This is a genomic window from Streptomyces sp. NPDC001604, assembly GCF_042893475.1.
Taxonomy (GTDB): domain Bacteria; phylum Actinomycetota; class Actinomycetes; order Streptomycetales; family Streptomycetaceae; genus Streptomyces.
In genome coordinates, this window is sequence record NZ_JBIAUY010000015.1 from 57,672 (window position 1) to 173,014 (window position 115,343).

Genomic DNA, 115,343 nt, shown 5'->3' on the forward strand with positions numbered 1-115,343 from the left:
CAGCCCGCAGGACACCACGGCTTTCTTCAACATCGACCTCATGGCCGGCATGCTCCAGGTGATCTTCAACACCGAACACCCGCTACACACCGAGCTGATGACCGTCCTTGAAGACGTGCCCGAAGACGCGAGCGAGACCGAACTCCGCCAACGCCTCGCCCGCGCCTCCGACACCTTCAAACTCCTCGTCTTCTCCTGGGCCCGCATGGAGGACGAGATCCCCAACAGGCGGGACCGCGCCAGGATCTCGGACGCCCGGCGCGACTGGGGCCGCTACGCCCGTGACTTCATCGAAGACGGGAGCGATGACGAGTGACGCAGCCGGACCACGTCTGGCAGCAGATAGCCGACCTGATGAAGGGCGCCACCGCACGAGTGATCCTCGTGGCGCCCTTCATCAAGAAGGCCGTGTTCGAGGAAACCCTCGCCTCGGTGCCGGCCTCGGTGGAGACGATCGAATGCGTCACGCGCTGGACTCCGGCGGAAGTAGCCGCCGGAGTCTCCGACCCGGAGATCATCGAGGCGGCGGAGCGGGACGAACGCGTGCAGATCACTCTCTGCCCGTCGCTGCATGCCAAGATCTACGTCGCCGACGACCAATGCCTGGTCGGATCCGCGAACCTGACCGGCAAGGCCACCGGCCGAGTACCCAACGCCAACGTGGAACTCTTGCTAGCTGCGCCGGTCGCACATCCCGAAGTACAGCGCGTTCTCAGCCAGATCGAGTCCTGCTCGGCGCCGGCCACACCTCTCGTTGCTGCCCTTGTTCGGCAGCAGGCAGAACTTCTGAAGGAGGAACACATCGCGCTCCCAGCCGAGGGAGACCCCGCCCCCCTCTGGTACCCGGAGACGAGACGCCCGGAGAACGTGTTCGCGCTCTACAGCGGGCGAACACGATTCACCTCGCCGGTTGAGGCCGGCATCATCCAGGACCTCGCGATGCTCGATGTCCCGGCAGGTTTGGCGGAGCACGACTTCAACAGGGCGGTCGAAGCTCGGCTGCACGCCATCCCAGAACTCCACAAGCTGCTCGTCGGCGAGCGCCTCAGCAACATCGAACTCCAGAAGGCCATCGTGGAACGGACAGGAGAGCCGGAGGACCAGGCGCGGAGAACGACGGAGACCCTCGCGGCCTGGCTGCAGCACTTCGGCCGCTATTACACCGAGGTGGGCTCGTGGGAGCTGCGGCCAGGAAGGGAGCACACCTAAGATCTCCGTGCACGGCGATGTGCATGGGAGAGAGTCTCTCCCCCGCTCATTGCCGCCCACGGAGACGAAGGTGATGGGAAGGCCCCCTCATGGCACAGGTGCGGGTCCCGTTCCTTCTGGGCCATGCCGAAATCGCCTTCCTCTATCAAGTGGAGCGCCAGACATCCCAGAAATGGCGGACAGAGGGCGCCCTCGCCGCAGAGGACCTGGTCGCGTCCGGCAACCCGTACTGGCTGCTGGCGACAGTCATGCGGCTCAACGGCGTCGGCGACCGCCACGTAGCGCAAGAACGGCTGGCCTCCTACAAGACCAGCATCCCCCGCGGCTACGAGGTCCAGGACAAGCAGGACCTGCCCGTCATCCTCGGCATCCAGGAGGTCGCCCGCGTCCTCGCCCGGGACGCGCAGGCGATCTCCCGATGGCGTAACCGGCGACAGATCGCCGATGCCGACCTGACCCTCTCCGGCTCCCCTCTCTGGCTGCTGGAGACCATCCTGGATGATGCGCAACAGCGGCAGCGCACCGTCCTCCCGTCCGAGATCGAGCTGCTGCGTGCAGGGCACCGCGCCCCGCAAAAACCACGTGGCCGTAGGCAAAGAGCGCCCCTCTCGCAGCCGCCGCGCAAATCCCCGCCCGCAGCGCGAGCATTCACCAGTGCCGACCAGGCAGCCGCGGCCGAGTTCCTGGCAGCAGTCCTGGCGGAGGGACACTCTGTGGTCATCGAGCCGCGCCCTTAGTCGGTCTTTCCCTTCCTGACAGGGGCGGATCTCCAGGACGCGATGTCGCCGAGGCAGTGTTCGCCGACAGCTGTGAGAGAAACACTTGATAGCTAGCCGCGCTATCCATACTGTCTCTCACATGCCGATCTTGTCACGCACCCCCGGAGCCCACCACGACAATCCGACGGAAACGCGCCCACAGGCCGTCCTGGCCCCGGCCGCTCACCGGCCAAGTGACCGTCCAATGAGGGTCATCTCCTACGGAGGCGGCGTCCAGTCGACCGCGCTGCTGGTGCTGGCCGCACAGCGCGAGATCGACTTCTCCACGTTCCTCTTCGCCAATGTCGGGGACGACAGCGAGCACCCAGCGACCCTCGCGTACGTGCGCGAGATCGCCATCCCGTATGCCGAGCGTGCGGGACTGGACATCCACGAGCTCAAGCGGCGCCGCCGCGACGGGGCTACGGAAACGCTCATGCAGCGGCTGAACCGGCCGGACACCCGGTCGATCCCCATCCCGGTGCGCATGGCCAACGGCGCTCCTGGCCGCCGCAACTGCACCGCCGACTTCAAGATCAAGGTGGTCGGGCGGTGGCTTCGCGAGCACGGTGCCACCGCGGAGGACCCGGCGGCGGTTGGTATCGGCATATCGGTCGACGAAATCCATCGCGCCAACCGCCGGCGCAGGGAAGTCCACGAGGTCATCGAGTACCCCCTCCTCGACCTCGGGCTGCGCAGGGACGACTGTGAACGCGTCATCGCCGAGGCCGGCCTGCCGGTACCGCCTAAGAGCTCCTGCTTCTTCTGCCCCTTCCGCACCGTCGGCGCCTGGCGCCACCAGCGTCTGCACGAGCCCGAGTTGTTCGCTGAGTCGGTTCGGCTGGAGGAGACGATCAACCGTCGGCGGGCCGCACTCGGGCGGGATGCCGTGTATCTCACGAGATACGGCATCCCCCTCACTCAGGCCATCCCCGACCAGGGCCCGGGGGTAGTTGGCGGCGATGACGATGAGGGGGCTTGCGACTCCGGCTGGTGCATGACCTGATACGTGCCGAGCCAGCCGCGATGGGTGGGGCCCGAAGCCATAGCTTCGGGCCCCACCCATCGTTTGTCCCTGGCGTGCCGACGTGGCCGCCGCAGGGCCCGGCTGGTGGCGGAGTCAGAGCTCAGGTGGCTCACCGGGCTGAAGGTGGAGGACGGCGAGGTACTCGCCGTAGGGCATCTCTTCGTCCACCCAGCGGCTGCCGCCCGAGGAGTCGGGAATCCACATGCCGTCGAGGAGGTACTTGTCGTCGAAGACGGCGACGCGGTCCTCCTGCACCGCTGCCGCCATCAGCAGCTGTATCCCCAGCAGCAGCACTGTGGAGGCTTCCTTGGCCGCGCAGACCTCGGCGTGCCCGGTGGGAAAGACCTTCCCGTCCGTGTCGCTGTCCGGCTCGGGGACGGCAGCACGGCCGTGAACGGCCATCTCGTGCAGGGCAATCGCCTGGGTCACCGCTGCCGCCACCGGCGTGTCGGCGCCTGGCACCCCGTCCGGGGCATGTGTCCGCAGATGGTCGGCGACCGCGCGAGCGTGCACTGGCCATGCGCCGGCGTGATGGTGCAGCCGCTGTTCCGCGGCTTCGACGGCCAGTCCAGGCTCCGTGATGTTCGGGTGCAGCAGCCGGACGAATCCTTCAAGTGCTGCACGCAGGTAGCCGAGACGGACCTGGTGCTGCTGCCACTCCTCCATCATCTCGGTCCAGACGGCGTCGAAGTCGAGGCCCGCCGAGCACATACCGCCGTCGTCATACGACATGTCGAACGCCACCGTGCGCAGCCCCTGCGCGAGGCGCAGCCACTTGTAGGCCGTATCCCAGCTGTTCTGCGCCCCGGGGACTCCGGAGACGGCGGAGGCGTGCTCCACCCAGTCGGTGAGTTCACGGACGTGGTCCTCGGGCTCGGACAGCGCGAGGGTGGACAGCGTGCGGTATGAGGGCAGACAGAGGCCCTCCATCCGGGTAGTGGTCATGAGTGGAGCGTGGCACACGGCACTGACAACCGCTCCGGTGCCGAGAGCCGATGCGACGCTCAGGTGCTGATGGTGCGACGTACGAGCCGGTGACCGCGCAACTCCCGCTCGCAGCGAACGAGTTCACGCTCCCAGCCCTCTTCCGTGCCGATCAGGTGCGGACTCTCGTAGAGGCCGGCGCGAACCTCGGCCTCCGTAAGCCTCCGGTACTTGGGTGCGTCGGGATCGTCCTCAGCAAGGAACTCGTGCTTACGGTGCAGCAAAGGACGGTTGGTGGAGTCCGCGTACGAGGTGAAGGAGGACTTGAGGGTCTTCAGGTCGACGGCGTACGAGGCCGCAATCCGCGGGTGGGGATCCGTGTCGAACTCGGGGTAGTCGAGCCAGCTGACACCGCGGCCCTGATGGCGGAGCTTGACGACGGACCACTCGCCAGGGCGGCCGGCAGCGATGCTCGCGCACTGTTCATACAGGCGCAGCACGGCCGGGATCCGGTGGAGCGCACGGCGGTGCACGTACAGGGCGGTTGCGGTGAACTTGCCGGCAATCGATCCGTTCATCGCCCGACGGACGTATGCATCGTCACGCAGCTTGAACAGCAGCCGATCCGCTCGCTGGCACGCCTCGGTGTACGAAGGGAAGAAGGCGCGGATGTCCAGTTGAACCGGCAGGGGCAGACTGGTTACCGGACCGCGGCCGTGAAACAGCTCCAGCGCGAGGAACAGCAGAGTGTCGAGGGCTCCACGCTCGGCGCTCCGCTCAACCTTCACGAGGTCGGCTTCCTGCTCGGCAAGGCGCTTGAGCTCAGCAGGACGCAGGTGGCCGAGGAGGCTGATGATGGGCTGCGGCATTTCCTCCAGCTGAGGCATCCTGCCGCGCTGTTCGAGATGATCGACGACCGAGGTGATCGCCGAGGCGGTGTCCTCGGACGCCAGCCATCCCCCTTCGGGGGCGACCTGGCGGGCCAGGTAACTCAAGCGTGCCGCATCGTCCTTGAACGCGTAAACGATGCCGGGCGCCGCCGACACGCAGCGGACACCAGTGGCTTCCTCGACGTAGTCGCGAAGCTCGCCGGCGGCATAGAGGTGCTGGAAGGTGCGGCGTTGGGTGAGGATGCCGTCGCCGTACTCGGTGCCTTTGATCTGGTTGCGCTCCCACCTCAACCGCGCGGACACCACGAGCACCGACTTGGCGAGGTCCCAGGCCCGTAGGAGCGTCTCGCGTCGTTCGGCGGGATTCTCAATGACGTTCAGGACATAAGTGAGAAGGACCACCTCGGCTGGCTCACGACGCCCGTCCGGAAAGTGCACCGGGTCCCACCCCGCGGCATCGAGGCCGAGGTGCTGCAATGCCCGTACATCGCCGCCGCGTCCGCACCCGTAATCCAGTACTCCCGTCTCGGGTTCCAGCTGGAGGTCGCCGACGGCGCGGCGGGCTGGCAGCGAGAGGCCGATTCGGCCGATCGCGGTCTGATGCCTCTGGCTGCTCCACAGCTGCTGTGTCATCGGCGTCCCCTGATTCCACGGACAGGCCAGCATGCGACAGCACCGAACCTTAACGGACACCCGATCCGGTGACCCGGCTTACGCGGAGCCGCCCCCCATCTGACCTCGAACGAAAGGATCGGGCCCCCGCGCGACGCCCAGGAGTGCGCAGCGAACAGAAGGAAGGGCAGGGACCTGCGTGACCGCCCGCCTCTGGGTGGTGGCAACTGCCCCGCACAGCGTCGAGAATCAGGTTCATGCCCCAGAACCCCGACGAGACCACCTATCGCAGGGTCACCATCGATTACGGCCGCGCAACTTTCGCTGAGAACGACCAGTGGCCAACGGGAAGACGGCAGACACTTCCCCAGCAGTGGCTGGATGCCGGCCCCGAGGTGGATCTACGCGAGGTCATGGATCCACAGGCCGGCGGAGCCCACCTCAGCGATGGCCTCCTGCGGCGGGCTGCGCACGCGCTGCTCGTCTCCGGGGATCAGTTCTCATTGTGGGTGTTCCTACACAGCCAGGACGGCCAGCCGTGGGTTCTCGACCGCTACGGCGTCACCGGACGCAGCGTTGGCAATCAGCCGCTTGGGCCACTCGCCGACCTGCAGGTGTACGCAACCGATCCGTACGGCCGCTACGAAGGCAAGTCCCACGGTATCTGTGTGCACGAGAAGTACCTCACCTCTGAACACGCCCTGCTCACTCTTCGCGAGTTTGTCCCGCTCTACCTCCAAGACCCAGGACATGGCGACTGGACCGGTTCGGGCTGGTGCAGCAAGTGCGCTGGTTACGCAATTCGCCGGTTGAGCCAGGAGCAGTTCGCCCATTACTGGGCGAGCGTGCAGGCGGCTGATGCAGCCTGGCGCAGTCGGGGCCGCTAGCCACGTCACTGTGCCCCAGCCGGGAAGCCAGAATTCCTGCGTCGCCTCACGCTTGGCCGTAAGGGCGGCGGCAATATAGCGGCGGATCCCCGGTTACCGAAACCGGGGATCCGCCGAATACTTGTAGATCCACCGCCACTCCCTGACCGCCCCGTCGAAAGGCAGCGCCACGACGATCCACAACTTCACCCGTGAAACGCACATGGCCACCTGGGCCATTGCTCTTTCACGCCGCGGCGTAGCTGAGCCGGAACAGGTCCTGGGCGCGCTCCAGGTCGCGTTCGGTGCGCAGTTGCACCTCCAGGTCTCCCGTGCCATGGTGGCCGAGCCCCGTCACGTCCCGGGTGTAACCGGGTACGAGGTCGACCACCTTCGGATCGGCCTTCAGGTAGACCAGCACCTTGGTCTGCTGGGGCCGGATCAGGCAGGCGAAGTTCCGCAGCCGCTGATAGGCGGCGTACTGCTTGCGCTGGACCCGGGTAACACCGTCCCCGAGGCCGAGAAGCACCTCGTCGGCAGCGGCGGCCAGCTCGGCCATGGCCCCCGTCTGCGCCCGGGGCGCTTCCGGCACGGCCGCGCGCCGGCGCACCCGCCTGCCCGCAGACGCCCTTCCGGCGGCGGAGGCCACGGTCTCAAGACCGATGTGCTCGTTGCCGAAATACCGGTAGCGGACCAGGTCGATGCTGCGATGGTGCTCGTGTACGGCATGGGCGTCGTAGCGGGTGAAGTCGCCGGCGACGCAGATCAGCCTGGGTGCGCTCCAGAGGACCTGGGCTGCGGCCGGCACCCCGAGCCGGTCGCGGACCAGGCCCTCGAAAGCGCTCCGGTGCGCGGTGAGCCAGGCCATGTAGTAGAGGCCCTGGTTGATCACGCCTGCGTCGGTACCGCGCTTGTACTCCACGACCACCGGGGCGCCATTCTCGTCGATCCCGAGCGAGTCGATCCGTCCGCCGTCGACGCAGTCGATCACGTACTCGCTCGCGAGGAACCGCACCCCCAGCATCGTCTCCATGTGCGCCTCGATGAGGCTCTGCACGTCGGCCTCGACGTCAGCAAGACGCGGCGGGACCTCGGTCACGCCGCTTTTCGTGTTGAACAGCTTCAGGCCCGACACCGTCCCCTCCCGATCTCTGCAGTGCCGAGGCCAAACACGCCGGGCTGCGGGATTATTTCCAGGCGTCGCCAGCGCATCCTTGCGGGACACACGGGACGCGGCATACTGGACATGATGGGCGAACATGGAGATTTCCATATCGCGGGACATGTGCGGGACGGCGCCACTAACGAGGCGTCAGATAGCGCTCTGACCAGCGACAACGCCTGGGAGCTCCGGAGCCGTGTGCGCAGGTTCGAATCCTGCCGGGGGCACTCCGGGAAAAGCTCCTGACCTGCAGAAATACGGGTCGGGAGTTTTTGCGTACCTGCCAAAACGCACACGGTCTTTTGACCGTTGCTCTTTTCGAGCGGCACAGTGCTCCCTGCGCCGGATCCCGCCCTCCCCTTGGCGTATTTCCGCAGGTCAAGGCGCCTTCACCTGGCACCCATTGACCTTGCTCGCCACCAAAACAGGTGCTGTCCCGCGGGCCGGGCACCACAGCCTCACCGCCTCGCGGAAACCCCTGCTGACCTGCCTGAATGTGGCCGATGCCACTCCAAAGCGCAAACGGTCTGGTGGGTCGTTGCCGATTCGGCCCTGACGGGGCCGGTTCGAGCACCTCCCGACCGCGGCGCCGAGCGTTCCTGCGTTCGGCCCCTCTCGTCCGCGCACCCGCGCATGCGCCCCTACGCGAACTCCCGCGCGCCGCCTGGAACCTGACCGCTTCAACGACCCGACAGGAACCACCGATGCATGAGCTGGGTGATCGCGTCCCATGAAGCCCGCGGGACACGAGCCCGCACCCGGCCGGTGGAGTAAGCAGCGGGTACAGAGGATGTTCCTCACCTCGCAGCGGTTCAGGCGGCTCTTTACCGCGTCGACAAATTCGTTCTCGGCAGAAGGTGCAGCGGCATCCGAGAAGTGCGCTTCGAAACCTTTGCGTTGGCCGACCCAGAGGGCCACATCCTGTATCTGTACTTCGGCTCCAAGGGACTAGACCATCGCGGCCAGCCTTCGCAGGGTGCGGGCCGAGGGGGAACCGGGGTCGGCCGTGATCAGAACGACTTCCTGGTCGTCCTCGGGGACGAGGAGCACGTCGCAGCTCAGCCGAAGGCTGCCCGCCGTCGGGTGGTCGAGGGGCTTGGTGCGGTAGCCGGGTGCGTGGACCGGGCGGCTCTCCCACAGCCAGCGGAACTCCTCGCTGCCGGTGTGCAGTTCGGCCAACAGGGTGGCCAGCTGCGCATCGTGCGGGTAGCGGTCGGCGGCCCGGCGCAGCCGTGCCACCACGATGTGCCCGAACTCCTCGGTGCTGGAGCTCTCGTACATCCGTCCCTCGCCGAGGAACCGGCGCCGGGCCAGGTTCACCGTCCCCTGCCCCAGGTCGCCGCCGAACAGGGCCTGCGCGAGCGGGTTGAAGGCGACGACGCCGTAAGCCGCGTCGGTGACGATCGCGCCCGTCTCCGGCAGGCGCTCCAGCATCCGGGCCACGTGCGGGCGTACCCGCCGTACGGCGCCGTCGGCGGGCGGCGGCGGGCTCGTTCCGGCCAGGCGGAACAGATGGCTGCGCTCCGCCGGCGTCAGACGCAGGGCCCCGGCGAGCGCGTCCAGGATGCGGGGCGATGGGCGGGGGCCGCGGGCCTGTTCGAGGCGTACGTAGTAGTCGACGGACATGTGGGCCAGCTCGGCCACCTCTTCACGGCGCAGGCCCGGGGTACGGCGCGGGGTACTCGTCGGCAGGCCGAGCTCGTGCGGGCGCAGGGCCATGCGGCGGCCCCGCAGGAATCGGGCCAGTTCATGCCGTGCCATGCCGCCTCACCTCATCCCGCTGCCTGGTACAGGTTGTCCCTGGCACGGTGGTCTCCGTCAGGGGACCGTGGCCGTCATGAACGATCGCACAGCACTGGTCACCGGTGCCAACAAGGGCATCGGCACGCACATCGCCCGCCTGCTCGCCGCGGAGGGTTTCGTCGTCTACGTGGGCTCCCGGGACGCTGGGCGCGGGCTGCGGGCCGCCCGGGAGATCGGAGGTGGCGCGCGTCTGCTGGTCCTCGACGTGACGGACCCGGACAGCATCGCCGCAGCCGCAGGGCAGCTGGCCCGGCTCGATGTGCTGGTCAACAACGCGGGCATCTCGCCCTCGCTCGCTGTGCCGACCGAGACCGGCACAGACGACTTCCGGCGCACGTACGAGACCAACGTGTTCGCCGTCGCCGCGGTCACCAACGCCTTCCTGCCCGCCCTGCGCCGCTCCCCGCACCCGAGGATCGTCAACGTCTCCAGCGGGACCGCCTCACTGACCTGGAGCACGAACCCGAACCCCCAGTTCGCCCCCGGCAGCGGCGGTGCGGCCGCCTACCGGTCGTCGAAGACCGCCCTCAATGCCCTCACCGTCCTGTACGCCCACACGCTGGCCGACGAGGGCTTCAAGGTGAACGCCCTCGCCCCCGGCCTGCGGGCCACCGACCTCAACCCCCGGGCGGCCGCGGCGGGCGGAGACCCGGCGGAGGCCGCCCAGGGGGCCGTACGACTGGCGCTCCTGCCGGACGACGGGCCGACCGGCGCGTTCTTCTCCTGGGACGGAACGCCCGTTCCGTGGTGACCGCGGCACCCCGCGCGGCGGCCGTCGTTCCGCCGTCCCACTGATCCACTCCGCGCACCCGCGGGTGGCCGTCACTGACACGTCGCCCACGGACCGGCGACAGTGCCGCGGGCGACTTGTCGATCGGCTCCGGTGAGACCTGGTGCGATCGGCACATTCGACTGAGGCCCCTGTCTCCCGTATCAGCTGGCCCGGTCAGGCGGCGGGCAGCGTGGAGTCGAGCCAGTCGAACATCACCTGGTGGGCACGGTGCAGCGCGCCGAGGTGGCAGTGCTCGCCGGCGCTTTCGGCCTCGGTGAGCGTGGCAAGCGCGGCGGGGGCGTTGATCCGTGCCCGGCGCAGGCGTTGCGGCTGGCCCGTGAGGAAGTGGCCGTTTTCGGCGGTCAGGTCTGCTCGTCGCCCCACTCGATCAGGGATTCAACAGATCGGCGAGTTGCAACGAGCGCGCACTGTACGAGGCGTAGGTCAGTGGCTGCGAGGCGCGTACATGATCACGGCCATCCCCGCCAGGCATACCAGGGCGCCGGTGATGTCCCAGCAGTCGGGCCGGTAGCCGTCGGCGACCATGCCCCAGGCGATCGACCCGGCCACGAAGATCCCGCCGTACGCGGCCAGGATGCGGCCGAAATTGTCGTCGGACTGGAAGGTGGCGACCACCCCGTAGAGGCCCAGGGTGATGACGCCAGCGCCGATCCAGATCCAGCCCTTGTGCTCGCGGATGCCCTGCCACACCAGCCAGGCGCCCCCGATCTCGAAGAGGGCAGCTACAACGAACAGGGCAACGGAGCGAGCGACGGTCACACGGCCGACCCTACCAACGGCCCGCACCGCCGATCTTCAGCGGGTCGGCGGACGCCTGGCAGCCGCACCTGCTCTCACCTTCGGTCTTCGATGTGCAGGAGCAGGGGCGGCGACGCTGGCCGAGCCACCAAGTCCCACCGGCAAGCACGGCCAGGACGACCGCGAGAGCGGGCAGCCAGCCCACCACCGCCCCGGCCCCAGCCCCGACGACGCCCGCCGCGATCAGGACGGGCAACGCGCAGCACGCCACACAGGCCAGCGCGGCCAGGCCCCCGAGAGCCTTCGAGGCACGATGACGGAGCGGGTCAGCAGCAGGGCCCGGCATGGCGGTTCTCCTCGGCGAGATCGGTGAAAGGGATGGGGCAGCACGCACTGGACGCACAGACGGTCAGGTCGTCGCAGCCCGCCTCGACGGCAGCGGCCAGGGCGGTGCGGATGGTGGTCAGGTCCGCGATCTTCTGGTCGACCTCGGCGAGCTTGGCCACGGCGCGGTCCTGGAGCCCGACCACAGGGCGGCCGTGCCGGTGGCCGCCAGCCTCCAGCAGCTCGGCAACCTCCTCCAGCGTGAACCCGAGCCGCTGGGCGGCCTTGATCACCCGGAGCGCGGTCACCGCGTCCTCGTCGTACAGTCGATGGCCACCGTTACTGCGTTCAGGCTCGGCCAGCAGGCCGCGCCGCTCGTAGTAGCGCAGCGTCTGGACGTTCACTCCGGCCGCCTCGGCGACCTGCCCACTACGCAGGCCCCTACTCACCGCTGTTCCCCCGCGGCAGCGGTCCGTGCGGCGAGGGCGTCGAGGACCGCCCCATGCGCCTGGTCGACCGAGATGTCCAGGCGAACCAGGTCCTTGCCGGACGTGGTCGTGTTGAAGGTGAAGAACGAGCAGCACCCGCTCTCACGCTCCACCAGGTCACGAACGCGCTCCTCGACGCCCGGCCCGCCGGTCAGATCGAGGCGCAGATGGAACGGCTCGGGCCGGGACAGGGACGCGAGCTGCTCCGAGAACAGCGCATCCCACTCCGCCACCCGTAGGGGCCGCTCCTCGGTGGGCAGGGTGCAGGACTCCGGCACCCACGCAAGATCACTCAACTCGATCACTCCCGTCGTTGCATTCCTCTGGCGAGGACACCTCCGACGGTAAACCTGTACCTAGGTACAGGATGCAAGCGCCTGGCGCGGCTGTGTGTGGGGAGATCCACCGCGGGCTGCGGTCGGGAACCTCGGGCGCATGCAGCTGGCCGAGCAGCCGGGCCCTGCCGGTCGGCACGGCCAGCGAGCGGCACAGCCGCATGCCCGGCCGGCCACCCGAGGCGAGCGCAACAGACCGCCACAGCGTCTTCAGGCCAGGGCCGGCACGGGCATAACGCGTGGTCAGACCCTCGACCTGCTAAACAACGTACGCCGCCCGCATCCGGAGGCATCGCAGAAGAACCGCCGGACCTCCCGTGAGCGCCCGGTGGCGGTTCAACGTCGCCCTTCGCAGACGTTGAACCGCCAACACGACCCCCGGGCGCCGCAGACGCATAGTGAGGAGTGGCCGTGCGGCGTCCCGCTCCCCACCGTGTTTGGGGCTCGACCCAGCCGAGATTGCGCCGGCCCCCGCCACTGACGAAGACGTCTATTCAAGGCGGTGGGGGCGAAGCTGGGGCCAGGGTCAGCGGGAGGGCAAGGTCGAGGAGGTCGCGACAGGGGCAGGTACAGATCGACCGGTAGATCCATCGATGAGTTTCCGTCCGTCCAGTGGTCGCGCCAGCGTTGCCTGGACCGGCACGAGTTCCGCGTTGGCGGCACAACCCTCGCCGGGTTTCTGCCGGGTGACGACCTTGATGGTCACGGTCACCGTTCCGGTCCCTTCTCGGGCCGAAAGGCCGGGGGTCTGGCAGCCGCCGCCGACCGCCTTGACGGACAGAACCCTCCCGTCAGGGCTGACGGAGATCGGACGCCCGGACGCGAAAGGCTGCGTTCCGTTGAGGACAATCGGAGCGGTTGGGAGTCCGCTCCGTTGGACGACCTGGTCCGCCTTGCCACTCGCGCCCAGCGTTGCGGAGGCGGCTGCCACGAGAAGCACGGTGACGGTTCGTCTCATCATGTTCCTTGGACGGAACGGAGCCCCATCTGGTTCGTGACAGGGCTGTTTTCGAAAATCGCTGTCACCAGTCGCATCGCGCCTCCGAGGGCCACAGACACCTCAGCTCCCCAGCTTCTCAGCTCCTCCGCTCCATCTCCGGCCGCGGGCGCAGCCGGATCCGGCATCCCGCCGGAACCGGACCGCCCGATGATCTACACCAGGGTCATCGGCCACCGACCAGTGCGAGCACCCGAGTCGTCGCTCACACCAGGCCCGTGACCTGCAAGTTCACGATGCACACACTCAGTGCACCTGCCCGGCGACGTAGTCGCCGGCGCACGGCTGGCGGGTGATGATGTTCATCCGGTTCACCATGTTCATGAACGCGATGTGGATCACCAGCGCGGTGAGCAGCTCACCGTCGAAGTGCTTGGCGGCGTTCGCCCACACCTCGTCACTGACCCCCTCGGCCGCGTCCGCGACCCGCGTCCCCTCCTCGGCGAGCGCCAGCGCGGCCCGCTCGGCCTCGGAGAAGACGGCGGCCTCCCGCCATGCCGGCACCAGTGCCAGCTTCACCGGGCTCACCCCGGCGACGACGGCCTCCTTGGCGTGCATGTCGAGGCAGACGGCGCAGCCGTTGATCTGGCTCACCCGGGTGGATACGAGCTCCTGCAGGTCGGCGGGCAGCCCCGACTCCCTGATCACCTTGCCCGCGGACATGAAGTACTTGAGGGCCTTGCCGGAGACGGGAGCGGCGAAGAAGTCGAGTCGCGCGTCCATGGTGTGTTCCTCCGTGCTCGTCAGTTGGTTACACCCACGGGACGAGGCAGCCCGAGCGCCAGTGACACGGAGAAATGTGACCCGCATCACCTCGGTGCGGGACCGAGGTGCGACCCAGGAATCCCCATGCGGCATCACGTTCACGGACAACGAGATGGGCGATATCCGCGGTGCAACTTGCGGGCGAATTGGGCGAAAACGCCCACCTGGCGTGGCGGAGGGCCATGTTCGAACGGCGAGAGTAAACGTCAAGCTTAGAAGCGGCTCCGTATCCCGGAACCAGATGGGTGGTCGCCGGCGTCGTGGCGCAGTAGGCGCGTCGTAGCCCACGCCGGTGCTCGTCAGGGCGCCCGGGAGCATCATCTGTCACCACACCGCACCGGACGGTCCGCCAAGCGGAGCGGGCTTGCGAGGTGATCTTCCCTCGGCATGGGCATCCGACTCCGGCCATCCATGCACGCCCGGCTCCGGAGGCCGCCAGAGCATGCTGCTCCGGAGGGTCCCTGCCGGCAACCGTCACGGTCGGCGAATCGTTGGACCGGCGTGGACAGCAACGAGAAGAGAATCGAGGACTTCGCCTACGCGGCGGATATCAGTCTCCCGGCAGCGCGGAAGGTCACCAGGCTGCTGGAGGAGGGGATCGGTCTGTTCGAGGGCGACCGACGGCGTATGGCCTACGTGGTCCAACGGGTCAGCGAAGCCATCAGGAACGGCGAGCAGTGGGCGCGGGAGCTCGGCGCGGCACTGGTGCGTCAGACGGTCAGACGGTGCGTGGAGCGGGAGGCCGACCCGGCGGGAGCGATCGCGCGCAGGCTGCGCGTCGACCGGGCGACAGCCGAGCAATGGGTCAGGCAGGCCACCGCCCGCTGACCCAGCGAGCAGTGCCCGCCCGCTCCCGGCCCGAACGTTGGCAGGCCGCGCCTTCTCTCGTGCAGCAGCGGTCCGGCATCGGCGACTCGGGCACAGATCGCGTGCCCGTCGCTCCTCGAAGTGCCCTTCAGGCAGTGGTTACGCTCACGGCATGTCCGATGACGGCACGCGGCGCGTGGAGATCGTTCACCGGCCGGGGGAAGCACAGAGCCCGCCGGTGCAGGTGCGGGTGGGCGACGAGGTCTCCGTGACTCTGCACGGGTCGCCGGCCTACGGCTGGACGCCGGTCGAGGTCGCCGCCGGCTCCCTGACGGTGATCACGGCGGAGACGACCGAGGGCACAGCGCAGGCTGTCGTACGGGCGACCGGCCCCGGAGAGGCGGAGCTGCGCTCGACGTCGTCCTTCCGCGGAGACCGGTTCGGGCCGCAGACGCGGCTGTGGCGGTTGACGGTGCGCGTCTCGTCGTAGACAGGCAGGGCTACGGGACGACGGTCAGGGTCAGCTGCCAGGGCTTGGACGGTGGGCCGTGCGGGTCGGGGCTGTAGGTGTCGGCGGAGCCGAGGGTTGCCGTGCCAGGGACGGCGGCGCGGGCGGTGGCGGTGCGGGTGCCGTCTGACGCGAGCTGGTTGGCGAGTACGGCCACTGTCTTCGGGGTGGAGCTGGTGACGGGCGCCCAGCTGTAGTTGGGGGCCTTCGGCTTCAGCGTGATCTGGATCTTTGTGCCGACGTGGACGCAGGTGCTGCGCAGGGGGTTGTCGGCGGGCGGGTAGAGGACCGCGACGATGCCGCTGAGGCACCGGCCGGTCGAGCCGCTGGAGGCAGTGACGGTCGAGGTGCTCGGGGATCCCGAGGCGGCGTGGCCGGATGAAGCGGATCCGCTGCCGGTGGAGGAGGAGACGGACGAACCGCCGGGGGCCGGACTCGAGGCGGACGGCACGGCGGATGCCGACGGCTCAGCGGAGGAAGAGGTCGATGTGCCGGTGCCGGAGGTGCCGCAGCCGGCGGCCGCGGTGACGAAGGCTAGGGTGGCCAGCAGCCGGGCGCCGGTGTGGTGGTGTCTCATGGCGCCTCCCGTGCGGAGTGCGGGCGTGGCGGCAGTGGGACGTGGCCGTGTGGCCGCAGGTTCCCGGCCAACCTGGCGGGCGCGGTGCCGCCCTGGGCGATGCAGAGAGAACTCTGTGCCGATACAGAGGAAACCCTGTGTTTTTGCTGTGACTTGACTGTACTGCGTAAATTCTCGGTTGCTTCGCGGCTTGCAACCGCTCGCCATCTTGTTGTGTGACATGTCCGGTGCAAGCATCCCGGATTGCGAACACGCGCACCTTCGGCGTGAACGTCCTTCTCCCCACTCTGCCGGGTCGATTCCGGCTGCCCGAAAGGATGTTCCGTGTCCCGATCCAGACGCAGACGCGGCCGGATAGCCGCGCTCACCGCGATCCTCACCGCAGTTCCAGCCCTCTGGCTCTCTGCCCCCGCGGCTCAGGCCGCCCCCGCCCCGGACACCAACTCGGCGGCATCCCACCGCTCGGCCGACACCGGCCCCGCCGTCCGCCACGACACCTCTCCCACGCTCCGTTCCATGGCCGCCCACGGACGCCACCACGGCCACGGCAAGAAGGAGCAGGACGACGACCCCGGCGAGGAGCGCCTGCCGCACCCTCCCGCCTCGCCCATCCCCGATCCCGTCGTCCAGTCCAGCCCGGGCGGGCCGTCCGCCCCCTCCACCGGGACCAACTTCGAGGGCATCGGCGCCGGCAACTACTCCATCACCGGGGTGCCGCCGGACCCGAACGCCGCCGTCGGCTCCAGCCAGATCGTCGAGACCGTGAACACCGCCTACGCGGTGTACTCCAAGTCCGGCGCCACCGTCCTCGCGCCGACCGACACCAGCACCCTGTGGTCCGGGTTCGGCGGCTCCTGCCAGTCCACCAACGACGGTGACGCGGTGGTCCGCTGGGACACACTCGCCGGCCGCTGGGTGGTGACGCAGTTCGCGAACGTCTCCTCGTCCTCGGGCCCGTACTACGAGTGCGTGGCCGTCTCCACGAGCGCGGACGCCACCGGCAGCTACTACCGCTACTCGTTCCAGTACGCCAACTTCCCCGACTACCCGAAGCTGTCGGTGTGGCCGGACGCGTATTACATCACCTACAACATGTTCACCGCCTCCGGCAGCTTCCTGAACGCCGAGGCGTGCGCGCTGAACCGCTCGGCCATGCTCACCGGCGCGAGCGCCGGCCAGCAGTGCTTCACCACCTCGTCCTCCTACGGCGGCCTGCTCGGCGGCGACCTCGACGGCTCGACCGCGCCGCCGTCCGGGGAGCCGGAGCCGATGGTGGGCCTGGGCACGACGAGTACGACGCTGGCGTACTGGAAGTTCCACGTCGACTGGACGACGACCGCCAACTCGACCTTCACCGGCCCGTCGACGCTGACGGTCGCCTCGTACACGACCGCGTGCGGCAGCTCGGGCACCTGCATCCCGCAGAGCGGCACCAGCCAGCAACTCGACTCGCTGTCCGACCGGTTGATGTTCCGCCTCGCGTACCGCAACTTCGGCGACCATGAGTCGCTGGTGGTCAACCACGCGGTCACCGCCGGCAGTTCGGTCGGAGTGCGCTGGTATGAGCTGCGGCTGTCGGGCGGCAACCCGACCGTCTACCAGCAGGGCACCTACGCCCCGGACTCCGCCTACCGCTGGATGGGCTCGATCGCCGAGGACAAGGTCGGCAACATCGCCCTCGGCTACTCCCAGTCCTCCTCCTCGGTGCACCCGTCGATCCGCTACACCGGCCGTCTGGCCGGGGACACGCTCGGCTCGATGACGCAGGGCGAGGTCACCGCGATCACCGGCGGCGGCTCGCAGACCACCTACAGCCGATGGGGCGACTACTCCTCGATGGCCGTGGACCCGACGGACGACTGCACCTTCTGGTACACGAACGAGTACATCCCCGCCAACGGCAACTTCAACTGGCACACCAGGCTTGCCTCCTTCACCCTCCCGAACTGCGGCTCCACGTCGACCAACGACTTCTCGGTCGCGGTCAGCCCGGCCTCGTCCAGCGTGGCCGCGGGTTCGTCGGCGACCACCACGGTCTCGACCGCGGTGACGTCCGGTTCGGCGCAGTCGGTGAGCCTGTCGGCGTCCGGGCTGCCCAGCGGGGCGACGGCCATCTTCAATCCGGCCTCGGTGACCGCGGGCGGCTCCTCGACGCTGACGGTGGCCACGTCCGCGTCGACGCCGGCGGGGACGTACAACATCACCGTCACCGGCGCGGGCGCCTCCGCCACGCACACCGCCACCTACACACTCACCGTCACGTCCACCAGTGGCGGCGGGATCACCAACGGCGGTTTCGAGGCGGGCAGTCTGACCGGCTGGACGACGGCCGGTACCACGGCGGTGGTCAGCTCCGGGGCGCACAGCGGCACCTACGCGGCCCGTGCCGGGGGTACCTCGCCGACGAACGGTGACTCCTCCATCGCGCAGACCTTCACGGCCCCGTCCGGGACGAGCACGCTCGGCTTCTACTACAACGTGACCTGCCCGGACACGCTCACCTACGACTGGGCCACCGCGACGCTCAAGGACAACACCACCGGGACGACCAGCACGGTGCTCGCGAAGACCTGTGTGTCGTCCTCCGGCTGGGTCCAGAAGACCGCCTCCGTCACGGCAGGGCACAGCTACACGCTCACCCTGATCAGCCACGACGACAACTACACCGGCGACGCCACCTACACCCGCTATGACGACGTGACCCTTTCCTGATCGTCCGCGTCGTCCCCGCGGTGGACCGCCGGCCGGGTGCCGGCGGTCCACCGCACACCCAACACCCCCCATCGACGACAAGGGGTCTCCTCATGTCGCGTACCGCTGTCCGCAGATCCGTCGCGACCGCCACCACCGCCCTGCTCTCCTTAGGCGGACTCCTCCTCGCCTCGCACCCGGCCCTGGCCGACGTCTCCAACGGCGGCTTCGAGTCCGGCAGTCTGACCGGCTGGACGACGGCCGGGACCACCGCGGTGGTCAACTCCGGAGCACACGCGGGTACGTACGCCGCCCGCGTGGGCGGCACCTCCCCCACCAACGGCGATTCCTCGATCGCCCAGACCTTCACCGCGCCCACCGGCGCGAACCAGCTGTCGTTCTGGTACAGCGTGACTTGCCCGGACACGCTCACCTACGACTGGGCGACGGCCACCCTCGCCGACACCACCGCCGGCACCACGACCACTGTGCTCGCCAAGACCTGCACCAACGGCCAGGGCTGGAAGCAGATCACCTCGACCCGTTCACCAACACCTCCAGCCAGCACGCCACCGAGCTGGAGCCCGACACCTTCGCCTACGGCAACACGATCGTCGCCTCCTCCCAGGTCGGCCGGTTCACCGACGGCGGCGCCTCCGACATCGGCTGGAACACCTCCACCGACGGCGGCACCACCTGGCAGCACGGCATGCTCCCCGGCATCACCACCTACCAGGGCGGCACCTGGGCCCGCGTCTCCGACCCGGCCGTCGCCTACGACGCCAAGCACGGCACCTGGATGGTCGCCGGGCTGGTCATCGACGCCAACGTCAACGGGGCTGGCGTAACCGTCAGCCGCTCCACGAACGGCACCAGCTGGCAGAACCCGGTCATGGCGGTCGGTAACGACGGCCAGGGCTACGACAAGGAATGGATCGTCTGCGACAACACGTCCACCAGCGCGTTTTACGGCACCTGTTACGTCGAGGTCGACGTCACCTCGTCGGGCAACGCAGTGGTGATGAGCCGGTCGACGGACGGCGGCGCCACCTGGTCGGCGCCCGCAGCTCCCTCCGGCGGCCCCACCGGCCTCGGCGGCCAGCCCCTGGTCCAGCCGAACGGCACGGTCGTGGTCCCCTACTCCGCCAACGGCAGCGCCGTCCGCGCCTTCAACTCCACCAACGGCGGCACCAGCTGGAGCAGCACCACACTGATCGCCAACGTCTCCAGCCACGGCGTGGCCGGCAACCTGCGCGACGGTGAGGGCCTGCCCTCCGCCGAGATCGACGGATCCGGCAAGATCTACGTCGCCTGGCAGGACTGCCGCTTCCGCTCCGGCTGCCCCGCCAACGACATCGTGTACTCCACGTCCACGAATGGCACGTCGTGGTCGGCGGTGACCCGGGTCCCGATCGACGCCACCACCAGCGGCGTCGACCACTTCATCCCCGGCATCGGTGTCGACCACGCCACCTCCGGCACGAGCGCCAAGTTCGGCCTCTACTACTACTTCTACCCGAGCGCGAACTGCACTGCTTCCACCTGCCAGCTGGAGGTCGGCTATATCTCCTCTGCCAACGGCGGCAGCACCTGGAGCGCCCCGACCACCGTTGCCGGTCCGATGTCCCTGTCCCAGATCGCCGACTCCACCCAGGGCCGCATGGTCGGCGACTACCTCTCCACCTCCGTCATCGGCGGTAAGGCGGTCTCCGTCTTCGCCGTCGGCAAGCCCCCGACCAACGGCCAAGTCTTCGACGAGGCCCTCTACACGGCCGGCCCACTGACCGTCACGGGCGGCAGCGTCGCCTCCAGCACCCGCGGGGCGACGAGCGTCGTCGCACCGCACAGGCCCACTGGATCGGCGCCTCTGCCCGTCCGACACTGATACCCCGCCGCCTTATCTGAGGTGCGTTCCGGCCTCCGCCGGAACGCACCTCAGAACTTGGCTGCTACGCGCTGTTGCCACCCTCAGGTTCCTTGACCACAGTCAGTTTTCTTTTCACGGCAAGGGAATTCGGTCACCTCTTTCGATTTCGCTTCCGGGGCTCTTGGTGGGCCGGTCATGGATCGCTAAAGGGTGTTGCACAAGGCCGTGTTCGGGCAGGTCAGGGACTGTGGTTGGGGGACGGCCGTCAGGTGCGCCGCCCACGTGAGGCGCGGGCCAGTTGGACTCGTACTTCGTCTTCGCGGCGCCGATCGCCAGTCTCTCGAAAGAGGGCAGCAGCGGTGGAAAGAGCCTCAACGGCTTCGTCGAACCTGTGTACCTGATACAGGCTGAGTCCGACATTCTTCCAAGCGATGCCTTCGCCGTGGCGGTCGCCCAGCTCCCGGCAAAGCGACGCATCCTGGTTGCCGACGTCAGCAGCCTCGTCGAATCTGCCTTGTTTGGCGAGGGTTTGGCCGAGTAAATCCAGCGTGGAGGCGGCACTGTGGCGGTCGCCGGTTTCCCTGAAGAGGCTGGCAGCGGTGGTGAGCGGAGTGACGGCCTTGTCGAAGCTCCTCTTCCGAAGCAGCAGTTGCCCGAAATTGGCCAGCGCCTTGGCCTCGCATTGAGGGTATCCGATTTCCTTGGAGAGGCGAGCAGCGCTGAGGACAGCGTCGGCCGCCTCGTTGAATTTCCGCATCTGGATCAATGCGGCCCCGAGGTTGTTCAGAGCATCTGCCTCCCCATGGAGGTCACCGTGTTCACGGAAGAGGGCAGCGGCATCAGTGTGAGCCTTGACTCCCTCCCTGAAATTTTGCGCGCCGGCCAGCGCCAGTCCGAGGTTGACCAACGTTACGCTCTCTGCGTGGCGGTCGCCTATCTCCCTCCAGTAAGCGACGGCCTCGGTCAAGTAGCCGACGGCCTGCTTGGATGCGCCCAGATTGATCTGGATGGGCCCTAGGATTCCCAGTACCCTGGCCTCGCCCAGACTGTCTCCTACCTCTTCGAAAAGAGCTGCAGCGTCGGTGAGGACGTTGACGGCATCCACGATTTTCTCCGTGAATGCCAGAGCCTGTCCGAGATTAGTCAACGTTATGGCTTCTACGTGGCGGTCTCCGGTCTCACGGCACAGATCGAGAACCGCTGTGAAGACGTCGACAGCTTCTTTGAACCTGCCTGCACGGATGAGGGCACGCCCTAGACCATCGAGCGCTGCCCTCTCGTTGTGACGGTCTCCGGCCTCACGGCAGATGCCGACGGCGGCAGTACTGAGGTTGAGCCAGTCGTTGGTGTGGCGGCGCAGGTCGAAGAACGTACCAAGAGCCAGTACAAGTCCTGTCGCGGCGGCGTGATGCGCAGGGGCGGCCGTGGCGGCGGCGACGAGGTTGCTCTGTTCGGCCTCCAGCCACTCCAGCGCCTGACCGCGGTCGGTGAAGTCGTCCGGGAGGGGCCAGCCTGGCGTCGTCTGCAGGTGGGTGTCGGCGGCCTGAGCGGTAGTGAGGTAGTGGTCGAGCAGACGCGCCATCGCCGCATCCCGGCCGTCGTACGCGGCATCCTCGCGCCCGTGCTCGTCCGCGAAGAGCCGTACGAGGTCGTGCATGGACCAGCGTTCGCCGTCCGCAGGCTCCTGGTCGGTCCCACCCTGCACCCTCTGCTCGACCAAGTGGGCCCTAGCCAGCCCGGCCAGGAGCCGCCGGGCGTGCGCCGGGCCTCGGTCGAACAGCTTGGCCGCCGACGCGGTGGACACGTCCACCCCGGGAGCCGCGCTCAGCAGCCTGAACGCGAGCCGCGCATCCGGCGTGAGGTGCCGGTACGACAGCTCGAACGAGGCCCGCACGGCTAGCGGCCGCCCGTCCGACTCCGCGCCGTCGTACTCCAGCGCGTCCAGTCGCTTCCGTTCGTCCGCCAGTTCCCTGGCTTGGGCCGTCAACGGCCGGCCCGGCGCGTCCCGTAGCAGTGCGCCGATGATCCGCAGGGCAAGCGGCAGGAAGTCGCACAGCTGCACGATTTCCAGTGCTGCTTCGGGCTGGTTGGTGACGCGGTCGTCCTCTATGCCGTCGGCGGGCAGGAACCGGTCCAGCAGCGCTACGGCGTCCGCGGCGCTCAACGGCTTGAGCTCGATCTGGCGCACGGGCATCGCCGAGAGCCGGTGCCGCGAGGTGAGCAGGGCCCGGTGGGGCGTGCCCGGCAGCAGAGCGTCGACCTGCGCGGAGAAGCGCACGTTGTCCAGGACCACGAGCAACGGCCGGTCCTGTGCCGCGAGCCCCGCCAGCTTCTGCCGCCAGGCGTCGATCTTCCCGTCAGACGTGGGCGGCAGGTCCCTGGTCTTCACTCCCAGAGCACGCAGCATCCGGTCGGCCGTCTCGGCGGCGCCAATCGGTTCGTCACCGTACCCGCGCAGGTCCGCGAAGAGGGTCCCACCCGGGAACCAGCCCCGAGCCCGGGCCTGATGGGCCGCGTGCAAGGCCAGCGCCGTCTTGCCGACGCCGCCCATCCCGGAAACGGCCGACACCACGATGGCCGCCGCCTCCTCGTCCCGCTCACCGTCGCCGTCCGGCGGCTGCAACCACCGCAAGACCTGGTCGATTTCGTCGGTCCGGCCGGTGAACCCTGCCGGGGCCGGCGGCAGCGTCATCGGGGCGGGCGCCGGCAGGTGATCGGCCGGGGCACTCGGAGGACGCCCGCCGCGCGCCTTGCGCTCCGCCCGTGCCCGGCCCAGAAGCGCCTCCCAGTACTGCGGGGGCCGCGGGGCGTAGTCCGACCCGGCTTTCTGCGCCTCGCCCTGCAGGTGGCGTACGAGGGCCAGGAAGTAGCGGGTGTACGCGCCGGCGCTTGGCACGGCCGGGCCCTTCAGCCACCCGGCGACGGACGAGAGGGAGACTTTGACGGGCGGCAGCTGCTTCGCGCCCAGGCTTGCCATGCTGGCCAACGTCGGCGAGCCCGCCGCCTCGTAGAGCGCGTTCAGCTCCGCCCGTAACCGCTCCGCGTGCCCCATCGCTGGCCTTTCACCACGTACGGCTTGCAAGGTTCGCGATCGTCCAAAAAGTCCTCGAACCCAAGGCTGACCAGCCTAGTCGTCCCCGCGCGGGAGGGTGTCCCGATCGATGGAAACCCCTTGTAAACGGCCTCCTTGGCCTTCCGCCGGCGGCAGTCCGCTGCCGGCTGATCCCGCAGGAGACCGCTATGTCCGACGTCCCCGTGCCCTCCGAACCCGAGGCCGAACCGGGCGCCCGCCCGGCGCCTGTACTGATCGTTGTCGTACCGGCGGGGGCCGTCCCCGCTGGCTCGACCGTCGTACTCACCCTGCCCGCCGAGGCGTTGCCGGACGGCGCGGCAACGCGGGCGACGGCGAGGGCGGCCCTGCCGCCTCTTCCGCGCCACCCCCCGTCCGTTTCCGGACGGCGCTTCACGCGCAGGCTCCACGAGTGGAACCTCGCCTGGTGGTTCGCCGTGGCCGCAGCCGCGCTCGAGGTACCGGTGAGCCATGTGCTGGCCTACTACCTCCACCAACACGGGCTCATCTCGCCGCTGGAGTACTGGTTCCCACTCGACTGATCGCTTTCCGGCACACGTACAGCGGCCCCGTCGCGTGACGGGGCCGCGCCTTCAACTACAGCTACCTGACCCGCACCGACAACCTCACCTTCAAACTGGTGCCCGGCTCCACCGACACCCTCTAATGGGGCAGCAACTGGGGTCAGATCAACGGCAGCTCCTTCCGCGTGTTCGCATGGGCGGAGAACTCCGGCAACTACTCCTGGTGGGACCGCACCGTCCCCTCCTACGGCTTCTACACCCGCAACAGCGGCCAGAACTGCGCCAGCGCGGACGGCGTGGTGACCAACTGGTGCCAGTACGCCGACTCCCGCGTCCTCGGCGCCTACCGGACGAGCGGGCTGATCGGCTTCTCCTTCAACGCCAAGCAGGACAGCAGCCACCCCTTCCCCTACACCCGGTTCGTCTGGTTCAACGAATCCGACAAGAACCTCAACGGCTCCGGTGACCTGTGGGGCAGCTGGGGCGCCATCCAGTTCGCCTCGCTCGCGCCCAACTCGCTCGGCCGGGTGGGCCTGGACTTCGCCTGGGGCGGCGGCACCGGCACCACCCACTACTACCCCGGCAGCGCGATCAACTCCCAGCCCGCCAACGCCATCGACACCGGCCCCAACTACTACCTGTGGGGCGCCGGCAACACCTGCACCTACTCCGTACCTGACCGTCCGCACCTACCAGGCCGACCCGACCCGCTGGATCGCCGCCGGCTACGCCATGAAGGGCGGCAACTGCGGCGCCACCGGCGCCTACCCCGAGCCGCACAACGTGCTGTTCTCCTAGCACCACCCGCCCCAGATCCGTCAGTGAGCAACCCGGGGGCCGGGCGGGATCTTCTCCGTCCGGCCCCCGGGCCAGCCGCCATCACCGGAACCGCCCACCACCGTGGAAAGTCCAACCCGTATGAAGAGCCTCCCCCGCACCGCGCTCGCCGTCCTGGCGCTGGCCGCCGTTCTCTCGGCCACCGGATGCGGGGACGCTCACGGCACCGGATCGCCGACCGCATCCGACTCCGGGATCAAAGGCCGCACCATGGTCGACGGCGGCTGCCCCATGGTCCGCGACCACAGCCCCTGCCCTGACCGGCCTCTGAGCGCCCGGCTGACCATCACCAGCAGCGACCCCGGACGAAAGATCGCAGAGACGACCAGCGACGCCAACGGCCGATTCCGTGTCCCACTGCCGCCAGGCACCTACACCGTCCACCCCGCCAACCTCACCGGCGCCGTCGCACCCATCGCCCAACCGATAACTGTCACGGTCACCAGCGGGCGGTTCACCGACATCATCATCCCCTTCGACTCGGGTATCCGCTGAGGCCCTGCCAAGCTGCCAGGGACGACGGGAACCGAACTGCGGCGGAAGACGTCGCAGTGACGTCCCATGGTGCGAAGGAGTGGTCATGCTGATGGAGGACTGCAGACGCGGCCGAGGATCCTGGCCCTCGCTCGCGGCCGTCCTGGTCGCTCTCTCCTGTCTCCTGACCGCCTGCGGAGGCAGCGGCGACGGCCCGGAGGCGGACTCGGCACCGCCTCACTCTTCCGCCACTCCACCCACGACCGCGCCCTCAGCGAGCAGCTCCAGCACGCCGAGTACCCCCAGCTCGCCTTCCGCGACACGGCCGGCAACGCCACCGTCATCGCAGCCGCCGACGCGAGCTCCGAACCCTCACACGACGGGCCCCGCGTCCCCCGGATGCGTCACGGGCTCCGCCACCATCACCCACGGCCCTGAGGACTCCTCCGTCCACACCCTGTGCGTGCGATCCGGTACGACAGTGACCGTGATCCTCAAGCCCCGGGCACAGGGTGCCTGGCCGCAGCCGCGCACCAGCAACCCCATGTTGGCACTGGTGACCTCGACCGCCACGGACAGCAAGGGCGGCGCCCGGGTCACGGTTCGGGCCGCGCGCACCGGCTCGGTGACCGTCACCTGGGGACCGCAGAGCGCGCCCCTCTTTGCGCTCCGGCTGAGTGTGGCGGCCTATCCGGTGCAGTGAGCCGGACGCGCGGCGGCCGGTGCGCCCCGGGCTGAGGGGGCGCACCGGCCGCCGTGTGCCGGAGGCCGCCGTGATCAGTCCTTACGGCCCTTGAGGCGCCGTTCGTCGAAGGTCCAGATGCCGCGTCCGTGGGTGGCGGCGTAGAGCTTGCCGTCGGGGCCGAGGCGTAGCTGCATCACGGCCGTGGTGGGCAGGTTGTGGCCCAGGACCTGCCACTTGGTGGCGCCGGCGGGCCGGTAGAAGGTGGCCAGGTCGGTGCCGAGGGCGAGGCCGCCGTTCGGCAGGAGCTTGACCGTGTTGGCGGGGACGTCGGGCAGGTTGGCCGAGATGTCCGTCCAGTCGGTGCCGCCGTCCTTGGACTCGAAGACGTGGCCGACGCCCGCGCCCGGGCCCTCGGTGAAGCGGCGGGAGAAGCCGTTGATCGCCACGTACACGTGCTGGGCGTTGGCCGGGTCGACCTCGAAGCCGGAGATGTAGCGGTTGGGGATGGTGCCGTCGACGGGCAGGTTGAGCTGGTGCCAGCCGGTGCCGTCGGCGTTGCCGACCGCGATGCCGCGGGTGAAGCCCTGGTTGTTGCAGGGCCCGCACCAGCCGACGTAGACCGTGCCTCCGGAGGAGGCCACGGCGGTGGCCACGTGGCCCTCGCCGAGGTCGTAGGCGCCTGTCCACTCCTTGCCGGAGCGGATCGCGAAGCCCTTGGTGTTCACCCACACGTGTCGGCCGCCGGCCACCCAGGTGTTGGTGTTCTTGGCGTCGGAGGCGATCGGCGCGATGAAGCGGGCGCCCGCGCCGCCCAGGTCCTTGTCCGGCGGAGCAACCTCGTACTCGGTGGCCTTGGACGGGTCCGTGGTCCACGAACCGTCGTTGACACCGCAGTTCTGGGTGACCCACAGGTCGAGGTAGACGTACTCGGCGGCGATGTTGCAGCCGTTGGCGGGGTCGGTGATGGTGTCGCCGCCGTCGCCGCCGAAGTTGGAGCCCATCACCTTGTCGTGGCCCCGCAGGATCGACTGGCCGTTGTCCTGCAGGCCGCCGGTCACCGAGACGCCGCCGTGGTCGAGGTCCTTGCCGACGCCCACCGAGTAGTACTGGAGCGTGTCGATGGTGCCGTCGTTCAGGGACTGCCAGTCCTTGGCGTGACCGCCGGAGTCGACCGCGCCGCTGAGCGGGCGGCGGTAGATGCCGCCGTCGTTGCCGACGTACGCCCAGCTCTTGCCCTTGTAGCTGCCGATCGCGACCGCGTGCTGGTCGGAGTGGGTGGTGGGTGAGCAGTCGCCGGTCTGCTTGGCCGGGTCGATGCTCCAGCAGGGGAACGGGAAGTTCCAGTACGGGCCCGGGGTGATCCAGCTGTCGCCGCCGTTCTTGGTCTCGAAGACCTCTTCAAGACCGAGGTAGACGTGGTCGGCGTTGGCCGGGTCGACCTGGAGGAACTGGTTGTACCAGGACTGGATGCCGGGCTGGTAGCCGTCGCCCTGGAGTGCGGAGCCGGACGCCTTCAGCTTGGTGTAGTCCGCGATCATTGTCCACGGCCCGAACGGCGAGCCGTTCTTCGACACGTAGACGCCCTTGAGGCCGCTGTCCGGGTTGGCGGCCATCTGCGCCGGCGACTGGTCGATGGCGTACAGGCGCGAGCCGTCGGCCGCCGCGGCGAACGTCACGTTGCCGACGTCGGCACTGCTGGTCGGCAGGTCGCCGAGACCGGTGGCCGGCTTCCAGCTGCCGTCGTCCTGCTTGGCATACAGACCGTTGTAGGTGTCACCGCCGCGCCAGCCGACCGCGAGCAGGACCTTGTTCGGGTCCTTGGGGTCGACGGCGATGTCGTTGGCGATGTTCTTGTACGGCGCGCTCGGGTCGTCCGCCTTCGAACCGCCCGGAAGATAGTCCGGGTTGGGGGCGAACTCGTGCTTCCACGGGCCGGACAGGGTGGTCGTGGAGTGCGACCACACGCCGGTGCTGGTCGCCGCCCACACCTTGGTGCCGGCGAAGCGCAGCGCGTGGATGACGGTGGATTCCAGTTCGGCGCCGCCGACGCGGTCGCCGGGCTGGAACTTGCCGTGGTGCGGGTCCTTCAGGACGTACACGCCCGTGCCCACGAAGGACGTCGCCCCCGTGTTGGACTCGCCGGTGGCGTACCAGAGCCGCTTCTGGCCATCCAGGGAGAGGGTGCCCGTCGAGAGGGAGGGCAGCTTGTCGGCGATCGGCTTCCAGTGCCCGCCGCCGGTGGTGGAGCGGAAGACGCCGCCGTTGGCGCCGCCCGCGTACACATAGCCCTGGTCGTCGGCGGCGATTCCGGTGATCCGGCCGGTCACCTTGCCCGAGCCGCCGCTGGAGTTGGAGTTCACATCCCGGTAGCGGGAGTCGTCCGAGTTGTACGCCTTCTTGGTGACGTGGTCCCAGCTGCCGGTCGTGTGCTTCATCGACTGGAGCTGCTGCCAGGCCGCGCCGTAGGCGCCGGGAGCGACCACGCCGGGGGCGGTGCGGGCCTCGGTGAACTGGGCCGTGGACTCGGCGGAGTTCACCGCCTCGTCGCCGCCGTCGTCGTCGCCCTCGGAGGCGGCGAAGGCGGACCTGCCGTGGCCGGCGTGCACCGCCTTGATGTGCTGGCGGCCGATGGCGGCCTGGTGGCGCGCGTTCCAGGGCCGGGGTCTGGTGTCGCTGGACGCCGCGAACGACTGGGTGCTGACCAGCCCGAACGCCGCGGCCACGACGGTGCAGGTTATGAACCGCCGCTGATGTCTTGGGGGCAGCATGCCCTCTCCTCCCTGCGACGGGCGTATGGGGGTGTTCCCGGCGCGGGGAGATCTTGGCGTGCCCACAACAGTGCCACAAAGGGATCACAGGAAAAAATGGCGGGGAATTTGCGTTTGCCGCTCGTTTAGGCATGAACTTCCGACAAACCGCCACTATTTGGGGCCATAGATAGTGACCCCTTGCACTCACTTCTTGGGCCTGCCGCCCGTCCGCACCGGGTCGGGGCGAAGACGAGCGGCATCCTGGCCGTCGCGAAGATCAGCAGAGGGAGTCGGCCGGGCAGCCTCCGGTCATCGGGTGGTCCGGTGCGGGTGGGCCGCCTGGCGGGTCGTCGCACGCGGTGTCGCCGCGGTCGTGGCCGCCACGTAGGGGCCGTAGTCCTTGCCCGTCGGGAAGAGTCCGCTGTAGGCGTCGTTGGAGTTCTGCGGCGCGTTGTCGTTGGTCTCCACGAACAGTGGCCGTACGGCGAAGGGGCCGTCGGTGGCGAGGCCCTCGTAGTCGCCGAGGAAGTGACCTCTGGCGTAGGGGGCCTGGAGCCAGTCGAAGATGCGGGAGATGCGGCGCTCGGTGGCGTGCTTCTCGGCTCCGCGCGGGAGGGTGAGCAGCCAGGCGGCGGTGGGCAGGGTGGTGGTGTTCTGGGCGGTGAGATAGCGCAGGTCGTAGTAGGTGATCGCGACCGTGCCGCGGGCGTCCACGCTGATCGAGGGCGTGAAGGCGGGCGCGGAGGCGACCTGTTGACCCGTTTCGGGGCGGACCAGGTCCGGCCGCCGTCGGTGGAGTGGGTCAGTTCCACGGAGTTGTAGGCGCCGCCGCTGAAGTCCGAGCCCTCGTAGGCGACATACAGCTCACCGGTGTGCGGGTCGATGGCGACGTTCGGCAGGTCACCGCCGGCCCGCAGGGCCTTGGTCGAGTCGGTGGGGGCGTTGGGGTCGACCTCGGCGGCGACCGTGTCCTTGGCGATGGTGACCGGCTTGCTCCAGGTGCGGCCCTGGTCGGTCGACTTGACGACGGCGAAGTGCAGGTCGGTGGGCGTGAAGGTGCCGGTGGTGTAGTCGATGTCGTACGTCTGCCAGTCGAAGACGTCGTAGAGGGTGTCGGTGCGCGGGTCGACGACGATGACGTTGCCGATGGTCTGCGAGTGCGGGACGACGGACGTGTCCACGAACGGGCGGGCCTTGGACCAGTGCCGCCCGCCGTCGCGGGTGATGGAGATGTACGCGGGCCCGTCGTAAACCTTTGCGGAGTCGTCCTCGTCGATACGGTCCCAGACCTGGTAGGCCACGCCCGGATGGACAGGGTCGGCGGTCACGGAGTTCTTGTCGTCGCTGAACTGGATCTCCGTGTCGTCGATCAGCGGGGTGGTGTGCGTCCAGGTGCGCCCACCGTCGTACGACGTCGATGCGGCCACGCCGTTGCGCGGGCCGGTGGCGTCGAAGACCAGCCCGCTGGCGTAGACCGTGCCGTCCGGGCCGGTGCTCACCCAGCCGTCCGACGCCCGCTGGTAGTTCAGCCCGCCCGGCGCGCAGTGCGAGAACGGCAGCGGGGTCTCGGTGAAGTGCCGCCCGTCGTGCGTGTACGTGGCGGTCAGACCCCGGGCGCCGCCGTTGGACCAGCGGTCCTGCTGGAAGATGCCGACCGCGTTGCGCGGGTCGCGCGGGGAGGCGGTGACATACGGCTCGTCCTCCGCGGACAAGTAGTTGGTGCCGGTGCCGTCGCCGCTGATGTCACAGGCGGCGTACGGGTCACCGGGCGAGACCAGGCCGACCGGCTGGCCGCCGCCTGCCGCGGAGGAACTGCCCACCGTGGCGACCAGCACGAACGCAGCCGAAATGGCCACGAGAGACGCTCTTGTACGTGTGCTAGTACGTGTGCGCATGGCGATCCCCCAACTCCCCGAATGACGGTCCGTCTTGGGCTGTGCTGGCGCATGCACGGTCCCGGTGCCGCCGGGACACGAGTCGCGTGGGGAGCCTAACTCTGCACGGCGTTAAGGAAGTTGAGAGAAGCAGTCAAGGACACGTCAAGTATCGTCTGCCGACTGTGGTCATCCGTTGGCATGCCGGAAGCGGCCCAGGACAGGCAAGGCGGCCGCCAGGGCGAGGGCGGCGATGCCGGATACCAGAAGCGGTACGTGCCCGTCCGCGCCCCAGGCGAGTCCGGCCCACAGGCCGGCCAGGAGTACAAGGCGGCCACCGCCGCCAAGCAAGCGTAGAAGGCGACGGATCCTACCCTGATGCAGGCAGTGGTACCCGGAGTTGGCTCATGGTCAGGGCGCTTCGTCAGGGCGGCCGTCGGCAGGTCACTGGTAGGGAGCAGGCACGGCCGACGACTACGAGGGCGACTGGCATACCCCGCCCCCGGCCGGACGCCGCTCCGGTCACCGCCGTGGCCCCCTGAACCGCAGCCGCTCAGATCACTTCGAAGTTGGCCATCATGGCCATGTCCTCGTGCTCGAGGTTGTGGCAGTGCAGCATGTAGCGGCCGCGGTAGCCGCGGAAGCGGACCAGTGCGTCCACGACCTCGTACGGGCGGACGTCGACCGTGTCCTTCCAGCCGGCGTCCGTGGGTTCGGGTGCCCGGCCGCCTCGCGACAGGACCTGGAAGTGGGCCAGGTGCAGATGCACCGGGTGGTGGAAGTCGCTGGTGAACCGCCAGCGCTCCACGGTGTCCAGGCGGGGGCGGGCGAGGACCTCCGAAGTGCTGAACGGGCGCCCGTTGATGGTCCACGCGTCGTCGGAGCGGCGGAAGTCGAAATGCCGAGTGGCCACGGCGGACGCCGGGTTCAGGACCGCATACCGGGAGAGGCGGGCCGGGATGTGGCTGGCGTCCTTCTCCTTGCGTGCGATGCGGAAGCGCATGACCTGGTGCATGCGGCCGTCCGACAAAGTGTTGACCAGGGTCACGTGGCTGCCCACCGGGCAGTCGGTGAAGTCCACGACGACGTCGAAGCGTTCCGCCGGCGCCATGGAGATGCCGTCCAGGCGCTGGGGGGCGGCCAGCAGGCCGCCGTCGCCACCGATCTGCGTGAAGGGGAGCGTTCCACCGTCTTCCCGCTGCAGCACCAGGTGGTAGCGGCGGGCGTTGGACGCGTTCAGCAGCCTCAAGCGGTGCCGGGTCGAAGAGACCTCCGCCTCGGGCCAGGGGGCGCCATTCACCAGCTGTACGTCACCGAGGACGCCGTCCATGTAGGCGTCCTCGACTCCGGGTGTGCCGGTGCAGGTCGGCGAGTGCCCCGGGTAGCGGAAGGAGCCGTCCTCCTCGAAGGAGCGGTCGCAGATCATCAGGGGGATGTCCCGCTCACCCCCGGGCAGCGGCAGTGCATCCTCCTCCTGGTCGTGGACGAGGAACATGCCGGCCAGACCGCGCCAGACCTGTGGGGCGCTGAAGTCCATCCGGTGGTCGTGATACCAGAGCGTCGCGGCCCGCTGGGCCATCGGGTACTCGTAGGTCTTGTAGCCCTCCGAGACCGTCCAGTCGGACGCCGGGGCGTGCATGCCCATGCCCCCCATGCCGTGCGTCATGCCCCGGGTCTTGAACTCGGCGCCGCATTGCGCGGGCACCAGCACATCGGTCGGGTAGCCGTCGGAGTGCGGTGGGGTGACTCCCCCGTGCAGGTGCAGGGATGTGGGCACGGACAGCTTGTTGTGGAGCCGTACCTCCGTCCTGCGGCCCGAGCGGGCGGTGAAGGTGGGGCCGGGGAAGATGCCGTCGTAGCCCCAGATGGTCGTCTTGAGCCCGGGGATGATCTCTACGGCCTCCCGGCGCTGGGTGATGTCGTACTGATCGGTTCCGCCTGTGGTGCGGGACGGGCGGGCACGGGGTGGTACGGGCAGCGGCACCGTGAACTGCCGGGGCGGCCGGATCCTGCTGGAGAGGACCGTTCCGGTGCGTTCGCCCGACCACTTGGCGTACGCCGCTGCTCCGGCGGGTATGGCGAGCCCGGCGCTGATGCCCGCCGTAAGCCCCAGAAACCGTCGACGTGACGTCACCTGTCCGTGCCCTTCCCGACCTTGTACATGTACGCCCAGCAGGACAGCGCGACACCCACGCCGAACACACCGAGGGCAAGCGGAACATGACCGCCCAGCATCCGGGCCGCGCCCAGCCCCATCTGCGCGCCGACCAGCACGACCAGCCCGACCGCAAGCGCGAAGGGCCAGGCCGGCCCCCGCATCGAACGCCACACCAGCAGGGCCGCCACGGCCTCGACGAGGGCAGTGGCGGCGAGCAGCTGCGCGTTGGCCGCGTGCAGGTCGAGGAAGCGCACGTCACCCGTGATGAACAGACCGGCCAGGGCCCCCTGGAGCAACGTGTCGAACAGGAACAGCAGCGAGGTGACCCTGAGCAGCGTGAGCGGCCAGGTACGGGGTGGCTCCACCGGCATCCCGGAAGGCGGTTCCGCTTCCGACGGGCGGGGAAGCGGAACCGCAGTGTCTGCGGACGTGTCAGCCATGAGTCATCTCTCCAGCGGAATGCGGCGTGGTCGTACTCAGCCGTCGCGTCGCGAGCAGCGTCAGCACACCGGCGGCCGCGAGGGCGGCGAATGCCAGCCGGTACGAGCCGGTGGTGCCCGAGAGGTGCTCCTCGGCTCCGTGCTGGATGCTCGCGATCAGGTTCACGCCGATCGCGGCACCGATGTTGCGGCACAGCGTCACGGCTCCCGTGTACGAACCGAGCTGCTCGGCAGGTGCAGCGTTCTGCGCCTGTACAAGAGCGGTGGCGACGGTGAAGCCCGTGCCGAGACCCGCGAGCAGCTGCGCGACCACGGCCGTGATGAGCGAGGGATGCGGAGTCAGGCACAGGACGGCGGGACCGGCGACGAGCAGCACCGCGCCGCCCGAAGCCACCTTGCGGGCACCGTGCTTGCCCAGCAGCCCGGCGCACACCGCGGAGCCGGCCACCCACCCGAGCGAGGCCACCAGAACGACCAGACCGCTTGCCGCGTCACCGGCCGCCCCGGTCCGGGTCAGGGCCAGCGGCAGCTGGGTGACGGAGGCGTAGAGGACGACCGAGGCGCCGATGGAGACCATGGCGGCGGCCCGGGCCGCTCGGTCCGTCACCATGGCGGTCGGGACCAGGGAGACCGACTGATCGCGTCGGACCTGGGCGAGGTGCAGGCCGATGACCGCGACCGCGACCACAGCCGCCACCACGAGCACGGGAAGCGCCGGCGACACCAGCACCACCAGGAGGGCGGTGAGCCCCACGGAGAACGTCGTCAGCGCCGGGACGTCGACCCGCCCGCGCTGAGCCGCTTCCGTGGTCCGGCCTGGTGCCTGGCGCGCCACGATGAGCCCCGCGAGGAGAGCGAGCGGGAGGTTCGCGGCGAACACCCAGCGCCAGCCGACCGTCGCCTGTGCCGCCGACCCCAGTGCCGGACCGGCGACCGCGGCCAGACCCCACACCGCCGACAGGAGTCCCTGCATCTTGGCCCGGCCGGCGGCGTCGAAGACCCGCCCCACCAGGACGTACGACAGTGTCACCACAGCCCCCGCCCCGAGTCCCTGCAGCGCGCGAGCGGCGATCAGCGCGACCATGCCCGGAGCGACGGCCGCGCCGGCCGATCCGGCCGCGAAGAGGCCCAGCGCGACGCACATCGACGCCCGCGACCCGAAGCGGTCCGCCGCGGCCCCGGAGACCGCGGTCGCCAGGATGCTGCAGAGCAGGAAGCCGGACACGAGCCAGGGGTACAGCTCCTGGTGTCCCAGGTGGCGCGCCATGGACGGCAGGATCGACCCGACCACCGTGGAGTCGGCGGCAGCCAGGAACAGAGCCAGCAGGGCGCTTGCGATCAGTGCGCGGCGCCCGGCCGGAGCGCCGCCCTTCGCCCGCGCCTCGCGTGTCTCGTCGACGACGGTCACTTGCCCTGCCCGTCCCCTGCGACGCCGGCCTGCGCCTCGAACGCCTGGAAGCCGTCCTCGATGCCCATGAAGATGTCGTTCACGACCAGGTAGCCCTGGGCGATGAGCGGCGAGTCGCGCAGTTCCTCGATGAGGAAGTAGTACGCCTGAAGGTCCTCGGTCTCCAGCAGGGCGAAGTCGGAGAACGCGGTGTGGAACGCCTCGGCGTCGAAGAAGCGCGCGGAGACCCGGTCGGCGTACTTGGCGAACACCGGGAAGATGTGAGCGGCCTCCATCGCATTCCGCTCCTCGCGAGGGAGCGCCAGCCAGGCCGGGGTGAAGGTGTAGGTCAGGATGATCGTGGTCTTCACGACAGCTCCAGGGAGTGGTGAGAGGTTGACGGGCACGGTGCCGGGGCCGTCCGGGGGTTGAGCGGCCCCGACACCGTGGACTCGGGAGGGTCAGACGTGGACCGACGTCGTGCCGCTGAACCGCTCCAGCAGGGCACGCGTCTCGTCGTCAAGGGCGTCGTCGAGCTTGGTGATCGGACCCGACAGGGCGTGCCGGCCGAAGGCCATGGTCAGCTCGGTCTGCATCTGGTGGATCAGGTTGCCCTCGGTGTAGTCGACGCCGAAGGTGTCCTTGGCGTGCTTCTCGAAAGCCATGGCCAGCTGGACGTTGAGTTCCTCGGTGCCCGTGATGATGCGCCGCATCGCCGCCTGCTCCTCCTCGTTGAAGGAGGGGATCAGCTCGTCGATGACCCAGTGGTCGGTCCGGACGTGCCGCTCCTCGTCGAGGTTGTGCAGGTGCAGCAGCTTCGGCAGGAAGTACGCCATCTCGGGGTCGTAGGCCCGGGTGCGCCGCTCGATCACCGTGATGATCGACTCGCCGATGTACGCGGTGCAGCACAGGGCGGCCAGCTTCACGTACGGGGACTCGTCCCCGAGGTAGAGGGCGAGCCGCTCGTTGAACAGGTTGTCCGGCAGGACGAAGTCCACACCGCCGAGCTCACGCACGTAACGGTAGAAGGCGTTGGCGTGGTTGAGCTCTTCGGAGGCGAAGCAGGACAGCGCGTCGTGCAGACCGCGGCCCTCGGTGAACGGGTCCTCCATGCCCTGGACTTCGGACAGGACGATGGACATCACCGCGGAGACGTGCCGCTCGATCTCGGCGAGCTGGGCCAGTTCCTTGACCGCATAGGCAACGGCGGCCTGTTCGTGGCCCTCCTCGTTGAAGCACACCCGGGAGAGGTAGGCGAGTTCCGCGTCGTTGCGGGCTCTCTCCCACGGCAAGGCGTTCGGGTGGAACGTGTTGACGTGGGCGAGTTCGTTGACCCGCTCCAGAGCCTGGGCCGTCACGCTGCCGCCTCGATGTCGATGTAGCTGAGGGCGTTGTAGATGGTCCGTGCGGTGTCGACGATGGCGCGGCGGCCGTGCATCACGCGGGTGTTGTCGATCAGGGCGATGTCACCGTCCTGCCAGTCGAGGTTCTCGGTGAGCCGATCGGTGACGTCCGAGATCTCCAGGAGCAGGTCGGTCGGGAACTCGGTGCCGTCGGCGAAGGTGATGCGCGGCTTCTCGTAGTTGGTCGAGGGGCCGAGGATGGAGTTCGCGAAGGCGATGCGCTCACCGAAGAGGGTGGGCGCGGCGGCCGGCGTACGGAAGGCGTAGGTGATACCGCCGTCCTCGTGCAGTTCGACGGTGGTGCCCGGGACGGAGTCGGCGAGGGCGCGCAGCTGGTCGAAGGTGATCTCCTCCAGCGGCACCCGCTGCTCCATCATGTGGAACGCCATCGCACGCCACTGCTGCTCGCTCACATAGCGGGAGTAGACGATGTCCTGCGCCGAGAAGGCGTCCTTGGCCTCGTCGGAGAGGGCGTCCCAGACCCGGTAGCCGTCGCAGACGGTGGTCTGCGAGCCCTCCTTGGCGGCCTTCTCGGAGAAGAACCAGGCGAGGTGGGAACGGAAGGGGTTGTTGCCGTTCTCGGTGTGCAGGCCGATGGGGCCGGTGCCGGCGTCCACCTTCTGGGCGACCTCGGAGTAGAAGTCGCGAGCCGGGTCGATGGTCGTGCGGACGCTGACGTTGTTGACCAGCGCGGTGAAGGCGTCCATGTCGGCGCCGAAGCCGCGCAGCAGCAGGAAGCCGGACTCCGAGAGCAGCTTCAGCAGGTGGGCCGGGTCCACGTCGGCGGCCGAGCCCGGGCCTGCCGGGGTCAGGACGAGGCCCTGTCCTGTGCCGTAGGGCTGGGTGTGCACTGCGGTGCTCATACGTGCTCCTCGATCGGGTCCTGGGTGAGCAGAAGGTCGCGCACGGCCTGCCGCTTCGGGCGGCCGGTCACGGTGAAGCAGGTGAGGTAGCGGGGGTCGTCCTGCCGCATGAGGCGGATGTCGGTGGCCCGCTCGACGTCGGACAGGTGTCGCAGTCCGAACTCGGTGATCTCCTTGCGGATCACGTCCTCGTCGCGGGCGGCGTCCACGACGAACAGGCCGCGTACGGTGTCGAGTCCGTCGGCGAGGACGACGGCTTCCCGGACGAAGGGGAGCTGCCGGTACTGGGCCTCGACGAACTCCGGGGAGACGTTGCGGCCGCCTGCCGTGATGATGATGTTCTTCTTGCGGCCGACGATCCGGATGTAGCCGTCGTCGTCGATCGTGGCGAGGTCGCCGGTGTGCAGCCAGCCGTCCTCGTCGACGGCGCAGCTGGAGGGGTCCTCCACGGTGTATCCGGCGAAGAGCGAGCTGCTGCGGACGTGCAGCTCACCGTCCTCGGCGAGCCGCACCTCGACGTGGTCGAGCGGCTTGCCGACGGTGCCGATGCGGACGTTGCCCGGGAAGTTCCAGGCGACGACCGAGCTGTTCTCGCTCAGCCCGTACCCCTCGTACAGCGGCAGGCCGTACTCCTGGAGCCGGGTGAGCACCTCCGGCGGCACCGGCGCCCCGCCGCAGGCGATGAACACCGGGCCTTCGTGTCCGAACAGCCGCTGGTGCCGTTGCGTCAGGTCCTCTTCCGGATGCTGGTCGCACAGCGACAGAAGCAACGCGGCCATGGTCGGCGGCATCACGATTGCGGTGGGGCGGGCCGAGCGGAGCAGGGACAGCATGCGTGGTCCGGCATCGCCCGAGGTGCCCACGAGTGCTGTGCCGGGCGGGAGGAAGGCCACCGAGCCGCCCGCCAGGAACGGCATGTACAGACCGGTGACCTGCTCCACCAGCAGACTGAGCGGCACGATGGACAGATAGCGGCGGAAGATCTCCGGGGCGCTGCGCCGGTGCAGCGAGGCCAGGAGTGCCTCGATGCCGTGCCGGCGGATCATCACGCCCTTGGGCGCGGAGGTCGTGCCCGAGGTGTGGATCACCTTGAAGACGGCGTCCTCGTCCCACGAGGCGATGGGGTGGGCGACACGCTCGTCCCGGTATGCCCCCGCGGCGATCAGGGCGGGCAGGTCGACGGAGTCGATACGGCAGTCGGCAGCCAGGACCCGTTCGGTCCCCCACTCCTCCAGCCTGACGGCGCCACGGCTGTCCACGAGGCATGCGTCGGCTCCGGCCAGCAGGGAGGCCGCCTGCTCGGCGCTGAAGGCTGTGGGGACCGGGATCTCGACGGCGCCGGAGAAGAGCAGCGCGAGGTCGGCGACGACCCACTCGGCCGAGTTCTCGGCCAGCAGGCCGACCCTCGGCGGGCGGCCCAGCCGGGCCGCGAGAACGGCCAGGTCGTCGGCGAGCACCCTGGCAGCGCCGATCACCTGGCGGTAGGTCCACTTCAGCGTGGGCCCACCGGCCGGGGAGAGCACCTCGACCATGATGTCGTCGCTGTCGGCGCGGGCCAGCAGGCCGTCGACCAGCGAGATACGCGTGTCAGACACCGGCCAGCTCCTTGGGGCGACGCGGGATCAACTGCATGTCGATGGAGGCGAACTGGTACCGGCCGACGCCGTTGACGAACGACTGGGTCTGCTCCGCGATCACCGCGTAGACCACGAGCGGCCGCTGGTCGTAGAAGGTGCCCCAGTTCTCCAGCTCCTCCGGGTCCAGCCGGGCCGGGTCGGCTTCGCCGATGGGATTGAAGACGATGCCCAGCCGCTTCTGCAGCGCGAGGGACCTCTGCGTGGACGTCATGACCGCGTAGCGGCAGCCGAGCCCCCACAGGACCACCGTCAGTGCCTTGAACAGCTCCGCGCCGGCGGTGGCACGCACCGAGGCCACTGAGCCGAGCTGCACGATCTCGTGACGGCCCGTCACGGCCTGGCCGTCGGCGATGATCAGCTCCTCGACCGGCGCGTCCAGGTACTTCTCCAGGAAGAGCGGCCCGCCCTCGGCTGGGGTGAGGCCGGTGCATGCGAGGACCTCCTCGTGACCGGTCTCCTCGTTCCGCTCCAGGTAGGACAGGAACTGCTCCGGGTTTACTTCGACGCGCGCTCCGAAGGTGTTTTCATAAACCTTCTTGACCAGCTCGGCGGATTCCTCCCACCATACCGATCCGCGCTCGGACAGAATAATGCGCATTACTCGTACCCCCCTGTACGACGTTCTTTGCCTGTGTCCGGTCTCACTTGGTTGGCCACCATTGCCGAGCAGGCATCAACACAGCTTTGACCTGCACACATGCAGACAGCATGGCGATCTCGCCAGACATGAGAAGCCCCCGTTTAAACGAAAGTGAGAGATACGGGGAGCCCTGGGCCAAAAACAGGCCGCACCCCCCGTGCACTTCCTATTCTGCCGTACCGAAAACACCCGGACCACGTTTTACGGCTGCGCATGTACGCCATGGCAGGAATTCGCCAGACACCGGCTGGAGGAGCCGGCGCCCCGGGGGGTGACCCCTGCCACCCCGGCCCGAACGGTAACGTGTAGATGTTCGAAGGACTCACGGGGGGACGGGGTACGAGTGAGACGGTTTGGTGACCCGCAGGACAAGGTGGAGCAGAGCGCCGTCGCACCGGCCCTCTACCAATGGGTCCGGACAGGAGGCCCGACCGACGATCACACTCTCGGAGCCGAGCTGGGCGTCGAGGCCGGGGAACTGGACGCTGCTTGGACCGAGTTGAGGGAGCTGGGCCTCGTGCACACCGGTGCCGACGAATCCTCCGTCTCTGTGGTCGACCCCGAGGCGGCTCTGCTGCGCCTGCTGGAGGAGCAGCGGCGCTACATGAACCTCCATATGGACTGGCTGGACCGGGGCATGTGGGCCGTGGAGAGCCTCGTCGGCCGGTACCGCCACACCGTGGAACACGAGCGGGCCGGCATCGAGGTCGAGGTGATCACGGACGCCGGCCGCATCCACCGGCTGCTCGACGATCTGGTCGACCTGGTCCAGACGGACGTCGCCTCGCTGCACCCCGGCCCGCTGCCGACCGCCGAGGTGCTGCGCTGCGGCCTGGAGCGCGACCGCGTGCACATCGGCCGCGGGGCCCGGGTCCGCACGGTGTACCCGTCGCGCTTCGCCAACGTCCCTTATGTTCAGCAGCACTTGCAGGACCTGATCGCGCTGGGCAGCGAGGTGCGGCTGAGCCCGACGGTCCCGTTGCACATCATCGTCGCGGACGGCCGGATCGCCGTCCTGCCCATCGACCCGGACGAGCCGCAGAAGGGCGTCATCCTGGCGCGCGGCGCGGCGCTGGTGCGGTCGTACGCGGCACTGTACGAGTACTGCTGGCACGCGGCCTCGCCGGTGACGACCGACCACGGGGTGGAGCCGCCGACCCATGCCGCCACGGAGCAACAGCAGACCGTGGTCCGGCTGATGGCCACCGGCATCAAGGACGAGCAGATAGCTCGGCACCTGGGTATCTCCTTGCGGACATTGAGCCGTGTCACGTCGGAAGTCATGCAGCAGCTGGGGGCGGAGAGCCGTTTTCAGGCGGGTGTACGGGCGTTGGAGCTGGGCTGGCTGAGCTGACCGGCCGGCTCGGGCTGCGTGAACGGCCGTGCCGGCTCCGCCTCCCGCACCCCGTGGCGGTCCCACCAACGGACGAGCGGCGCCGGAGCCCACCATGCGGACCGGCCCAGGAAGCGGAGGACGGCGGGCATGAGCAGCAGCCGGACCACCGTGACGTCAAGGACGATGGCGACCGCCATACCGACGCCGATCATCTTCACGAAGCTGATCCCGGAGGTCGAGAAGGCCGCGACGACCACGACCAGCAGCAGTGCGGCGCTCGTGATGATGCGGGCGCTGCGCTGCACACCGACCGCGACGGACTCCACCGCGTCACCGCTGTGGTCCCAGTGCTCCCGCATGCGGGCCAGCAGGAACACCTCGTAGTCCATCGACAGCCCGAACAGCACCGCCAGCATCAGGATGGGCTGACTGGCGTCGAGCGTTCCCGTCGCGGTGAAGCCGAGCAGCCCGTCACCGTGACCTTCCTGGAAGACCCACACGACGACGCCGAAAGCGGCGAAGAGCGAGAGGGCGTTCATGGCCACGGCCTTGAGGGGCAGCACGACCGAGCCGAAGGCCAGGAACAGCAGCACCATCGTGGCGAACACAGCGATCAGCGCCATCCAGGGCAGGTGCGCGGCCAGGCTGTCCAGCTGGTCCACGAGTGCGGCGGTGGGACCGCCGACCAGTACCTGGGCGTGGGTCGGCGGCTGCGCCCCACGGACCTTGGTGACCAGGTCCCGCGCCTGCTTGCTCATCGGGTAGGAGGAGTAGGCGACCTGGACAAGCGCCGAGGAGGCGTGGACGGCGGTCACCTGGGCACCTTCGGAGCCGGGCAGCCGCGACAACCGTCCGGTGAAGGCGTCGAGTTCGGCGTGTGCGCTCGCGCTGTCCGCTCGCCTTCCGCCGTCGAAGGTGACCACCACGGACATCGGCGAAGTGAGGTTCCGGGTGAAGTCGCGGTCCAGCCGTTCGCTGGTGACGCGGCTTCCGGTGTGCTTGGGCAGCACCTTCTCGGTGACCCCACCCCAACTCGCCTGCAGGAAGGGCAGCCCCATGGCGACCAGCACGGCGACCACGGGTACGGCCACCAGTACCGGCCGACGCATGACGGCTCGTGCACCTCGGTACCAGACCCCGGCCTCCACCCCACCAGCCTGTCGACGGCCGGTCGGCAGCGGGATGCGGAGCGCGTTGACGCGGTCGCCGAGCACCGCCAGAAGAGCCGGAAGCACGGTAAGCGAAGCGACCATGGCGATGACCACGGCCGCCACACCGCCGTATCCCATGGAACGCAGGAAACCCTGCGGGAAGATCACCAGGCTGCCGATGGACACCGCGACCGTGACCCCGGAGAATGCGACGGTCCGCCCCGCCGTGGCCATGGTCTCGCGGACCGCCTCGGCGGTCGGCCGGCCTCCGGCCAGCTCCTCCCGGAAGCGGCTGACCACGAACAGCGCGTAGTCGATGGCCAGGCCGAGGCCCAGCATCGTGACGATGTTGAGCGAGAAAACCGACACATCCGTGAACCAGGTCAGCATCCGAAGCACGGTGAAGGAGCCGAGGACCGCCAGCGCCCCGATCGCAAGCGGCAGCGAGGCCGCGGCCAGACCCCCGAAGATCAGGACCAGCAGCAGGAGAAGCAGCGGGGCGGACAGCGTCTCGGCGCGTGAGGTGTCCTGCTTGGTGAGCGAGCTCACGTCTTCCATCACCACGGCGTGGCCGGTGAGCCCGAGCCGTAGGCCGGTGGCGGAGAACTTCCCCTTGATGCGGCCGAAGACCTCTTTGGCCTGGTCGGCGTCGGGGGCGTCGAGCCGCAGCGCCGCGAAGGTGCTGTGGCGGTCGTGCGAGACGAAGACGGGGGACTGCGTGCTCCAGTACGTGCGCACGCCGGCCACCTCCCCACTCGGCAGCCCGCGCAGCGACGACTCGACGGCTGCGCGGAACGCCGGGTCCGCGATTGTGCGGTGCGGATCGGTGAAGACCGCGATGACATCCGTACGTTCGTCGGGGAACTGCTTCTCGATGCGCTGCGCCGTGCGCTGCGAGGCACTTCCCGGCGTGTCCCAACCGCCGCCGCTCAAGTCCTCACCGACGCGGCCTCCCCACAGCGCACCCACGACCACGACGGCCAGGCCCAGAACGAGCATCAGCCATCGGCGCCGTGCGACCAGATCCCCCCAGCGAGCCAGCATGTTCCCCTCGACTCCATGAACGGCGTCAGCTCACGCCGTTTGCCCGCACCGCGTGCTTACGGTGTTTGCTTACGGCGTTTACTAGACGCGATAGGCGTTAACATTGTCAAGCGCGGACCGGTCGGCGGAGCCGCACGACAGCAGGAGACGCAACCGTGAGCAGCCAGATCGCACCACCGTCGACCCGACGGGCGCAGCAGCGCGAGGAGTCGCGAGAGCGGCAGCGCGCCGAGATGAAGTCGGTGATCCTGCGCTGTGCCCGGCAGTTGCTGGTGGACGAAGGCCCGGGCGCCGTGTCACTGCGCGCCATCGCCCGCGAGATGGGCATGACCGCCCCCGGGCTGTATCGCTACTACGCCGACCACCGCGAACTGGTACAGGCGCTGACGGCGTTCCTCTACGACGAACTCACCGCCGACCTCTCGCGCGCCCGCGACCAGGCACCCGACCAGTCGCCGCAGGGCCGATTCACCGCCGTCTCCCGCGCCCTGCGCACCTGGGCGCTGCACCACAAGCCCGAGTTCACCCTCATCTTCAGCAAGCCCATGTCCGACGCCGACTGCGCGCCGGGCGACCCGTGTCACGCGGCCAGCTGGCGCTTCGGCGGGGTGTTCGTGGGCCTGATGATGGAGTTCTGGCGGGCCGGCACCCTGCCACTGCCGGAACCCGGCACGCTCGACCCGGACTGGCTCGCCCAACTGGAGGAGGTCCGCGAACACGTCGGCTCCGAACCACCCCTGGAAGCGCTGTACGTCTTCGTCCTCGCCTGGTCCCGCCTGTACGGCATGGTCTCCATGGAGGTGTTCGGGCACCTGGCCTTCGCACTGACCGACCCCGGGCCGGTGTTCGAGCAGACCCTGCGCGAGATCCTGGCGCTGCTCGGAGCGGACCCGCGCACCGACCGGTAGCCACGCCGTGGCAGACTCCCAGGCGGGGAAGGGAGTGACCACACCATGGACCGCAGAGCCCTGCTCGGCATCGGGGACCCCGGTGGACGCCGCCCCAATGGCGCGCTGGAAGCGGAGGTCCTCTCGGTACTCCAGGCGGCGCACGACGACCTCACGGCAGGCGCGGTCCGGGACCGACTCACCGGCGACTTCGCCTACAGCACGGTGGTGACCACTCTGTCCCGTCTGTACGACAAGGGACTTCTGCAGCGCTCTCGACGGGGCCGCGCCTATGCCTACGCACCCGTCGACGACGAGCCCGGCCTGGCGGCCCGGCGCCTGCACCAGATGCTCGCCGACGAACCCGACCGCGAAGCCGTCCTGAGCCGATTCGTCACCACGATGTCTCCGGACGACGAGCGGCTGCTGCGTCGCCTGCTGGATACGGAGCTGCCCTCCGACGGCTGAGCGCCCGGGCCGCCGAACTCACCCCTCCCCCAAGGCTGAAGGGAACCGAACCGTCCGTGTTCTGCACGGTCTATCTCCTGCTGCTCCTCGCCCTGCCGATTGCCTGGGTCGCACGCCCTCTCTCGGAGTGCCTGGCCCCCCGGACGGCGACGTGGCTGCTCACCGCCACCGCCGGCACGCTTGCGGCTGCCAGTAGCGCAGCGCTGATGCTGCTTGCTCTGACCGGGCTGCTTCGCACCACTGCGGTGGCCTCCTTCGGCCACTGGTCCGTGCGCGTACTCAGGGATGGAACCCCGGGCACCAGGCTCATCCCTCTGCTGGCCGGCGCGGCCCTGGCATCAGCCGCCGTCGCGACGACGCGGGCCCTGCGACGGCGACTTCGTGCCCAGCGCACGGCCGCGCGGGAAGCGGCCTGCCTGCCGGCGAGAAACGGTCTGTCGGTCGTGGAGGACCCCTCGGCCGACGCGTTCGCCGTACCCGGCAGCGCGACATCAGCTGCTCCCGGAGGACGCATCGTCGTCTCGACGGGAATGCTGGCCGCGCTCACACCCGAGGAAGTCTCCGTCCTCGTGGCCCACGAACGAGCCCACCTACGTGCTCGCCACCACTGGTTCGTCATGGTGACCCAACTGGCCGCCACCGCGAACCCGCTGCTCCGCCCACTGGCCCGGCACGTCTCCTACACGGTCGAACGCTGGGCCGACGAGGAAGCCGCTCTCGCTACGGGTGACCGCCGGCGCGTGGCCCGCACGATCGGCAAGGCCGCTCTGGCCAGACAGCACACCACGATCCGCACCCGCGCTCCCGGAATCGCGCTGCATTTCACCGGTCCCTCGGCCTCGGCAGGCCCCATCCCCCGCAGAGTCGCCGCCCTGCTCCAACCGCCCCACCACGGTGCCCGCGCCCAGCCGCTCATCCCGACACTCGCCGCGCTACTCGTGGCCACAGCCCTCCTGTGCTGCGCGGACGCGGCGCATGACATCCACCATCTACTGCAAGTCGCCCACCAGAGCGACAGCCGCTGACCCGCGGGAATCACCGGTGCCATAACGAGTGGGAGCGCCGTTGTGGTGGGCCTCCAACCCCACGACAGCGTCCGCCAAGAACGGGCTCGTCACGCTCTGGTCCGGCGACGGATTTGAGCGCCATGCCCCACCACCAGCCCAGTCCGCCATACCCAGCGATCTCGTGGTGAGCTGTCGAGCGGAGGGCTGGACGGGGCCTTCTCACCGCGCACGGTAGCTGCGGCGAAGCTGAAGCCCGGGCAGTACTGGCCCCCCGATGGCTCCAGAACTGCTGCACAGAGCGACGCCCAACTCAACTGCCCCGGAAGCAATGAGAAGCAGGCTGAACCACCTCCGGGTTACGGTCCCCCTGTGGCGAGCAAGGTCGATAAACGGTGGCTGCTGGTGTCGGTGACGACAGCCGGGGCGGCCCCGTCGTTGCGGATGCAGGTGTGGCGGAAGCTGAAAGGGCTGGGAGCCCTGTATCTGCAGCAGTCCGTGTGCCTGCTGCCAAACCGACCGGCAGTGGCCACTGCCGTGGCGGAGCTGGGTGAGCGGGTGCGGTCCGACGGTGGGCGGATGCGGGTGGTCCATGTCGAGATCGCCGAGGAACCGGAGCGGGACGCGGTCGCCGAGGAGATGAGCGCCGCAATCGATCAGGAGTACGCGGAGGTGCTGGAGCGGCTGCCGTCCTTCTTCGCGGAGTTGGAGATGGAGGCCGGGCGGGGGCGGGCGGTCTTCGCTGAGGTGGAGGAATCGGAAGCGGATCTGGAACGGTTCCGGTCGTGGGTGGCAAAGATCGAGGCAAGGGACTACTTCGGTGCACCGCAGGGCGATCGGGTCCGGGGCGAGCTGAAGCGGGCGGCCGAGGCGTTGGCCGCCTTCGAGGCGACTGCGTTGGCATGTGAGGACCAGGGGGACGCAGGCGCTTGATGCGCGGCGTCAGGCTCGCAGGGATTCAGCCCGTCCCTGTCCGGCAGCCTGGACGCAGGTCCGCCCACTGGGAGCCCTGGCCAGCAGGGTAACCCTGCTACTCCTGTGGTGCAGCGGCGGGCAGTCCGGCCAGACGGCGTACGACGCCGAGCCCGTCGTCAGTGCCCGGCCAGTGCTGGGCGAGCGCCTCGGGCCCGGCCTGGCGGATGACCGTACGCAGCACCAGTGCGACGGCGATGGCGTCGTCGGCGTAGCCGAGGACCGGGATGAAGTCGGGGACCAGGTCAATGGGCAGGGCGAGGTAACCCGCCAGGATCCACAGCAGCCAGCGGGTGCGGCGCGGGAGGGCCTTGTCGCGGGCAAGGCGGGATACCAGGCGCAGCAGGTCGGGCAGGAGGCGGACGGCCTCTGTGAGTAGGTTGCCCTTCGGGCGTGCGAGGGCGAGCGCGGCGACCAGAATCAACCAGCAGGCCAGGAGCCCGGCGGCGATGCCGATCAGGATCTGCCAGCCACCACTCACTGCCCCACCTCACCGGTCGGTCGGAATCCACGTTCACACATAGGAGCCATGTTACGGGTGTAACAACCACATCCGCTGCGGGGTTGTAGGTTCGCATTTCGCATGACCCTTTCTCATTGACCGTGGCCTTTGTCCGATCCAAAGGACGGCACAGTGAGACGAACTCCTGTCCTATCGCATTAAGGCTCTCGGATTCTCATCGCGTCAGCTGTTGAGTGGCAGCGTTTGAAGTGGTGGTCGAGTTCGTCATGCCGGATGACAACGGCCGGTAGGGATTCCACTACACGGCTGGGCCCAGGTAGCGCGTGGCATCGCTGAACCAGAGTCGTCGGGAGAAGTCCATGGCGACCAGGGCCATGCCGACGATCTGGCAGATCAGGACGGTCGGGAAGGTGGCAGGGCCGAGCAGGGTGGGGAACCAGTAGGTGGTCAGCCCCTTCGCAGCGCACCACGCGCCGGGCAGGCACAGGAGCCAGAGCACGGTGCCAACGATCGGTGCGACCCACTTGGTGGGTGTGAGCAGATTCCTGGCAACGGTCCGGAACCCGCGGACCGCCGTCACCCCCGACGCGGTGCCGAAGCCGAGCCACGAGGGACCGAAGGTTCCGTTGCCAAGCCAGCTCATGAACCAGATACCTCCCCAGGCCAGAAGGACCTGAAGGAGGTAAATAGTCGCCATCCATTGCGTCGCGAAGGTGGCGAATTCGCGGAGGTACTGGGCGATCACCCGGTAAGGCATCCGGTAGCGGCGTGATGGGTCCGGACGGAAGTCACGCAGGAGGTGTATCTCGCGCCAGATGCTTTTCACCAGTCCGCCGGGGGGGTCCAGCGTATGCAGGGCGGGTGCCGCGGCCAGCAGGTAGGAGGAGAAGGTTGTCGTGGGCCGGGACTGGGCGTCGGCTGTTTCCGTGGCGGCGGCCGTGGACATCGCGCCGAGCGCGAGCAGTTCGACTGTTCGCGGCGGGTCCGAGCCGAGGCGGGCGAGGTCGGCAAGCATTTCGGGCCTGTCGCTGCGGAGCCGGTGGGCCTGCCGGGTGGCCGCGTCGACGATCCTCTGCCGGTCGGGTCCAGCGGGGAGGGCCGCGCCGAGTTCGATGAGGCTGCTGACTTGAGACGGAGTGGGGGTGGCGCCCATCAGTGTGAGCAGGCGCGTGAGGTGTCCGGGTGACAGGTGCCCCGGGTGCCGGGCAAGGCGCGAGGCGAGACTGTCCACCATCCAGTCGTCGTCGGGCGAGACGGTGCGGGATTCGGCGGCGGCCAGGGCCGCGTCGATCAGTTCGAACCGCCCGGTCGCGATCGCGGCGAGCGTCGCGTGGAACCGGACGGTGGCGTCGCGGTCGTCGTCCGTGCCGAGTGCGGCAGTGAGTAGATCCACGCCACGCGGATCGTCAATCTCCTCCATCAGCCGGAACAACAGCCCGGCCGTGGCGGTGCGTTGGCCGGGTTCAGGCCCGGTGGCGTCGTAGCGTCCGAACGCGGTCAGGGCGGCCGCGCGCACCAGTTGGCGCATCCCGTCGGAGAGCTGCGCTGTGCCGGCGGTGTTCCATTGGTGGATCCCCGAGGCGAGTGCGGCGACCTCTAGGTCCGGGCGTTCGACGCTGGTCAGCCAGCCGAGGATGCGGCGGAGGAAGGTCTGGTCGTCGTCCAGGAGGGCGGGCCGCATCATCGCGGTGCAGGCGCGGGCGAGTTCCTCCGGTGGGAAGAAAAGCCGGAGGTGGACCGCCCTGCCGGCCCACCGCAGTCTGCGCCGAGCGGCGCCGGGCCGACCGGCGACTCGCAGCGCGTACGCGGCCTGGGCCAGGGCGGCGGGGCTCTCGTACCCGACGGTGTTGGACCGGGGCGGCAGGCGGGCGACCGAGCGTGCCAGACTCCGTGCCTGGCGGGCCAGCCCGGCATCGGCCAGGTGACAGGCGAGGTTCGCGCGCAAGCCAGGCGGACTCGGGTACTCCCTCAGCCGGGAGAGGATGAGCCCCAGACCCTCGATGTCGCCTGCCCCGCTGCGCAGTGACGCGGTCGTGGTCGCCAGTTCGAAGATGCCGTGCCCGCCATCCAGCGAGAGGTCCAGTGCCTTGACCCACTCCAGTCGCAGTTGGTCGGATATGTAGGTGATGAGTGAGGCGTCGGCGTCCTGTGTGGCCTCCAGTTCACCCGCGGCCGACAGCAGCACGGCAACGGCCGCACCGCGCTCGGCGGGCAGCCCGGAGACCTCGTGCAGGGCGCGAGCGAAGCGGGCGGACGCCTGATCGAGGAGACCGGCGCGGTGAAGGGCCAGGGCGCACCGCGCGTGGGCGATGCAGCGGATCACCCGGTTGTCCAGGTGCCCGGCGCGCAACTCGGCCATGCCGTACGGACCCTCGTACATCTCGGTCAGAGTGTATTGATGGTTGAGATTCTTGTATCCCTCCAGGTGGGTCGGCCCCCACTGGCGTCGGTTGCGGCGGCTGGACTCTTCCTCGGCCATGCGCGCGATGCCCTGGTCCAGGCGCTTCACGGCCTCCATGACCGAGGCCGGGGGCGCCGCCGAGTGCCGGGAGACGGTGGCGACGGCCAGACAGACGAGCGACAGTTCGTCGACGTCGACGCGTCGGGCGGTGAAGGGGGCGTTCACAAACCCGCTCCCCACGGCGGTCCGGTCCATGATGCGGGCAAACGTCGGTGAGTCGACCGGACCGCGCCTTTGACGACCGGCATCACCGAACCGCTCCAGGGCGTCGAGGGCCCAGCGCGCCTGGTCGTGATCGCCGGCTTCGGCTGCCCCGATCGCGAACGCGGCGCAGCCAGCGCGGCACGTGCCCGATGTGACGTATCTGGGATTCGGGCGCTCGTTCTCGTTCTGTTCGTCGACGAGGTCTTTCCTGATTGTCCGCAGCGGTCCGCTCTCACCCGCGCGCACGGCCAGGGCGACGACCTTCCGGAACACTTCGGTGAAGCGGTGTGAGTCGGTGTACCACGCCGTGTGGACCTGGGCCAGCGCCGCGTAGGCGCGGTGCAGGAAGGCCACTCCCTGCGGGGAGGGGCCGACGGCGAGCCGTACGGCGGCCAGATCGGCGAAACCCTCGGCGACCGGCAGCCCGGACGGTTTTCCTACGGCGCTCAGGTCCCGCTCGGCCTGGTCCATCAGCTCCTCGGACCATAAGGTCTCTCCGGCCTCCGCAAGTCCACGGGCAATCGCGGCGCGCAACCGCCCCGCGCCGGCCCGGTCGTCGGCCGAGGCCAGGGACAGGGCCTGCCGCCACACGTCGATCGCTGTCTGCCGATCGCCCGCCACCTGCTTCCTCGCGATCACGTGCAGGGCCCAGGCGCGCCGATCGGGATCTGTCATCATGCCCACGGCGGCCAGTGCCTCAGAGACCCGTCCGCTCCCGGCCAGGACGGCCAGAGCCTCCGGGGGCAGGTCGGTGACCAGTGCGTTCAAGGTGCCGGACAGCACACACAGCCGTATGTAAGCAGGGAGGTCCGCACTGCGTGACGGGGGGACGCGCAGCGCGACCGCCACGTCACGGGCCAGGCTCCGGTAGGCGTCGACACCGAGATGGAGACGTTTGGTCTCCAGCCAGCGCGGAGCCATCAGGCGCAGCAGTTTCTCCCGCTCACCGGCCGCGGCCAGATGCTCGGCGATGTGAGCCAGCTTGTAACGGAGTTCGGCCGTATCCGAAGGACCGCTCACGGCCAGCCGCCGTCGAACAGGGTGCCCAGGAGGTGCTCGGCGATCCTGCGGTGGGTGTCGGCCAGATCGATCTCCCTGGTCTCGTCCTTGCCGCGCAGGAAGTCCTGGAAGCTCGCGTGGTAGATCCGATAGCGCGGTGTCCCCTCGATGACCTCGATCTGGACGAACTCCCGCCAGGCACGCAGGGTTTCGCCGACCCTCCCTGCGGAAAGCCCAGTCCACTCGGCCAGTTGGGACACCCCGATGGGTTCGCGGGCAGCCGCCAGATGAACGATCACGGGCTGCCGGTAGGCGAGCCATCCGTCCGTGGCACGCATCTGCCGCCAGTGGCTGTCGTAGTACGCCCGCAGCCCCTGAGGCAGTTCACCGAGTCCGCCCGCGCCCAGCCGGCCCTCTTCGATGGCGGGAAGCACATGGTGCAGATACATGAAGTTGCCCTCGGCCTTCTCGGCCAGGGATTCGGCGAAGTACACCGGAACCACGCCGAGTTCGGCGAGTCTGCGCCGCATGGCGGGTCGCTCCGCGAACTCCTCCAAATAGCGGCGGACGTCCGCCTGATTGGCCGAGGATCGCGCGTCCAGCGTGAAGAACTCCAGGCGATCGGCCCGGAGTCGGAGGTCGCCACGGTCACGGGGGCGGGTGGTGACCACGAAGAAGACCCCGTCGGGAAGGCTTGGCGGGAGGAAGAGCACGTTCTCCCGCACGTCCGCCGACACGACGGCCTCATCCAGCGCGTCGACGAGGACCACGATCTGTGAGCCGGGCTCCCGTTCCCGGCTGATCTGCCCGAGCAGAGCCGCGAGATACGAGCCGTCCCGGGATGCCTCGGGCGGCAGCCAGGACCGCCCGTCGACAGCGTGGCCCACGATCAGCTGCGCGCAGACGCTCTCCAGGAACTGCTCGGCGCGATTCACCCCGAGCGTGGCGACGACGAAGTGGTGCGGGAAACCCCGCGTCTTGACCAGGTGCGCGAGCAGCGAGGTCTTTCCCACCCCCGGTTCACCCTCGATCACCAAGTAGCCCGAGCGGTGCGTCCGCAGAAAGGCGTCGACAGCGTCGGAGACGAAACGCCGTCCGACGAACCCGTCGGTCCGCTCCTCGATCAGATCCGAGAAACTGATCAACTTCTGCGCCAGGGGCGCGAATCGCTCACTGTGGAAGTGCTGATAGATCGTGTTGTTGTCGCCGATCGACACACCACGGGAATCCGTTACCCGATATTCCCCGCCCCCAGCGTTCACCACATCATTATGGGGCATCACCTCCGCACCTGTACCGGTTCGGGAGACACCCATGGACCCTGTCAGCCTGATCACCGCAGCCCTCGCCGCCGGGCTCACCAACCTGTCCAACACTGCCGTCGCCGACGCCTACGCCGCCCTGAAGAGGCTCCTGTTCCAACGCTCCGGCGGCCAACCCGAGGACAACGGCGTACTGGATACCGCCACCGCCGAGGACCCGCAGACTCGCGCCACCCTGGAAGAGCGGCTGCGTGCCATCCGCGCCGACACCGACCCCGAGGTTGTTCGGGCTGCCGCCCAACTGCTGGCCCTCACCGATCCCGAAGGTTCCCAGGCAGGTAAGTACCAGGTCACCGTCACTTCCAGCCAAGGCGTGGTCATCGGCGACCACAACCAGACCACCCAGCACTTCACGGGCACCTGAGCGTGATCACCACTGCACGCCACCCCATCGTTCTCCGGATGCCGACGCCAGCGGCTGACAAAGGATGACGGGGTTCGCTCGGCACAGCTCTCCGGCCGCCTGGAGACACACGGAACCTCCGAGCGGTCGGCCGGGCAGCGGAAAGGACAAGATCGCGAGACGGAATCCCGGGCCAGCCGAACGAGAAAGCGCAGGGAGGCACGTCGTCACGACGGCACGGGACACTCCAATTGCGAACCTACAGGGGTCGGCGCCGCCCGTCGGCCCCGTAGTCCGCTGGGGAGGATTCCGCTCGATCGTCGCAGGCGGGAGGTCCGGTCAGTACTCCTCGTCATGGCGGCCATCGTCGTCGCCTTCGTCGTCCCTCTTGCGGTGCTCTTCCGCAGCCGGGCTGGTGGCCGTGTTCGTCGGAAGATGTGAGGGAGGCAGGGCGGTCGGAGGCATCGGTGGTGTGGCAGGTGCGCTCGGCGAGCCGGTCGTTTCGGGCGGGATGGCCGGGGCGAGAGGGGCCGTCACCGAGGTTGCCTGTCCGGCGGGGCGTGCGTCGCTCTCCGGGAAGGTGATGTCGTCGGTGACCATCGCCACGGTGGCAATGATCCCGATGAAGACGATGGCTGCGACTCCGGCACTGAGGTATGTGGCCTTTCGATCGCCGAGCCGGTCCCACAGCCCGGCATCGGGCTCGGGGCCCGCGTCTGCGGGAGGAGGTGTCGTCGTCTTGGAGTCGGATGGCACGGCGTCCTCCCTCTGCCGATGACGGACCGTGCATCACCCTAGGGAGCCGTTCGCAGAGCAACTGCAGAGCTGTGTCAGCGAATTGCCAGGAGGCTGCCAATGTTCTGCCGCCCGTCTTCAGGCGGCCGGCCGACGCAAGACGGGGTCGGGTGCAAAGGCGGGGCGGGGCAGGGTGCTGATGTCGGTGAGCGGTGCGGATGGGGTGGAGGCAAGGGGCGGGGCGGCCGACCGTACTGCTCTGGCGCGTGCGTTGATCAGTGCCGAGAGAACGGCGGCGGCCAGGGCGGAGATCGCGCCGCCGAGGATGAGGCTGAAGCGGGCGCCGAGGGTGTCGGAGACCAGGCCGACCAGCGGGGCGCCCACGGGGGTACCGCCCAGCAGGACCAGGAGGTAGACGGAGACGATACGGCCGCGCAGTGCGGGGTCGGCGTGGAGCTGGGTCATGGCGTTGGCGGTGGTCGTGACGGTCACGGAGGCGAGGCCGGTGGGCAGGAGGATCGCGAGGAAGGTGCCGTAGCCGGGCATGAGGCCCGCGACCGCTTCGAGGATGCCGAAGACGACCGTGGCGGTGACCAGGCGCCCGGTGGTGGGAGGTTTTCGTTTCCCGGCGCCCCTGAGTGCGCCGATGAGGCTGCCGATGGCGTAGGCGGCGGAGAGGTAACCGTAGGCGGCGGAGCCGGAGTTGAAGACAGTGATGGCGACCAGGGAGATGGTGACCTGGAAGTTGAGGCCGAAGGTGCCGACGAAGGCGATGACGGTGATCGGCAGCAGAAGGTCGGGGGTGGCGCGGATGGTGCGGAAGGCGTCCGCGAGGGTGGTGTCGTCGCGTTTCTTCTCGCGGGGGGCGAAGAGTTCGTCAGTGCGGATGGCGATCAGACCGTAGAGGACGGCCAGGTAGGAGGCGGCGTTGGCCAGGAAGACCGGCCCGGTCCCGGCGACGGCGACCGACAGGCCCGCCACCGCCGGTCCGATGGCGCGGGCGATGTTGAACTGGGCGGAGTTGAGGCTGACCGCGTTGGACAGGCGTGGTCTGTCGACGAGTTCGGAGACAAAGGCGTTGCGGGCCGGGCTGTCCAGGGCGGTGGCGGTTCCGAGGAGGAAGGCGAGGCCGTAGACATACCAGAGGTTGACGGCGCCGGAGACGGTGAGCAGGCCGAGGAGCAGGGACTGCGCTCCCATCGCGGTCTGGGTGACCAGCAGGAGCCGGCGCTTGGCGAAGCGGTCGGCGAAGACGCCGCCGGACAGCCCGAAGAGGGTCTGCGGCAGGAACTGCAGGGCGGTCAGGATGCCCACGGCGCTGCCGCTGTTGCCGGTGAGCTGGAGGACGAGCAGGTCCTGGGCGGCGCGCTGCATCCAGGTACCGATGTTGGAGACGAGCTGCCCGATCAGGTAGCGGCGGAAGTTGCGCGCCCCGAGCGTGGCGAGTGCCTCGCTCGGGGCGCGTCGTTTCCCGCCTGTGCGGACCCTGCGGTGCCGGCCGCCCATGTCGAGGGTGGCCAGGGCGGTGCGCAGGGTCTGCGTCCTGTCGCTGCTGCGGACACGGCGGTGCTTGCTCATGGTGTTGGGCGGGTCGGCCTTCTACGGGTGGGATCCGGCGGGGACGGAGACGGGAGCGTGGTCGAGGTGGTGGAAGTGGGGGGCCGGGTGCATGAGGAAGTCGTGGTGGGAGATGTTCCACGCGTAGGCGCCGGCCAGGGAGAAGGCGATGCGGTCGCCGGTGCGAAGGCGTGCGACGGGCACGTTGCGGGCTAGGACGTCCTTGGGGGTGCACAACTGGCCGACCAGGGTGACGAGTTCGTCTCTGGCTTCGGGGCGTTGCCAGGGACGGTTCCAGGTGTCGACGGGGTGGATGGCGAAGGGCTGGTTGTGCTGCTTGGTGGCGGGGGTGCGCAGGTGGTGGGTGCCTCCGCGCAGGATGGCGAAGGCGTGCCCGTGACTGCGCTTGATGTCGAGGACCTCGGTGACGTACCAGCCGCAGTACACGGTGACTGAGCGGCCGGGTTCGATCCGCAGGGTCAGGTGCGGGTACGGCTGCAGGAGGCGGCGCAGGCCCGAGCCGAAGGCCGTCCAGTCGAAGCGTGTGTCGGGGCGGGTGTAGTCGACGCCCATGCCGCCGCCCAGGTTGACCTCGGACAGCTGCACGCCCCTCTTCGTGGCCCAGTTGCTCGCCCAGGCCAGGACCTGGCGTGCCACGTCGAGGTGGGCGGTGGCGTCGAGGCCGGAGGCGAGGTGGACGTGGATGCCGTGCAGCCGGATGCGGTGGTCGGCGGCGATCAATGAGAGGCAGGGGTCGAGGTGGTCCGGGTCCAGGCCGAAGGGGCTGGGCCGGCCGCCCATGGCGAGGGCCACCGGGCCGAGGGCGATGGGCAGGTTGACGCGGAGCAGCACGTCCACGGTGCGCTCGCCCAGCAGCTCGGTGAGCAGGCGGAGTTCCTGTTCGCTTTCGATGTGGAGGCGGTCGACCCCGGTCTGGAGGGCCTGTTCCAGTTCGGCGGCTGTCTTGCCGGGGCCGCCGAACGCGATTGGGGTGCCGGGCGCGGTGGCCTGGACATGGTGGAGCTCGCCGCCGGATGCGACTTCGAAGCCGTCGACATGCTCGCGCAGCACCTCGAGGAGCCGGGAGTCGGAGTTCGCCTTGGCCGCGTAGAAGAGCTGGACGCGTTCGGGCAGGGCGGCGCGGATCGCGGCGGCGTGCTCGTGCAGCTGCTCCAGGTCGTAGACGTAGGCGGGCAGTTGGTCCTCGTCCAGTTCGTGGACGTGGCGCAAAAGGCGGTCGCTCGTCACGGCGTCGTTCATCGCGTCACCTCGCGCGGGAAGTCCTCGCCCAGCGGACTGGGCAGGGGGACGTAGCCGGCGTGCCGGTCGGCCTGGCGGGACCAGCGCAGCAGCAGGTTGGCCTTGGCGGGCAGCGGGACGCCGGAGAGCAGGGCACGCAGGCGCGGCGGGTCGCCGGCGCTGCGGGAGTAGGCGTCGAGGTGGTCGCGCACCAGGCCCCACAGTGCGGGCTCCAGCGCGGGGTCGGTGTCGGCGAGGGCGGCGAGGACTTCGGCGGTGTGGTTGACCAAGAGGCAGTAGGCGACCCGGTTCCAGCCGCATTCGGCGTCGTACGTCATCGGGTTGCGGACGTCCTCGGGCAGCGCGGCCAGTGCTGAGCCGTGGTGCTCGGGGAGGAGCTTGGTGCCTTCCAGGTCGCGGAAGAGCATCTGCGCGGGCGTGCCGTTCTCGCGGACGCCGACGACGACGTTCTGCAGGTGGGGTTCGAGAACGACGCCGTGCTCGAAGTAGGCGGTCAGCACTGGCGGAAGGAGCAGGCCGAGGTAGGCGTCGAACCAGGCGAGGGCGTCGCCGTCGCCGCGGGTGAGCAGGCGGGAGACCTGGGCGGGGCTGGTGGGGTGCTCGTCGGCGACCGCAGCGGCCAGTAGCGGGGTCACCCCGGGGCGCAGGTGCTCGCGCAGCCCGGTGCGGACGATGACGCCGAAGCCCTCCAGCAGGTCGCGGTCGCCGTCGATGGCGAGGCTGCGGTAGCCGGGTTCGGAGAGCAGGGCGGTGCCGGGGTGCGCCTGGCCGATCTCGGCGAAGACGGGCTTCAGGAGCTGGTCGAGGGCGACGGCGCCGGACAGTTCGTAGGCGGCGTTCTTGCGGACGCAGTTGGTCAGCCGGACGTTCAGGCTGAACTTCAGGAAAGTGTCGGCGTCCGGCTGGTAGAGGGTGCGGACGGAGGCGGTGGGGGCGTAGGCGGGGCCGTTGACGCCGGTGTCGAGGATGTCGCCGGCGGCCATGGCGGCGCGCAGGGCGGGGTGGCTGCCGAGGAGCCGGTACTGCCAGGGGTGGACGGGCAGGGCGACGTATCCGTGCCGGTCCTGCGGGTGCAGTGCGTCGAGTCGGCTCAGGTCGCCCTCCTCGTGCACCAGGTTGGGGCGCACGGCCAGGTAACGCAGGGGGAAGCGCGTGCCCGTTTCGGGGCCGTAGTGGAGCCAGTCCTGCGGGTCGCCGGTGCGGGACTTGGGTGAGGGGTGGAAGCGGTGGCCGAAGACCAGGGACTGTTCGGAGGCCAGGTAGGGGTCGTTCGGCAGGGTGGCGGTCGCGCGCTGGCGCAGGACGGTGCGGATGGTCTCGCGGCTGTCGGTGACCTGTGCGAGGAACTCGTCGTTGGCCACGCCCGTGCGCAGCTCCAGCTCCTCTTGGACGCATTCGGCCAGCTCACGCCAGCCGACCGTGGCCCAGACCGTGCCGTCGTGCCGCTGCACGGGGCCGGTGAAGCGGTGCGCGCCGATCAGGGAGACGCGGCGCAGCCGGACTCGCAGGAGGGTGTCACGCCGGGGCAGGCGCAGCAGCAGGTGGTCCTGGGCGACGGTGACCTGTCGCTCGGGCGCTGACACCTCGCGGATCAGGCAGTTGAGCAGGGTGTGGGTGGTGACGGCGTCGGCCAGCTGGGCGGGACTGCCGGTCGGGGCGAGGAGGGGGGTGGTGGTGCTGGTCATGCGGGACGGCTCCAGGGGATGGGTGAGCGGGAGTGCTTCGGCCAGGGACGGGGGCCGCGATCAGCGGTGGCGGGCCAGCGGGTTGGCAACGGGCGTCCACTGCGCGACTCCGGAGTCCTCCGCGAGACGCATCGCGATGGTCGCCTTGAGCGGCAGGGTGTCGCCGAAGAAGACCTCGCGGTCCCCGGCCGCCTCCGGCAGGTCGGCGTAGACGTGGCCGCCGACCTGGGCGACCGCCGCCCACAGCTCGTGGGGGTCGGCGCCTCGCGTGCGGGCCAGGACGTCGACCAGTTCGCTGAAGACGCCGCTGAGCAGGCCGCCGAACAGCTTCGTGCGCAGCGCCGTGTCGTCGTTGCCGGCCCGGCTGCCGGCGAGCTGCGGCAGGAGGAAGCCATAGGCGGCCAGCCGGTCGGGGTGGATGCGTACGCCGTCCAGGTCGCGGTACAGCACGCGGACAGGACGTCCGTCCCGCAGCGCGACGAGAGTGTTCTGTCCGTGCGCCTCCAGAGCCACGCCCATCGACAGCAAAGTCAGAGCGGGCGGCAGCACCAGCCGGGCGAACTCAGACAGCCAGGTGACCGGGTCCCCGGTGACCATGGCGGCTCCGGTGGCGTGGACGGCGGTGAGCGGGACCGCGATCTCCCCGGGCATCAGGTGGCGTTCGCTGGATTCCCGGATCATCGCGGCCAGGCTCGACGACGGCTTGCCGTCCACGCGGACGCTGCCGCCCGCGAGTTCGCGCAGGATGCGCAGGCTCTCGCCGAAACCGGCCTTGTCGACGACCGCGGAAACCAGCTCCGAGAGGGGGGCGCCGTCGGCGACCTCGGCCGGGGAGATGGTCCGCCGGTAGTTGGTGACCTGCACATCCAGGGCAGTCTTGATGTGGCAGCGCTGCAGTGCGTCGAGGGGGGCGAGGGTGCGCATCGACAGCAGGGGGCGGGCGGCGATGGTTCGGTCCACGACCGTCAGTTCGGGGTGATGGGCGAGGACGTGCTCGCGCTGCCAGGGGTGCACGGGCATCAACACCGTGTCCCCGTCGCGCAGTTCGTCCGGCCAGTCCCCGGTGGCCTGCCAGCGGTCTGTCGGTACGGCGAGCAGCGCCAGGTGGATGACGGGATGGTGCTCGGGGGCGTACGCGAGGACCTCGGCGACGGACAGGCCGGTGCGGGTACGGCAGCACGGATGCTGCGGGTGGCCGTCGACCACCGCCTGCTCGGCGTCGGCGGAGTCCCCTATCGGATGCGGTTCGCGGTGGGCCGCGCGGGCCAGGGCCAGGTTGGCGACGCTGTTGTCGAGTTCGGCCGCCAGACGCGCCGCACCTGGGGCGGTCAGCGGGCCGAGTGTGGCCAGCAGCTGGGCGGGCTCGTGGATCGGTCCCTCGGGGCCGGACACGGTGAAGTCGTCGGGAATGGAGGGGAATCGTTCAGCGGCCAGGTCCGGGCCGGTGAGCAGTCCGCCGTCGGCGAGACGGACGATCCGGGTGCCGGCCGCCTGGGTGCGCGCGGTGATACCCGGGAGCTGCTCACGGCAGAAGGCGCCCCAGAGCCGGCCGAGCACCGTGGCCCGGGCGCCGGGCAGTGCCGCCCTGAAGGGACCGATCAGATCGGGGCGCGCACGGCGCAGCTCGTCGATGGTGGTGCTGTGGGGCATGTTTCACCGTCCGAAGGCATGGGGAAAACGAGCGGATGGAACGGGGAGCGGCCAATACGGGCGCCATCGATGTGGCGGATTTCCGCGCCGCTTTTCAGACAGACCGAAATCAGCCCGACGCGTGACCGCCGCGGACTCGGAATCCGTTTCCGGTTGACCGCAAACGACGTTACGGGATCGTTAGTTAACTGATCGACAGCGAGCGGGAAGCGCGGTATCAGAATCCATCCAGCGTTTCGTTCGGGCCGGTCCCGACAGCGGAAAGGCTGTACGAGCCTGCCGCCGCACGGTGGGGCGTCCGCTCAGTGGTCGACCAGGAGCCACCTTCTGCTGCCGATTCTTAACACACTGCTTGCATCCCGCTGTCGGTTCATTGACCGGGCTCTGTCGTGCGGCCCCTAAAGTCGTTGGCATGCCGGTCACGCCGGTGAAGTGATGAGAGAAAAGGCCGCGAAGGGCCGTCGACCGGCGGGCGCCGGGGTCGACGGCCTTTCGTTCATGCCGAGGAACAGGGTGCTTTCGGTCTCACCGTCATCAATGCACAGGTGAATCAAATGATTTCCCGGTGCGGGGCACCGGATCTTTGTGAGTCTGTGGGCATGCGAGTCTTACTGATCGAGGACGACGACCGGGTCGCGGGCCCGCTGGTCGAGGGCCTGAGCCGCTTCGGGTTCACCGTCGACCACGCCCGCACCGGAGCGGACGGACTCACCGCCGAGGAAGCGGACATGGTGTTGTTGGACCTGGGGCTGCCCGACATGGACGGGACCGACGTCTGCCGCATGCTGAGGTTGCGTTCCCAGGTGCCCATCATCATGATCAGTGCCAGAAGCGACGAGGTCGATCGCGTCCTCGGTCTGGAGCTGGGCGCCGACGACTATCTCTCCAAGCCGTTCGGGGTTCGAGAACTCGTTGCCCGGATAAGGGCCGTGGTGCGGCGCACGCGGCCCGTGCATGCGGACGTGAGCCCAATGGCGGAACTCCGCCCGGCTGCCCCAGCACGGCCGCCCGCCGCCGAAGCCCAGCGGATCGGCCCGCTCACCATCGACCGTCGCGGCCGCCAGATACGGATGCAGCAGAGCCCCATCGCGCTGTCGCCGAAGGAGTTCGACCTGCTCGCCTATCTCGCCGACGACCCGGGAGCCGTCTGTACCCGGCGCCAGATCCTGGACGCCGTGTGGGAGCCGCACTACTTCGGCCCCACCAAGACCCTGGACGTCCACATCGCCGCCCTGCGCCGCAAACTCGGGGACTCCGCCTGGATCGACACCGTCCGCGGCGTAGGATTCCGGCTCACCCCGCCCGCCGACCCCGACCCCGCTGCCCCACGCCGGCAGGATCCCGAGGGGGATGCCCGATGACCCGCCGCCTCCTGCTCAGCTACCTCAGCCTCACCCTGCTCGTCCTGCTGTGCCTGGAGCTGCCGTTCGGCTACGTCTACGCACGCGGCGAGATGTCCCGCTTCACCAGCGGCGGGCAACAGGCAGCGGTGATGCTCGCGGAGGTGCTTGAGGAGAAGGTCGAGCGGCAGGCCACGGACGACGTCCCCACCCTGGTCGCGGACTTCGCACGGCGCACCGGCGGCCATGTGATCGTCGTCAACCGCAACGGGCAACTGCTCGCCGACTCCCGAGGCACCATCGCCGCGGGAACGGACCTGTCCACCCAGGCGGACATCGCCACCGCTCTGCGCAACCGGTCCACCTCCGCCACCCGGCAGGACGCCACCCTGGGCGGCACCGCCTTCGTCGCCACCGTGCCGGGCGCGTCCGGCGCCACCGTGCGGTGCGCGGTCCGGATCTCCTATCCCGTCTCCATGGTGACGTCCAAGGTCCACGACGCGTGGCTCGTGCTGGCCGCCGTAGGACTGGGCGTACTCGCGGCCGTCACGCTGATCGCCCTGGCCCTGGCCCGCTGGATCACCCGCCCCGTACGGGCGTTGGAACACGCGACGGCCCAACTCGCCGACGGCACGCTGACCGACCCGCCCGCCACCGACCTCGGCCCCCCCGAACTACGGCGCCTGGCAGCCGCGTTCGTCCGCACCGCAACCCGTCTGCAGCACCTGCTCAAGGCCCAGCACGCCTTCGCCTCCGAGGCGTCCCACCAGCTGAAGACACCCCTGACCGCGCTCAGGCTGAGGCTGGAGAACTTCGAGCCCCACCTCGACCCGCGTGCCCAGGGCAGTCTCGACGAGGCCGTCGGAGAGGTGGAACGGCTCGGCCGCATGGTGCAAGGGCTGCTCGCCCTGGCCCGGCTGGAGAACGCGGCAACGACACCCGAGGCCACGGACCTCGACGCGGTCGTCGCAGACCGGGCCGGCGTCTGGACCGCCTTCGCGGGCGAACAGTACGTCGACATCGCCGTCGTCGGGCCCCGGATCGGCGAAGTAATGGCGATTCCCGGGGCGTTGGAGCAGATCATCGACAACCTGCTCTCCAACGCGCTGCGGGTCTCCCCGCCCGGCACCACACTCACCCTCGCGATCGCCCCCGCGAGCGGCAATCCCGGCATGGTCGAGCTGCACGTCATGGATCAGGGCCCCGGGATGACCGAGGCGCAGCGGGAACGCGCCTTCGACCGGTTCTGGCGCGCCTCCGACACCCACCACGAGGGCACCGGTCTGGGACTGCCCATCGTCCAGCAACTCGCCCGCGCCTCGGGCGGAGAAGTCGTCCTGCTCCCGGCCCCCGGCGGAGGGCTCGACGCGGTTGTACGCCTGCGCCTCGCCCGCACCCCCAACACGCTGCCGGGCCGCCGCCCGCGCTCTCGCCTCGGGACACGGCCGGCCACAGTGCCGTCCTCGTGGGCCGACTCCCCCGTGCCCGTGCGCGAGGGGCATCAGTAGCGGCCCTGTAAGGGCTTCACGCCGCCGAATCACGTCCTCGCCCATCGTGCGCGCGTAGTGCTGCGAGAGGTTGCCTGAATCTTGGCGGCCTGCTGCTGGTTCGCTGACATTGCGTTGCAGTGCGGCCTCCTACAGTCCTTGCCGTTCCCCGGCGTTCACCCCGCCCCTGACACGTCACCGAGGGGTGGACGTCTCGTGTTCCCCGGCCTGCGTTCGTGCCGACGAATCTCCGTCCTCTGCGGCCGACGCGCAGGCCGGGCCATCCATCCGGTGCTCGATCGGAAAGGGAGGAAGCGGCAACTGGCGATGGGGTGTCGGTCGTGCAGGACACGAGACACCCCGTCCGTCACCCACCGGCGGCCCCGGCCGCGGGACTTCGAGCCCAGGACAGACCATGTACACGCCCAGCACTGTCCCCGCCCCGGGGAGTCCGCCGCCATCCCGCGGCAGCGATCCGTATGACGCGACTGCCGTTTTACCGCGCGTGGCAGCGTACGAGCCCGTCCTTTCGGCCAGCGACGACACCGCCGTATTCGCAACGCCGAGCGCCGCCTGGGCCGGGACGCCCTCCGGCGTAAGGGGCGTTCCCCGACACCGTGCCGGGCAGCACCGCTCGGACAGAGGCATGACCGGCAAGCGTTCCTCCGCGCCGTCCAGCCAGGCCGCCCACCCCGCGGACGGCAACCGGCTCCTCGTACTCCTGGTGTTCTGGACCCTGCTGGCCGCCAGCGTCGCACTGTGGTGGTTCAACACCCCGGCCGGTTCCGTCACCGACCTGGCCGGTGGACTGACCGCGGCGGGACGGATCACCGGCATGGCCGGCGGGTTCGTCCTGCTGGTCCAGGTACTGATGATGAGCAGGGTGAGCTGGCTGGAGGAGTGGGCCGGCGCCCACGATCTGATGATCTGGCACCGCCAGCTGGGCGCGATGACGACCGGGCTGATCCTGGCGCACACCGCACTGATCATCGAGGGCTACGCGCTCTCCAGCAGCGTCTCGTTCGGCTCCCAGACCTGGACGATGCTGACCACGTACGAGGACATGGCCGGTGCCTTCGCCGCCACCGCCATTCTCGTGACGATCGCACTCCTGGCCATCCGGTCGGTGCGCCGATGGATGCCCTACGAGCTCTGGCACGCACTGCACCTGACCACCTACCTGGTGCTGCTGCTCGGCTACGGCCACCAGTTCACGCTCGGCAGCGACCTGCAGACGCCGGTGGCCCGCCTGTACTGGACCGCCCTGTATGCGGTGACGGTCGCCTGCCTGGTCTGGGGTCGCGTCCTGGAGCCACTGGTGCTGAATGCGCGCCACCGGCTGAAGGTCGCCGCCGTGGTGCGCGAGTCCGAGACCATGTTCTCCATCTACGTGCAGGGCAGGAACCTGGACCGGCTCGGCGCCCGCGCAGGCCAGTTCTTCCGCTGGCGGTTCCTGACTCCTCAGGGCTGGTGGCAGTCGCACCCGTTCTCCCTGTCCAGCGCCCCCAACCGGCAGTGGCTACGGCTGACGGTGAATCCCGTCGGCGACCACACCACCCAGCTCCGCTTTCTGCGGCCGGGTACCCGCGTCATCGCGGAGGGCCCGTTCGGCACCTTCACCGCCGACCGGCAGCGCCACTCCAAGGCCCTGCTGATCGCAGCGGGCAGCGGCATCGCCCCGATTCGGGCCCTGCTGGAGCGCACACCCCCGAACACTGTCCTCATCTACCGGGCCCGCAGCGCCGAAGAGGTCGTCTTCCGGGACGAACTGGACGACCTCGCGGCACGCCGTGGCGCACGGATCCACTACGTCCTGGGCTCCCGCGAAGACCCCTGGCCGCGGAGCCTGTTCACGCCCGAGGGCATGACGGACCTCGTACCGGACGCAACCAGTCGGGACGTCTACCTGTGCGGGCCTCCCGCCCTCATCTCCGCTGCCGTGGACGTGCTCGGCCACCTGGGCGTGCCGGAACGCCAGATCCACCTCGACCCCTTCGAGTTCTGACTTCCCGCCCCAGCCCCGTCCCGATCTCCACCGCCCACCTTCCGGAGGCTCCCCATGCGCAAGACCACCGCGGCCCTGCTCGGCACCGCCGCCGCGACCACCCTGCTCACCGCGCTGAAGCTCGGTATGGCCCCGGTCGGCGCCGACTCCTCGTCCACCGCCACCGCGGCCCAGGCGGGCAGCGGGGCGACCGTGGGCGACACCACCCCCACCGCCACGGCCCCTTCGACAAGTAGTCCGGCGACCTGCCCGGCTGCGTTCACCGGAGGCGGCGCAGTCGAGCCCGCGGCGTACCTCGCAGTCGGCGACGACGACGGCGACCACGGCGGCGCGAACGAGGACGGAGAGGACGACGACCAGGGCGTACCCGCTCCGGCCGCTCCATCGGCCGCGGCACCCACCGACTCGGCCGCCCCCGCTCCCACGGACACCGCGACCGCGGCACCCACGGACCCCGCCTCCCCCAGTTCCCCGTGTACCTCCGCTCCCGCCCCCGCAAGCCCGACCGCGGCGGCTCCCTCGTCCTCCGCCCCAGCCACCGGCAGCGGCCTGAAGAACGGCACGTTCAAGGGAGCACTGGCGCAGAACGAGTACGGCACCATCCAGACCACCGTCACCGTCTCCGGCGGCCGTATCACCGACGTCACCGCCAGCTTCCCCACCACGCCCGCACGCAGCGCACAGATCAACTCCAGGGCCATTCCCGCTCTGCGGCAGGAGGCCCTGACCGCGCAGAGCGCGAGCATCGACGCGGTGTCCGGAGCGAGCTTCACCACCGCCTCGTACAAGCAGTCCCTCCAGTCGGCCATAGACGCCGCGAAGGCATGAGCCGGCCGCCGAGGAGACCACACAGCAGGGAGGACTGCCGAATCTTGGCCGTTCGCTAACACTGTGCTGACGGACTTCTGCACCACCGCTGTCCCACCGGCCGTAAGGTCGTGGCCGTTCCTCGGTGTTCGCCCAGTCCGGGAGGGAGAAGACAGTGCCCGCTGGTTCGGCCGGTACCCTCGCTCTCTCGCCGCGCAGCCGTCGCATCAGACAGCGGCTCAGGGGGGTTGCGCTGCTCCTCGCGTCCGTGACGGCGGTCGCCTTGAGCGCCTTCACGCTGCCGGCGGCACTGGTCACCGCTCCCAGCACCTCAGCGCGCGGCCGCGCAGATCAGGCCGCCCGCGCTCAGACGCTCGCCTCCACTGCCCCCGCCCGCCACGCCAGCAGCGGCGAAGCCGGCCAGGACGATCACGGACACGCTCATGACGATGCATGACCACCCGTCGTACCCCACCGGGCGTGAACACGTCGTCCCGGCCCACCACACGACCGACAGCCCTCAGTCCCCACAGATCGGCGCAAGCGGGCAGTACGGCCAGCCGAGCACATCCGAGCCCGAAGCCATGCGCCTTCTGCTGGTCGAAGACGACGACCGGATAGCCGGCCCCCTCGCCGAGGGGCTGAATCGTTACGGCTTCGCCGTCGACCGCGTGAAGACCGGCGCCGCAGCCCTCGCAGCCCCTGCGGCGGACCTGGTCCTGCTCGACCTCGGGCTGCCCGACATGGACGGCATCGACGTCTGCCGCACGCTGCGCGCCCACTCCGCCGTCCCCATCATCATGATCACCGCGAGAGGCGAGGAAGCCGACCGTATCGTCGGACTCGAACTCGGGGCGGACGACTATCTCGCCAAGCCGTTCGGCGTACGGGAGTTGGTGGCCCGCATCCGAGCCGTCACCCGCCGCACTCACCCCGAGCGACACCCCCAACCGACCGCCGCCGCACCCGTGCCCGGCGGGCCCGTTTCCGCGCACACGCGAGCCCACGCAGCGGAGGACCGCGGAGTCCAGCACCTGGGTTCGCTGACCATCGACCGGCGCACCAGGAGCGTCACCCTCGACGGCCGACTGCTGGCGCTCACGCCGAAGGAGTTCGACCTGCTGGCTTACCTCGCCGGCGATCCCGGCGCCGTGTGGTCCCGCCAGCAGATCCTCGACGCGGTGTGGGACCCCCACTACTTCGGACCGACCAGGACGCTGGACGTCCACGTCTCGGCACTGCGCCGCAAGCTCGGAGATCCCGCCTGGATAGCCACCGTCCGGGGCATAGGCTTCCGCCTCACGGTGCCCGACGGCGACATGTCCTGAGGTTGTCCTTCAACCTGATCAGGCGCGTCTTCGGCCGGAGCACGGCATCGAGTCGGCGCAACCACACGCCGTCAGGGTCAGCGAGCCGTCGGCATACGTCGGTCCGCCGCGATGACCTCCCGCCACCTGGGCGAGGGCTGCGGGGACTCGCGAACGGCCCCGCCGGAGCGGGGACGTTCGCTGTGGGGCGGCGTACCACGGCGGGTTCGGCTTCAGCAGGGCGGCAGCGGGTTGGTCTCGTCGTAGACGTCGCTGTCCTTCACGAAGCCCCAGCCGCCATGGCTGCGGTGCGGACTGTCGGCGAGCGTGTAGATCCATCGGTTGGGGTGAGGACCGCCGCCGCCCGTGGGATCGCCCTCGTATCGGCAGGTGAACCAGTTGGTGGTGCTGTTGAGGTAGCCGACGGTCTCTCCGTCCCACTCGACACGGATTCCGGCCTTGTTGTTGCACCACCAGTGGTTGGTGTCGCTCTGGTCGCGCAGGCAGTTGGACGCGGACGGGCGGGCGGCCGAGTCGCTCCCGGAGGGCTGTGCGACGGCAGCACTCGTCAAGGTGCTGACAAGGATGAACGCGCAGGCCACGGAGCCTGCGAGTCGGCCGGCACGGGGCGAGATCCTGGTCATGGGCATCCCGAGGTAGGTGACGCGGACTGCCCTCAACCTCACAGACCTGCACACGACTTGCCACCAATTCAATCCTCGTCGAAGAGCGTTTACCGAGGTGCGCAAGTCCAGTGGTTCCGCACGCGGCGTCGTGCTTCGACGCGGCAATACGCTCCCCCTGCGGGTGTCACGGAAGTTGATCTATCCGTGAGAAGCCATCCTGGAGGGGGGAGTTGGCTCGCGGTGATGACACGTCAGTGACAGGACGGCAAAGGCCGCCCGGCCGATCAGCGCAGGATGAAGATCGGCCGGGCGGTGGCGGCGAGGCAGTGAGGCGGCGGCCGGGGAGTCAGCCGTCGCCGGAGCGGTCACCGTCCTCGCGTTCTTGGTCGTCCTGCCCGTCTTCCTGATGGTCGCCCTGGCCCGGGGCACCAGCACTGGTCGCCGCGCTGGTCGGTGACGGTGCGGCCGGCACCGTGCCTCCGGGTATGGCTCCGGTGTCCACCGGCGAAGAGGCAGGCGCACTCGGAGCGGGCGGCTGCGCGGCCGGGGACGTCGGCGAGGACACCTGGGCCGTGCCGCCCGGGCTCGGGTCGGAGGAGACGGTGTCACTCACCATCGACAGCGCGGCACCAAAGCCGCCCAGGGCGAGCAGGCCCGCAGCGACGGACAGCACCAGCCCGCGCCGGGCGACGGCCAGCTGCCCAAGGCTCCTGGGCCCGGCCGCTGCCGACTTCTCCTCGGTCTCGGACTCCGGCTCCGGCCCCGAGGAAGGCAGGGCATCATGCCCCATGGGCGGCGCTTCCTCGACCCGTGACCGGTCCACGGGCACGGCAGAGGGGTAGTCGAAGGAATCCTCCTCGTAGCGGCCCCCGTAGCCTTGCTCGGTCGTCGGAATCACCTGCGTGCGCTCTACGTGGTCGCTCGCCATGCTGTCTCTGCTCCCTCCTCGGACGACCCGGACGGCGCCCGGCGCTTCGTCAGCCCTTCTGCTCCTCGGTGCCTTCCTGCTTGGTGCCGGTGACGTTGTACGACTTGTCGAGGTAGACCTCGACGGACGTGCCGTCCGCCTTCTTCACCTCCACCGCGTACATACCGGGCTTCTCCGCGTCCTCCTCGGACTTCACGACCGTGCCGGGGTACTTGGCCAGCGCCGCGGCCTCCGCCTTCTGCTTGACCTCGCCGGTCAGCGGCGGCTCCTTCTTGTCGTCGGAATCGGCGGCGTCACCCGCGGCCCCGGCTCCTTCGGCCTGCGCCGTCTGCTGGGTGTCGGCGGCCTTGGAGCCGCCGGAACCGGAATCGGAGCCGCCGCCGCAGGCAACGAGGGCGAACAGCATGACGGCGGCAGGAGCGGCGAGAATGGCACGGCGGGGCAGGGCACCCATCAGATATCTCCAGATCAGTGGGGAAGCGGAGGTCCGTGACCGGACTTCCGGGGGACTCCAATGACCTTAGGAACACGCCCTCAAGAGGGAGCACAGCAAACCGGCAGAGGAAGGCCAGCAGTTGCCCAATGTTTCACCACCGCCACCGTAAAGGGATTACAAAGTTCCGAATGACCAGTTCCGTACTAGAACGCTCGATTCTGCTTGACGTGTTGCCTGAGCGAAGAGGAGCGTACTGCGTGGCGCGGCCGTGAACTCCGCCCGGGTGCGGCATGGCTGGACGCTGCCGTTTCGAATCATCGGGGGCGAAACATGGCACGTATCCGTCTGGCGTTCGAATCGTTGACGCTGTTCGAGGACGAAGAGGCCAACGACACCCATATGGCGATGTACGCCGTAGTCAAGGACGCGTCAGGGAATCAACTGGCATCGTTCCGGTGGAACAACCAGTCCCAGAAAGTCGACGAGGTCCGCAGTTACAGCCTGCAGTTGGACGCCGCGAATTCACCGGTGGTCGACTTCGAACTGGACGCCATTGGAACGATCACCGTCAGTGCTTATACGGACGACGACAATCCGTGGCCGGATGCGGGTGGGCACGAGAATTTCCTCGGAAGCGCCGACGCGTTGATCGACCCACGCGACCCGAGCACGCTGGGCACACTGCTGCTCGGCCCGGCCACCACCGACCAGGGCAACACCGGCTACGACGTGACCGTCCAGGCCCGTGTGGTCCAGCCGTCTCAGCGCGCCCAGGTACGGCTGACCTTCAAGGACCTGCTGCTGTTGCAGGACGAGGAGGCCAACGACACCCATATGGCCGTCTACATCCGCGCGTTCGCTCCGGCGCAGGGCGGAGTGGACGCGATCGACCGCGAGTTGCTGCGCTGGAACAACGGAGGCGCCAAGGTCGACGAGGTGCACCGGTATCCGATGACCAACGGTGCCGTCACGCCTGTGGTCGACCTGACCGTCGGCGGCCCGACCCAGATATCGGTACTGGGCTACGCCGACGACGACAGCGACTGGCCGGACAACAACACCCACGAGAACCTGCTCGGCGGCGCCGTGCTGGTCCTCGACCCGGTCGACCCGCTCACCCTCGGCCACCGGCAGCTGGGCCCGACCGAGACCGACAACGGCAACGCCGGCTTCCTCATCACCATGACCAGCGAGGTCCTGCCGCCCGACGCCACACCGGATCTGGAGATCACCGGGCTGGAGGTCACTCAGGCCATCCAGCACTTCCACTCCGCCCTCGGCACCGACAACTCACTGCCCCTGGTGGCCGGGAAGGCAACCCTCGTCCGGGTCTATCTGGACTCCGGCATCGACCCGAGCGAGGGCGGCGGCACCGTGGCCGGCGTGACCGGCACGCTCACGGTCAACGGCGGTTCCTTCTCCACCGGCCCCACCGCGCCGATCACCGCCCGCCCGATCGCCCAGGTCGACCGCGAACAGCTCGCCCACACCCTCAACTTCCTCATCCCGGCCGACAAGGCGACGGGGAAGGCCACCCTGGTCGTGCAGGCGACCGTGGCGGGCACGGTCAGCAACCCGACCGAGATCACCGTCGACTTCCAGCCCACGCCGGTCGTCGACATCCTGATGCTGCGCGTCCAGGTCGGCTCGATCGCCCCGCCGTCGGACGCGGACTACATCAGGACGGCCAACACGCTCCCGCTGCGCTACCCGATCGCCGACGACCCGGCCGTCAGCATCCGCTACTGGATCCTGCCGGGCCAGGAGGTCATCACCACCACCCGCGACCTGACCAACGAGGACGGGTGGGACGACTTCATGGAGGACCTGGAGGACATCCAGGAGGAGGCCGCCGACTTCAAGTTCCTGTACGCCATGGTCGACAACACGGTGAACCTGGGCTCCATCTCGGGCCGGGCCCGGCAGAGCGAGCACGTCGCCTTCGGCCAGAACTACACCGTCACCTTCGCGCACGAACTGGCCCACCTGTGGGGGCTCAAGCACGCTCCGTGCGGCAACCCCGCAAACCCCGACGACAACTTCGTACCCAAGGACGGCAAGCTCGGCGACGTCGGCGTCGACCCGCACAACATGGTCGTGTGGCCGGCCTCCACCGGCGACTTCATGAGCTACTGCGGCTTCGAGGACAAGTGGATCAGCGGCTACCACTGGACCAAGCTGTGGCTGCGCCTGAACCACATCCCCTTCCCGCTGACCGCCGAAGCCGCCGCCTCGGGCAGCACCGGCAGTACCGGCGAGGGCTCCGCCACACCGCCGCCCGCCCTGCCCGCCACCTCCATCCCCGCCAGCCAGCCCTTCCCCGGCCCCTACATCCGCGTCCGCGGCCGCCTCTCCCGTGCCGGCACCGTGCGCTTCAGCCCGGCCCTGCGTACCTTCGCCACTCCGCCTCCCCAGCAACTGGAAGTCACAGAGGCGGCCACGGCACCCGCGTACACCGTGTCTCTGGAGGACGATGCCGGACACGTCCTGGCCACCACGGCCACCGACCCGTCCTTCCCCGCGGACGACTTCGACAACGCACCCTTCAACGCCCGCCTGCCCTACAAGGCGCAGGCCCACCGTGTCGTCCTCCGCCGCGACGGCACCGAACTCGGCGCGCTCGTCGTCCCGCCGCGCCCGCCGCACTTCGTGCTCACGCACGGCAATGCCCTCCCCGAGATCGACACCGAGGGCGTACTCCACCTGCGCTGGCGCCCGGTCGGCGACGGCCCCGGCACCCTGCCGGATCCCACCTACTACGTCCGCTTCACCAACGCGGCAGGCTCTTTCGCACAGTGGGTCGGCGTGAACCTCACCGGCACCTCCTTCGACCTCGACCTGCGCGAACTGCCCGGCGACGACCGCTGCCTGGTCCAGGTGGTCGCCACCAATGGGTTCCACACCTCCTACGTCCAGACCCCGCCCTTCGCGCTGCCGAAACGGCCCCCGCGCATCCTGCTCGGCGCCACCGACGGCCCGCTGCTGCACGCCCAGGGCACCTCCCCCCAGCACGGCGCCCTCACCGACACCGCCGTGACGTGGATCGTCGACGGCGCCCCCACCGCAGCCACCGGTGGCTCCCTGGACGTCCGCACCCTCAGCCCCGGAACCCACACCGTCGCGGTCCGCGTCACCGACCCGGATGGCCTGAACTCAAGCCAGACTCTCGGGCGTTACGACGGCACGAGCGGCCTGCGTCTACCGCCCGGCCTCGCCCTGTGAGTCGCTGACCACCGCACGGTCAGCGTGCGGCGGGCAACCGGAGGCGGAAGACCGCGCCGCCTCCGGGCGCCTCGCCGACGGTGAGCGTGCCGCCATGGCGTTCGGCGACATCGCGGGCGATGGCGAGTCCGAGTCCCGCGCCGCCGTCGTCCCGGGTGCGGGCCTCGTCGAGACGGACGAAGCGTTCGAAGATGCGCTCCCGGTCGGCCTCGGGGACGCCCTGCCCGTCGTCGGTGACGGTGAGCACGGCGTCCGCGGCATCGGCGCGCAGATCGACGGTGACCATGGATCTCCCGTGGCGTTGGGCGTTGTCGAGGAGATTGCCGAGCACACGGGCCAACTGGCCGCGGCTTCCGCTGACTTCAAGGCGTGTGTCGCTGATGCTCGCACTCGGGACGATGCGGTCGGTGGCGTTGCGCTCGGCGAGCTCCTGCCGGACGAGGCCCGCCAGGTCGACCCGGCCTTCCGTCGGGCGCTCCCCCGCGTCGAGGCGGGCCAGCAGGAGCAGGTCGGCCGCCAGGTGCTGAAGGCGGACGACGTCCTGGAGCACCTCCTCGACGTCCAGGAGTTCGGAGTGCGCGAGCGCGACCTCCAGCTGGGTGCGCAGGGAGGCGATGGGGCTGCGCAGTTCGTGGGAGGCGTCGGCGACGAAGCGGTGCTGGCGTTCGACGGACTGCTCCAGGGCGGTCAGGGTCTCGTTGGTGGTGGCGGCGAGCCGGGCGATCTCGTCGTGCGAGTCGGGCTGGGGCACACGGCGGGAGAGGTCGCCGCTGGCGGTGATCTCGCCCATCTCGGCGCGGATGCCCTCCACCGGACGCAGCGCCCGGCGGGTGACCAGCCAGGTCACGCCCGCGACCACCAGGAGCAGGAACGGCAGGCCGATCAGCATCGCCTGGGTGACCTGGTCGAGGGTGGCCTGTTCGTCCTCCAGGGAGGTGCCGGCGTAGACGGTGTAGGTGCGGCCGTCATAGGTCGTGCCCTGTACGGCGGCGAAGCTGTAGTCGCGGGTTTCGTCGCCGACCGTCACGATGAGGGTCTTGCGGTCCACGTCGGTGCCGACTTTGCCGCGGGCCGGGGTGCTGTCGTGGTCGTCATCGTCGTCGCCGCCTGACGAAGCTGTCGGCGCGGTGCCGGCGGGGGCGGGCGCGTAGTGAGCGAGGACGCGACGTCTGTCCAGGTCGTCACCGGCGGCCAGCACCTTGCCGGTGGAGTCGACGACCTGCACGAGCCTGTCCTGGTCGTCGGGCAGCTCCAGGGAGGCGAAGTTCCCGTTGAGTGCAGCCTGGGCGCCGGCCACCGTGCGGGCCGTGATCTCGGACTCCAGGCTCGCCCGGCCGGTGAGGTTGTGGCGCAGTACGGCGATCACGGCGACACCGGCGACCACCAGGGCGACGGCCACGACCAGGGTCGCGGCGAGGGCGGCGCGGGAGCGGACGGAGGCGAAGGGTCTACGCATGAGGGCCGCCGTCGGGCTCCAGGCGGTACCCGGCGCCGCGCACGGTCGTGATGGAGCGCCGTCCGAACGGGACATCGAGCTTGCGGCGCAGGGCGCTGACGTAGACCTCGACGATGTTCGGGTCGCCGTCGTAGGCGAAATCCCAGACGTGGGCGAGGATGTCGGCCTTGGACACGACCCGGCCCGCGTGCAGCGCGAGATGCTCCAGGACCGCGAACTCCTTGGCGGTGAGCGTGACTTCCGCCCCTGCCCGCTCCACACGCCTGGCACCGGGATCGACCGTCAGGTCCCCGATCCGCAGCGCCTGGGCGCCGGCCCGGGTGCGGCGGCGCAGCAGGGCGCGGATGCGGGCCTGCAGGACGACGTAGGAGAACGGCTTGGTGAGGTAGTCGTCCGCGCCGGTGTCCAGGCCCTCGGCCTCGTCGTACTCGCCGTCCTTCGCGGTGAGCATGAGGATCGGCGTCTCGTCGCCGGCGGCCCGCAGCCGGTCGCAGACCCGGTAGCCGTTCAGGCCGGGCAGCATGATGTCCAGGACGATCAGGTCGTAGTCCTGCTCCTGCGCCAGGTGCAGACCGGCCACACCGTCGTGGGCCACGTCCACGGCGAAGCCCTCGGCGGACAGACCCCGGGCGAGGGCGGTGGCGAGGCGTTTCTCGTCCTCGACGATCAGCAGGCGCATACGCACAGCGTCGCAGACCCTCCCTGAAGTGATCTTCAGGGAGCTTCAGCGTGGCTTCAGGGTCGCCCGCGCAGGGTGGTTCACGTCGGGCCGGCCACCACCGGCCGGCCCCCGTGACCCGAGGAAAGGACCACCCACGATGAAGGCCCTCAAGCGCCCCCTGACCGGTCGTCGCCGCACCGTCGCCGCCGTGCTCGCGGCCACCGTGCTGCTCGGTGGCGCCGGTGCCGCGACCGCGGTGGCCGTCGCCGACGACGGCGACCACGACAGCACCCACGCGGCCATGGGCACCCACCACGAGGACCGGGACGACGACCGCGACGGCACGCACGACGACTCCGACGACGACAGCACGCTCGCCACGAGCAGCAGGATCGACTTGAAGCAGGCCGCCGACGCGGCCCGGAAGTCGGTCGCGGGCACGGTTACCTCTGTCGAACTGGAGGGACAGCAGGGCAAGGCCGTCTGGAAGGTCGACATCGTCTCCGACAAGGGGGTGGAGCACGAGGTCACCGTGAATGCCGCCGACGGCAAGGTCACCGGCAGCAAGGTCGACCAGGACGATGACCGTGACGGCGCCGCCTCCTTGGCCAAGTCCGCCAGGACCGGCCTCGGCCAGGCCGTGGACGGCGTGCTCGCCAAGGTCCCGGGCACAGCGACGTCTGCCGAGTTGGACGGCGACAACGGCCGGACGGCCGCCTGGCACATCGACGTCATCGACGCCAAGGGCACCGACCACGAAGTCGCCGTCGACGCCCGGTCGGGCAAGGTCACGGCCACCCACACCGACCGCAACGACGACAGCAACCACTCGGCTGGCAACGGCTCGAGCGACGACAGTATCGAGGACTGAGTCGCCGTCAGCGACGACCCTCGATCCACGCGCCGGAGAGCCACCCGTGCTCTCCGGCGAGCACGTGTACCGGGGCACACGGACGGGCGTCAGGCGTAGTTCGGCAGGTCGCCCGGGTGCCGCCGGACCCGGCTGGTGTCCGGATCGAGGGCGTAGAGCGTGCCCGCCTCGCCTTGCTAGAGCAGGTGGCCGTGATGACGCTCGCGCCACGTCAGCTTGCCCACGCCGAGCACGAGCACCTGCTTCACCCCGAGCTGCGCCCCCGCCTTCACCGACTGGGTGTTCACGTCCCAGTTCGATGCCACCAGCACCACCACATGGTTTCCGTCATCCGCCCGCAGCTTGATCCGGCTCTTGGGCACGCCGAGCTTCTCCATCTGGTCCTCGGCCTGCTCGGCGTTCTTCCCGGCCAGATCAGGCATCGTCACCGGGCCTGTAGCAACCGGCGTGGGTGCGCGCTTCCCGAGAGCACCGCACCCGGCCAGCGCAGGCACCACCGCGAGTATGAGCGCAGCGCCGCAGACGTACTTCCTCATTCTCTGCTCCTAGTCTTGGCGTTCCGCCCCTGCAGTCCTCATCCACGTTCGAAGATCCTAGGCAGCACAGCAGCCTTCGATTCTGCCGTCCGGCTACTGGGCAGCAGCGGGCATACTGCCGTCGCGCCAGTCGTTCCAGTGCCCGCTGGTTCGTCGCGAGAGCGCCACAGGACTCCGACTCCCCTCTCGTCAGCTCGGTTTGGCCAGGCAGCCACCAAGGGGCGGTCAAGGTTACCGGCCGGCAATGAGCTGTTCACTTCACAGGTCTACCCGCATAGATGAACCGGTGTTGTCATGTCAGCGACACTCCGACAATCCGTCGGGGTGCGCCTTCGACCACCCGGGAGCCCCCATGTCCCGCATGCGCCAACTCGCCGTCGTCGTCTCGTCCGTGGCCCTCGCCGCCGGTGGCCTGATCGTCACCACCACCGGCACCGCGCACGCCGCCAGCTGCTCGCAGTCCTACCTGCCGCTGCAGGACCTCGCCTGCCAGCCCGGCGCCCTCAACTCGGCGGTCACCCAGTCCACGATCAACTCCACGATCTGCGTGTCCGGCTACAGCTCCTCCATCCGCCCGTCCACCAGCTACACCAACGCCCTGAAGGTGAAGCAGATCGCCGAGTACGGCTACGACGACACCGACACCGCAGATTACGAGGAAGACCACCTCATACCGCTTTCACTGGGCGGCAACCCGAAGAGCGAGCAGAACCTGTGGCCCGAACCCCGCTACGAGGTGGGCGGGTACGCCGCCACCGACAAGGACACGGTCGAGTACAAGCTGTACAAGGCGGTCTGCGCAGGAACGATAAAGCTCGCCCCGGCGCAGAAGGCCATCGCCGCCGACTGGACCACCGCCCTGGAGACCGTCGGCCTGGAGTGACCCGTCCGGCGCCTTCGTGTTCCCGCCGCACGTATGCCCGGCGGCGGGAACACCGGCCCGAACAGGCGCTCATTACCTGGAGGCAGCCACCCCCGCGCCGCGCTGGCCTGCCGGCCCCGGGCGCGGGGAGCCCGTAAACGGCTTCCCCCGCAGCCGAATCCTCTGGTTGCCCGGGTGATCATTTCTTCGCTCCCAGCTCTCTCTTCCCGAAGCCCCTGGCAGCCACAGGCTGTGGTGAGCGGTGGCACCGGTGGCCCGCACAGGAATCCTTTGAGCCCTTTACAGAGGCATCCGGGTGTTCTCGCTGGGTGTGGCTGCCGGCGCGCCGGAGTCGGACGACGGCATCGAGCCCGCCGCCAGGGGCTGCCTCCAGGGAGACTTCGCCTCCGCTGGCGCGGGTGAGTCGCTGCACCATGGGCAGGCCCAGTCCTGTGCCGTCGTGGTCGGCATCGGAGGCCCGCCAGAACCGGTCGAAGGCTCGTTGCCGCTCGGGGCCGGTCATGCCGGGACCCTGGTCGGTCACGTGCAGTTCGACAACGGGCGGTGTGCAACTGCCTTCCCTACGGCCGGTGACGGTGGTCAAAGTGATTGCGCTTCCCGGCGGGGACACACGCAGCGCGTTGGAGAGCAGGTTGTCGATGATCTGCTCCAGTGCTCCCGGCACCGCCCACACGTGAACGGCTGCGGTTGCAGGGACGATGATGTCGACGTGCTGTTCGTCGGCGAAGGCTGTCCAGATGGCCGCACGGTCGTCGACGACGGCGCCCAGATCGACCGCCTCCGGGCTGAGCGCGGAGTTCTCCAGCCGGGCGAGCGCGAGCAGCCCCTGCACCATACGGCTGAGCCGCTCCAGTTCCCCGAGTGCTTTGTCGAGGCTGTCCTGGGCGCAGGCCGCCAGGTGGGGCTCGAAGTTTTCCAGGCGCAGTCGTAGCGAGGTCAGGGGGGTCTTCAGCTGGTGTGACACATCTGAGGCGAACGCCTGCTGGGCTTGGAGCAGATGCTGGAGCCGGGTCGCGGTGCTCGTGAACGAGGCGGCCAGCCGGCGCAGTTCCGGGGGCCCGTGGTCGGTGGCCGGCGGATTGGTCATCCGGCCTTCGGCGAGTTGGGCGGTGGCGCGTTCCAGGGCTCGGACCGGGCGGGTGACGGAGCGGGCTAGCACGAATCCGATCAGGGCAACTGCGGCGAGCACTCCGAGAGCGATGGCTCCGAGAGCCAGCCAGGTGGCATGGACCTTCGCCTTGAGCGGACCCAGCCGGTACTCGGTCCGCACCACACAGGGGACGGTGGCGTCGGAGCCGCCGGGCACGGTGACGAAGAGGGCTTCATCGCCGGTGGACGGGTCGTTCCGGGTGCCGACGGCGGGGTGATCGTGCAGTGCGGTGGAGATGTCCGGCTCGGCGGACAGGTCCTTGCCGACCGGTGCGAGGGCGGCGGTGTCGGTGAGGACCGCGCCTTTGCGGTCGGCGACGAGCACGCGGCTGCCGGTCCGTTGTCCGTAGGTGCGGGCGAGTTCGGGTAGGTCTGCCGTCAGTCCGCGTTCCATTTTCTCTTCGCAGACCTCGGCGAGCGTTGTTGCCCCCTGCTGCGCTGCGTGGGTCAGGCGGGAGAGCTCGCTGCGGGCGTAGAAGATGCCGAACGGCACTTCGAGGGTGAGCAGGACGAGCAGTATGAGGCTCAGATGGCTGAGCAGGAGGCGACGTGTCACCGGGGCCCTCCGCCGCCTGCCGGCTCTACGGCGGGTGCGGCGTCTAGGGGTGCCGGGGGGACCAGGCGGAAGCCGATTCCGCGGATGTTCTCGATCCAGGCCGAGTCGCCGAGTTTGCGACGCAGCGCGGCGATGTGGACGTCCAGGGTCTTGGTGGGGCCGAAGTAGTTCGGTTCCCATGCCGTGTCGAGGATCTGCCGGCGGGAGCAGACGGCTCCGGGGTCTTCGGCGAGACAGACGAGCAGGTCGAACTCCTTGGGCGCGAGGACGATCGGCGACTGATGCAGATGTACCTGCCGAGTGCGGCGATCGATGGTCAGCGGGCCGATCCGCTGGACGTCAGGGATCCCGGGTTGCGCCGATCCGTCCGAGGGGTCCGGCTCTTCACGGCGCGTGTCCGGTACGGAGGGGCGGGTACGGCGGGTGACGGCACGGATCCGGGCGACGAGCTCGCGCACGCCGAAGGGCTTGGAGACGTAGTCGTCCGCACCCAGCTCGAGGCCGAGCACCCGGTCGACCTCGTCGTCTCTGGCAGTGATCATGATGATGGGCACCGACGAGCGCGCTCGCAGAGCGCGGCAGACGTCGATGCCGTCCATGTCGGGCAATCCCAGGTCCAGCAGGACTATCGCCGGCTCCGGTGCGGCGAGGCCATCGGCCCCCGTTCCTGCGTGTTCCACGGTGAATCCGAAGCGGCGCAATCCCTCCATCAAAGGTCCGGCCACCCGGTCGTCGTCCTCGATCAGCAAGACACGCATGCCGAAAGGCTCACAGACGGCGGCCGGAGCGCGTGGCACAAACGCCGTAGCGTCCCCCTAGCCGGTGATCCTTTCGTCGCGGTCAACCGGGTTCACCTCCGATGGCGTAACCGCTGTGGTCGAGCGCGATGCCGACATCAAGCATGCTGCCAGCGTGCGGCCAGGAAAGAGTTAAGACCTCCTTCGAACGCCAGTTGAATCAGACTCCTGGAATGCTGATCACAATCGAAAATAGATCCAAGGACCGGCCGCATCAGCTGGGGTGTCCGCACCGGAATCTGCTGGAATCAAGGACGGTGAAACGGTCCCTCGGAAGCCTCCAGGACTCTTTCTGCAATTGCTCTGGCAATCTGCTTGATCGTCGTCCCATAGCGTCGGCTGCATGCCGACCAATGAGCTGCGCCGCGTGCGCCCAGACCTGGTAGAGCCGTTCACGACCGCACTCCCAGGAGCACGTGCCACCGTGCTGGGCCGACTGTGGGGAGCCCTCGTGCGAGAACCACTGCCTGGCGTGACCGGGCATCACCGGGAGCACGGCACGGTGGTGGTCGATCTGCTGGGGGGCGGCTCGCTGTGTGCGGCCGAGTCCTGCGCGCGGCCCTTCGCCGAGGTGCCCGAAGGCTTCACCGTGACCGGCCCGGAAGGACCGATCAGCGGACCGGCGGAGCTGCTGGCGCAGTTGGGCCTGCGTACCCCGGCAGCGGACCGACTGGCGGCCGAGCTGGACAACAGCGTGGTCAACCTGGCCCTGGCCAGGGCCGCGAACGCAGACGGCGCCCTCCCGCTGAACGACTCGGCCGGTGCCGAGCAGGCAGTCGTCGACGGGCACCCGCAGCACCCCTGCTGCCGGACGCGTACCGGCATGTCGATCGCCGACGTCCTCGCCTACGCTCCCGAGCACCACCCGGTCGTCCAGCTGGGCCTTCTCCGTGTCCCGGCCGACCGCTGGCAGGGGGCCGGCGCCTGGCCGCGGCAACTGCACGACGGCAACACGATCCTGGTCCCACTGCATCCCTGGCAGCGCGACCATGTGCTCGCACACCACCCCGACCTCGTTGTCGAGGAGGAGACGATCCCGGCCCGGCCGTTGCTGTCGCTGCGCACGCTGGCACCGCTGGACGTCCTGCCGGGCTGCCACGTCAAAACGGCACTCGACGTGCAGGTCACCAACTACCGACGCACCATTTCCCCAGCCGAGATCGCCGACGGCCCGCCGCTGTCCGACCTGGTCTGTGCCGTCATCGACAAGGCCGGGTACGGCAGCAGCCTTCACGTCCTGCGTGAGCTGGGCGGTGGCTCGGTGTGCGTGGACGGTCAGCCCTCCCCCAGTCTGGGGGCAATGATCCGGGAGTCGACCGAGTGCCACCTCGACGCCGGGGAGATCGCGGTTCCGCTCACCGCCGTCCACGCGACCCGAGCGTCGGTGGTGTCGGGTGATCCGGTGCGCTGGCTGGCGGCATTCGCGGAACTCGTGCTGCCGCCCGCGCTGACGCTGCTGTCCATGGGGGTGGCGCTGGAGGCCCACGGCCAGAACACCCTGGTCGTACTGCGTGACGGGCGGCCGGTGCGGGTGCTGTACCGGGATCTGGACGGCGTACGGGTCAGCCCACGCCGCCTGGAGCGGTGCGGTTTCACGCTGCCGCCGCTGCTCGGCACTCGCGCGGGAGACGACGTGAACGCGCTGCACACCAAGCTGTTCGGCGGCCTGATCAGCGGAGTCTTCAGCGAGCTGGTCGACGTCCTCAGCCGGACACAGGCGGCCGACCCCCGGGCGCTGTGGGGCGCGGTGGCCAAGGTCGGCCGCCGGGTATACGCCGACCTCCCCAACCAGGAGGACGCAGCAGCGTTCTTCGGCGACACGATGCCCCTCAAGGCAACCATCGCCATGCGCCTGGCCGAGAACCCGGGCAAGGCGCAGTGGACGTCCGCTCCCAACCCGCTGGCCCTGTGCCGTTGACATCCGACGTCGATCATTGTCCCCCTGGAGCGACCGTATGACCACGGGCACTGCCCCCCACATCAGGACGTCAGCCGTCACCCCTGCGGCCGACGGACCCATGAAGACAGCTGACGCCGTCACCGCCCACACGCTGCTCAACTGCCTCATCCGCGAGGTGTCCGCCCCCGAGCATCAGGTGACGGTCGACGACGGCCACCTCCTGCTGCGCCTGCCCCGCCGGGGCCTCCTGCTGCGTTCCCGCCTGCGCCGCACCTCGCTGATCGGAGCGCACCGATTCCAGGACCAGGTACAGCGGCTCGACAACGATGCCTGGGTGACCGTGAGTTGGAAGGAGCTGGCCGGTTACATCCGGGACGAACTGGAACTGCGCACGGGTGTCACCAACGAGGAGTTCCTCCCCCAGGTCGCCGACAGCCGGGAGACGATCCGCACCGCGTTGCAGGAGCGGACCAGCGGTACACCGCATGCGGACCCGTACGTTGCGTCGGAGCAGTCCCTGGTGTTCGGCCATCGCTTCCACCCCACTCCCAAGGCCCGCACCGGCGACCCTGCGGACTGGCTCGCCTACGGCCCGGAGACCGGGGCGTGCTTCCGCCTGCGCTACCTGGCCGTGCGCCGCCGCCTCGCACGCGAGGAGGGCGAGCTGCACGAGATGGACGCGCTGCACCCGACGGCCGACCCGGAATGCGCGATGCTGCCGGTGCACCCCTGGCAGTACCGGCTGCTTCAGGGCCACGAGCGGCTACGTGAGGCGATCGCGGCCGGTGATGTCGTCGACACCGGTGTGAGCGGACCGGAGCTGGTGCCGAGCGCATCGGTGCGCACGCTCTACCACCCCGGCAACGACACCTTCCTCAAGTTCAGCCTGAACGTCCGCCTCACCAACTGCGTCCGCAGACACGCCAGTTACGAGCTGCCCGGCAGTCTCGCCCTCAACCGGCTACTCCAGCCCCTCTTCGCAGAACTCGCCAGCCGCTTCCCGGGATGTGCGCTCCTGGCCGAGCCCGGCTACCGCACCCTCGACGTCGGCGACACCGCCCTCCTGGAGGGCCTCGGCGTCATCGTCCGCTCCGGCCTGCGTCATCATCTGCGTCCCGGCGTCACCCCCCTGCTCGCCGCCGCCGTGGCGGACGAGTACCCCACCAGCGCAGCCCACGTCTCCCATCTGCTCGCCCGCGGTGACGGGGACGTCCTGGCCTGGTGGGACACCTACTTGAGCCTGCTGCTGCCACCGGTGCTGGCCGCCTACTTCGAACACGGCGTCGTCCTGGAACCCCACCTGCAGAACGTCGTCGTCGGCGTGAACGCCGACGGCACCCCGGCGCAGATGCTCTTCCGCGACCTGGAGGGCACCAAGCTCCTGCCCGGACACCACCAGCGCACCCTCGACGGCCTGCCCGAAGACGTCCGAGGCCCCCTCACCTACGACGCCGAACGCGGCTGGAACCGCGTCGCGTACTGCCTCCTGGTCAACCACACCGCCGAAGTGCTCGGAACCCTGGCCGACCTCGATCCGACGCTGGAGCCCGCCCTGTGGGGCCTGGTCCGCGACCACCTCGACGCCTACGCCCGCACCGCCGCCCAGCCGCCACGCCTACGCGCCCTGCTGTCCGGCGTACCACTGCCCGCCAAGGCCAACCTCCTCCTGCGCTGGGCCCGCAAGGCCGACCGGCACGCCACCTACGTCCCCCTGCCCAGCCCGCTCGGCGCGGACTTCCCCCGCGAGGTGAACAGGTGAGGCCCGCACTGCTCGACCATGTCAGCCGGCTGACCGACGAGGACCTGCCCGCCTACGTCTACGACCTGCCGGGCCTACGCGAACACGTGCAGGCGATCCGAGCCGCGCTGCCGGAACGCGTCGAGCTGCTGTACGCGGCCAAAGCCAACTCGGATCCCCAGATCCTGCGGACGCTCGCCGGGCACGTCGACGGGTTCGAGGTCGCCTCCGGCGGTGAACAGAGCCATGTCCGGCAACTCCTTCCCGAAGCCCCGATCGCGTTCGGCGGCCCCGGCAAAACGTCGGCAGAGCTGACCTCCGCCCTGGACACCGCCGTGGAGCGCCTGCATATCGAGAGCGAACACGAACTGCGTCTGCTCACCACCCTGCTGGGCGACCGGACCGTCGACGTCCTGCTCCGCGTCAACCTGCCCGTCGACCTCGGCCAGGTCGCACTCGCCATGGGCGGGCACCCCAGCCCCTTCGGTATGGATCCCCTGCACCTGGACCGCTGTCTGAAGGTGATCGCCTCCGACCCGCGCATCAGGCTACGCGGCCTCCACCTCCACCTGGCCAGCGGACTTGAGGCCCAGGCCCAACTGGCCCTTGCCGACAAGCTCCTGACCTGGGCCGACGACTGGACTCGTGAACGCCGAGTCGCCCTGGCCGAGGTCAACGTCGGAGGGGGAATGGGCGTCGACTACACCCACCCGGGCAACGTATTCGACTGGTCCGCCTTCGGTGCCGGACTGCGAGAAATCCTGGACCGCCGCCCTCACCTCACGCTCCGGATCGAACCCGGCCGCTCAATCACCGCCTACTGCGGCTGGTACGTCACTCAGGTCCTGGACATCAAGTTCAGCCGCGGGGAGGCGTTCGCGGTGCTGCGCGGAGGCACCCACCATCTGCGCACCCCGGCCGCGAAACAGCACGACCAGCCCTTCGAGGTGATCCCCGACGAGGTCTGGTTCCGGCCCTGGGACCGCCCGGAGGCCCACGACAAGCCGGTGACGCTGGTCGGACAGCTGTGCACGCCCAAGGACGTCCTGGCACGCCGCGTCATGGTCGAACGGCTGCGCATCGGCGACCGTGTCGCCTTCGCCATGGCCGGCGCCTACGCCTGGAACATCTCCCACCACGCGTTCCTCATGCACCCCCACCCGACCTTCCATCACCTCGACGACGCGGAGGCGTCCGTCCCGGGCATCTACGCCCATCAGCGCGCATGAGCGCCGGCTCCCCCACGCCGGCAACGGCAGCACTCGCCGTCCGGAACTTCCGTCGCTACCTGCTCGGACAGCTGACCTCCAACATCGGCACGTGGATGCAGCGCGCCGCCCAGGACCTGCTCGTCCTCCACATCACCCACAACAGCGGCAGCGCGGTCGGCCTCGTGACCGCACTGCAGTTCCTGCCGCAGACCCTGTTCGGCCTGACCGGAGGCGCCCTGGCCGACCGTTACCCCAAACGGCGGCTTCTCCTGCTCACCCAGACAGCCATGGGATTGCAGTCACTCCTGCTCGGACTGCTGACCGTCACCGGGGCGGTGAGCCTGCCGTCCCTCTACGCGCTGGCATTCGCCCTCGGCACCGCCACCGCCGTGGACAGTCCCGCCCGCAACGCATACATCTCCGAACTCGTCACCCGCGAGCGCGTGGCCACCGCGGTCAGCCTGAACTCCGCCCAGTTCAACGTGGCCCGCATCCTCGGCCCCGCCCTCGCGGGCCTGACCGTTGCCGCCTTCGGCGCGGGCCCCGTATTCCTCCTGAACGCCGCCTCGTACCTGGCAGTCCTCTACGGCCTGATCACCATCCGCACAGAGAAGCCAGACGACCAGGTCCAGCCCCGACCCCGCCGTACCCGAATGCGCGACGCCTTCCACGACATCACCTCCACCCCCAATCTGCTCCTGCCGATCAGCCTGATCGCCTTCGTCGGCACCTTCGGCCTCAACTTCCAGGTCACCACCTCGCTGATGGCCATGACGGTCTTCCACACGGGGGCGGCCGCCTTCGGTTACCTCGCCGCCGCCTATGCCCTGGGCAGCCTCATCGGCGCGATCCACGGGGCGCGTTCCGGGAGGTCCCCGAGCGTCCGACGTCTGGTCACCAGCACGGTCGTCTTCGGCACGTTGGAGGCCGCGCTGGGCCTGATGCCGGGCTACGGCTCCTTCATGGCCCTGCTGATCCCCACCGGCTTCGCAACCGTGATCGTGACCACCACCGCCAATGCGCTGACCCAGCTTCATGCCGACCCACGCCTGCGCGGCCGAGTCATGTCCGTCTACTTCCTCGTCCTCCTCGGTGGCACCCCGGTCGGCGCCCCCCTCGTCGGCCTGGTCTCAGACGCCCTCGGAGCCCGCTCCACCCTGATCCTGGGCGGCGTCGTTTCCGCGTTGTCCGCGCTCGCACTCTCCGCTTTGATCACAGGCCGAATCCAACGGCGCACCCGAAACACGAGAGCTGCCTCCGCAAGCAACTCACCGCTCGCGTCGGCCCAACCAGCAGGTAACCGGCCGGCCGACCTCTGATCAGTCGGTGCGCTTGATCATTTGCTCGGGTGTGCGCAGGTGATGAGTTCGGCCCGCCGCGTCCTGGAGTTGCAGCATCACATCAACAGCCACCTCAGGACCCCAGACGGGCCCGCCTCGGGAGATCACTTCAAACCGCTTGTCCGTACGCCGTGAGGGCTGTTCCTCCACCGAAGGCGCCACCCACACGCGTCTCTCATGCACCACGGCGATGCGGGTGGCTGCCAGACCGGCGGGGAGTTGTGTCGCCTCTACAGCTTCGACCACGACCAAGGGCTTACCGCCCGGCAGCGACATGGGCACGAAGTCGCGCCACAGATGTGTGGTGATGCGAAGGGCCGAACCTTGCACGGAGATCACAGCCGGGACAGCGGCCAACTCCGCCAGCGGCACTTGACGGTCCTCGACGCCGCTGTGACCGGACAACCACGCGTCCAGAACCTCGTGGCGTGCCACGGCTCCCCCTTCGACGGGTCCTCGGCATCATGTCTTCCCAGGCCAGGCCGTCAACATTTGCTAATGAACATGCCAACGGCCCGCCAAATCCACCCCTACGGCATGTAGTGTCCCGGTCGCAGCACCGGACACTGACATGACGTCAACTGGGGGAGTGACCGTGACAGGCTTCCGCGCGCCCGCGCAGAGCGACTTTCACGCATACGGCAATCTCACGAAGAGCCAGGGCGAGCATTTGGGCAGGCTCGTGCAGTGGAGCCACAACGAGTGCGCGCAGGTCGACGGCCTCGACGGAGTGCTCGTGGTGGCGCGCGCGTTCGTCCCCGACGTCTCGACCTTCTTCGGCGACAAGTTCGCGCAGTGCCAGCGAGGCATGGGCGTGATCGACGACAAGATCCACAGCACCGCTGCCGCGTACGCCCACGTCGACCAGAACACCGCGATAGAACTGCGCAACATATACCCGCAGTCCTCCTTCTCCTTCCCGGACATCTCGACGCTTCCCGGCGCCTCGCACCTCGGCAACTTCACCGACGAGGAAGTCGAACTCAAGAAGCTGGACGACGCCGACGAGACAACGTCGAAGAACATCCACACCGCGCTCCTGGTGGCCAGGGACAGTGCCGATCTCAAGGCGGCGGAGCACGCCTTCCAGTGGTGCACCGGCCAGAGCCTGGTCGAGCTGATGCTGACGCCCCTCTTTGGCGAGTACGGCAGGCTGAAGTATCTGAGCGACGCCTACGATGAGTTGGGCGACGCGGCATACACGGTGGCCGCAACCCTGCGCAAGGGCTCCTGGAGACTCGGCAGTGAGTGGTCCGGGGAGACCGCGACCAACTTCGACTCGTACCTGTTCCGCTGGACCATGGGCATCGGCGGCATCGGCGACGCGGCCAAGCTCGCTGCGAAGGCGTTCAAGGACGGCTACCACGTGGTCGTCGGACTCGTCTGGGAGGCGCTCAGCGAGATCGGCAAGCTCATGGAAGACGGCATCAAGAAACTGGTCGAGCAGTTCGCGGAGATGATCGCCGGCGACGCCGCCATCGAAGCCGTCGGCCTCGGTCCCGAAGACCCGCTCGCGGACGTCGTCGCGGGCTTCTGGACTGCCGACAAGCTCTACGACATGTACAAGACCGTCAGGCTCATCATCAACGCGATCGGCATGATCCAGACGATCTTCGAGAAGATCTCCGACGCGGTGGACGCCATCAAGGACGGCGTCAAGGAGGCCATGGACTTCATGGAGTCGCCGCCGTCCATCGGCAGCCTCATCGACGACGTGGAGCAACGCGGCTTCGAGTTCGAGAAGGGCGGCGGCTGGTCGCCGGCCATGGGAGCGTCCCGCATCGGCCTGCTCCCCGCGGCGTGAGCATCGGAGAGTTCCGAGAAATGACGACAGACGTCAGCTGCTACGGCGATGTCGCCGGCCTGAGCCGGAGCGCAACGGGGGGCAACTGTGCGCAGCACCGCTACCGACGCCCAGAAGGAAACCCATGAACCAGTTGCTCCAGTCCCTTCAGGAGTTCACGGTCTCCGCCGACTACAGCCGCTCGCACACCACCTGGGACGTGCACGCAGCCGGACACCACACCCCGGTGATCCGGATGCACAAGGACTCCCCGCACCACTCTTTGCCCGAATACCGGGTGTTCCCCGCGGAACGCCCGGACGAGACCCTGGGCTTCGTCACCCCGTGGATGCCGTTCTCGGCCGACCGCAGGCAGATCGGCGAGGTGCGGTCCCCGGACTGGCACCGGCATACCGGCGCGTGGACCCTGGTCCAGAATGACCTTGGGGAACTCACTGGGCAGCCGAAGGGCCTCAACACCAAACTGCGCCGCGCTCCAGTCATCAACTGGTACCTCAGTCGCCCGAGCGTCGACGCCGTTCTGTCCGCACAGCACCGCTTTTCCGGGCCGCAGTCCGAGGGTTTCGACTTCGCCAGGCGCGCGGGAGTGCGGGCCGAGTACGAAGTCACCGTCCATGACCCCCGCGTGAACCGGCTGCTGATTCTCGCCTGGGTCCTGCACTTCAACGAGCACCACTCCGTGGATGTTCGCAAGACCGCGGTCGACCTGACCACCAATCCGTTCAGCGGCCTCGGGGACGCGCGCCGGGCCAAGAAGCGCAGGCAGACCGGACAGAACTGAGCCGAAGAAACCGGAGAGCGACCATGTCTTCCTACAACGCCCACAGCATCCACGGCGCCTACAGCTCCCACGGTCCGGGAGAACGCCAGGACCAGGACGACCCCGCTGCCCAGCGACGAGCGGCCCAACTCGCCGAGCTCAGTGAGGAGCTGGTGGCAGGCCAGACGTGGCGCCAGAAGGAGATCGCCGACAGGATCTACCACGAGCTCAAGGGCGGGGCCCAGGTCGAGGACATCGAACCCCTCATCACGAGGCTGCGCCGCACCACCATCGAGGACGCCCGCGACCGGGGCACGGATCGGCGCGGCCGACGCTGAAGCCGCGGCACCCTGCCCGCGGCACGCACCCCCAGCCAGCCGGGGCAGTCCGCTAGAGCATCCGGCGCGGAGGCGGCAGCGAAGGCGATGAGCCCGCCGAACAGCACTGAACGGGCGCCGATACGGTCCGCGAGGGCGCCGGACAGCGGTTTCAGGCGCATCGCGTGGACGACTGGATCCCCACCCTGCCCTCATGCATTCAGCACCCCGGTGGCCAGGAGTCCCAGCAGTCCCGCTCCGACCACGATCCGGTAGATCACAAACGCATTGAAGGAGTGCTTCGCCACGAATTTCAGCAGCCAGGCGATAGAGGCGTAGGCGACCACGAAGGAGACGGCGGTGCCCACGGCCAGCGGCGCGACACCGACCCCTGCGCCCACGGCGTCCTTCAGCTCGTACAGGCCGGCGCCGGTCAGTGCCGGAATACCGAGGAAGAACGACAGACGGGTGGCCGCCACGCGGTCCAGGTCCAGGATGAGGGCCGTGGACATGGTGGCGCCGGAGCGGGAGAAGCCCGGGAAGAGCAGCGCGAGGATCTGAGAACAGCCCACCAGCATCGCGTCCTTGAGCGTGGTGTCGTCCTCGCCGCGCTTGTGCCGGCCCATCTGGTCCGCCGCCCACATCACACCGGACCCGACGATCAGGGAGCCGGCCACCACCCACAGCGAGCCCAGCGGCCCCTCGACGAGTTTCTTGGCGGCCAGTCCGACCACGACGATCGGGATGGTGGCGTAGATGACCCACCAGGCGAACTTGTAGTCGTGGTGGTAACGCTCCTCCCGATTGACGATGCCCCGGCCCCAGGCGGAGACGATCCGCACGATGTCCTTGAAGAAGTACAGGAGTACGGCGGCGATCGCGCCGACCTGGATCACGGCGGTGAAGCCGACCACCGAGGTGTCGTCGACCGGGATGCTCATCAGCCCCTCGGTGATCTTCAGATGGCCGGTTGAGGAGACGGGGAGGAACTCGGTCACCCCCTCCACGACTCCCAAGACGGCGGCCTGGCCGATGCTGATGGCACTCATGCGGGGTCCCAATTCTCTGGAGGGCGGGATCTTCTGGAGGGCGGGGCAGGCGGCATGGCACACTCGGGCAGCGGAACTTTTACACCCGTATAGAGGTTCCACACGCGTGTAGAAGATACACGGTCGGCCATGGTCGGCGGGTAGCGAGAGGAATGACGACGCTGTGAGCGACAACTCGCATGCACGCGGCCCGAAACGGGCCAACGGCGTCCGGGAGAACGAGATCCTTGCCCTCCTCCAGCAAGCCGACGGACCGCTCACGCCGGGGGAGGTGACCGGGCGCCTCGGTGGCGAGCTGACGTACAGCAGCGTCGTCACGATCCTCACCCGCATGCACACCAAGGGGCTGCTCGCCCGCAGTGCCCGCGGCAGGGCGTACGCCTACGCCCCGGTCACCGATGACGCCGGCTTCGCCGCCCGCCGGATGCGCACCGTCCTGGAGGAACGGCCCGACCGGGACGCCGTGCTGGCCCGCTTCGCCGACGAGCTGTCCGACCGGGACGCCGACCTGCTGCGCCAACTGCTCGGCCCCGAAGCCGACGCCGACTGACGGGCCCGCCGGATGCGCATCGCCGTGTATGTGCCGCTGCTGCTCTCGCTCCTCGCCCCGTTCGGCGCGCGGCCGCTGTCCGAGCGGTGCGAGCCCCGCCTGGCCACCTGGCTGCTCACCGCCTCGTCCCTGATGCTGGGGGCGGCGAGCATGATCTCCCTGGGGCTGCTGGCCGTCACCGGCCTGATCCGCGTCCCGCCACTGGCCGACCTCGGTCACTGGTCGTCCCACAGCGCGCAGCGCGACAGCCCGACCGAGCTCTCCATCGCCCTGATCGCGGGACTGCTGCTCGGCGGCGCGGTGCTCGCGGCCGTCCGCATGCTCTGGCGTCGCGCCCGGACTCTGGCGGCCGCGGCGATGGACGCGGCGTGCATGCCCGCGCGCGACGGCCTGGTCGTCATGGAGGACGAGGCCCCTGACGCCTACGCACTTCCCGGACTGCCCGGCCGGATCGTCGTGTCCACCGGCATGCTGCACACCCTGCACGAGACCGAGCACGACATCCTGCTCGCCCACGAGCGCGCCCATCTGACGGCCCACCACTACGCCTTCGTCGCGCTGGCCCAGCTCGGCGCCGCCGTCAACCCGTTCCTGCGTCCGCTCGCCACCGCCGTCACGTACACCATCGAACGCTGGGCCGACGAGAACGCGGCCACCGCCACCGGGGACCGCACCCGCGTCGCCCGCACCGTCGGCAAGGCCGCCCTCGCCGCCCACCGCACCCTGGCCCGCACACGCGCCACCGGCGCCGCCCTCGGCATCCTGGGCCGCCGCGGCCGCCGCGCGGGCGCCGGCCCGGTACCCCGCCGCGTCGCCGCACTCCTCGCCCCGCCGTTGGGACGCCACCCGGCCCTCACCGCAGCAACCGCGGCCGTCCTGAGCGCCGCGACGCTCACGACCGCCGAGGCCGCACACGACCTCCACCTTCTGCTGCAGGCCGTCGGCGCCTGGTCGTAAATGGCTGCTGTATGCCACCGTGACCTCCCAAGGGAGGTCACCCGCATCCGCAGCGAGCAAGCCACCCGCTGGGGCGGCTGAGCGGTCCCGGCCGCGGCCTGACGCTTGGCCGGGGCAGACGAATGCTCGGCCCTCATGGGTGGGTAAACGCCGCCGCGAGCACGGCGAGTTCGAGGCACTTGTCTACGGGGACCTCGACGAGTGCATGTCGTCCTCGCGGCTCAACATCCCCGCACCATCTCGCAGACCTTCCAACCCGAGGTGAAGGACGGCTGAGGAACACGTACGTCAGCTGCCCGCGACTCTCCGCGCGGGCAGCCGTCGGCAGACGGTGCGGGAGCTTCAGGCCCCGGCGGCGGTGACGATGGCGTCGGTGGCGAAGCCGAGGACGAGGCCCAGCAGGATGCACCAGGTGGTCAGGGTCTTCAGCGCGGCCTTGCGGGCAACAGCCAGCAGCTCGATGACCACGTAGAGGATCGACCCCGCGGCCAGCCCCAGGAAGGCGATCGACACCGTGTCGTCGACCAGGTGCTGGCCCACCACGGTGCCGAGGAAGGTCGGACCGCCGCCGATCAGACCGAGCAGCAGCAGCGTGCCCCATGAGGGGCGTTCACCCTCGGCGGCCAGCGGGGCGACGATGCCGAACCCTTCGGTGGCGTTGTGCAGCCCGAAGCCGATGATCAGCAGGAGGGCGAGGGAGAGTTCGCCCTGGGCGGCGGAGTTGCCGATGGCCAGGCCCTCGGCGAAGTTGTGCAGGCCGATGCCGGTGGCGATCATCAGCGCGAGCGAGCCGGCCTGGCTGCGGACCCGGGGGGCCAGCTCGGTGGAGGCGGCGGCACCGGGGCCGGCAGGCCGCCGGTCGGAGGCGGCACGGCGGGCGATCCAGCCGTCGTAGTACACCAGGCTCATCAGACCGATTCCGAGGCCGACGGCGAGGGTGAGGCCCCCGGAGGTCACGGTGCCCCAGTCGTGCTTGCCCAGCGCCTCGTCGACCGGCTCCCAGGCGTGGGTCAGGACGTCCCAGACCAGGAAGATCAGGATGCCGATGGCGACGGCGTTCAGACCTGCGCGCAGCCGGGGGCTCGGGTTGCGCAGTCGGCCGAGGGGCAGGCCGAGGTAGATGGTGAACCCTGCGATGGCGCCGAGCAGGGCTACCTGGGAACTGGACATTAAGGGGGGACTCCAGTCGGTGAGCGGAGAAGTACACCCCGAAAGTAGATGAGGTAAGCCTTACCTAAAAGGTGCCAGTGGGTCGATTTTGAGAAAACTTGGCCAATTCCCTGCGCCCCGGCGTGGGCGGGGCCGGAGAACCTCCTCGACCAGCCGTACCTCACGGCTCCGGGGGGCACCTCGTAGCCGGTACTCGCGGGGATGCCTCACACCTGAGGCCGCCGTCCCATGTCCGGTCCAGCCGGCGGCACTACGCCCCTGACTGGACGACTGTTTCGGGGAGCCGGACGCTCAAACCACCAGACCGGAACGCGTGCAAGTCGGTCCCCGCGCGGCTGCGCGCCATGGCGAAAGCGCGCTTACCCGTGACCCGCGCCGGGCCATCGAAGAACAAGAGGCCCGCTCGAGATCACCGATCAACCGGCCCAGCAGCGTTGCCGTGAGCCCGCTCACCGGGACCCACTCCGGCATGTCCGGGCACACCGGCTCCCGCATGTGCACCCGCCGGCCCGGGGAGGTCCACGTCGTCGATCTCCGCCCGCAGCCAGTCCGCCACCCGGGCCTGGCCGTCCCACAGCGCCGACCACAGCGCACGGTGAGCCAACGAGATCCCCTCGTCGGCGACGAGTTCCTCGAGCCGCTACCGGCCCACCTTTTCAGGTTCGACCGCCATGCCCCCGTCTCCCGTCTGCCGAGATCGCCTGATCCAGTTCCTGCACCCCGATACCGGACTCCTCACGCCACGTCCGGGTCGGGCGGCTGGTCGTAGGCGCTCAACAGCCCTTCGATGCGCTGGTTGTTGATGGACTGCCGGTCATAGAGACACTTCGCGTACCGGCTCAGCAGGACCTCGACGCTGTTTCCCGCCCGCTGGGCGACCTCGGCGGGGTCCGCGCCCGCGCACAGCCAGGTGGACAGCGCCGAGTGCCGCAGGTCGTAGGGGCGTTTCGCGAGCGGGGTGCTCGTGAGGGCGGGAGGCAGGCCGAGGGCGCGGGCTTCGTGCCAGACGCGGTGGTAGGTGGTGTAGGTGAGGATGCGGCCGCTTTCGCTGAAGAAGAGCCGGCCGTCGTCGGCGGTGCCGAAGGTGGCGACGTGCTCGCGCCACAGGGCCACCAAGTTGGGAGGGAGCGGCACCACCCTGGTGTCGCCGGGCGGGCGGTTCTTCAGCCCGCGGTCGTCGTGGAACTCGCCGGTGTCGGTCCACCGTCTGCCCGCCTGCGGACGGGTGCGGTGCACGATCAGCCGCCCCCAGCCGGTCCGGGGCAGGCGACAATCCGGCAACGCCGCCGCAACCGCCTCCTCCGGACGCAGACCCGCGTAATACATCCCCGCGAAGAACCCCACCAGCCGACGCCCCCGGGCCCGCCGGTAGCCGCCCACGTAGGAGACGGCGCTCAACAGCTCCCGCGCCTGATACGGATTGACCACCACCCGCGGATCCACCGCGATGGCCGGCTTGGGCACCCCCAGCTGATCTTCGCCAGCGGATGACTGCCCAACTCGCCCCTCTCCACGGCGTAGCGGAGGGCGTGCACCAGCACCTTGCGCTTGCGGCGGATCGTCTCCACCGCCGCCTCGCCTCCGTCGATCTTGCGGCGTAGTGACTCCAGCACATCACGTGCCAGGACCGGATCGTGCAGGTCGACCAATGGCCGGGATGCCTTCGCCACCCACTGCAAAACCAGCCGGTCCTCCGCCCCCATGGCCTCCAGCCCCGCTCCGGGCAGGACAAAAGCCCAGTGCCGCAGGGCACGGCGCAGGACTTCCCCCTTCGGACGGCCCGGCACGTCCCACAGCATGGCCACCGTGACCGCGGTCAGCGCCTCGCTGGCCTCGTCCCGGGTTTTGGCCGCCCTTCCGGGCCAGTGCGCGTGCGCGTACTGGGTCGCGAACTCGTACCAGCTCAGCCGGGACGGCCCCCGCGGCTCGCGGGACGAGCTGTCCCCCTGAGCCAGGCCCACACGGATGGCCCGAACCAGCTCCGCACCGAACTCGCCCGCCAGATCCGCGACCGCGCTGCCGCGGTCCTGCCGTCCGTCACCATGCGGCTGCGCCGGGGATCGGTCCGCTGTCTGTTCGGGGCCCGGTGTGGCACCGTTTTGAGGTTCGTTTGGGTCCATACCCGCCTCCTTCTGATCGGCGAGGCATGGCTGCCCGGAATGTCCTTTCGAGCATCCACCAGCGCGGGTGCACTCAGGTCACGCAGGATTGACGGGTAGAGGTCGTCAGTTGTTCGGGATGGCATCTGATTACGGGAGAAGCGCTGATTTTGTGCGACAACGTGATAGGGCCCTCAGGTCGGCGGAAGTGAACTGATCGCTGCCGCCGAGGGCTGATGATCGGTAAGGGCCTCGCCCAGGGCACACCGACACGATTGCCGCCGAACTGGCCGCCAGCCGCGCCGACCTGGCCTCCCGGGCGGGTTCACCGATCACCCACGACCCTGCCGTCCGCGCACGCGCGGCGGCCGTCACCGCTTTCGACACCCGCCGCTCGTACCCGTATCGCCAGCGTGCCGCCGCCCAACGTGCCCACCTGAAGCTGCCGTTGCTGCCCACGACCACCATCGGTTCCTTCCCGCAGACCGGCGAACTGCGCACCGCCCGCGCGGACCTGCGCGCCGGACGGATCGACACAGCCGGCTACGAGGAGCGCATCAGGGCGGAGATCAGCGAGGTGATCGCCTTCCAGGAGAAGGCGAGTCTGGACGTCCTGGTGCACGGCGAGCCGGAACGCAACGACATGGTGCAGTACTTCGCCGAGCAGCTCACCGGTTACCTCGCCACCCAGCACGGCTGGGTCCAGTCCTACGGCACCCGCTACGTCCGCCCACCGATCCTGGCCGGCGACATCTCCCGCCCCGAGCCGATGACCGTGCGCTGGACGACGTACGCCCAGGCCCTCACCTCGCGTCCGGTCAAGGGCATGCTCACCGGTCCGGTCACCATGCTCGCCTGGTCCTTCGTCCGCGACGACCAGCCGCTCGCCGACACGGCCCGCCAGGTCGCCCTCGCGCTACGCGAGGAGGTGGGCGACCTGGAAGCGGCCGGGACGTCGGTCATCCAGGTCGACGAGCCGGCCCTGCGCGAGACACTGCCCCTGCGCGCCGCCGACCGTCCGACGTATCTGGCGTGGGCCACCGAGGCGTTCCGGCTCACCACCGGCGGTGTACGGCCGGACACGCAGATCCATACCCACATGTGCTACGCCGAGTTCGGCGACATCGTCCAGGCCATCGACGATCTCGACGCCGACGTGATCAGCCTGGAGGCCGCCCGCTCCCACATGCAGGTCGCACGCGAACTCACCTCGCACGGCTACCCGCGCGAGGCCGGGCGGGGCGTGTACGACATCCACTCACCGCGCGTACCGGGCGCGGCGGAAGCAGCAGCCCTGCTACGGAAGGGACTTGAGGCGATTCCCGCAGAGCGGCTGTGGGTCAACCCCGACTGCGGGCTGAAGACCCGCGGCTGGCCCGAGACCCGCGCTTCCGTGGAGAATCTGGTCGCCGCGGCCCGCATGGTGAGGAGTGAGCTGACCGTGTCCTGATTACAGCGACCGGCCGGGGTCGGAGTGCTCGAGCTCTGGCCCCGGCCGGTCGCCGGCCACAGCGGGAGCACCCGCTTGGACGGGCAGGTAGCGTGCGCGTGCTCGGGCAGTGCCCCATCCGGCGGAGACTTGCATCCCACGACTTCCCGACGGCAGTAGCGACCGCGTGACCCGCCGCGCCCCCCTCATCTCGTCCGCGATGAACCCGTCGCTGCGTCCGGCCGACCGTGTCGTCACCTCGCCCAGCGTGCGCTGCGGGGAAACGGCCGCAGCCCTCGGACTCAACGATCGGCTTCTTTGGAGACGTCGGTGCTCTGAGGCACCGCAGCAAGCGAGGAAGATCGCAGTACGAGGAACGGGACGGCCAGGGCGAGAGTGCCCACGGCCAGGCCGTTCCACAGCCCCAGCCAGGTTCCGACGGCGCCGGCCAGGAGTGCGGCCACCGGCTGGGTAGCCGTAGACCACCCAACGACTCGTGGCGAGCATGCGGCCCTGCAGCGCAGGGTCGCAGACGGCCTGACGGACGGGGCGCTGCGTGGAGCCCTGCGATACGGCGCACCCCAACTGGACGAACATCGCCAAGGCGACGGCATTTGCAAAGGACGACCGGGCGTGGCGAGCAGGAGCGGCACCTCCGTGAACGGGGCCAGGGCCAGGGCGGTGAGCATGACCCGCACCGGACCCGTACCGCGTGACCAGCGGGCGGACGACGAGGGCGCCGCAGAACCCGCCCAGTGCCGCCACACTCAGCGTCGTGCCCAGTGCCGTGCTCGAGTAGTGCAGCTGAAGCAGCAGCTTTGTGTCGGCAGAGATCGTGTCCCTCGCACGTCGTGTCGCTTTGCGTAAGAGCTGAGCTGCTGGCGCGTGTCGCGCTAGGGGGCGCCGTCGTGTCCCTTTCCCAACTGCTGCTTGCGGCGGACATCACGTCTCGCCAAACTTCACGGCCGAGGATGACGGTACGGGGGAGAGGTATCTGAACGAATGGACTCGGTACTGTCCGTCGGTGCGGCAGTTGTCCCAGATGTTCTCGGCGTGCGCGGCTCATCGCCGCGGAGACCAAATGCGGCAGGCACTTCGTCTCAGCGACGTCGGTGAGTGCGGTGACCCGATCAGCGAACTCACTGTCCGTCAAACTCGCTTGAACCAATCGAGTTGAGGGATCCCCAGGCCGTGGCGCCCCTCCCAAGGAACCACACTTCTCCTCCGACGGTCCACCGATAGTCACTGGTTGAGGCCACCTCGGGATTCACACATGTCATTCGTGATCAGGAGTTGGTGTCAGGGAACTGGGCCAGATGAAGGCGGGTACGGTGCTGTGGCACTCTGCTGCCGTCGCCTCGGCGCCCCTGGAAGTAGTCCTTCTGCCAGCCGTGCTCGGACGCCGCAGAGCCTGGAGCGCTGAGCTCGCGCAGGAATGTGCCGCGCGCCGCCGCCCAGTTATCGTGATCGTCGCGCAACGCGGGATCGTCGTCGCGCGCATGCAGGCGTGGGGTGAACGTCTCCAACTCGGCTCTCCGTTGGGGTACAAGCATGCAGATGGGCTCACCGCCCGCGAATGTAACAGTGTGGCCGGGTCGGGTCAGCTTCCAATTCATCGTGATAGAGGCTGGCGACCAGTCTGTCTCGACCAGGCCCTCCAGTGGGGCCGCCCCGTCCCTCGGCCAATTCGCCGGGCCACGCACGAGTAGGTCGTAGCCGGGTGGTGTACGAAAAACCCAGGGCAGGTTCCAGGTCACAATTCCGCAGCCGAAATGGCTCATCGCTGCATATGCAGGCGAGTCACTGTCGTAGCGGACGGTAAGGCCGGCGTGTGCGTCCTCGCCGTTCCAGGTGACCTCAACCTTCACATCGTTGCACACGAGCCAGCCAGCCTGGTTGGCCATCAGCAGGGGCAGGCAGCGGTTGGCGAAGCTGGACGGGGTGCCGGTCATCCACGCCCGGGTTGGAGACGCCGCAACCAAGCGAAGGCCAGGTTCATCGTGCAATGAATAGGCCCCGAAGACACGGTCCGTCACGGCCACGGCTCCTCGTGGTCGGGGTGGGTGGTGCACCAGATCGCCACCGTGTAGCGATGGCCGCCTGAGACGACGCCGACTTCGTGCTCGAAGTCACGGCTACAAGGGAACGCGACCAAGGTGCCCGAAGCCGGAATCACCTCCACCGCGCGGGCCGGGAACCGCAGCGTTCCGCCCATATAGTCACCGCCCATACCACTGGAGTTGAGGTACAGGATCGCAGCGTGGCTACGGAACGGGGTGTGGTTAGGCTCCCACGCCGTACCCACGCGACGCTCGTTGTCGGCATGCGTAGGGTGGAAGTCCCCGGGGTGCATCTCGCTCAGGATGGTGCACTCCAGTCGCAGGTCATCGACGGCGAAGAACTGGCCCAGTTCAGCAAGGACACGCAAGCGGATCGCCTCGATGGCGTCGTAGCCGTGTTCCTTGAGTGAGATCGCTGACATCTCCGTGCGCAGTTGGGTAATCCGTACCGTCGAGTCAAGCGTCTTAACCTTCCGGATCTCGTCGACGAGACTGGCACACTCGGCCGCCGTTGCGAACCCCGGCCGGACCATGATCTGCATTGCGACGCCCCCGGTGGTCTCTGTGCCGACTCGCTGACGATAATGCCCTCAAACCGGTTATCTCAAGGTCGCCGTGCGAAATTGAGTGTGGATCGTCACGTAATTCCCCAGCTGAAAGATCACAGAACTAACCATGCGGAACGCAGAGTTGCCACCACGATGACCACGGGGATAGGAGTCCACTCCTGGTGCTCGCGGTGCCGATGATGGGGAATTGCATGACCACTCACGCCCAGGTGACAAAGACGAAAAACCTGCACGCTCGTTCTTGACGACGGCCGTTCGCCGCCCTCACCATGGCGGTCACGCGATGCCACGAATGAGGAGCGTATGGACCTCTCCGGGCGGCAATTAATCGCCTACACATTGGAGCCTCCGCACCTTCCCATCGAGCCTGCCTCGGTACGTCGCAAGTGGATAGACGCCACACCCGACCGGTACGCAAACCGTTGCTTGCCAATGCTCATCGCCAACCAGCACGGCTGGCACGTCCTGAACCGAGGAACGACCAGCGTGACGTGGAACGGAGGTGACGGCCCAGGAGACGTGTGTATCACCGCCGATGGCTGGGCCGACCCGCCTGTAACGCACTTCGGCAGTGGCATCGTGACTTGGCGCATTCCGTATCTCTTTCGGACCCCGCGGGGCTGGAACATGTTGATGCGCGGCCCCGCCAACCACGTCAAAGGCGGCGCGAGCTCCCTAGAGGGCGTCATCGAGACCGACTGGGCCATCACCCCGGCTTTCCACTCATGGCAGCTCACCGACCCTGGGCGCACCGTGGTCTGGACCGACGGAGAGCCGATCTGCCTACTCGTGCCGCAACGCCGCGGCGACTTGGAGAGTTGGCGGCCGCAGCTGCGGGAGCTGCGGTCCGAGCCGCAGCTGGCGGACGAATACCACCGCTTCGCCGAGCACCGCGCCGCCTTCAGCAAGGCCAACCCGACCGGTTGGGAGAAGGACTATTTCCTAGGCCGGCACCCCGGAGGCGATATTCCAGGGCCGAACGACCACCAGCACCGGCTCCGGCTGCGCATGTTCGCTCCGGCGGAGCCGGACAACACCGAGTGAGGAGACTGCCCATGCCGATCGACGAGACATCGGCCGAGGTGACCACGGAGGTCACGGAGCCGGATGCGCCAGCGACGTTGGAGGCGGCCACTCCTCCGGCGCCCCCACCGCCGCCGCCCCCACCGCCGATTCCGACTCGCTAAACCGTCCATTCCCCGTGGCGTGGCCTGCGCCACGGGGGCTTCACTGTCGAGGAACGCTCAGGTGACCGAAGTCGACCGCCTCACCCTGATGGACAGCGAGATTGACGAAATCGACGGGCTGCTAACCGAGGTTGCCGCGCGACACGGAGCCATCGACGACACAGACTTCCTGCTGGAAGCTGAGAAACTCGCACACGGCCTGCCCTTGCGGTTGCGTGCTTTTCTTGCAACCTGCCGCACCCTCGAACGGCCGCTCTTCTTGGTCGAGGGCTGGCCAGTCGGCGACACTGCATTGGGTCCGACCCCACGAGACTGGCAGGCGGCTTGGCAACACGTCGGATCCAGTCGAGCGAACTCGAACCTTCGGCATCAGATGCTGCTGGTACTGGTTGCCTCGCTCGTCGGTGACCCGTTCGCCCTGTCCTCGGCGCAGGCTGGGCACTTGGTGAACCACATCGTGCCAGTCGCTGGTACGGAGACGTATGTCAGTGCCACCAGCAGCACCGAGGAGCTGACCTGGCACACCGAGGAGGCCGGTTTTCGGTTCCGCCCCGACCACCTCGCCTTCGTCTGCTTGCGGAACCCGCAGCAGGTACCGACCACGATCGGGCTGGTCGGCGACCTGGTCCTCGACCCCGGTATCGAGGAGGTCCTGCGCCAACCGTTGTTTGGCATGCCGCAGGTGGGCGCGGAGGGGCGGGTCGAGTACGCGCCGGTGCTGTACGGGACCAAGGACCGCCCCTACCTCAGTGCTGACTCGGTATACATGACACCGGCGCCTGGGGACGGTGCCGCAGCGGAAGCTCTAGCCGTGCTCAGCGCCGCCGTCGACACGGCCTTGCGGCCTTTCGTCGCCCGGCCAGGTGACATGTATTTTCTCGACAATCACCAGGCGGTGCATGGCCGTCCGGCGTTCCTGCCTCGATACGACGGCACCGACCGCTGGCTGTTACGCGTCAAGATCGGCAGGGACCTACGCGCCTCCAGGGCGTACCGCAGCGGCGCCGGAGCCCGGGTGATCGTTTTCGACCGGCTAGGCTGCCCCGAGTCTGTAGGCTGACCTGACTCTGATAGATCTCGATTTCCAGGTGGCACCGCCGTGATCGAACTACATGAGCTGATTCGCGACCTGCGTTCCGAGCTGACGGTTGCGATGTCGGCCGCGCCTGACGAAGGGCTGCAGTTCGAGCTCGGCCCGATCGAGCTGGAGGTCAGCGTCGGCGTAGAGAAGAGCGGCGGGGCCTCAGCAAAGGTCCGGTTCTTGGTCGTCGATCTGGAGTCCAACGGGCGATTGGCCGCGACGTCCCTGCAGCGGGTGAAGCTGTCGCTCACCCCGCGGACGGTCGGCTCCACCTCGCCGCCGTACGTCTCTGGCAGCGAGCGGCCGGGCGAGCGGTAGTGCCATGCCCTCAACGGGCCGACGTTCGGGGCAGATTCCGGGGCACCGACTCGATCCGCACAGTGCTGCGGAGATCATCACCACCCTGGCCGACGGATCCAGACGCCGCGGCTCCGGCTATCGCGTATCCGAGACAGCGGTGCTCACCGCGGCCCACGTCGTCGTCGGCGCTGAACAGGTGCTGGTCCGATTCGACGCTGACCGCTCCGGTGAGACGGTGGGCTCGGCGACGGTTGCATGGCTCGACGAGACCATCGATGTGGCAGTCCTCGAGGGCGCCTGGCCGCTGCCGGAGAGACGCGACGGCACTCCGCCTGCGATCCGCTTCGGCTGGGTCGACGACATTGACACGGTTCTGTCGTGCTCTTCCGTCGGCTTCCCGAGGTACAAGCTGCGGCGCACCGCCGACGGATGGTTCCGCGACTCGAGCCACGTCCACGGCACCATCGCTGCATTGTCGCACCGGCGCGAGGGCACGCTGGAGATCCGCGTCGGCGCACCGGAGCGCGACCCCGACCCGGACGTCTCCCCGTGGGAGGGCATGTCCGGCGCTGCTGTATTCGCCCGCGGTGTACTTATCGGTCTGATCTCGCGCCACCATCGCTCTGACGGCTTGGGCGTACTCACCGCGACCCGGGTTGACGGCTGGCTCACCCTGCTCGACTCCGAACAGCTCGACTGCCTGCAAACGCTGACCGGCCTACCCACTACGGTGGAGCAACTCGTCGACGTCCTAGGCGAGTCAGCCGATGCGGTGGCCGGCGAGCATGCGCCACCCCAGCCGTCGCGAACGGTCTTTCTCTCCTACGAGGCTGGTGACGACACCTCCGCCGACCAGGTGGTACGGCTGCTGCTGCGGCACAGCATCCAGCCGCTGACCGATCTGGTGCCGTCGGAAGATGCGGTGGCCCCCGACCCGATTGGGGCCGCGCTGGATCAGACAGAAACAGTGGCCGTGCTCGTCGGGCCAGATGGCGTCACTACCCAGCGGTCCAGCAGCATCCGCGCCGCCGTCGAGTACGCCAGCCGCCAGCGCAGCAACCTGCGCATCGTACCCATCTTGCTGCCTGGCGCCTCCGCGCGGCTGTTGCCTGCATTCCTGTCCAAGCAGCTCGCCGTCGACCTGCGTACCGCGCTACACGAGCCGGCCATGACCGCCGAGCTGATCGCCACCGTTGAAGGACTCGCGCCCCAACGGTCGCAGACCGTACTGCCCGACGACCCAGCGCCGTTCCCGAGTCTGCGGGCCTTCACCGCCAGCGAGGCGCCGCTGTTCTTCGGGCGCTCGGCGGAGACCGCACGTCTCATCGAACAGGTGAGCCGCGCTCCATTTACCGCAGTGGTGGGTGCCTCTGGCTCCGGCAAGTCGTCGTTGGTGATGGCAGGACTAGTGCCAGCCGTCGGAGAGCGGACGTTGGTCGCCACCATGGTGCCCGGCCCTTGGCCGTTACGCGCGATGGCGACCCGACTCGCCACGCTCCTGGTCTCTGGGCACCAGGTCACGGCCGCCGACCTCGAGCGGCAACTGCTCCGCGACCCAGACGAATTCGGCAAGCTTGTGCACGACCTCGTCGCCGTCGATGACCGGATCGACCGGCTGTTGCTCATCGTCGACCAGTTCGAGGAGGTCTTCACCCTCAAACCGCGTCAACGCGGAGACATCGATGCACAGCTGCATTTCATCCAGAGCCTGCGCCGGGCCGCGGAGTCCCTCACCGGCGAGGTTCGGATCGTCATCACACTGCGCGCCGACTTCGTCCAGCACTGCCTCGGCTTCACCGAGTTGCGCGAAATGCTCGCGGCCGGCCAGTTGCTGCTCGGGCCACTCGATGATGCCTCGCTGCGCGAGGCGATGCTCATGCCGGCGCAGCACGTTGGCGCGCTGTTCGAACGTGGTCTCGTCGACCGCGTGCTGGCCGACATGCGCGGACGCTCGGGGGCGCTGCCGCTACTGCAGACCGCGCTTGCTGCACTCTGGCGTCACCGCCGCGGTGTGTGGCTCACTCACGCGGACTACGACGCCGTCGGCGGGATCGGCGGCGCTTTGAACCGGCTGGCCAACGACACCTACGCGCGCCTCGATGACCGCCAGCGGGAGCTCGCCCGACTGATGTTCCTGCGGCTTGTGGCATTCCGCGACGGGGCGTACACGCGACGGCGCGTCCCCCGGCACGAACTCGATCTCGTCGACGCCGACCCGCAGGAAATCGAGCAGGTGATCCTCAAACTCTCGCACCGCGACGCCCGGCTGGTCACCGTCGGCCGCGACACCGTGGAGATCGTGCATGAGGCACTCATTGACAACTGGGACACGCTCATCGCCTGGCTGCAGCAGGACACCGCCGATCTGCGCACGCATCGGCTGCTCACCGAAGCCGCGCAGGAGTGGGCAGACCATGAGCGCGAAGACAGTTATCTGTACCGCGGGCTGCGCCTTGCCGCCGCCAGCGACTGGGCCACCCGCAACGTTGGACTGTTGAGCCGACTGGAAGACGTGTTCCTCACCTCAAGCCGGGTCGCGCAAGACACCGTAGTAGCCCGCGAGCAGTCCGACCGGACTCTCGCCCGCTCCGGACAGGCCATCTTCGAGCTCGAGGCCGCGCCGGAGCAAGCGATGGTGCTCGCATTGCAGGCCGCGGACGACAGCGGGGATATCCCACTCGTACAGCGGACAATGTTCAGGGTATTCAGCCAGGCGAAGATCCGCCGGATCTTGCGCGGACACGCCGACCGACTCTCGGCAGTTGCGTGGCATCCCGATGGTCGGTGCGCCGCCACCGCGAGCTACGACCGCACGATCCGACTCTGGGACGTCGGCCGTGGGCGGCTGTTGGCCGTGATCGAGGCTGGCCAAGACTGTGTAACGTCGCTCGACTTCGACAGCGCTGGCGCACGGCTACTCAGCGGCGGATGGGACGGTACTGCCCGCATCTGGGACGTCGAGAGCAAGAAGGAAATTGGCACGTTGCGCGGTCATGCCAACTGGGTGTCCTCAGTGCGATGGAGCCCCGACAGTCTGCTCGCGGTGACCGGCAGTCTCGATAACACGGCCCGGATCTGGGACGTCGATACCCGCACAACAATCCGCGTCCTGGAGGGCCACAACGACTGGGTACGCTCGGCCGAATGGCATCCGAACGGTGGGCGGATCTGCACCGGAAGTTACGATCACACCGCCGCAGTCTGGGAGGTCGACAGCGGCGAGCGAATTGCCACGCTACAGCTGCACGACGGGCCGGTGCCTGCGGTCGCCTGGAGCCGCGACGGAGCCGAGCTACTGACTGCGAGCGAGGACGGCAGCGTTTGCTTGTGGGACGCCGAGCGATTTACGCCGGTACACCGCCTTCAGGTGACCGCCACGCCGCTTTACGGCGCGGCCTGGTCGCCCATGCAGCGGCGAGTGGCCGTCTGCGGCGAGGACGGGAAGGTTCGTGTCCTCGACGTCGATCTCGGGCAGGCCGTCGACGTGCTACCCGGCCACGTCGGCTGGGCCTCCGGCGTGGCATGGAGCCCCGACAGTCGGCTGCTCCTGTCCGGCAGCGAAGACGCCACCGCCCGCGTCACGAGCGTCGATGAGGGATTTGTGGCGCGAATCGTTGGTCAGCACGACGGCCGTGTGCTCAGCGTCGCCTGGCATCCCGACCGGCGCCGGATCGCCTCGGCGGGCCAGGACGGGTTGGTGCGGATCTGGGAGGTCGACGGCGACGGCCCCCCGACCGAGCTCGCCACCGACGCCGCTGCGGTCGAGTGGAGCCCCAGCGGTCGCAGTCTCGCCATCGGCGGCCATGACGGAAGGATCAGCATCCGCGACGCGTCTACCCTGGCGATGGACTCCACCGTGGACGGCCACCGGGACCGGGTCACCGCGGTGCGGTGGAGTCCCGACGGGCTGCTGCTGGCCTCCACCGCCCACGATGGCTCCGTGATCGTGTGGTCATCCGACGGCTTGCGGGAGCGCTCGCGTCTGGCGGGCGATCAGCTCGTCGAGGATGTGGCGTGGAGCCCGACCGGTGAGCACATCGCCGTCGCCGACTGGCAGACCGAAGCCCGCATTTGGCAGCCCGGTTCCAGCGCCGAACCGGTCCGACTCTCCGCACACACCGCGCCGCTGCACGCGGTTGACTGGAGCCGCAGCGGCCGGTTCGTGCTCACGTCGAGCGGCGACGGCACCACCCGACTGTGGGACGTGCACGACCAACGAGAGGTACGCAGACTGGCGACCGGCGAGTCGCACGCTGCGCGGTTCAACCCGGCCCACACCCACCTCGCCACCGGCAGCCAAGACGGCGGCGTCCGGCTGTGGAACTATACCGACGGCGCCGACCTGCTGGTCACCTATGCCCACCCGGGCGCGGTGTGGGCAGTGGCCTTTCGCTCCGATGGAGAGGAACTTGTCAGCGGTTGCGAGGACGGCGCTGTGCGAGTATGGGTGACCAGCCCCCAGACCGTCCATGCCTCACTGCGCCAGCGGGTCGCCGATCTCTCGGACTGAACGGTGTAGGTGGCCGCGCCGCAACAGCGGCCCTCACCCTCCACCGGATTCAAGCCCGGTACGCACAGGGGGGCACCTGGCAGTCTTCGACCGGGTGCCCCGCCCCTGTACGTGAACGCTCTCGCAGGCGCCGCAGTACCGCACCCTGCGCCGGAGTCCCCAGCCGCCCCTGGGCAGGCGGCAGTCCGGCAGCGCCACCGCGACAGCCTCCTCGGGACGCAAACCCGCGTAGTACATGCCGGCGAAGAACCCGACCAGCCGACGGCCACGAGCCCTTCGGTACCCACCCACATAGGAGACAGCGCTCAGCAACTCCCGTGCCTGGTACGGGTTGGCCACCACCCGCGGATCCACCGCGATGGCCGGCTTGGGCACCCCCCACTGGATCTTCGCGAGCGGATGACTGCCCAACTCGCGCCGCTCCACGGCGTAGCGGAGCGCGTGCACCAGCACCTTGCGCTTGCGGCGCATCGTCCCCACCGCCGCCTCACCCCCGTCGAGCTTGCGGCGAAACGACTCCAGCACATCACGCGCCAGAACCGGATCGTGCAGGTCGACCAGGGGCCGGGACGCCTTCGCCACCCACTGCAGCACCAGCCGGTCCTGCGCCGGCATCTCCCCCTGCCCCGGCCCGGGCACGACAAAAGCCCAGTGCCGCAGAGCACGGCGCAGTGGCTGGTCCGTCGGCCTTCCCGGAAGATCCCCGAGCATCGCCACGGTGACGGCGGTCAGTGCCTCGCTGACCTCGTCCCGGGTCTTCGCCGCCCTGCCGGACCAGTGGGCCTGCGCGTACAGGGACGCGAAGGCGTACCAGCTCAGGTTGGACGGTCCGCGGGAGCCGTTCACGGGGCTGGCGCCCTGGGCCAGGCCCGCGCGGATGGCCCTCACCAGCTCTGCCCCGAACGCGCCCGCCAGATCCGCGACCGCGCTGCCGTGGTCCTCTCGTCCCTCACCATGCAGTTGCGCCGGGTATCGGTCCGCTGTCTGTTCGGGGTTCGGTGTGGCGCCGTTTCGTTGTTCGTCTGGGTCCATGCCCGCCTCCTTCTGATCGGCGGGGCATGGCTGCCCGGAATGTCCATTCGAGCATCCACCAGCGCGGGTGCACTCAGGTCACGCAGGATTGACGGGTGGAGGTCGTCAGTTGTTCGGGATGGCATCTGATTACGGGAGAAGCGCTGATTTTGTGCGACAACGTGATAGGGCCCTCAGGTCGGCGGAAGTGAACTGATCGCTGCCGCCGAGGACTGATGATCGGTATTTTCGTCTTGCCGGAGGGGCGGCGTCGGACGTCAAGGGGGATGCGGTGCTGGACACGCTGGTGACAACGGCCGCTGGTGCGCTTTCCGCCACGGTGGGCGTGCTGGTCGGCGGTATCCTCACGCGTCGCGCTCAGGATCGCCACTGGATACGTGATCAGCAACTCGTGGCCTATCAGGAACTGTTCAGCCACTACGCGAAGTTCACCATGGAGCTCAGACGAGCGCATGCCGACCGGCGCGCATGGGATTACGACTGGGGCGACTGGAGCGCGACCTTGATGCGCGTGAGCCTGATTGCTCCCACGGAAGTCGCGATGGAGATCGACGTTTTTGGCAGCGCCATCAATTCTTTTCTGGACCAGGTGGCACGAGGGGAACGCAACCCACGACACAACCCGCTAAGTGCCGAGGAGTTCGAGCAAGCCAGGCAGGCACCCGCCCAGGCACAGGTGAGGCTGGTCAATGCCATACGCCATTCCCTGAGCAAGGACCACAAGGGGTTGCCCTTTGGAATCGGCGGGTAAGTCGTGACCCAGACTCCGCCACGTGTTCCGACATGGACGGACCAAGGCGTTACGAAAACGCGGGCCAAGGAAGATCCACCGCCATTGACCGCGGGCGAGGAAACGAGCCACTTGTCGCCGTTACGGCCATACCACGCGATCCCCGGTTACCGAAACCGGGGATCACACGCACAATTGGAGATCCACCGCCACTCCCTGACCGCCACACCCGCCGCACCCCGAACCGATCCCGCAACTTCACACGACAGCCGTCTGCATTCACGACCAGGTGCGGCCGGTCCTCGCGCACACACTTCCGGGGCCAGCCGACTCACCTGTGATCCGCACGCCCAGGGCCACGAGGCAAAAGGGCGCACAGCCACCACTGCGCATCCCAGCGTCGGAATGTACTGACCGGCCAGAGCCGGCCTTCGCCCGCCAGATTGCAGCCGTCGCAATCCGCCCGGCGTCCGACTCGCATGCTCGCTGCCGGGGCCCGATAGAGTCCTGCCCTCCGGCCAACGCCACTCACCATGCGGGGCAGGGCCGCCGCGTCGGCTCGCGCACAGCCTCGGCGATGGACTTTGGGCCGAGCCCTCGCCGGAGCCGGAACCCCGGCACGGGCACCCGCTCCAGCCCATCAGGACGAGAAGCCGCGGGGCACAGTCGCCGACCACCCGTACCCCCGGCCACCGCGTGGGAGCGCCCCGAGCGAGCCAGGCGCGCAACCGGCTCACTCCTCCTACCTACGGCACTCCAGACCGCCCTGCTGTTCGATTGAGGGGCGCACCATATACCCCCTACGCTCGACCAAGGAAGTCGTGATCTACGTCACGAGGCATGGATCGACCACCACAGGGAATGATCGAGACAAGACGATCGAACCGGGCATTTCATTCCCGCGGGACATGCGCGGGACGGCGAGCCTGACAATTCGTCAGGTAGGCCGTTGACCTGCGAAAACGCGCGGGAATCCAACGGCCTCCGGAGCCGTGTGCGCAGGTTCGAATCCTGCCGGGGGCACCCTTTCTGAGGTGCCCAAAGACCCCGTCACCAGCGGAAACGCTGAGGCCGGGGTCTTCGTGTATATGCAGCCGTACGCAACGCTGGGCGGCCATGTGCCGCAGTCTGTGGACTATTTGTGGACGGGATCTTGAGGAATCGGCCGAGGCCAGTCCCCGGAAATGACGAAGGCTCCCCGACGGATCCAGGGACCAGGAGCGCGGAAGCGACTCCCCGTCGGTCCACTGTGAAGCGGCCCGGCGCCACCGCACAACGGATGGGCTCCGGACCTGTGGACGGGCTCAGGGACAGGTGGCCGCGGTGTCGATCCTGATGCCGGTCACGGTGAAGGCCGAGGAGAAGTTGACGTGGTAGTTCGGCAGGAGGCAGAGGTACTGCGTTGCACCGGTGCTGTTGACGATGTAGCGGAGATAGGCCCGGTCGTCGTTGCGGGTGTTGTTCACCCAGTTGGCGCCGCGGCTGTTGGGGCCGAGGTTCTGGTAGCCGCTGGTGACGTCCTGGTACGCAGCTGTGGGGGTCCCACCGTTCCACTGGCTGTCGGTGAGATAGAAGCAGACGCGGGGGTATGTGCATCCGTTGTAGGAGGTGGCGGAGGCCGCGGGAGCCGTGACCAGTGCGGTGACCGCGAGAGAAGCGGCTGCCATACCAACGATGGCGGTTCTCCTGATCATGTTCATGCCCGAGAGTCTGGTGGCGGAACGACTGGGTCAGGAGGGTTCTTCCGGCCAATGCGGGAGCTGACGAACGCTGGCCGCAACGTGAGCTGAGCCTTTCTGGCGCCCTTGAGGCAGATAACGATGCCGCTTCGCGCGTCCCGCACCGTGTGAACACGCGGCTCAGCTGACCAATACCGGCGACAACGGGATGTCCTCTGGGAACAACACCAAACCCGCCGACATCGCTCGTCACTCATACTCGCGCAGCAGGTCCTCAATGCGGCGGTTGGCGACCTCCTGCCGACCGTCGACGGGCAGTCAGCGGCGAGGCCAAAACGGCCGGCGGGAGCGCCAGCGCCTGAGCTTCCTGTCAGACGCGGCTGATCAGAAGGGGGAAGGCGATCCACTCGTCGCGCATCTCGAAAAGCACGGCGGTCACCAGCCGTTCCAGGGCGGGTGGGTCAGGGAAGACCTGGACGACGAGAAAGAGAATTTCGGACAGTTCACAGCACGGTGAAGCTGTCTTTCACCACGCTGTAGATCTTGAGCGCCTGGACCCCTGTTTCGGGCTGGTACCAGGTGTTGATCTGGTAGGACTTGCCGTAGGCATCGAAGCCGAGGAGCAGGGCGTGCCATTTCCTCCCCTGCAACGTGAAGGTGTATTCCCAGACGACCGCGGGCCAGCCGCGGAAAGTAGCCCTTTGGAAACTGATCCTTCGATAGTTCTCGGCTTGGGAGGCGGCCTGCTCCGAGATCTGCCATGTATGCATCAGGTCGCCCCGAGCGAGTGAGGACTTGGCTACGAGCTCCTGAGTGCCGTCCGGGGAGGTGTAGTGCACCTCGGTGCCCGTCTTCACATCCCGCCTCCAGCCCTTGGGCAGGACCCAGGCATACCCTCCGTCCTCCTTGTGCGCCCCTGCGGGCAGCGTGGGCGCGGCACCGATGACCACCGGCGACGCCGCTGCTCTCTGGTCGTTCAGAAAGAACGAGGTACCGAACCCGGCACCGAAGACCAGAAGCGCGGAAGCCGCGATGGCCAGCCAGCCCCCACGGACGGGAGCGATGATGCCCCGGACTGCAGTGATCGGACTGTATTTTGAGTTCCCGGCCGAGACATTTCCCGTCAGTTCGATGTCGAGCAACGAGGCGAGGTACCTGCGCCACAGGGTCTGGTCTTTCCGTCGCCCGTGTTCGATGATGCGGTCCAGCGATTCAACGTTGTCGTCCCTGGAATCAGTCAGCGACGCCCAATAGCGTTGACGAAGATTACTCATGGCCGACCTCCGCCCCATCCGGCACCGTGGCGGAGTGCTGGACCGGTTCCAGGGCCGTAACGGCGGGGCGACTTCCGTTGATCGCCGCTTGGACGGTCTTCGCGCTGCCGAGTTGCCGCAGCAGCGCCGGAGCTGAGGCTCCAACCGCGACAGCCGCGAATGCTCCGGTCAACTGGGGGGAGAAGATCCATCCGGCGCTCGCGCCCAAGGAGAGCCGGGTAAGGGCCGCCAGGGCGTCGGAGGGTGCATCGATGTACTTGCCGAGCGGCGGTAGCTGATCTCTCGCCTTGTTTCTCGACAGGGCGCGATGGCGGGCCGCTTGCCACGCAGCGATACGCCCGTAGAAGACCACGATCTCCACGACAAGGCCACCCAGTGCGCCACAAGTGATGCACGTCGTCCACTGCATAGCCTCCCCCTGAGCAATGCTCGCAGCTGATGCGGTTCAGCATTCCAGAGCGGGGGTTTGTCCGGGAAGCTAATGCTCCATAACCTCTTGTGATCTTTTATGAATACTTGATCCATGGGCACCATTCGGACTCAAGGTCGCACCGGGTGAAAGCCGCAGAACACCCGCTCAGAACGGGCCCGACGTGTCGCGTCCCTCCGCCAGTTCGCAGCGATCGCACGCGCCGCGCGACAAGGTCGCAGAGGCAGAGCACGGCCCCATCAGCGGGGACGAGGTGCAGGCGCTGCGCGCCCAGCTGCATCAGGCAAGCGCACAGCAGACCGGTGACAGGGCGTCCGCAGCGTGACACGGTCCTCCGCCACCCCGGGCGGCACGCTGGTGCTGGGCGGCGAAGGACTGGCCTAGGCCGTACTGCGCAACCGAACGGTCACCGCCTGGCTCGCCCTCCCGCGCCGATGACCTGCGCGTGATCGCGTCCGCGGCGACCTTGGTGGGTGCGACAGCTCTCGCCGCCCCCGCCGCCGCCCGTAACCGTGCTCACGTCCGATCCGGATGACCTCACCGCACTCCGCGGGGCGCGCGAGACGGTCATCGAGATTTGAGCTCCGCGACGGAGTGGAACGGTGTCAGGCCGTGCGTTTGCGGGACGTCGTCTTCTTGGCGGGGGTCTTCTTTGCGGTGGTTGTCTTCGCCGCCGTCTTCTTCGTCGGCTGTGCGGACTTCGCCGTCGACTTCTTGGCAGAGGCCGACGCCGTCGTCTTCTTCGCCGTCGTCTTCTTGGCCGTGGACGTCGACTTCTTTCCGCCCGCCTGCTTCGGGGCCGTTCGGGCCGACTTGCGGGGAGGGAGGCTTCTGACCTCTGCCGGCTCCTCCTCGCCGCGCGACTCCTTGGCGGCCTTCACGCTCTTCTCCAGTGCTGCCATGAGGTCCAGGACCTTGCCGCCCGTCGCCGGTTCCGGGGCCTCCGGTGGGGCCTCGCCCGCCGCCTTTGCGGCGACGACCTCCTCCAGTGCCTCGCGGTACTCGTCGTGGAGTTCGTCGAGTTCGATGCCGCCCAGGGTGTCCATCAGGGCGTCCGCCAGGTCGAGTTCCTTGTCGTTGATGCTGACCTTTGCGTCGGGGGCCACCCCCTCGGGGGCGCGCACCTCGTCCGGCCACAGGAGGCCGTGCATGGCGATGGCGTCCTCCACCACCCGCAGCATGCCCAGCCGTTCCCTGCCGCGCAGGGCGAACTTGGCGATCGCCACCTTGTTGCTGCGTTTCAGGGCCTCACGCAGCAGCGTGTACGGCTTTGCCGCCGGGGCGCCGCCCGCCGCCAGGTAGTACGCCGCGTCCATCTGGAGGGGGTCGATGCTGTCCGCCGGAACGAAGGCCACGATCTCGATCGTCTTCGCCGTGGGGAGCGGCAGATGGGCCAGGTCCTCGTCCGTGATCGGGATGATCGTGCCGTCCGCGTCCTCGTACCCCTTGCCGATCTCAGCCCCGCTGACCTCCTTGTCCTCCAGTTCGCAGACCTTGCGGTAGCGGATCCGGCCGCCGTCCTCCACATGGATCTGGCGGAAGGAGATCGAGTGGCTCTCGGTGGCGTTCACCAGCTTGATCGGGATGCTGACCAGGCCGAACGAGATGGCGCCGTTCCAGATGGATCGCACGTGCAGCACCCTTTCGGTCGGTTTTGATCCGTTTGCAGCGTTCACTCAGTTTCATTGCGGTTTGCGTGAGATTCTCATCGTATGACGCCGATCACAGAGGTGGAGGGGCGACGGCTCGCGCTCAGCAACCTCGAGAAGGTGCTGTATCCCGCGACCGGGTTCACCAAGGGTGAGGTGCTGCACTACTACGCCACCACCGCCGAACACCTTCTTCCTCATCTTCGCGACCGGCCCGTCTCCTTTCTGCGGTATCCCGACGGGCCGGACGGACAGGTGTTCTTCGCCAAGAACGTGCCCCCCGGTACGCCCGACTGGGTCACCACCGCCGAGGTGCCGCGGATGGAGGGGCCTGCGCGGATGGTGCTCGTACAGGACCTGTCGAGCCTGATGTGGGCCGCGAACCTCGTCACCGAGTTCCATACGCCGCAGTGGCTCGTCCAGGACCCCGGCGTCGCCGACCGGATCGTCTTCGATCTCGACCCGGGGGCGCCCGCGACCGTCGTCGACTGCTGTGAGGTCGCCCTCTGGCTGCGGGAGCGGCTCGCCGCCGACGGCATCGACGCCTTCGCCAAGACCTCCGGGTCCAAGGGGCTGCACCTGCTCGCAGCGGTACGGCCCACCCCGTCCGAGCAGGTGAGCGAGTACGCCAAGCAGCTCGCCGTCGAGGCCGAGCGGGCCATGCCCCGGCTCGCCCTGCACCGGATGACCCGGAGCCTCAGGCCCGGGAAGGTCTTCGTCGACTGGAGCCAGAACGCCGCCCGCAAGACCACGGCCACGCCCTACACGCTGCGCGCCCGGCCCGAGCCCACCGTCTCCGCGCCCGTCACCTGGACCGAGGTCGAGGAGTGCGGGTCGGCTGCGCAGCTGACGTTCCAGGCACCCGATCTTGCGCCCCGCCTCCAGGACTACGGCGATCTGCTCGCCCCGCTGCTCGACCCTGCCGGTGCGGCGCCCCTGCCCTGACCCGCTGCCCGGTCGCACGTGTGCCGTCCTGGGGCTGCGCCCCCAGACCCCCTTTCGGCCTGAACGGCCTCGTCCTCAAACGCCGGACCGGCTGAGACGGTCCGGACGGCCTGAGACGGTCCGGACGGCCTGAGACGGTCCGGACGGCCTGAAAGAGACCGCCCAGCAGTCCTCACACCCGCGTCCACGTCCCCCGGTCCCGCGCCATCGCGTGCAGCGCCTCCACGTCCGCCGGCTTGAGCACGCCGCCGAGGCGGGCCAGGCCCTCGATGTCGGTGTCCTTCAGGACGCGGACCTCACGTAGCGGGGCCGGGATCACGACGTCCGCGGGCTCCGCGAGGACCAGGACCGGGTGGACCTCGGCCGTCAGCGCGTACGACGCCCGGTCGGCGTCCGCGCGGACGCGGCGCAGCAGCGGGTGGGGCTCGCGGCGGCCCAGGGTGACCATGGGGTCGGCGACCGTCACCTTCTGCTTACGGGCGTACACCGTATGGACGGCGAACAGGCCGCCCGGGCCGATCGCCAGGTGGTGGATGCGGTCGCCGCCGGGCAGCGGGATCGAGTGCAGGGCGTGCCAGCCCGCGCCGTCGAGGCGGTCCAGGGCCTCGCCGACCGTCTGTTCCGCCGCCAGCGCCCGGCGGCGCGGGTCCGGACGCAGCCGGTGCGGCGGCCCGGGCTCCCGGTCCAGGGCGACCAGCAGCGCCTCCCCGGGGCGGTTGGGCGCCAGGTCGTCGTCCGGGTGGAGGGAGAGCCGGGCCAGCTCGGCCGGGGTCGGGACCGGCGGCGGGCCGACGGCCACCGGCCCGGTGAGGAAGGGGCCCAGGGCCTGCAGCACGCCCTCCCTCTCGTCCTCGCTGAGCAGGTTGACCCTGGCGGCCTCCCTGTCGTACCAGGCGACGTTCCGCCCGTCCGCGAGGCATACGTAGAGCCGCTCCTGGCCGTGCCGCCAGGACGGTACGACACGCAGTCCGGTCATGCACCATCACCCCTTGACCATGGGAACAGGCGGGGTGCTCCGCGGGCAAGAACCCGGCTACCTTTGAAGAGGAGTTGGGCTCCACGGAAGCGGCGCTTTGGGGAGGCGTGATTGCGTACCCGCAGGAAGCAGCCCGACGTACCGGCTCCGGACAGCCCGTGGAGCGAGATCGTGCCCGGACTGTGGATGGGCGGGCACGAGTTCAGGGGTCGCACCGGGCAACTGGAGTTCGCCGTCGTGCGGGACGAGTTCGATCTCGTACAGACCCTGCTGAGACTGCCGGGGCACGGGCCCGACCCCGGTGTGGAGCACCATGTGTGGGCGATACCGGACGGGCCGCTGGACGGCACCCAGCTCGCGGGCGTGATGCGCCTGGCGCAGGCCGCGGGCGAGGCACTGGACGAGGGCCGCAGGGTCCTCGTCCGCTGTTATCACGGGTACAACCGCTCGGGGCTGGTCGTCGCGCACGCCCTGGTCCGCCGGGGGCACGCCACCGAGGAGGCGATACGGCTGATACGGTCCCGCCGCTCCCCCTGGGCGCTGCACAACGAACTGTTCGTGGACTATCTGCGGGCGGGGCTGTCCACGGCACGGCTGCTGGAGGAGCTGGCCGAATAGCCCGGCGACCAGGTCACGAGCGGCCGTATCGCAGGCAGGCCGGGTAGCGAGGTAATCGTTTCGCCGGACGAATAGGGTGTACCGGGTCACCGATCGTTCTCAGCCACAGGAGTACAGTGCTCCGCACTCGCGCCGCATGCGCAGCCCTCGTCACGGCCCTCCTCGCCCTGCTGGCGGCGGGCTGCGGTGACGCGGGCGGACTGCAGGGCGCCGGGTCGACCCCGACCGCGACCAGCCCGGACAAGCTGTGGCCCAGTCTGAGCCCGGCGGCCAGTCCGGCCTGGGACTACGACAACGGCGAGGCCGAGGTCATGAAGGGCATCACGGCCCCGGACGACGACATCCGCAAGGTGGACCCGGTGGCCGTGGTCAAGGCCGAGATGTCCCAGCACCCGGCCGACTACTCCGGCTCCAAGGCGCCGTACCGCGAGACGGCCCGCCGTATGGCCTACTGCGGCAAGCAGCCGGCGAACCCGAAGTGTCCGCTGCTCAAGGCGTACTACCGGGACGTCACCGGCGACGGGCGTGCCGACCTGACGCTGGGCTTCCGGCTGCTGCCCGGCAACCAGACGGCCGTGCGCGTCTACACCGTCGAGGCGGGCCGGGTGGTCCAGGTCATGTCGAACAACGACGCGGTGAGCGGCGTCGAGCTGGCCGGGCGTTCCGTGATCATCCACGCGCCGTCCGATCTCGCCGACTACGAGTACCGCTTCCAGTGGACCTGGGACCCCAACCAGCGCGTGATGCTGCTGACCCACGACGAGATGCTGCACATCGGCAAGCGCGAGCGCCCGTCGCACCCCTCCGCATCGCCCTCCGCCTCCCCCTCGGCGACCCCATGACGAGGCTCGCGCTCCCCCAGTGGGCCGGCACGCTCGCCCTGAAAGCCGCCGTCTTCATCACCGTGATGTGCTGCGCGCTCGCCGCGCTGCTCGGCGTGCTCGTGCATGTGTCCGTGACGAACCAGACCGTCGGCCAGGCCCGCAACCTCGCGCTGTCGCGACTGACGGACGCGACGAAGGCCTACGAGGCCGGTGACTCGCTGCTGCCGGGCGCCGGCGTCGATCCCCCGGGGCTGCCGAGGGCGCTGCGGGAGCTGGCGGCGGACGGGGACCGCGGCACGATGGTCTCCGAGCAGCATGGGCATCCCACGATGTGGGCGGCGGGGCCCGCGGACCGGAACAGGGCGCTTGCCGTCGAGGTCGACTACTCGCAGCAGTCCCATACGATCGCCGCGCTCGACCAGTCGATCCTGTGGTCCTCGGGCCTGGCGATCACGGTGACACTGCTGGTGGGTGCGTTCGCGGTGACCCGGGTGACGCGGCGGCTGCACGCCACGGCGCAGGTGGCCCGGCGGATCAGCGCCGGCGACCTGGACGCCCGCGTCGACGACCCCCGTACGAAGGACCCGACGCACCCCCAGGACGAGGTGGCCGCCGTGGCCGCCGCGCTGGACTCGATGGCGGCCTCGCTGCAGGGCAAGCTGCTGAGCGAGCAGCGGTTCACCGCGGACGTGGCGCACGAGCTGCGCACCCCGCTGACCGGGCTGCACGCGGCGGCCGAGCTGCTGCCGCCGAGCCGGCCGACGGAGCTGGTACGGGACCGGGTGGCCGCGCTGCGCACGCTCACCGAGGATCTGCTGGAGATCTCCCGGCTGGACACCGGGCGGGAGCAGCTGGAGCTGGACGCGGAGGAACTGGGCGCGCTGGCGACGCGGGTGGTGCGGGCGTCGGGGACCGACACGGAGGTCGTCGTCCTGCGGGACGCCCGCGTGGAGACGGACCGGCGGCGGCTGGAGCGGGTGCTGGGGAATCTGGTCACCAATGCGCACAAGCACGGGCGGGCGCCGGTGTCTCTCACGGTGGACGGGGCGGTCGTGACCGTGCGGGATCACGGGGACGGGTACCCGGACTATCTGCTTGAGCATGGGCCGCAGCGGTTCCGGACCGAGGGGGGTGCCCGGGGGCACGGGCTCGGGTTGACCATTGCGGTCGGGCAGGCCGAGGTGTTGGGGGCGCGGCTGGAGTTCGCCAACGCGGTGGATGGTGGGGCGGTTGCGATTCTGACCCTGGGGTCGGGGGGCTGAGAGCTCCGGTCCGACGGTCGTCGGTCGCGAACAGGCCCGTGGGGGCTTGTCGCGCCCACGCGGCGGAGCCGCAAATCGATACAGCCTCGCACCCCTGAAGGGGCGCCCCTATGGACCAGCAGGACAGGCGAGCCCCGCCCTCTCCTCCTAATGTGGCGGATATGTGGCGAATAGTCAGCTTCGCCCCCGTTCATGGAGGTATCCCCCATGTCCCTGCGCTCCACCCTCATACGCCTGGCCACCGCCACCGCCGCCTGTGCCCTCGTCAGTTCCGTGGCCGTCTCGCCCGCCCTCGCGGACGACGAGTGGGGCGGCGGTGACGGGGACCCCGGCTTCGGCCAGGGGGGCGAGCACGACCACGACCACGACCGGCTCGCGCGGGGCGTCGTCACCGCGGAGACG

General features: G+C 69.0%; 102 protein-coding genes and 2 pseudogenes (2 of these 104 cut by a window edge). 51 read left to right on the forward strand and 53 right to left on the reverse strand.

The annotated features are described in order from the left end of the window. The 4 genes from ACFY1E_RS32935 to ACFY1E_RS32950 form a co-directional block, all read left to right on the forward strand. Window positions 1-316, forward strand: partial view of an ATP-binding protein gene (locus ACFY1E_RS32935; protein ID WP_389082403.1) — the 3' end only. 1,568 nt of this gene lie to the left of the window's left edge; only the last 316 of its 1,884 coding nucleotides appear in the window; its start codon lies off the left edge, out of view; it ends in the stop codon at window positions 314-316. Window positions 317-354: 38 nt separating this feature from the next. Further along, on the forward strand, window positions 355-1,209 hold the full coding sequence (locus tag ACFY1E_RS32940; protein ID WP_389082405.1) for a phospholipase D family protein: 855 nt from the start codon (window positions 355-357) through the stop codon (window positions 1,207-1,209). Between the two features lie 89 nt (window positions 1,210-1,298). Further along, the gene (locus ACFY1E_RS32945) at window positions 1,299-1,946 is read left to right on the forward strand and encodes a hypothetical protein (RefSeq protein WP_389082407.1); all 648 of its coding nucleotides are present in this window, start codon (window positions 1,299-1,301) and stop codon (window positions 1,944-1,946) included. Between the two features lie 226 nt (window positions 1,947-2,172). Continuing rightward, entirely contained in the window at window positions 2,173-2,973 is an 801-nt protein-coding gene (locus ACFY1E_RS32950) for a phosphoadenosine phosphosulfate reductase (protein ID WP_389082410.1), read from the forward strand. A 114-nt stretch (window positions 2,974-3,087) separates the two neighbouring features. Here the strand turns inward: ACFY1E_RS32950 and ACFY1E_RS32955 are convergent, their stop codons facing one another. After that, window positions 3,088-3,939, reverse strand: coding sequence for a hypothetical protein (locus tag ACFY1E_RS32955; protein ID WP_389082412.1), 852 nt, complete (start codon window positions 3,937-3,939; stop codon window positions 3,088-3,090). A gap of 59 nt (window positions 3,940-3,998) precedes the next feature. After that, window positions 3,999-5,441 carry a DNA phosphorothioation-associated putative methyltransferase gene (locus ACFY1E_RS32960; protein ID WP_389082415.1) on the reverse strand — a complete coding sequence of 481 codons (1,443 nt, stop codon included), beginning with the start codon at window positions 5,439-5,441 and terminating at the stop codon, window positions 3,999-4,001. A 236-nt stretch (window positions 5,442-5,677) separates the two neighbouring features. Between ACFY1E_RS32960 and ACFY1E_RS32965 the strand changes: the two genes are divergently transcribed. After that, complete coding sequence (locus tag ACFY1E_RS32965; RefSeq protein WP_389082417.1) at window positions 5,678-6,307, forward strand: hypothetical protein; 630 nt, start codon at window positions 5,678-5,680, stop codon at window positions 6,305-6,307. Window positions 6,308-6,533: 226 nt separating this feature from the next. On the opposite strand, the gene ACFY1E_RS32970 is transcribed toward ACFY1E_RS32965, so the two are convergent. Then, complete coding sequence (locus ACFY1E_RS32970; protein ID WP_389082420.1) at window positions 6,534-7,421, reverse strand: DUF5655 domain-containing protein; 888 nt, start codon at window positions 7,419-7,421, stop codon at window positions 6,534-6,536. 975 nt (window positions 7,422-8,396) lie between these two features. Next, the gene (locus tag ACFY1E_RS32975) at window positions 8,397-9,209 is read right to left on the reverse strand and encodes a helix-turn-helix transcriptional regulator (protein ID WP_389082422.1); all 813 of its coding nucleotides are present in this window, start codon (window positions 9,207-9,209) and stop codon (window positions 8,397-8,399) included. A 76-nt stretch (window positions 9,210-9,285) separates the two neighbouring features. On the opposite strand from ACFY1E_RS32975, the gene ACFY1E_RS32980 reads away from it, so the two are divergent. Beyond that, a complete protein-coding gene (locus ACFY1E_RS32980; protein ID WP_389082424.1) occupies window positions 9,286-10,002 on the forward strand; it encodes an SDR family oxidoreductase in 717 nt (238 codons plus the stop codon). 195 nt (window positions 10,003-10,197) lie between these two features. Here the strand turns inward: ACFY1E_RS32980 and ACFY1E_RS32985 are convergent, their stop codons facing one another. The 6 genes from ACFY1E_RS32985 to ACFY1E_RS33010 all read right to left on the reverse strand — a co-directional run bounded on the left by ACFY1E_RS32985 (window position 10,198) and on the right by ACFY1E_RS33010 (window position 13,649). Beyond that, window positions 10,198-10,407, reverse strand: a complete 210-nt coding sequence (locus ACFY1E_RS32985) for a hypothetical protein (RefSeq protein WP_389082427.1) — start codon at window positions 10,405-10,407, stop codon at window positions 10,198-10,200. 60 nt (window positions 10,408-10,467) lie between these two features. Beyond that, window positions 10,468-10,803 (reverse strand): YnfA family protein, encoded by a 336-nt coding sequence (locus ACFY1E_RS32990; protein ID WP_389082429.1) that lies wholly within the window; start codon window positions 10,801-10,803, stop codon window positions 10,468-10,470. A gap of 10 nt (window positions 10,804-10,813) precedes the next feature. Further along, a complete protein-coding gene (locus ACFY1E_RS32995) occupies window positions 10,814-11,128 on the reverse strand; it encodes a hypothetical protein (RefSeq protein WP_389082431.1) in 315 nt (104 codons plus the stop codon). After that, window positions 11,109-11,555, reverse strand: coding sequence for a MerR family transcriptional regulator (locus tag ACFY1E_RS33000; protein ID WP_389082433.1), 447 nt, complete (start codon window positions 11,553-11,555; stop codon window positions 11,109-11,111). Before ACFY1E_RS33000 ends, ACFY1E_RS32995 begins: the two co-directional genes overlap by 20 nt. Further along, window positions 11,552-11,899 (reverse strand): hypothetical protein, encoded by a 348-nt coding sequence (locus ACFY1E_RS33005; protein WP_389082436.1) that lies wholly within the window; start codon window positions 11,897-11,899, stop codon window positions 11,552-11,554. The genes ACFY1E_RS33000 and ACFY1E_RS33005 overlap by 4 nt, the downstream gene beginning before the upstream one ends. A gap of 1,273 nt (window positions 11,900-13,172) precedes the next feature. Continuing rightward, on the reverse strand, window positions 13,173-13,649 hold the full coding sequence (locus ACFY1E_RS33010) for a carboxymuconolactone decarboxylase family protein (protein ID WP_389082438.1): 477 nt from the start codon (window positions 13,647-13,649) through the stop codon (window positions 13,173-13,175). 543 nt (window positions 13,650-14,192) lie between these two features. Between ACFY1E_RS33010 and ACFY1E_RS33015 the strand changes: the two genes are divergently transcribed. Next, the gene (locus ACFY1E_RS33015; protein ID WP_389082441.1) at window positions 14,193-14,519 is read left to right on the forward strand and encodes a hypothetical protein; all 327 of its coding nucleotides are present in this window, start codon (window positions 14,193-14,195) and stop codon (window positions 14,517-14,519) included. A gap of 151 nt (window positions 14,520-14,670) precedes the next feature. Next, window positions 14,671-14,988: a hypothetical protein gene (locus ACFY1E_RS33020; protein WP_389082443.1), complete on the forward strand. Its 318-nt coding sequence runs from the start codon at window positions 14,671-14,673 to the stop codon at window positions 14,986-14,988. A 10-nt stretch (window positions 14,989-14,998) separates the two neighbouring features. On the opposite strand, the gene ACFY1E_RS33025 is transcribed toward ACFY1E_RS33020, so the two are convergent. Beyond that, window positions 14,999-15,583, reverse strand: coding sequence for a hypothetical protein (locus tag ACFY1E_RS33025; RefSeq protein WP_389082445.1), 585 nt, complete (start codon window positions 15,581-15,583; stop codon window positions 14,999-15,001). A 324-nt stretch (window positions 15,584-15,907) separates the two neighbouring features. Between ACFY1E_RS33025 and ACFY1E_RS33030 the strand changes: the two genes are divergently transcribed. Both ACFY1E_RS33030 and ACFY1E_RS33035 read left to right on the forward strand, forming a co-directional pair. After that, entirely contained in the window at window positions 15,908-18,295 is a 2,388-nt protein-coding gene (locus tag ACFY1E_RS33030) for a hypothetical protein (protein WP_389082447.1), read from the forward strand. A gap of 394 nt (window positions 18,296-18,689) precedes the next feature. Further along, window positions 18,690-20,159, forward strand: coding sequence for a sialidase family protein (locus ACFY1E_RS33035; RefSeq protein WP_389082449.1), 1,470 nt, complete (start codon window positions 18,690-18,692; stop codon window positions 20,157-20,159). 247 nt (window positions 20,160-20,406) lie between these two features. On the opposite strand, the gene ACFY1E_RS33040 is transcribed toward ACFY1E_RS33035, so the two are convergent. Further along, window positions 20,407-23,193, reverse strand: a complete 2,787-nt coding sequence (locus tag ACFY1E_RS33040; RefSeq protein WP_389082452.1) for a tetratricopeptide repeat protein — start codon at window positions 23,191-23,193, stop codon at window positions 20,407-20,409. A gap of 188 nt (window positions 23,194-23,381) precedes the next feature. Between ACFY1E_RS33040 and ACFY1E_RS33045 the strand changes: the two genes are divergently transcribed. From ACFY1E_RS33045 to ACFY1E_RS33060, 4 genes are all read left to right on the forward strand, one after another. Next, complete coding sequence (locus tag ACFY1E_RS33045; protein ID WP_389082454.1) at window positions 23,382-23,753, forward strand: hypothetical protein; 372 nt, start codon at window positions 23,382-23,384, stop codon at window positions 23,751-23,753. 167 nt (window positions 23,754-23,920) lie between these two features. Beyond that, complete coding sequence (locus tag ACFY1E_RS33050; RefSeq protein WP_389082456.1) at window positions 23,921-24,832, forward strand: hypothetical protein; 912 nt, start codon at window positions 23,921-23,923, stop codon at window positions 24,830-24,832. Then, entirely contained in the window at window positions 24,804-25,067 is a 264-nt protein-coding gene (locus tag ACFY1E_RS33055; RefSeq protein ID WP_389082457.1) for a hypothetical protein, read from the forward strand. The genes ACFY1E_RS33050 and ACFY1E_RS33055 overlap by 29 nt, the downstream gene beginning before the upstream one ends. Before the next feature lie 466 nt (window positions 25,068-25,533). Beyond that, window positions 25,534-25,749 (forward strand): hypothetical protein, encoded by a 216-nt coding sequence (locus ACFY1E_RS33060; protein WP_389082459.1) that lies wholly within the window; start codon window positions 25,534-25,536, stop codon window positions 25,747-25,749. A gap of 74 nt (window positions 25,750-25,823) precedes the next feature. Here ACFY1E_RS33060 and ACFY1E_RS33065 read toward each other — a convergent pair whose 3' ends face one another. After that, entirely contained in the window at window positions 25,824-28,499 is a 2,676-nt protein-coding gene (locus ACFY1E_RS33065) for a glycosyl hydrolase (protein ID WP_389082460.1), read from the reverse strand. A gap of 291 nt (window positions 28,500-28,790) precedes the next feature. Then, on the reverse strand, window positions 28,791-29,195 hold the full coding sequence (locus ACFY1E_RS33070; RefSeq protein ID WP_389082463.1) for a hypothetical protein: 405 nt from the start codon (window positions 29,193-29,195) through the stop codon (window positions 28,791-28,793). A gap of 621 nt (window positions 29,196-29,816) precedes the next feature. Here ACFY1E_RS33070 and ACFY1E_RS33075 point away from each other — a divergent pair. Together ACFY1E_RS33075 and ACFY1E_RS33080 are read left to right on the forward strand one after the other, a co-directional pair. Then, the gene (locus ACFY1E_RS33075; RefSeq protein WP_389082465.1) at window positions 29,817-29,954 is read left to right on the forward strand and encodes a hypothetical protein; all 138 of its coding nucleotides are present in this window, start codon (window positions 29,817-29,819) and stop codon (window positions 29,952-29,954) included. A gap of 602 nt (window positions 29,955-30,556) precedes the next feature. Then, window positions 30,557-30,712, forward strand: coding sequence for a hypothetical protein (locus ACFY1E_RS33080; RefSeq protein WP_389082468.1), 156 nt, complete (start codon window positions 30,557-30,559; stop codon window positions 30,710-30,712). A 196-nt stretch (window positions 30,713-30,908) separates the two neighbouring features. Here ACFY1E_RS33080 and ACFY1E_RS33085 read toward each other — a convergent pair whose 3' ends face one another. The 8 genes from ACFY1E_RS33085 to ACFY1E_RS33120 all read right to left on the reverse strand — a co-directional run bounded on the left by ACFY1E_RS33085 (window position 30,909) and on the right by ACFY1E_RS33120 (window position 38,841). Continuing rightward, window positions 30,909-32,489 (reverse strand): multicopper oxidase family protein, encoded by a 1,581-nt coding sequence (locus tag ACFY1E_RS33085; RefSeq protein WP_389082470.1) that lies wholly within the window; start codon window positions 32,487-32,489, stop codon window positions 30,909-30,911. Next, window positions 32,486-32,878 carry a hypothetical protein gene (locus ACFY1E_RS33090; RefSeq protein ID WP_389082473.1) on the reverse strand — a complete coding sequence of 131 codons (393 nt, stop codon included), beginning with the start codon at window positions 32,876-32,878 and terminating at the stop codon, window positions 32,486-32,488. The genes ACFY1E_RS33085 and ACFY1E_RS33090 overlap by 4 nt, the downstream gene beginning before the upstream one ends. 67 nt (window positions 32,879-32,945) lie before the next feature. Further along, on the reverse strand, window positions 32,946-34,361 hold the full coding sequence (locus tag ACFY1E_RS33095) for an MFS transporter (RefSeq protein WP_389082475.1): 1,416 nt from the start codon (window positions 34,359-34,361) through the stop codon (window positions 32,946-32,948). Then, window positions 34,358-34,711 (reverse strand): darcynin family protein, encoded by a 354-nt coding sequence (locus ACFY1E_RS33100; protein WP_389082478.1) that lies wholly within the window; start codon window positions 34,709-34,711, stop codon window positions 34,358-34,360. The genes ACFY1E_RS33095 and ACFY1E_RS33100 overlap by 4 nt, the downstream gene beginning before the upstream one ends. Window positions 34,712-34,801: 90 nt before the next feature. Further along, the gene (locus ACFY1E_RS33105; RefSeq protein WP_389082480.1) at window positions 34,802-35,698 is read right to left on the reverse strand and encodes a hypothetical protein; all 897 of its coding nucleotides are present in this window, start codon (window positions 35,696-35,698) and stop codon (window positions 34,802-34,804) included. Continuing rightward, entirely contained in the window at window positions 35,695-36,606 is a 912-nt protein-coding gene (locus ACFY1E_RS33110) for a TauD/TfdA family dioxygenase (RefSeq protein ID WP_389082483.1), read from the reverse strand. Before ACFY1E_RS33110 ends, ACFY1E_RS33105 begins: the two co-directional genes overlap by 4 nt. Continuing rightward, window positions 36,603-38,201, reverse strand: coding sequence for an AMP-binding protein (locus tag ACFY1E_RS33115; RefSeq protein ID WP_389082485.1), 1,599 nt, complete (start codon window positions 38,199-38,201; stop codon window positions 36,603-36,605). The genes ACFY1E_RS33110 and ACFY1E_RS33115 overlap by 4 nt, the downstream gene beginning before the upstream one ends. Beyond that, window positions 38,194-38,841 (reverse strand): thermostable hemolysin, encoded by a 648-nt coding sequence (locus ACFY1E_RS33120; protein ID WP_389082487.1) that lies wholly within the window; start codon window positions 38,839-38,841, stop codon window positions 38,194-38,196. The genes ACFY1E_RS33115 and ACFY1E_RS33120 overlap by 8 nt, the downstream gene beginning before the upstream one ends. Window positions 38,842-39,226: 385 nt before the next feature. Between ACFY1E_RS33120 and ACFY1E_RS33125 the strand changes: the two genes are divergently transcribed. After that, complete coding sequence (locus ACFY1E_RS33125; RefSeq protein WP_389082490.1) at window positions 39,227-40,237, forward strand: LuxR C-terminal-related transcriptional regulator; 1,011 nt, start codon at window positions 39,227-39,229, stop codon at window positions 40,235-40,237. On the opposite strand, the gene ACFY1E_RS33130 is transcribed toward ACFY1E_RS33125, so the two are convergent. After that, window positions 40,195-42,414 carry an MMPL family transporter gene (locus tag ACFY1E_RS33130; protein ID WP_389082492.1) on the reverse strand — a complete coding sequence of 740 codons (2,220 nt, stop codon included), beginning with the start codon at window positions 42,412-42,414 and terminating at the stop codon, window positions 40,195-40,197. The genes ACFY1E_RS33125 and ACFY1E_RS33130 overlap by 43 nt on opposite strands. A 155-nt stretch (window positions 42,415-42,569) precedes the next feature. On the opposite strand from ACFY1E_RS33130, the gene ACFY1E_RS33135 reads away from it, so the two are divergent. The 4 genes from ACFY1E_RS33135 (at window position 42,570) to ACFY1E_RS33150 (ending at window position 45,706) form a co-directional block, all read left to right on the forward strand. Continuing rightward, window positions 42,570-43,322, forward strand: a complete 753-nt coding sequence (locus tag ACFY1E_RS33135; protein WP_389082495.1) for a TetR/AcrR family transcriptional regulator — start codon at window positions 42,570-42,572, stop codon at window positions 43,320-43,322. A gap of 45 nt (window positions 43,323-43,367) precedes the next feature. After that, entirely contained in the window at window positions 43,368-43,769 is a 402-nt protein-coding gene (locus ACFY1E_RS33140; protein ID WP_389082497.1) for a BlaI/MecI/CopY family transcriptional regulator, read from the forward strand. 56 nt (window positions 43,770-43,825) lie between these two features. Further along, complete coding sequence (locus ACFY1E_RS33145; protein ID WP_389082500.1) at window positions 43,826-44,794, forward strand: M56 family metallopeptidase; 969 nt, start codon at window positions 43,826-43,828, stop codon at window positions 44,792-44,794. 351 nt (window positions 44,795-45,145) lie between these two features. Continuing rightward, complete coding sequence (locus tag ACFY1E_RS33150; protein ID WP_389082502.1) at window positions 45,146-45,706, forward strand: Chromate resistance protein ChrB; 561 nt, start codon at window positions 45,146-45,148, stop codon at window positions 45,704-45,706. 97 nt (window positions 45,707-45,803) lie between these two features. Here the strand turns inward: ACFY1E_RS33150 and ACFY1E_RS33155 are convergent, their stop codons facing one another. The 3 genes from ACFY1E_RS33155 to ACFY1E_RS33165 form a co-directional block, all read right to left on the reverse strand. After that, window positions 45,804-46,226, reverse strand: a complete 423-nt coding sequence (locus tag ACFY1E_RS33155) for a YkvA family protein (protein ID WP_389082504.1) — start codon at window positions 46,224-46,226, stop codon at window positions 45,804-45,806. 280 nt (window positions 46,227-46,506) lie between these two features. Further along, a complete protein-coding gene (locus ACFY1E_RS33160; RefSeq protein WP_389082506.1) occupies window positions 46,507-49,893 on the reverse strand; it encodes a hypothetical protein in 3,387 nt (1,128 codons plus the stop codon). Beyond that, on the reverse strand, window positions 49,890-51,089 hold the full coding sequence (locus tag ACFY1E_RS33165) for a hypothetical protein (protein WP_389082508.1): 1,200 nt from the start codon (window positions 51,087-51,089) through the stop codon (window positions 49,890-49,892). Before ACFY1E_RS33165 ends, ACFY1E_RS33160 begins: the two co-directional genes overlap by 4 nt. A 97-nt stretch (window positions 51,090-51,186) precedes the next feature. Between ACFY1E_RS33165 and ACFY1E_RS33170 the strand changes: the two genes are divergently transcribed. After that, window positions 51,187-51,558 carry a hypothetical protein gene (locus ACFY1E_RS33170; protein WP_389082511.1) on the forward strand — a complete coding sequence of 124 codons (372 nt, stop codon included), beginning with the start codon at window positions 51,187-51,189 and terminating at the stop codon, window positions 51,556-51,558. Between the two features lie 318 nt (window positions 51,559-51,876). Here ACFY1E_RS33170 and ACFY1E_RS33175 read toward each other — a convergent pair whose 3' ends face one another. The 5 genes from ACFY1E_RS33175 to ACFY1E_RS33195 form a co-directional block, all read right to left on the reverse strand. Further along, window positions 51,877-52,293 (reverse strand): hypothetical protein, encoded by a 417-nt coding sequence (locus ACFY1E_RS33175; RefSeq protein WP_389082513.1) that lies wholly within the window; start codon window positions 52,291-52,293, stop codon window positions 51,877-51,879. Window positions 52,294-52,410: 117 nt separating this feature from the next. Then, window positions 52,411-53,850 (reverse strand): MFS transporter, encoded by a 1,440-nt coding sequence (locus ACFY1E_RS33180; RefSeq protein ID WP_389082515.1) that lies wholly within the window; start codon window positions 53,848-53,850, stop codon window positions 52,411-52,413. A gap of 21 nt (window positions 53,851-53,871) precedes the next feature. Next, complete coding sequence (locus ACFY1E_RS33185; protein WP_389082517.1) at window positions 53,872-55,089, reverse strand: type III PLP-dependent enzyme; 1,218 nt, start codon at window positions 55,087-55,089, stop codon at window positions 53,872-53,874. Then, entirely contained in the window at window positions 55,086-56,774 is a 1,689-nt protein-coding gene (locus ACFY1E_RS33190) for an IucA/IucC family protein (protein ID WP_389082519.1), read from the reverse strand. The genes ACFY1E_RS33185 and ACFY1E_RS33190 overlap by 4 nt, the downstream gene beginning before the upstream one ends. Before the next feature lie 60 nt (window positions 56,775-56,834). Continuing rightward, the gene (locus ACFY1E_RS33195; protein WP_389082521.1) at window positions 56,835-58,424 is read right to left on the reverse strand and encodes an IucA/IucC family protein; all 1,590 of its coding nucleotides are present in this window, start codon (window positions 58,422-58,424) and stop codon (window positions 56,835-56,837) included. A gap of 599 nt (window positions 58,425-59,023) precedes the next feature. Between ACFY1E_RS33195 and ACFY1E_RS33200 the strand changes: the two genes are divergently transcribed. The 5 genes from ACFY1E_RS33200 to ACFY1E_RS33220 all read left to right on the forward strand — a co-directional run bounded on the left by ACFY1E_RS33200 (window position 59,024) and on the right by ACFY1E_RS33220 (window position 65,391). Continuing rightward, a complete protein-coding gene (locus tag ACFY1E_RS33200) occupies window positions 59,024-59,785 on the forward strand; it encodes a response regulator transcription factor (RefSeq protein ID WP_389082524.1) in 762 nt (253 codons plus the stop codon). Then, window positions 59,782-61,272 (forward strand): sensor histidine kinase, encoded by a 1,491-nt coding sequence (locus tag ACFY1E_RS33205; protein ID WP_389082526.1) that lies wholly within the window; start codon window positions 59,782-59,784, stop codon window positions 61,270-61,272. The genes ACFY1E_RS33200 and ACFY1E_RS33205 overlap by 4 nt, the downstream gene beginning before the upstream one ends. A 625-nt stretch (window positions 61,273-61,897) precedes the next feature. After that, a complete protein-coding gene (locus ACFY1E_RS33210; RefSeq protein ID WP_389082529.1) occupies window positions 61,898-63,256 on the forward strand; it encodes a ferric reductase-like transmembrane domain-containing protein in 1,359 nt (452 codons plus the stop codon). 54 nt (window positions 63,257-63,310) lie between these two features. After that, on the forward strand, window positions 63,311-64,084 hold the full coding sequence (locus tag ACFY1E_RS33215; protein ID WP_389082531.1) for an FMN-binding protein: 774 nt from the start codon (window positions 63,311-63,313) through the stop codon (window positions 64,082-64,084). A gap of 563 nt (window positions 64,085-64,647) precedes the next feature. Further along, entirely contained in the window at window positions 64,648-65,391 is a 744-nt protein-coding gene (locus tag ACFY1E_RS33220; protein WP_389082824.1) for a response regulator transcription factor, read from the forward strand. Window positions 65,392-65,603: 212 nt separating this feature from the next. Here ACFY1E_RS33220 and ACFY1E_RS33225 read toward each other — a convergent pair whose 3' ends face one another. The 3 genes from ACFY1E_RS33225 to ACFY1E_RS33235 form a co-directional block, all read right to left on the reverse strand. After that, the gene (locus tag ACFY1E_RS33225) at window positions 65,604-66,014 is read right to left on the reverse strand and encodes a hypothetical protein (protein WP_389082534.1); all 411 of its coding nucleotides are present in this window, start codon (window positions 66,012-66,014) and stop codon (window positions 65,604-65,606) included. A gap of 328 nt (window positions 66,015-66,342) precedes the next feature. Beyond that, window positions 66,343-66,924: a hypothetical protein gene (locus ACFY1E_RS33230; RefSeq protein ID WP_389082536.1), complete on the reverse strand. Its 582-nt coding sequence runs from the start codon at window positions 66,922-66,924 to the stop codon at window positions 66,343-66,345. Window positions 66,925-66,973: 49 nt separating this feature from the next. Continuing rightward, a complete protein-coding gene (locus tag ACFY1E_RS33235) occupies window positions 66,974-67,378 on the reverse strand; it encodes a PepSY domain-containing protein (RefSeq protein WP_389082539.1) in 405 nt (134 codons plus the stop codon). Between the two features lie 312 nt (window positions 67,379-67,690). Between ACFY1E_RS33235 and ACFY1E_RS33240 the strand changes: the two genes are divergently transcribed. Continuing rightward, window positions 67,691-70,582 carry a hypothetical protein gene (locus ACFY1E_RS33240; protein ID WP_389082542.1) on the forward strand — a complete coding sequence of 964 codons (2,892 nt, stop codon included), beginning with the start codon at window positions 67,691-67,693 and terminating at the stop codon, window positions 70,580-70,582. Window positions 70,583-70,601: 19 nt separating this feature from the next. Here the strand turns inward: ACFY1E_RS33240 and ACFY1E_RS33245 are convergent, their stop codons facing one another. Next, the gene (locus ACFY1E_RS33245; RefSeq protein ID WP_389082544.1) at window positions 70,602-72,038 is read right to left on the reverse strand and encodes an ATP-binding protein; all 1,437 of its coding nucleotides are present in this window, start codon (window positions 72,036-72,038) and stop codon (window positions 70,602-70,604) included. Continuing rightward, on the reverse strand, window positions 72,031-72,717 hold the full coding sequence (locus ACFY1E_RS33250) for a response regulator transcription factor (protein WP_389082547.1): 687 nt from the start codon (window positions 72,715-72,717) through the stop codon (window positions 72,031-72,033). The genes ACFY1E_RS33245 and ACFY1E_RS33250 overlap by 8 nt, the downstream gene beginning before the upstream one ends. 139 nt (window positions 72,718-72,856) lie before the next feature. Between ACFY1E_RS33250 and ACFY1E_RS33255 the strand changes: the two genes are divergently transcribed. Next, entirely contained in the window at window positions 72,857-73,570 is a 714-nt protein-coding gene (locus ACFY1E_RS33255; RefSeq protein ID WP_389082549.1) for a PepSY domain-containing protein, read from the forward strand. 176 nt (window positions 73,571-73,746) lie between these two features. Here ACFY1E_RS33255 and ACFY1E_RS33260 read toward each other — a convergent pair whose 3' ends face one another. Continuing rightward, window positions 73,747-74,106, reverse strand: coding sequence for a PASTA domain-containing protein (locus tag ACFY1E_RS33260; protein ID WP_389082552.1), 360 nt, complete (start codon window positions 74,104-74,106; stop codon window positions 73,747-73,749). A 352-nt stretch (window positions 74,107-74,458) separates the two neighbouring features. On the opposite strand from ACFY1E_RS33260, the gene ACFY1E_RS33265 reads away from it, so the two are divergent. Then, entirely contained in the window at window positions 74,459-74,989 is a 531-nt protein-coding gene (locus tag ACFY1E_RS33265) for a hypothetical protein (RefSeq protein WP_389082553.1), read from the forward strand. Between the two features lie 178 nt (window positions 74,990-75,167). Here ACFY1E_RS33265 and ACFY1E_RS33270 read toward each other — a convergent pair whose 3' ends face one another. Further along, entirely contained in the window at window positions 75,168-76,694 is a 1,527-nt protein-coding gene (locus tag ACFY1E_RS33270) for a sensor histidine kinase (RefSeq protein ID WP_389082556.1), read from the reverse strand. Further along, window positions 76,691-77,452 (reverse strand): response regulator transcription factor, encoded by a 762-nt coding sequence (locus ACFY1E_RS33275; protein ID WP_389082558.1) that lies wholly within the window; start codon window positions 77,450-77,452, stop codon window positions 76,691-76,693. The genes ACFY1E_RS33270 and ACFY1E_RS33275 overlap by 4 nt, the downstream gene beginning before the upstream one ends. A gap of 382 nt (window positions 77,453-77,834) precedes the next feature. On the opposite strand from ACFY1E_RS33275, the gene ACFY1E_RS33280 reads away from it, so the two are divergent. Genes ACFY1E_RS33280 through ACFY1E_RS33295 form a run of 4 tightly spaced genes read left to right on the forward strand, consistent with a single transcriptional unit; the run spans window position 77,835 to window position 83,659 of the window. Beyond that, complete coding sequence (locus ACFY1E_RS33280; RefSeq protein ID WP_389082561.1) at window positions 77,835-79,409, forward strand: IucA/IucC family protein; 1,575 nt, start codon at window positions 77,835-77,837, stop codon at window positions 79,407-79,409. 37 nt (window positions 79,410-79,446) lie between these two features. After that, window positions 79,447-81,150: an IucA/IucC family protein gene (locus ACFY1E_RS33285; protein WP_389082563.1), complete on the forward strand. Its 1,704-nt coding sequence runs from the start codon at window positions 79,447-79,449 to the stop codon at window positions 81,148-81,150. Next, window positions 81,147-82,358, forward strand: coding sequence for a type III PLP-dependent enzyme (locus ACFY1E_RS33290; protein ID WP_389082566.1), 1,212 nt, complete (start codon window positions 81,147-81,149; stop codon window positions 82,356-82,358). Before ACFY1E_RS33285 ends, ACFY1E_RS33290 begins: the two co-directional genes overlap by 4 nt. Next, window positions 82,355-83,659, forward strand: a complete 1,305-nt coding sequence (locus ACFY1E_RS33295) for an MFS transporter (RefSeq protein ID WP_389082568.1) — start codon at window positions 82,355-82,357, stop codon at window positions 83,657-83,659. The genes ACFY1E_RS33290 and ACFY1E_RS33295 overlap by 4 nt, the downstream gene beginning before the upstream one ends. On the opposite strand, the gene ACFY1E_RS33300 is transcribed toward ACFY1E_RS33295, so the two are convergent. Then, window positions 83,660-84,115: a hypothetical protein gene (locus ACFY1E_RS33300; RefSeq protein ID WP_389082570.1), complete on the reverse strand. Its 456-nt coding sequence runs from the start codon at window positions 84,113-84,115 to the stop codon at window positions 83,660-83,662. 160 nt (window positions 84,116-84,275) lie between these two features. On the opposite strand from ACFY1E_RS33300, the gene ACFY1E_RS33305 reads away from it, so the two are divergent. The 3 genes from ACFY1E_RS33305 to ACFY1E_RS33315 all read left to right on the forward strand — a co-directional run bounded on the left by ACFY1E_RS33305 (window position 84,276) and on the right by ACFY1E_RS33315 (window position 86,582). Then, window positions 84,276-85,484: a hypothetical protein gene (locus ACFY1E_RS33305; RefSeq protein ID WP_389082573.1), complete on the forward strand. Its 1,209-nt coding sequence runs from the start codon at window positions 84,276-84,278 to the stop codon at window positions 85,482-85,484. 124 nt (window positions 85,485-85,608) lie between these two features. Then, window positions 85,609-86,265 (forward strand): hypothetical protein, encoded by a 657-nt coding sequence (locus tag ACFY1E_RS33310; protein WP_389082575.1) that lies wholly within the window; start codon window positions 85,609-85,611, stop codon window positions 86,263-86,265. A gap of 23 nt (window positions 86,266-86,288) precedes the next feature. Further along, window positions 86,289-86,582 (forward strand): hypothetical protein, encoded by a 294-nt coding sequence (locus ACFY1E_RS33315; RefSeq protein ID WP_389082578.1) that lies wholly within the window; start codon window positions 86,289-86,291, stop codon window positions 86,580-86,582. A 191-nt stretch (window positions 86,583-86,773) separates the two neighbouring features. On the opposite strand, the gene ACFY1E_RS33320 is transcribed toward ACFY1E_RS33315, so the two are convergent. Further along, on the reverse strand, window positions 86,774-87,610 hold the full coding sequence (locus ACFY1E_RS33320) for an undecaprenyl-diphosphate phosphatase (protein WP_389082581.1): 837 nt from the start codon (window positions 87,608-87,610) through the stop codon (window positions 86,774-86,776). Window positions 87,611-87,773: 163 nt separating this feature from the next. On the opposite strand from ACFY1E_RS33320, the gene ACFY1E_RS33325 reads away from it, so the two are divergent. Together ACFY1E_RS33325 and ACFY1E_RS33330 are read left to right on the forward strand one after the other, a co-directional pair. Then, on the forward strand, window positions 87,774-88,160 hold the full coding sequence (locus ACFY1E_RS33325) for a BlaI/MecI/CopY family transcriptional regulator (RefSeq protein ID WP_389082583.1): 387 nt from the start codon (window positions 87,774-87,776) through the stop codon (window positions 88,158-88,160). Between the two features lie 12 nt (window positions 88,161-88,172). Next, window positions 88,173-89,117 carry a M56 family metallopeptidase gene (locus tag ACFY1E_RS33330; protein WP_389082586.1) on the forward strand — a complete coding sequence of 315 codons (945 nt, stop codon included), beginning with the start codon at window positions 88,173-88,175 and terminating at the stop codon, window positions 89,115-89,117. A gap of 342 nt (window positions 89,118-89,459) precedes the next feature. Here ACFY1E_RS33330 and ACFY1E_RS33335 read toward each other — a convergent pair whose 3' ends face one another. The 3 genes from ACFY1E_RS33335 to ACFY1E_RS33345 all read right to left on the reverse strand — a co-directional run bounded on the left by ACFY1E_RS33335 (window position 89,460) and on the right by ACFY1E_RS33345 (window position 92,407). Continuing rightward, complete coding sequence (locus ACFY1E_RS33335; protein ID WP_389082588.1) at window positions 89,460-90,287, reverse strand: ZIP family metal transporter; 828 nt, start codon at window positions 90,285-90,287, stop codon at window positions 89,460-89,462. Between the two features lie 735 nt (window positions 90,288-91,022). Beyond that, on the reverse strand, window positions 91,023-91,751 hold the full coding sequence (locus ACFY1E_RS33340; RefSeq protein WP_389082590.1) for a hypothetical protein: 729 nt from the start codon (window positions 91,749-91,751) through the stop codon (window positions 91,023-91,025). Further along, complete coding sequence (locus ACFY1E_RS33345) at window positions 91,682-92,407, reverse strand: hypothetical protein (protein WP_389082592.1); 726 nt, start codon at window positions 92,405-92,407, stop codon at window positions 91,682-91,684. Before ACFY1E_RS33345 ends, ACFY1E_RS33340 begins: the two co-directional genes overlap by 70 nt. A 218-nt stretch (window positions 92,408-92,625) precedes the next feature. Here ACFY1E_RS33345 and metE point away from each other — a divergent pair. Beyond that, window positions 92,626-93,836: pseudogene (gene metE, locus ACFY1E_RS33350) on the forward strand (5-methyltetrahydropteroyltriglutamate--homocysteine S-methyltransferase); the annotation flags it as partial. Window positions 93,837-94,117: 281 nt separating this feature from the next. Here metE and ACFY1E_RS33355 read toward each other — a convergent pair. The 3 genes from ACFY1E_RS33355 to ACFY1E_RS33365 all read right to left on the reverse strand — a co-directional run bounded on the left by ACFY1E_RS33355 (window position 94,118) and on the right by ACFY1E_RS33365 (window position 96,417). After that, entirely contained in the window at window positions 94,118-94,279 is a 162-nt protein-coding gene (locus ACFY1E_RS33355; protein WP_389082595.1) for a hypothetical protein, read from the reverse strand. An 822-nt stretch (window positions 94,280-95,101) separates the two neighbouring features. Next, the gene (locus ACFY1E_RS33360; RefSeq protein WP_389082597.1) at window positions 95,102-95,887 is read right to left on the reverse strand and encodes a DUF6065 family protein; all 786 of its coding nucleotides are present in this window, start codon (window positions 95,885-95,887) and stop codon (window positions 95,102-95,104) included. Continuing rightward, the gene (locus tag ACFY1E_RS33365; protein ID WP_389082600.1) at window positions 95,848-96,417 is read right to left on the reverse strand and encodes a 2OG-Fe(II) oxygenase; all 570 of its coding nucleotides are present in this window, start codon (window positions 96,415-96,417) and stop codon (window positions 95,848-95,850) included. Before ACFY1E_RS33365 ends, ACFY1E_RS33360 begins: the two co-directional genes overlap by 40 nt. A gap of 330 nt (window positions 96,418-96,747) precedes the next feature. Here ACFY1E_RS33365 and ACFY1E_RS33370 point away from each other — a divergent pair, with 330 nt between their 5' ends. The 4 genes from ACFY1E_RS33370 to ACFY1E_RS33385 all read left to right on the forward strand — a co-directional run bounded on the left by ACFY1E_RS33370 (window position 96,748) and on the right by ACFY1E_RS33385 (window position 103,522). Then, window positions 96,748-97,488 carry a DUF6065 family protein gene (locus ACFY1E_RS33370; RefSeq protein ID WP_389082602.1) on the forward strand — a complete coding sequence of 247 codons (741 nt, stop codon included), beginning with the start codon at window positions 96,748-96,750 and terminating at the stop codon, window positions 97,486-97,488. Between the two features lie 204 nt (window positions 97,489-97,692). After that, on the forward strand, window positions 97,693-98,691 hold the full coding sequence (locus tag ACFY1E_RS33375; protein WP_389082604.1) for a hypothetical protein: 999 nt from the start codon (window positions 97,693-97,695) through the stop codon (window positions 98,689-98,691). 39 nt (window positions 98,692-98,730) lie between these two features. Further along, the gene (locus tag ACFY1E_RS33380; RefSeq protein WP_389082606.1) at window positions 98,731-99,030 is read left to right on the forward strand and encodes a trypco2 family protein; all 300 of its coding nucleotides are present in this window, start codon (window positions 98,731-98,733) and stop codon (window positions 99,028-99,030) included. A 4-nt stretch (window positions 99,031-99,034) separates the two neighbouring features. Then, the gene (locus ACFY1E_RS33385; protein WP_389082609.1) at window positions 99,035-103,522 is read left to right on the forward strand and encodes a trypsin-like peptidase domain-containing protein; all 4,488 of its coding nucleotides are present in this window, start codon (window positions 99,035-99,037) and stop codon (window positions 103,520-103,522) included. Window positions 103,523-103,555: 33 nt separating this feature from the next. Here ACFY1E_RS33385 and ACFY1E_RS33390 read toward each other — a convergent pair whose 3' ends face one another. After that, window positions 103,556-104,554, reverse strand: a complete 999-nt coding sequence (locus ACFY1E_RS33390; protein WP_389082611.1) for a hypothetical protein — start codon at window positions 104,552-104,554, stop codon at window positions 103,556-103,558. Window positions 104,555-104,825: 271 nt separating this feature from the next. Here ACFY1E_RS33390 and ACFY1E_RS33395 point away from each other — a divergent pair, with 271 nt between their 5' ends. Further along, entirely contained in the window at window positions 104,826-105,305 is a 480-nt protein-coding gene (locus tag ACFY1E_RS33395; protein WP_389082614.1) for a hypothetical protein, read from the forward strand. Window positions 105,306-106,588: 1,283 nt separating this feature from the next. On the opposite strand, the gene ACFY1E_RS33400 is transcribed toward ACFY1E_RS33395, so the two are convergent. From ACFY1E_RS33400 to ACFY1E_RS33410, 3 genes are all read right to left on the reverse strand, one after another. Beyond that, a complete protein-coding gene (locus ACFY1E_RS33400) occupies window positions 106,589-106,951 on the reverse strand; it encodes a hypothetical protein (RefSeq protein WP_389082617.1) in 363 nt (120 codons plus the stop codon). A gap of 515 nt (window positions 106,952-107,466) precedes the next feature. Beyond that, window positions 107,467-108,237: a hypothetical protein gene (locus ACFY1E_RS33405; RefSeq protein WP_389082619.1), complete on the reverse strand. Its 771-nt coding sequence runs from the start codon at window positions 108,235-108,237 to the stop codon at window positions 107,467-107,469. Next, entirely contained in the window at window positions 108,230-108,598 is a 369-nt protein-coding gene (locus ACFY1E_RS33410) for a hypothetical protein (RefSeq protein WP_389082621.1), read from the reverse strand. Before ACFY1E_RS33410 ends, ACFY1E_RS33405 begins: the two co-directional genes overlap by 8 nt. 390 nt (window positions 108,599-108,988) lie before the next feature. On the opposite strand from ACFY1E_RS33410, the pseudogene ACFY1E_RS33415 reads away from it, so the two are divergent. Beyond that, window positions 108,989-109,248: pseudogene (locus tag ACFY1E_RS33415) on the forward strand (hypothetical protein). Between the two features lie 24 nt (window positions 109,249-109,272). Here ACFY1E_RS33415 and ACFY1E_RS33420 read toward each other — a convergent pair. Beyond that, complete coding sequence (locus ACFY1E_RS33420; protein ID WP_389082624.1) at window positions 109,273-110,307, reverse strand: Ku protein; 1,035 nt, start codon at window positions 110,305-110,307, stop codon at window positions 109,273-109,275. 72 nt (window positions 110,308-110,379) lie between these two features. Here ACFY1E_RS33420 and ligD point away from each other — a divergent pair, with 72 nt between their 5' ends. Continuing rightward, window positions 110,380-111,261, forward strand: a complete 882-nt coding sequence (gene ligD, locus ACFY1E_RS33425; RefSeq protein WP_389082626.1) for a non-homologous end-joining DNA ligase — start codon at window positions 110,380-110,382, stop codon at window positions 111,259-111,261. Between the two features lie 172 nt (window positions 111,262-111,433). Here the strand turns inward: ligD and ACFY1E_RS33430 are convergent, their stop codons facing one another. Further along, window positions 111,434-112,237: a nuclease-related domain-containing protein gene (locus ACFY1E_RS33430; RefSeq protein ID WP_389082629.1), complete on the reverse strand. Its 804-nt coding sequence runs from the start codon at window positions 112,235-112,237 to the stop codon at window positions 111,434-111,436. Window positions 112,238-112,348: 111 nt separating this feature from the next. Between ACFY1E_RS33430 and ACFY1E_RS33435 the strand changes: the two genes are divergently transcribed. The 4 genes from ACFY1E_RS33435 to ACFY1E_RS33450 form a co-directional block, all read left to right on the forward strand. After that, a complete protein-coding gene (locus ACFY1E_RS33435; protein WP_389082631.1) occupies window positions 112,349-112,855 on the forward strand; it encodes a dual specificity protein phosphatase family protein in 507 nt (168 codons plus the stop codon). Between the two features lie 116 nt (window positions 112,856-112,971). Beyond that, window positions 112,972-113,697, forward strand: a complete 726-nt coding sequence (locus ACFY1E_RS33440) for a hypothetical protein (RefSeq protein ID WP_389082632.1) — start codon at window positions 112,972-112,974, stop codon at window positions 113,695-113,697. Beyond that, window positions 113,694-114,941 carry an ATP-binding protein gene (locus ACFY1E_RS33445; RefSeq protein WP_389082635.1) on the forward strand — a complete coding sequence of 416 codons (1,248 nt, stop codon included), beginning with the start codon at window positions 113,694-113,696 and terminating at the stop codon, window positions 114,939-114,941. The genes ACFY1E_RS33440 and ACFY1E_RS33445 overlap by 4 nt, the downstream gene beginning before the upstream one ends. Window positions 114,942-115,148: 207 nt before the next feature. Continuing rightward, window positions 115,149-115,343, forward strand: the 5' end (the start) of a protein-coding gene (locus ACFY1E_RS33450) for an SH3 domain-containing protein (RefSeq protein WP_389082637.1). 204 nt of this gene lie beyond the right edge of the window; 195 of the gene's 399 nt are visible here — the first part of the coding sequence; the start codon lies at window positions 115,149-115,151; its stop codon lies off the right edge, out of view.

Coding starts and splice junctions, on each gene's coding strand:
- ACFY1E_RS33025 (WP_389082445.1), bottom strand. CDS start 15,583: ATGAGACACCACCACACCGGCGCCCGGCTGCTGGCCACCCTAGCCTTC.
- ACFY1E_RS33405 (WP_389082619.1), bottom strand. CDS start 108,237: ATGAGTAATCTTCGTCAACGCTATTGGGCGTCGCTGACTGATTCCAGG.
- ACFY1E_RS33255 (WP_389082549.1), top strand. CDS start 72,857: ATGAAGGCCCTCAAGCGCCCCCTGACCGGTCGTCGCCGCACCGTCGCC.
- ACFY1E_RS33055 (WP_389082457.1), top strand. CDS start 24,804: ATGGTCCGCGACCACAGCCCCTGCCCTGACCGGCCTCTGAGCGCCCGG.
- ACFY1E_RS32960 (WP_389082415.1), bottom strand. CDS start 5,441: ATGACACAGCAGCTGTGGAGCAGCCAGAGGCATCAGACCGCGATCGGC.
- ACFY1E_RS33180 (WP_389082515.1), bottom strand. CDS start 53,850: ATGAGCAAGCACCGCCGTGTCCGCAGCAGCGACAGGACGCAGACCCTG.
- ACFY1E_RS32950 (WP_389082410.1), top strand. CDS start 2,173: ATGAGGGTCATCTCCTACGGAGGCGGCGTCCAGTCGACCGCGCTGCTG.
- ACFY1E_RS33245 (WP_389082544.1), bottom strand. CDS start 72,038: ATGCGTAGACCCTTCGCCTCCGTCCGCTCCCGCGCCGCCCTCGCCGCG.
- ACFY1E_RS33065 (WP_389082460.1), bottom strand. CDS start 28,499: ATGCTGCCCCCAAGACATCAGCGGCGGTTCATAACCTGCACCGTCGTG.
- ACFY1E_RS33260 (WP_389082552.1), bottom strand. CDS start 74,106: ATGAGGAAGTACGTCTGCGGCGCTGCGCTCATACTCGCGGTGGTGCCT.
- ACFY1E_RS33040 (WP_389082452.1), bottom strand. CDS start 23,193: ATGGGGCACGCGGAGCGGTTACGGGCGGAGCTGAACGCGCTCTACGAG.
- ACFY1E_RS33365 (WP_389082600.1), bottom strand. CDS start 96,417: ATGCAGATCATGGTCCGGCCGGGGTTCGCAACGGCGGCCGAGTGTGCC.
- ACFY1E_RS33120 (WP_389082487.1), bottom strand. CDS start 38,841: ATGCGCATTATTCTGTCCGAGCGCGGATCGGTATGGTGGGAGGAATCC.
- ACFY1E_RS32940 (WP_389082405.1), top strand. CDS start 355: ATGAAGGGCGCCACCGCACGAGTGATCCTCGTGGCGCCCTTCATCAAG.
- ACFY1E_RS33205 (WP_389082526.1), top strand. CDS start 59,782: ATGACCCGCCGCCTCCTGCTCAGCTACCTCAGCCTCACCCTGCTCGTC.
- ACFY1E_RS33130 (WP_389082492.1), bottom strand. CDS start 42,414: ATGCTGGCTCGCTGGGGGGATCTGGTCGCACGGCGCCGATGGCTGATG.
- ACFY1E_RS33335 (WP_389082588.1), bottom strand. CDS start 90,287: ATGTCCAGTTCCCAGGTAGCCCTGCTCGGCGCCATCGCAGGGTTCACC.
- ACFY1E_RS33240 (WP_389082542.1), top strand. CDS start 67,691: ATGGCACGTATCCGTCTGGCGTTCGAATCGTTGACGCTGTTCGAGGAC.
- ACFY1E_RS33285 (WP_389082563.1), top strand. CDS start 79,447: ATGACCACGGGCACTGCCCCCCACATCAGGACGTCAGCCGTCACCCCT.
- ACFY1E_RS32955 (WP_389082412.1), bottom strand. CDS start 3,939: ATGACCACTACCCGGATGGAGGGCCTCTGTCTGCCCTCATACCGCACG.
- ACFY1E_RS32980 (WP_389082424.1), top strand. CDS start 9,286: ATGAACGATCGCACAGCACTGGTCACCGGTGCCAACAAGGGCATCGGC.
- ACFY1E_RS33330 (WP_389082586.1), top strand. CDS start 88,173: ATGCGCATCGCCGTGTATGTGCCGCTGCTGCTCTCGCTCCTCGCCCCG.
- ACFY1E_RS33280 (WP_389082561.1), top strand. CDS start 77,835: ATGCCGACCAATGAGCTGCGCCGCGTGCGCCCAGACCTGGTAGAGCCG.
- ACFY1E_RS33080 (WP_389082468.1), top strand. CDS start 30,557: ATGCCGGAAGCGGCCCAGGACAGGCAAGGCGGCCGCCAGGGCGAGGGC.
- ACFY1E_RS33385 (WP_389082609.1), top strand. CDS start 99,035: ATGCCCTCAACGGGCCGACGTTCGGGGCAGATTCCGGGGCACCGACTC.
- ACFY1E_RS33370 (WP_389082602.1), top strand. CDS start 96,748: ATGGACCTCTCCGGGCGGCAATTAATCGCCTACACATTGGAGCCTCCG.
- ACFY1E_RS33220 (WP_389082824.1), top strand. CDS start 64,648: ATGCGCCTTCTGCTGGTCGAAGACGACGACCGGATAGCCGGCCCCCTC.
- ACFY1E_RS33390 (WP_389082611.1), bottom strand. CDS start 104,554: ATGGACCCAGACGAACAACGAAACGGCGCCACACCGAACCCCGAACAG.
- ACFY1E_RS33170 (WP_389082511.1), top strand. CDS start 51,187: ATGGACCCTGTCAGCCTGATCACCGCAGCCCTCGCCGCCGGGCTCACC.
- ACFY1E_RS33310 (WP_389082575.1), top strand. CDS start 85,609: ATGAACCAGTTGCTCCAGTCCCTTCAGGAGTTCACGGTCTCCGCCGAC.
- ACFY1E_RS33225 (WP_389082534.1), bottom strand. CDS start 66,014: ATGACCAGGATCTCGCCCCGTGCCGGCCGACTCGCAGGCTCCGTGGCC.
- ACFY1E_RS33235 (WP_389082539.1), bottom strand. CDS start 67,378: ATGGGTGCCCTGCCCCGCCGTGCCATTCTCGCCGCTCCTGCCGCCGTC.
- ACFY1E_RS33215 (WP_389082531.1), top strand. CDS start 63,311: ATGCGCAAGACCACCGCGGCCCTGCTCGGCACCGCCGCCGCGACCACC.
- ACFY1E_RS33445 (WP_389082635.1), top strand. CDS start 113,694: ATGACGAGGCTCGCGCTCCCCCAGTGGGCCGGCACGCTCGCCCTGAAA.
- ACFY1E_RS33265 (WP_389082553.1), top strand. CDS start 74,459: ATGTCCCGCATGCGCCAACTCGCCGTCGTCGTCTCGTCCGTGGCCCTC.
- ACFY1E_RS33295 (WP_389082568.1), top strand. CDS start 82,355: ATGAGCGCCGGCTCCCCCACGCCGGCAACGGCAGCACTCGCCGTCCGG.
- ACFY1E_RS33140 (WP_389082497.1), top strand. CDS start 43,368: ATGGACCGCAGAGCCCTGCTCGGCATCGGGGACCCCGGTGGACGCCGC.
- ligD (WP_389082626.1), top strand. CDS start 110,380: ATGACGCCGATCACAGAGGTGGAGGGGCGACGGCTCGCGCTCAGCAAC.
- ACFY1E_RS33195 (WP_389082521.1), bottom strand. CDS start 58,424: ATGCCCCACAGCACCACCATCGACGAGCTGCGCCGTGCGCGCCCCGAT.
- ACFY1E_RS33110 (WP_389082483.1), bottom strand. CDS start 36,606: ATGAGCACCGCAGTGCACACCCAGCCCTACGGCACAGGACAGGGCCTC.
- ACFY1E_RS33400 (WP_389082617.1), bottom strand. CDS start 106,951: ATGGCAGCCGCTTCTCTCGCGGTCACCGCACTGGTCACGGCTCCCGCG.
- ACFY1E_RS33185 (WP_389082517.1), bottom strand. CDS start 55,089: ATGAACGACGCCGTGACGAGCGACCGCCTTTTGCGCCACGTCCACGAA.
- ACFY1E_RS33275 (WP_389082558.1), bottom strand. CDS start 77,452: ATGCGTGTCTTGCTGATCGAGGACGACGACCGGGTGGCCGGACCTTTG.
- ACFY1E_RS33010 (WP_389082438.1), bottom strand. CDS start 13,649: ATGGACGCGCGACTCGACTTCTTCGCCGCTCCCGTCTCCGGCAAGGCC.
- ACFY1E_RS33315 (WP_389082578.1), top strand. CDS start 86,289: ATGTCTTCCTACAACGCCCACAGCATCCACGGCGCCTACAGCTCCCAC.
- ACFY1E_RS32975 (WP_389082422.1), bottom strand. CDS start 9,209: ATGGCACGGCATGAACTGGCCCGATTCCTGCGGGGCCGCCGCATGGCC.
- ACFY1E_RS33045 (WP_389082454.1), top strand. CDS start 23,382: ATGTCCGACGTCCCCGTGCCCTCCGAACCCGAGGCCGAACCGGGCGCC.
- ACFY1E_RS33250 (WP_389082547.1), bottom strand. CDS start 72,717: ATGCGCCTGCTGATCGTCGAGGACGAGAAACGCCTCGCCACCGCCCTC.
- ACFY1E_RS33190 (WP_389082519.1), bottom strand. CDS start 56,774: ATGACCAGCACCACCACCCCCCTCCTCGCCCCGACCGGCAGTCCCGCC.
- ACFY1E_RS33020 (WP_389082443.1), top strand. CDS start 14,671: ATGTCCGATGACGGCACGCGGCGCGTGGAGATCGTTCACCGGCCGGGG.
- ACFY1E_RS32945 (WP_389082407.1), top strand. CDS start 1,299: ATGGCACAGGTGCGGGTCCCGTTCCTTCTGGGCCATGCCGAAATCGCC.
- ACFY1E_RS32995 (WP_389082431.1), bottom strand. CDS start 11,128: ATGCCGGGCCCTGCTGCTGACCCGCTCCGTCATCGTGCCTCGAAGGCT.
- ACFY1E_RS33320 (WP_389082581.1), bottom strand. CDS start 87,610: ATGAGTGCCATCAGCATCGGCCAGGCCGCCGTCTTGGGAGTCGTGGAG.
- ACFY1E_RS33200 (WP_389082524.1), top strand. CDS start 59,024: ATGCGAGTCTTACTGATCGAGGACGACGACCGGGTCGCGGGCCCGCTG.
- ACFY1E_RS33210 (WP_389082529.1), top strand. CDS start 61,898: ATGACCGGCAAGCGTTCCTCCGCGCCGTCCAGCCAGGCCGCCCACCCC.
- ACFY1E_RS33430 (WP_389082629.1), bottom strand. CDS start 112,237: ATGACCGGACTGCGTGTCGTACCGTCCTGGCGGCACGGCCAGGAGCGG.
- ACFY1E_RS33230 (WP_389082536.1), bottom strand. CDS start 66,924: ATGGCGAGCGACCACGTAGAGCGCACGCAGGTGATTCCGACGACCGAG.
- ACFY1E_RS32965 (WP_389082417.1), top strand. CDS start 5,678: ATGCCCCAGAACCCCGACGAGACCACCTATCGCAGGGTCACCATCGAT.
- ACFY1E_RS33345 (WP_389082592.1), bottom strand. CDS start 92,407: ATGGACCCAAACGAACCTCAAAACGGTGCCACACCGGGCCCCGAACAG.